Here is a 111370-nt window from a genome sequence, read left to right on the forward strand (position 1 = left end):
GGTTCTGGTCCAACCAGTACGATCTGCGCCTCCAGACGGTCGGCTTTTCGACCGAGGACGATGAGTGCGTCATGCGCGGTGACCCTGAGAGCCGCAGCTTTTCGGTCGTATACCTGCGCGATGGGCGCGTCGCCGCGCTCGACTGCGTCAATGCCACGCGCGACTACGCGCAGGGACGGCGGCTGATCGAGGCGCGCAGCGAACCCGACCGCGATGCGCTCGCCGATCCGGATGTGGCGCTGAAGAGTCTCTTGTAGGGCCGAGCTTTAACATTGGTCGTCACCCCGGACTTGATCCGGGGTCCCGCTGCTTCTTGGATCACTGCAGAAAGAAAGCGGGATCCCGGATCAAGTCCGGGATGACGGGATGGGGGTGTTGTGCTTGAGCCTGGCCACCGCCCATTGCGCCGCTTCCCCGACCACCGGGTCCGGGTCCTCCAGCAGAGCCTCCACCGGCGCCAGCAACTCGGCCTCGCCGCTATTGCCCGCCGCGATCAGGCAATTGCGCACGAACCGATTACGCCCGATCCGCTTGATCGGCGATTTGCTGAACAGCACGCGAAAGCCCGCATCATCGAGCGTCAGGAGGTCGGCGAGGCGCGGCCTGACTAGCTCGGCGCGCGGCAGAAAGGCGCGGTTCGCCGCGCCGCTTTGCGCGAACTTGTTCCACGGGCACACTGCCAGGCATTCGTCGCAGCCATAGATGCGGTTGCCGATGGCTTTGCGAAACTCCTCGGGAATAGGCCCATCGTGCTCGATCGTGAGGTAGGAGATGCAGCGCCGCGCATCGATCCGGTAGGCATGCGGGAAGGCGTCGGTCGGGCAGGCATCCTGGCAGGCGCGGCACGATCCGCAGCGGTCCTCGTGCGGGCCGTCGGGCTCGAAAGGCAGCGTGGTGTAGACCGCGCCGAGGAACAGCCAGCTGCCATGCTCCATGCTGACCAGATTGGTGTGCTTGCCCTGCCATCCCACGCCTGCACGCTGCGCCAGCGGCTTCTCCATCACCGGCGCAGTGTCGACGAACAGCTTGAGCCGCGTATTGCCCAAGCCCCGCGCTTCGGCCTCTGCGACCAGCCAGCGGGCGAGCGCCTTGAGCGCCTTCTTGAGCACGACGTGATAATCCTGCCCCTGCGCATAGACCGAAATCCGCGCCCGATCCCCCGGCTCTGCCACCAGCGGATCGTCCGACGGGGCGTAGCTCGCGCCCAGCGCAATGACGCTGCGCGCCTCGGGCCACATGCCCTGGGGGCCGGCGCGGACGGACGGGTCGCGCTCCATCCACCCCATGGAGCCGTGATAGCCCGCCTCCAGCCACGCGCTCAGCCGCTCGGCCATCACCGGGTCGTCATGCGCCCCGGCGAATGCGACGCTCACAAAGCCGAGTTCACGCGCCTTTTCGACGAGGTCGGTTTGCAGTTGGTCGATTGTCGCCGCTGTCGGCATGGACGGGGTTGCTCCTTCGCGCGCGCCACGGCACGGTCGATCCGATGGACGACCTGCTAGACCAAGCACAGGGGCGCGACAAACCCGTGGCGACAAACGATTATGCGATCGAGGCCCGCGGCCTCGTCAAACGGTTCGGCAACACGCTGGCCGTGAACGGCGTGGACATCACCGTGCCGCGCGGCGCGATCTACGGCATTCTCGGCCCTAATGGCGCGGGCAAGACCACCACCTTGCGCATGATTCTGGGCATTATCGACCCCGACGAGGGCGTGCGCCGCATCTTCGGCGAGGATCGCCCGCAGCGCATCGCCCGCCGGATCGGGTACCTGCCCGAAGAGCGCGGGCTCTACCCCGCGATGAAGGCGCCCGACGCGATCGCATTCATGGGCAGCTTGCGCGGCCTGCCCCGTCTCGAAGGCCGTCGGCGCGGTATCGCAATGATGGAGGAATATGGCCTCGGCCATGCGGTCGAGAAGAAGATCAAGGAATTGTCGAAGGGCATGGCGCAGACCGTCCAGCTGCTCGGCACGCTGGTCCACAAGCCCGACCTGGTGATCCTCGACGAGCCGTTTTCGGGCCTCGATGCGATCAACCAGGGCAAGCTGGAAGGGCTTATCCGCCAGTTGGCGGAAGACGGCACCACGGTCATCTTCTCCACCCATGTCATCCACCATGCCGAACGCCTGTGCAGCGATGTCGCGATCATTGCGGGTGGCAAGGTGCCCTACGCCGGATCGGTGGAGGTAGCGCGCGACCGCCTGCCGCCGCAGGTGCGTCTGGAGACCGAGAACGAGGATGGCCCGTGGCGCGCAGCCCTGCCCGACAGCGCCACGCGCAACGGCGCGGCGTGGGTGTTCGAAGTGCCCGATACGGGGATCGAGCCGCTGCTGCGAAGCCTGATCGAAGGCAATGCCGGCATCCGCTCGCTCTCGATCGAGCGCGCGGGGCTACACGATGCCTTTGTCACGATTGCGGGTGAGGCCGCCGCCAAGGCCATGCAGACCCAGGCCACCGGGCAGGAGGAGCCAGCATGAACGATTCGTCCCGCCTGTCGCTGTGGCAAGCCGCCTTCGTCATCGCCCGCCGCGACTTCGCTGCCATCGTGTTCAGCAAGGTCTTCCTGCTGTTCCTGATCGGGCCGCTGTTCTTCCTCGCCATCATGGCCGGCGGCGGTGCCATCGGCGGAATGGCGGCGAGCGGGATCACCGATCCCGCGCTGGGCCTCGCAATGTCGCCGCAGGACAATGCCGCCGCCAAGAAGGCAGGCGACACGCTCGAGCCGCTGGTCGGCATGCCCGACCTTGTGGTGATCGACGGTCAGGAGGATGCAAGTCCGCAGGCGCTGATCGACGACGAAGACCGGAACCTGTTCGCCGTGCTGACCGGCACGCTCGACAATCCTGTCCTCACCGGCCCTAAGGAGGATGTCGAGCAGTGGGAAGGCGAAGTCGCCATGATGGTCGGCGCCGCGCGCGGCGAAGCGATCCCGCAGGCAACCCTGCGGACCACCATCACCGATAATGGCATCATCAACCGCCAGACCGCGCAGGATGCGACCGCGCGCGCGGGCATCCTGCTGCTGTTCATGCTAACGATGTTCCTTGCCGGGATGATCCTTTCCAACCTCGTCGAGGAAAAGGGCAACAAGATCATCGAAATCCTCGCCGCCGCGATCCCGATGGATGCGGTGTTCGTGGGCAAGCTGTTCGCGATGCTCGGCGTCAGCCTCGTCGGGCTGACCGTCTGGGGAACGGCTGCGGGCGTCATCGTCCTGCTGGGTGCGAGCGCGCTGCCCGTCATCCCGCCCCCGGCCGTGGGCTGGCCGCTGTTCTTCGCGCTATTCGTGATCTACTTCTCGCTGTCCTATCTGCTGATCGGATCGGTGTTCATCACGATCGGCTCCATGGCTCCCACGGTGCGCGACGTGCAGACCATTTCGTTGCCCGCAACGATTCTAAACCTCGTGGTTTTCTTCCTGTCGATGTTTGCGCTGTCGCGGCCCGGCTCGGCGATCGAGGTGGGTGCCGCGATCTTCCCGCTTTCGAGCCCCTACATGATGCTCGCCCGTGCGGCGCAGGACGGGGTGGTCTGGTGGCATGCCGCCGCCATCGCCTGGCAGGTGCTGTGGGTGGCGATTTTCGTGAAGGTTGGCGCGGGCCTGTTCCGCAGCTGGGTGCTCAAATCCGGCAGCGCGGGGCGCGAAAAAAGCACCGGGCGCAAAGGGCTGTTGGCCGTGCTTCGCCTCGGCGCAAATCAGTCCTCATAAGGAACCTATATTGACTTGAGGGCTGCATCGTTCAGGATGCTCCTCGTCACTGCGGACCCATGGAGGTGCGCCGGATGAGGAGAGCACTGCCATGGCAAGCGCCGCACAATCCCGCGCACCCACACCCGTGCCCGAAGCGGCGCGCGCCCGAAGCTGGGCCCGCTCGCCCAGCGCGCACGAGGCGCTGGAGGCGCACTACGCCGCCAATCCAGGCACTCGCCCGAACCATCCGCACCCGTGGGACACCAGCCGCAGCGATATCTATGCCGAGAACCGGTGGGAGCCGATTTTCAAGGAGATGCGCGCCGAAGGCCCGCTGCACTACATCCCCGAAAGCCCCTACGGCCCTTACTGGTCGGTAGTCGGCCACAAGGCGATCCAGCATACCGAGGCGCTGCCCGAGATATTCTCGTCGAGCTGGGAATATGGCGGCATCACGATTCTCGAGCGATTGGCCGACGTTCCGCTGGAAGAGCGGATGGAGCTGCCGATGTTCATCGCGATGGACCGGCCCAAGCATACCGGCCAGCGCAAGACGGTCGCTCCGGCCTTTACGCCGGCCGAAATGAAGCGGCTGGAGGGCGAGATCCGCCAGCGGACCGGCGAATGCCTCGATGCGCTGCCGCGCGGCGAGACCTTCGACTGGGTGAACACGGTCTCGATCCCGCTGACCACCGGGATGCTCGCGATCCTGTTCGACTTTCCGTGGGAAGACCGCGACCTGCTGACCCACTGGTCCGACTGGTCGGGCGATACCGAACTGGCGAGCGTGCGCGCGCTCGACGACGTGCGGCGCGGGATGCTGCGCGAGATGGCTGCCTATTTCCAGATGCTGTGGGCCGAACGTGCCCAGCGCGGCGAGGCGCCCGATCTGATCAGCCGGATGATCCACTCGCCGGCGATGAACCAGATGGACCCGCAGGAATTCATGGGCAACCTCGTGCTGCTGATCGTCGGCGGCAACGACACGACGCGCAACACGATGAGCGGCATCGTCCACGCGCTCGATCGCTTTCCCGATCAGCGCAAACTGTTCGAGGAAAACGCGGAGCTGATCCCCAACGCGGTGCAGGAATGCATCCGATACCAGACCCCGCTCAAGCACATGCGCCGCACGTGCACGCAGGATACCGAGCTGTTCGGCCAGAATATCGCGGAAGGCGACAAGGTCATCCTGTGGTACAATTCGGCCAATCGCGACGAAAGCGTGTTCGAGAATGCGGAAAAGCTCGACATCACCCGCGAGAATGCGCGTCGCCATATCGCCTTCGGCTACGGCATCCATCGCTGTGTGGGTGCGCGCCTCGCCGAATTACAGCTGCGCGTGCTGATGGAGGAGATGCACAAGCGGCGGTTGCGCGTCGATGTCACCGGCGATGTGCAGCGGGTGCGCGCGAATTTCGTTGAAGGCTTCCGCAAGCTCGAGGTCGAGGTGACCCGCTTCTAGGCTGCCGACGGCCCTGATTGATTAGGCGCCGAATGCATCCCTCGGCCGGTTTCAAGCGTATATTCAGGCGAAACAGTTCATATTGCCGCCTGAATATACGAGGATCGCCGATGAGCACCGCCCCCACCGCCAACCGTCGTTCCGCGCTCGCCCTGATGGGCGGAGGTGCGGCCAGCTTCGCCCTCATGTCCTGCGGACGCAGCGCCGAAGCGAAAAACTTTCCCGTCAGCCGCAGCGAGGCCGAGTGGCGCAAAAAGCTGACCGCAGAGGAATTCCGCGTGCTGCGCCAGGAAGGCACCGAGCGGGCCTACAGCTCGCCGCTCGACAAGGAAAAGCGTGCCGGCACCTTCGTGTGCGCGGGCTGCGCCAACCCCGTCTATTCCAGCAAGCACAAATTCGACAGCGGCACCGGCTGGCCCAGTTTCTGGCAGCCGATCCGCAGCGGTGCCGTGGGCACATCGACCGACTACAAGATCGGCGTGCCCCGTACCGAGGTTCATTGCGCGCGCTGCGGCGGGCACCTTGGCCACATCTTCAACGATGGCCCGAAGCCGACGGGCAAGCGCCACTGCATCAATGGCGTGGCGATGGATTTCAAACCCGCCTAGTCGCGCACGCGCCAGACCCGGAAGGTATCGGGCGCGTCGATGTCGACCCCCTCCAGCCAATCGGGTGCGTCGTCCGCCATCAGGCGCGCGGCGAGACTGCGCTCGCCACCCATCCTGGCATAGAGCCGGGGCTCGGAAAGATCGGTGCAGACCACCACGAGTTTCGAATCGTACTTAGCGACGATCGCGCGTGCCTCGTCAGCGGGCGCGCTGAACCCCTCGATCACGTCTTTCATCGCCGCTTCTGCGCGGTGGTGCCCCGTTGCGACCACCGAATGCGGCGATTGCGCGAGCAGCGAGGGCCCGATGTCGAGCGGGGCGAACACCGTGGCCGTCGGGAAGGCGCGCAGGAGCTTGGCATTGTCCTGCAATTCGCAGGACGACAGGGAAACGGCAACGCCTCTACCCGAACTCTCGTCCGCCAGCAGACGCTCTGCCGCGGCATAGGTCGCCAGCGGCAGCAAGACGGGCACGGTCGCGAGGCCAATCGCCACCTTCTTCAGAGGGCTCTTGGCCTCACGCAGCCAGCGCAGCGCGGTTGTCAGCAGGTATCCGAAGGGGATCGTCGCGACCACGGCCGCGAGGGCGAGCGAGCGGAAGACGAGCAGACCGAGCAGGATCGTGCCGCCCAGCAGGATCGTGTAATCGACCCACAGCCACCGGCGCTCAGCTGGCGCACGCAAAGCCAGCATCACGGCCACTCCCAGCGCGAGAATGAACTGGAGCATCACGGGATAGAGGTCCGCGCTTTGCTCCCACAAAGGGCGGCCTTCTGGCACGTTGAGATACCAGGCATCGTGCACAACCGGGTCGAGGCTGCCAAAAGGCGTGCCGAGACAGGTGGGAGAAGCCCAACCGAACAGTGCAAGGCCCGCGAGCCCCGCTGCGGCAAGTCCTCCGGCGATCAGCAGCGGCGACAGTCTGGGTGGCACGGCGAGTGCGGTGACACCGAGCGCGATCGTGATGAACAGGCCGCAATGGGCAAGCGTGATGGCATCGCAATAAGGCGTGAGATCTCCGAAGCCTTTGGTGAGCGCGAAGAGCAGCGACAGGCTCAGCGCAAGCGACTGCATGAAGCCGACCAGCCCGGTGCGATCGGCACGATCGCGCAGCCAGCGAAAGGCGAGCACACCTGCGAACAGGGCAGCGACCGGCAGCAGCTCGAGCGAGATAGACAGGCCGATCGCCATGGCAAGACCCGCCAGCGCACCTCCGCGCCACCTGTGCCCCAGATGGATCGCCCACAGCGCGGCGGCCACGGTGGCGATCTGCCAGCCGTGGTGGTCGATCCTCAGCGGCTGCAATTGATGGGTCATCAAAGGCATGAAACCGACGACGAGGCAGGTCCATCCAGCGGTTTCGAGATCGAACAGGCGCGCCGACAGGCGGCCGACGAAGTTGAGCGTCACCAGCAGGGTGAGCAGCGGAATCGCGATCAGGGCAATCGTCTCGGCCAGCTGCGCCCCGAGCAGGGGCGTGAGCGAGCCGATGACGATAATCAGCGGGAGATCGACCAGCCGCGACCAGTGCATCGGCACCCCGCCCGATCCGTCGGGCATGGGCGCGAGCCGGTACTGGTTCGGATCGAACCAGCCCTGCCCGCCCAGCACGTCGCGCACCTGGACGAGGCGCATGATATCGTCGGGATCGGCGAGCCGTCCGGCGGCGATGGCCTGCCATCCGCTCAAAATAAGCAGGAGCGAGAGCACTACCCACGCGATCAGGACCTTGCGCATGACCGCTGAGCCCGCTGGGCTGGCATTATGATTCATCGCTCAGAGCGTTTGCTGGAAGACGACGCGGTTGCGCAGCCACCAGGTGAGCGCGAAGCTCAACACGATGGCCAGCAGCTTGCCCGCCCGCGGGTCGAGGCTCATCGCTTCGGCAGCCGCAACGATTCCCGTCGTCAGCGCCAGCCCGGCCAGAGCCGAGACAACGAACAGCGCCTTCTGCCGGGTGCGCGCAAGGCCCTTCGCTGCCACGCGGCCGGTGAAGACCGCCCGGCTCGATAGCAGCCAATGGGCCAGAATGCCCGCGCCATAGCCGATCGCCGAGGCCGGCGTCGCCGCCAGTCCGGCATGCATCAGGCCGAGGAAAGAGCCCATGTCGACCGCCAGCGCGCCGACGCTCGCGAGCAAGTATCGCAGGATCACCAGATCGGTGAGACGTTGCATGGCGGCCTGCATCTTTCGTTCCCCGTCCGATTGCCGAGCTTCAGGCGGCGCGGCGCGTATCGGCGCGGTCGCCGTCGGCATCGTCCTCGACGATCCGGGTCGGCACGTCGCGCATCGAATTGAGCGCGGCTGCCTGATCGTCGCTGACCTCGCGGCCCGGTTCTCTGGCCGGCAGCTCCTTTTCGGCACCTTCGTCGCCGGCTTCGTGATATTCGGCATCCTCGTTGACGCACCAGATATCGTACACCCGCGATCCGGCGATGATGTTCTCGACCGTCAGCATCGCAGTCATCATCGCGTGGTCCTGGTTGTTGTAGCGGTGCATGCCATTGCGCCCGACGAGGTGGAGCGTGGGATACTTGTCCTCCAGTTCGGCGCGCATCGTGGCGACATTGGCAGCGTAATCCTCGTCATAGACGGGATAGGCCTTTTCCTGCCGGACCACCGTGCCGCCGCGCACCTTTGCAGGGTCGAGCAGGCCGAGAATGCGCATCTCGTCGGTCGCCAGCGCGACCAGATCGTCGTCGTCCATCGACCACAGCCCGTCGCCTTCGAAGCAGAAATATTCGAGGCCGACGCAGGCCATGTTCTCGTCCGGGATCATTTCGGGCGACCAGCTGCGGAAGTTCTGCACGCGACCGACCTTCACCTTGCTGTCGTGGATGTAGATCCAGTTGTCGGGAAACAGGTCTTCGCCCTCGACCATCAGCGCGACGGTCAGGAAGTCGCGATATTTCAGCTCGTTCGTCTGGAAGGTCGATTGCGGCAGCGGATGCATGCGCCGCGCAAGCTCGCGCATAGGGGCGGAACTGATCGCGTGGTCAGCCTCGATCGTGACCATGCCGGACGCGCCCTTGGCGGTCATCCGCCAGCCGCCGCGCCCGTCACTGGCAAGCTGGTCGAGGGCATGGCCCATGATGATCCGGCCCTTGCCGGTCGCTTCGATCTTGTCGCGCGCGGCTTCCCACATCATGCCGGGGCCCTGGCGCGGATAACGGAAGCTCTCGAGCAGGGTCTTCGCCTGCATCCCGTCATTGGGTTTCTTGTTGAGGCCGAGGCTGCGCTTCACGCCGTCGATCACCGCACCCATCAGCGAGAGGCCCTTGATCCGCTGCGCCGCCCAGTCCGCGCTCATCTCGTCACACGGCATGCCCCACACCTTCTCGGTATAGGTCTTGAAGAAGATCGAATAGAGCTTCTTGCCGAACTGGTTGGTGGTCCAGTCCTCGAAACTTTTGACATTGCGATTGGGGAAAGCGCGCACCCACAGGTAGCTCGCCATGCACATGGTCGAGCGCCACAGGCCGAGGTTGCGCAGTGCCTCGAAGGCGCGCAGCGGGTACGAGTAGAATTTGCCCTCGTAATAGATGCGGCTCATCCGCGGACGTTCGATGAAATCGTCGGGCAGAATCTCGTTCCACAGGTCGACCACCTGCTGGCTCTTCGAGAAAAACCGGTGCCCGCCAATGTCGAAGCGATAGCCCTCGTGCTCGACCGTGCGACTGATGCCGCCCACATAGGTTTCGTCGCGTTCGATGATCGCGACGCTCTTGCCGGCCTTGGTCAGCAGATAGCCTGCGGTAAGGCCCGCCGGGCCCGCCCCGACAATGGCCACATCGACGTTGATTGCTTGGCTTTGTGCTTCGCTCATTTCGAGCCCCCGGTTGTGGATCGCTTGACCGGGGAGTGAAGGAAAATGGTTAGGGAGAGGTAAACGAGCCCGGAAAAACGGGGCTCGCGGGGCAACCTGGTGCGGGTGGTGGGACTCGAACCCACACGATCAAGGATCAGGGGATTTTAAGTCCCCGGCGTCTACCATTCCGCCACACCCGCCGCGCGAACGCAGGTTTCGCACCCGCGAGCATGGTGCGGATAGCGAGCGTTTTCCGATTTGGCGAGGCGATGATTTGGCAACACGGGCGGTGCGAGACGCGCTTACTCGTCGTTGAGCGCGTTGCGCATTTCCTTGCCGGGCTTGAAATAGGGCACGCGCTTGGCAGGAACGTCGACCGCCTCGCCCGTGCGGGGATTGCGGCCCGTGCGCGCTTCGCGCTCGCGGGTCGAAAAGGCGCCGAACCCGCGCAGCTCCACACGACCACCCTCAGCCAGGCGCTGGGCGATCTCTTCGAAGAAGATATCGACCACCTGCTCGATTTCCTGCGCGCGCAGGTCGGGGTTGTCGTGAGCCAGCTTCTGGAGCAGCTCGGATCTGATCATGCTTTGCGCCTCCCGTTAAAGCGCCTGGGCCGGTAGCCCGCGGACGGTCCGGCTCTTTTCCTGTGGTACGACCCTTATAGGCGATTCTGCGTGCCAGAAAGCACCCATCTGCGCAATGTGCGAATGCAACATTTGCTAGGTTTTCTCTATAAATTCCTTAACCCTGTTCGACATCAGGTCAGTCAGCGACAGGTCGAGACGATCGAGCCGCGCCCTGATCTCGGGCCATTCGTGCTTGAGGAAACTCGCGCGCTCCGCACCCCGCAACCGCTCAGCCGCGCCTTGCGTGACATACATGCCGACACCGCGCCGCACCGCGATCAGGCCATCGTCCTGGAACTGCTGGAAGGCCTTGGCGACGGTCAGCGGATTGGCGCCCTGGTCCGCCGCGAAGGCCCGCACGGACGGGAGCATTTCGCCCTCCGCAAACTCGCCATCCAGGATCGCCGCGGCGATGATATCGCGCAGGCGCAGGTACACGGGGCGTGTGCTGGTGGAGGAGAAGGAGCGCGGCATAGTGGTTCAGTGACATAATACAGCGGGGCAGGTCAAGGTTCCCGCAATGCCATCAATGAGTCGCCGCAAGGACATTTTATGCGACTTGCGCGAGTCGCTTGGGCTTCACATGCAGTTTTTGCGCGCTAGGGTGCGCGCTTTGATATTGCCCGCGCAGGGACGCGGTTGTTTTGGGGATCGGGAATTCATGGCCGAATTTAATGCATTGTTCGACTCGGCGTACGAGTTGTGGGCATTCTGGATCGCGGTGGTGGCGCTTACCACCTTCCTCCTCGGCGGGGTTTTCTTAACCACACGCCCACAGGCCGAAGTCATCGGCCATCCCAAGGGCCTGTTCCTGCTGTTCATGGCCGAGATGTGGGAGCGCTTTTCCTACTACGGCATGCGCGCGCTGCTGATCTTCTACCTCGTCCAGCACTGGATGTTCAGCGATAGCGAAGCGAGCGTGATCTACGGGGCCTACACGGCCCTCGTTTACATTACTCCGGTGGTCGGCGGCTTTCTTGCAGACCGCTATCTCGGGCAGCGCAAAGCCGTTCTCTTCGGCGCGGTTCTGCTGACCTTCGGCCATTTCTTCATGGCCTTCGAAGGTGACGGGGGGCAGGCCGATGCCACGATCAACATCTTCTGGATGGCGCTTGCGCTGATCATCGTGGGTTCGGGCTTCCTCAAGGCCAACATCTCGGTGATGGTCGGCCAGCTCTATCCGCGTACCGACATCCGCCGCGATCCGGCATACACCATCTTCTACATGGGCATTAACGTCGGCGCGGCGACGGCGTCGATCATCTGCGGCTTCCTCGGCCAGACCGTCGGCTGGGCCTATGGCTTCGGCCTCGCGGGCATCGGCATGCTGCTGGGCCTGGTGTTCTTCATCGTCGGCAAGCCGCTGCTGCTCGGCAAGGGCGAGCCCAAGGATCCGGCCAAGCTCGCCGGTGGGCGCGAATTCGGCATCTACGGCATCGGACTGGCGATGGTCGCCTTGTGCTGGCTGGCGATCCAGTATCAGTCGCTGGTCGGCTGGGTGCTCGGCTTCTTCGGCCTCGGCCTGGTCGCCTATGTCCTCTACCTCGCAATCGGCCGTCTGCCGCGCGAGGAACGCGACCGTATCTTCGCTGCGATCTTCCTGATCTTCGTTTCGATCGTCTTCTGGGCGCTGTTCGAACAGGCAGGCTCCAGTCTCAACCTGTTCACCGATCGCCATGTCGACACGCAGGGCGTTGCGGCATCGATGTTCCAGTCGATCAACGCGATCTACATCATCCTGCTGGCACCTCTGTTCGCAGGCCTGTGGCAGATGCTCGCCCGACGCGGCGCGGAACCGTCCACCCCGATGAAGTTCGGCCTGGCCGTCATCCAGGTCGGCCTCGGCTTCCTCGTGCTGGTATGGGGCGCGCAGAGCGTCGGCCTGAACGTGCCGACGCCGGTGATCTTCATCTTCCTGATTTACCTGCTGCACACGACCGGTGAGCTGTGCTTGTCGCCCGTTGGTCTTTCGGCGATGAACCGCCTGAGCCCCGGCCATATGGCCTCGCTGATTATGGGCACCTGGTTCTTTGCATCGGCCACCGGCAACTTCGCCGCAGGCCTGATCGCTTCGGCAACCGGTGCCGAAGGTGTCAGCCAGGAAGCTGGCAAGCAGGTCGTCCTCGACGTGTACTCCACGGTTGGCTGGTTCGCAGTCGGCGTCGGGATTGTCGTGATGGTGATCAGCCCGCTGGTGAAAAAGCTGATGCACCTCGACACGCTCGCCGACGACGATGTCGGCGACGATCTGGAAGGCCAGTCCGAGGGCCCGGGCGAGCCGCAGGGCGCGGGCATGCACCCCACGACCCGGCCGATCAACTAAGGGCGAAAAAGGCACCCAAAGGGGGGAATACTAATGCGGGCACGGAAACTTCTGAGCCATGGCCTCACCCTTTGCGGCGCGCTCGCGCTGGGGGCCTGTTCCACCATGGGCGGCGGCGGCGCGGCGAAATCCCGCCCTGCCGCCTCCGCCTCCTCCCCCACCGCGGGGGAGGATGGGCGCGCGCCCTATGCCTCGACCTATCAGCGCTTCCCGGGGCGCCCGACCGCGCTGGTCGGCGCGACCGTTTTCGATGGGGCGGGCAACCGGTTCGACAACGCGACCGTGCTATTCCGCGATGGCGAAGTGGTCGAAGTGGGCACCGGTCTTGCGACCGAAGGTTATGATGTGGTGGACGGCACCGGCAAGTTCGTGACGCCGGGCGTGATCGACATCCACTCGCACCTCGGCGACTATCCCACCCCATCCGTGCAGGCGCATAGCGACGGCAACGAAGCGACCAGCCCTATGACGCCTGAAGTCTGGGCCGAACACTCGGTCTGGCCGCAGGACCCGGGCTTCAGCCGCGCACTCGCCAATGGCGGTGTGACCAGCCTGCAGATCCTGCCCGGCTCCGCCAACCTCACCGGCGGGCGTTCGGTCACGCTCAAGAACGTTGCCTCGCGCACCGTCCAGGGCATGAAGTTCCCCGGCGCGCCCTACGGCATGAAGATGGCCTGCGGGGAGAATCCCAAGCGGGTCTATGGCGGGCGCGGGCGCATGCCTTCCACCCGGATGGGCAATTTCGCGGTCAACCGGCAGATGTGGCTCGACGCGAAGGCCTATGCCGATGGCGACCGCAGCCGCCGCGATCTCGCCAAGGAAACGCTGGCGGGCGTGCTCGACGGCGAAATCCTGATCCACAATCACTGCTACCGCGCCGACGAGATGGCGCTGGTGATGGATATGGCGAAGGAGATGGGATACAAGGTTTCCGCCTTCCATCACGCGGTCGAGGCCTACAAGATCGGCGATCTCTTGCGCGAAAACGGCGTGTGCAGCGCGATCTGGGCCGATTGGTACGGCTTCAAGATGGAAAGTTACGACGGCATTCCCGAGAACGCCTCGCTGCTGTGGCAGGCGGGTGCCTGCGTGATCATCCATTCCGACGATGCGAACGGCATCCAGCGGCTCAACCAGGAAGCCGCCAAGGCGCAGGCCGCCGGGCGTCGCATGGGTCTCGACATTCCCGATGCCGAGGTGGTCGGCTGGTTCACGCTCAACGCCGCGAAGGCGATGGGGATCGACGAGATGACCGGCAGCCTCGAGCCGGGCAAGATGGCCGACGTGGTGCTGTGGAACGGCGATCCGCTGAGCGTGTATTCGCGCCCCGAAAAAGTCTGGGTCGACGGCGCGCTGCTCTATGACGCGATGGACCGCAACCGGCGCCCGGTCAGCGATTTCGAGCTTGGTCAGCCCGGTGAAGGAGACGTGAAATGATCGCCCGCTTCCTTCTCGGCACCGCCGCAGCGCTGGCCATGGTCGCTCCGGCCACAGCGCAGGATTTCGTCATCACCAACGCGACGGTTGCCACCGGCGACGGCTCCGAACCGGTCGAGAATGCCACGGTGGTCGTGCGCGATGGCCGTGTCGTCGCGGCGGGCGCCAGCGTCTCTGCCCCCGCCGGGCTCGAAACGATCGACGGCACCGGCAAGTGGGTCACGCCCGGCATCTTCTCGGCCATCACCGACCTCGGCCTGTCCGATGTCGACGGGGTGAGCGACAGCAATGATTCCTCGGCAGGCGGCTCGCCCTTCAGTGCTGCACTCGACGTATCGACCGCGCTCAACCCCAATTCGCAGGACCTGATGGTCGCCCGCGCCGACGGGATCACCCGCGCGAGCGTCTATTCGAGCCCATCGGCATCGATCTTCGGCGGCCAGGGTGCGGTCATCGATCTGGGCGCCGACCCCGAAATGGTCACGCGGACGCGCGCCTTCCAGGTCGTCGATCTCGGGGAACGTGGCGCACGCATTTCGGGCGGCAGCCGCACCAGCGCACATGCCCTGCTGCGCAATGCGCTGCGCGAGGCGACCGACCTCGGAGACCGCGCCGCCATCGGGGCCGCCACCCCGCGCCCTTCGGACGCCCGCTTCGGCGACGATGTCCCGCTCGACCCGCGCCTCTCGGGCCGCGACAGCGAGCGGGCGGGCGATGTCCTGCTCACCCGCTTCGATGCCGCCGCTCTGGTGCCGGTCGTGCGCGGCGAGCAATCGCTGTATGTCGTGGTGGAGCGTGCCGCCGATATCCGCGAGGTCCTGAAGCTCACGCGTACCTTTCCGCAGCTCGATCTCGTCCTGCTCGGCGCGAGCGAGGGATGGCTGGTCGCGCAAGATATCGCAGCGGCGGGCGTGCCGGTGATCGCCGATCCGCTCGACGATCTGCCGCAGGGCTTCGACCAGCTCGCCTCGACCCAGAGCAATGTCGGCCGGATGCGCGCCGCCGGGGTCACCGTGGCGATCGGCCGGATGGAAGGCGGGACGGGCGAACAGCCGCGTAATGCGCGCCAGTATGCGGGCAATCTCGTCGCCCTCACCCGGGTGCCCGGCGCCACCGGGCTGAGCTGGGGCCAGGCCCTCGCCACGATCACTTCGATCCCCGCGCAAATCGCCGGCTTCGGTGGGCGGCTCGGCACGCTCTCAAACGGGGCAACTGCCGATCTGGTGATCTGGGACGGCGATCCGCTGGAGGTGACCAGCGCGGCGGAAGCCGTCTTCATCGACGGCGTGCGCCAGCCGACCGACAACCACCAGACGCGTCTGCGCGAACGCTATCGCGATCTCGACGAGAGCGACCTGCCCAAGGCCTACGACTGGTGAAGGCCGCCCTCGCGCTTCTGGCGCTCGGCCTGCCGGGTGCCGCGGTTGCTCAGGATGCCGCAGAAGAGCCGGCGCATGACCTTGCCTGGCACAACAAGCAGCAGCTCGCTCTTGCCGAGCTGAAGGCGGAAGACGGCTGGCACGTCTTGCCGGGCGGCTTGAAATATCGCCTCCTATCGGGCGACGGCAGCGGGCCGAAGCCTACGGTCGAGGATACGGTGACCGTGCATTATGCCGGGCGCCTGCTTGACGGGACGCAGTTCGACAGCTCTTACGAACGCGGCGAACCGGCGACCTTCCCGCTTGGACGGCTGGTCAAGGCGTGGCAGCTCGCGATTCCCGAAATGGGGGTGGGTGACACGATCGAGCTCTACGCGCCCGCCGACCTCGCCTACGGCCCGGTCGGCAAGGGGCCGATCCCGGGCAATGCGACCTTGGTCTTCAAGGTGGAGCTGCTCGGCATCGAATAGCGTTATCTGGGGAGGAGAGACGACATGGTGGACCCGCTCACCTCGCTGATCGCTGCCAGCGTTGCTTTCGTCGGCACACATTTTGCGATGTCGCATCCCCTGCGCAGACCCATGGTGCGCGCGCTGGGCGATACCGGCTTCATGATCGCCTATACGCTGGTCAGCGCGGCCACGATGGCATGGATGTATCTCGCCTTCGTCGCGATACCGGCGGGCGCACCGCTGTGGGGCGGCTACGGCGACGCGGTCTGGGTTGTCGCGAGCGTCATCACACTGGTCGCAATGGTGCTGTTCGCCGGATCGCTCATCGGCAACCCCGCGCTGCCAGCACCCGGCGCCGAGCAGGCTGCGCAAAAGGAGCCGAGCGGCGTCTTCAAGGTCACGCGACACCCGATGATGTGGGGCTTTGCGCTGTGGGCATTATCGCACCTGATCGCCGCACCCACCGCGCGGACCGTGGTTGTCGCACTTGCCATCGGCACGCTCGCGCTGGTCGGCGCGCACCTGCAGGACCGCAAGAAGGAGGTGCTGATGGGCGATGCCTGGAAGTCGTGGGAAGCGAATACGAGCTATTGGCCGCGCCTCGGCCACCTGTTTGCTGCGGGCGCGATCCCGTGGATCGGTGGCATCGTGATCTGGCTGGGCGCAACATGGCTCCACGCCATGGAAGCAGGCGTTTGGCGCTGGGTCTGACTGCTCTCGTGTAGTCACGCGGTCGGGCGAGAGCGCCCCGCTACCCGCCCGTGAAGTGGGCCGGGCGTTTCTCGATCAGCGCGGCGACGCCTTCTTCATGGTCGGCGGTATGGTGCATGAGGCCCTGTGTGCTCGCCGCAAGTTCGAGCGCGCCATCATAGCTCAGCCCTCGTCCCTGCCGCAGCATCATCTTGGTCTGGCGTAGCGCAGCCGGAGGCATGGCAGCCACCTTTGTGGCGAGCGCCCGAGCCTCGTCCATCAGCGCATCGGGCTCGACTACGCGACTGACGAGGCCCCAATCCTGGGCAGTGGCCGCGTCGATCACATCGCCGGTAAAGAACAGCTCCGCCGCGCGCGCATCGCCGATCACGCGCGGCAGCAGCCATGTCCCGCCATCGCCAGGCACGAGGCCCAGCTTGAGGAAGGTGACGCCGAATCTTGCTGAATTGCTCGCGATGCGCATGTCGGCCAGACAGGCAAGATCGCAGCCAAGGCCGATGGCAGGCCCGTTGATCGCGGCAATCAGCGGCATGCGCAAATGATACAGCGCCCGCAGCATGCGGTGGATATTGTTGCGATATCCGTCGGCGATGTCGGCGGGCGATCCGGCGAAGTTGCCCGTCCGGTTCTGCATCGCCTTGACGTCGCCGCCCGCACTGAAGGCGCGGCCCGCGCCGGTCAGGATCGCGCAGCGGATGCTCGGGTCCTCATTGATCGAACTGCAAGCCTCGACAAATGCATCCCCGTCACCCGCCTGGCCGAGTGCATTCATGCTCTCGGGGCGATTGAGGGTGAGGGTTGCGATGTGGCTGCTGCGGGCAAGTTCGATCAGTGACATGGCACGAGGCTACCGCGCCACACCATTCAGGTCGAGCAGGAGACGTTCATTCCGACCCGGTATCGACGCGATCTTCGAACAGCGCGCGCAGATCCTCGGGTTCACCGAGAATCGACACGCGGTCGCCCGTTTGCAGCACGAGGTCGGGGCGAGAGAGGATGGCACTTGTGTCACGCTCGACCATCACGATCTGGCAGCTGCCGGGCAGCTCGATCGCATCGAGGCGCTTGCCCGCCGCCTGTGCGAGCGCGGGGATTTCGCCAATCGGCTGGTGCAGATAGTGATCGTCGCGCATCAGCACCCGGTTGATCTCCTGCTCGTTCCGGGCAGCCAGCCAGCGTTTTTCGAAGTCCTCGGCTTGCGCCATTTCGGCAAGGTGGCCGACCACCCGCAGGTCGAGGCCCGCAGGCTCTTGCGGCATCACCATGTACATCAGCGTGTGCACGTTCTCCGCTCCCAAGATGTCGACCACGGCCTCATCGCCGAAGCGGAAGATGAACAGCTCCGATTGCTCGGCCTCGGCCAGGGTCTTGTAGGCAAGGTACATCTGCGGACGGATCGCATGCACCTCCATCCGCTCGCCCTTGAAGACCCCTTCAATGAAGTCCTTGTCGAGGCCGAAGCGTTCCTGGCCCATCGCGACCATTTCTTCGATCAGGCTTTCGCGGTCGTAACGACCGGTGGGGCGATCCATCAGTGCCGATCGCGCGATCACCGCTTCGTACTTGAGGTTCGAAGGCTCGGTCCGCTCGTGCACGATCGAGGCAAGCTCGTCCTCGATGCCTTCGTAGATGCTGTGCCCCAGCTGGCGGTGGACGTGATAGATCGCGCCCCGGCGCTTGACCCGCTTGTAGGCGTAGAACTGGTAATAGAGCCCGCAGACGACGGCCAGCGCGATCGTGAAGAGGATCGGCAGCGCGCCCATTTCTATGATGAGCCAGAAGGCGATCAGGAAGCCGGCGATCGGCACCCACGGATAGAGCGGGGTCTTGAAGCCGGGGCGATAGGTGTCGATCCGGCTCTCGCGCATGACCACCACCGCCACGCACACCAGCCCGAAGAGCAGGAGCTGAAACGCACTGGCCAGCTTGGCGACCGACTGAACATCGAAGATGGCCAGCACCAGCACCATCGCGATCACCGTCACGATGATCGCGAGGGTCGGCGTGCCGCTCTTGCCGACATTGCTCAGCCTGTCGGGCAGCAGCTTGTCCTTCGCCATGGCAAAGGGATAGCGCGAAGCCGACATGATCCCGGCATTGCCGGTGGAGGCGAAGGCAGCGACGGCGGCGACGACGATCAGCGTGACGCCCAGATCGTAGGGCACGAAGCCGAGGAACCGCTTGCCCGCATCGGCCACCGGGGTGAGGCTGCCGAAGAGATCGTCGGGCGGCAGCGCGGCGACCATTACCAGCGTGCCCAGCGTATAGATGATGGTCGCGGTCAACAGCGAGAGCGTCATGCCGAGCGGAATGTTGCGGTCCGGGTTCTCGACCTCTTCCGCCACACTCGCGACCTTGGTGAGGCCGGCATAGGACACGAAGACGAGGCCGATGGTCGCGAAGAAGCCGCCGAACCCGTCGGAGAAGAAAGCGCCGTAGGACGGATCGGGCTCGAGGATGTCTGCCACGCCGAGGCGGGCGAAGGCGGTGATGACGAAGGCGGTCAGGATCACCACCAGCGTCGACACGAAGATGCGCTGCAGCATCGTCGTTTCCTTGGCGCCCACGATGTTGATGATGCCGAACATGATCGTCAGCCCGATCGCCGTCCAAGTGACCGGAAGATCGACATAGAGTCCAAGGTAAGCGCCCATGCCGACAAGCGCGAAGGCGCTTTTGAACACCACCGCGATCCACGATCCGAGCCCGCCGACCGTGCCCATCAGGGGGCCCATGCTGCGGTCGAGGAAAAAGTAGGTGCCGCCCGAACGCGGCATGGCGGTGGACAGCTCTGCCATGCAATACATCGCAGGCAGGATCAGCAGACCTGCAACCATGTAGGCGAGAAAGACCGAGTTGCCGGTCTGTGCCGCAGCAATGCCGGGCAGCAGAAACAGCCCGGACGAGAACATTGCGCCGGTCGCTATGGCATAGACGTCGAACAGCCCGATACTCTTGGAAAGTTTGCTATCGCCGCTCGGTTGATCCTGCCCCGCCATCCAGAAGGATACCGCCGTGGAAGCGCATCGTTCCCATGAACGCGCGTAGGCACGCGGTAGCAAGCCGACGCACGAAGAGGTGGATGCCGGTGCGATTTACCCCGGCGCATGCAACGTCATGCCTAAAAAGCCGATCCACAATCAGGTTTTCGGCAAACCCGCGCGCGATCTTCGGATACCGCGAACCTCGATGAATCAGGGCGCTAGGCCCGCGCTTCCTCGACCCCCGCCGAGTTGTGACGCAGCGCGGCGAGCACGGTGTCGAGGATATCGGGCGCGTTGAGCCCCGCCTCGTCATACTGCTTCTTGGGATCGTCGTGATCCTGGAACACATCGGGCAGGCGCATCGTGCGCACCTTGAGGCCTTCGTCGAGGAGGCCGGTATCGCTCGCGTAGGTGAGCACGTGCGCACCGAGCCCGCCGATGGCGGCTTCCTCGATCGTCAGCACCACCTCGTGCTCGCGCATCGCCTTTTCGATCAATGCGGTGTCGAGCGGCTTGGCGAAGCGCATGTCCGCCACCGTCGTCGACAGGCCGCGTGCTTCGAGCTGTTCGGCGGCTTCCAGCGCTTCGCCCAGCCGTGTGCCGAGCGAGAGGATCGCAACCTTGCTGCCTTCCTTGACGATCCGGCCCTTGCCGATCTCCAGCTTTTCCAGCTTCTCCGGGATTTCGACACCCGTGCCCGCGCCGCGCGGATAGCGGAAGGCAATCGGGCCGTCGTCGTACTCGGCGGCGGTGTAGGTCATGTGCGCCAGCTCCGCCTCGTCGGCGGCCGCCATCACCACCATGTTGGGCAGCGTCGCCAGATAGGTGACGTCGAACGATCCCGCATGCGTGCATCCGTCCGCGCCGACCAGCCCGGCACGGTCGATCGCGAAGCGCACCGGCAGATTCTGGATCGCAACGTCGTGGACCACCTGGTCGTAGGCGCGCTGGAGGAAGGTCGAGTAGATCGCGGCGAAAGGACGCATGCCCTGCGCGGCGAGCCCGGCGGCAAAGGTCACACCGTGCTGTTCGGCAATGCCGACATCGAAGCTGCGTTCGGGGTGCGCCTTGGCGAACTTGTCGACCCCCGTGCCGCCCGGCATCGCGGCGGTGATCGCGCAGATGCGATCGTCGGTCTCGGCCAGCTTGGCGAGGGTTTCGCCGAACACGTTCTGGTAATTGGGCGGGCCGCCCTTCGACTTCTTCTGTTCGCCGGTGATGACGTCGAACTTGGAGACGCCGTGGTACTTGTCCGCACTTTCCTCGGCGAACTTGTAGCCCTTGCCCTTCTCGGTCACGACATGGATCAGGACCGGGCCCTGATCGGAATCGCGCACATTCTCCAGCACCGGGATCAGGTGGTCGAGATTGTGTCCGTCGATCGGCCCGACGTAGTAGAAGCCCAGCTCCTCGAACAAGGTCCCGCCGGTCACCATGCCGCGGGTGAATTCCTCCGCCTTGCCGAGCGAGGAATGCAGGCGGCGGTGCATCTTCTTGGCGACCTTGGAGGCAAGGCTGCGCAGGCCGAGATATTCGCCGCTCGAAACCACGCGCGCCAAGTATGCCGAAAGCCCGCCCACCGGGGGCGCGATCGACATGTCGTTGTCGTTGAGGATCACGACCAGCCGGTTGCCCGCCTGTTCGGCATTGTTCATCGCCTCGTAGGCCATCCCTGCGCTCATTGCGCCGTCGCCAATCACGGCGATCGCGCGGCCGGGCTTGTCCTGCAGCTTGTTCGCCATCGCGAAGCCCAGCCCCGCGCTGATCGAAGTGGAGGAATGCGCGGCGCCGAAGGGGTCGTATTCGCTCTCGGTCCGCTTCGTGAAGCCCGACAGGCCGCCGCCCTGCCGCAGCGTGCGGATGCGGTCGCGCCGCCCGGTCAGGATCTTGTGCGGGTAGCACTGGTGGCCGACATCCCAGATCAGACGATCCTCGGGCGTGTTGAAGATGTAATGGATCGCCACGGTCAGCTCGACCACGCCGAGGCCCGAGCCCAGATGCCCGCCGGTGGTGCCGACCGCATCGATCATTTCGGTGCGCAATTCGTCGGCCAGCTGGCGGAGTTTATCACGGTCGATCTTGCGGAGATCTGCGGGAAGAGCGACCTTGTCGAGCAGCGGCGTTGCAGGGCGTTTATTCATGGCTAACAGTCCTACAACGTGGAATCGCGCCTGTCGACAAAGTGCGTCAGGCTAGCAACTTGCCGCTCTATCGCGCGCAGGATCCGCACAATCCGCGTAGCTCGACCACCGGGCGTACCTCGGCAAAGCCTGCTTCGGTGCCCGCGTTGCGCAGCGCGCCGGTCAGTCGGTCGTCGTCGATATGGTCCGCCGCGCCGCAATCGTCACAAATCAGGAAGATGCAATCGTGCCGGCACCCCGGATGCGAATTGACGAGGAAGGCGTTGGCACTCTCGATACGGTTGGCGAGATTACCCCGCACGAAGATGTCGAGAATGCGGTAGACGCTGTTCGGCGCGACCCGGCTGCCACGCTGATTGCTAAGGTTCTCGGCAATGTCATAGGCCGAAACGGGGCGCGAATGTTTCGCCAGTTCCTCGAACACTTCGGCGCGCATGCCGGTCCAGCGCTCCCCCTGTTCCTCGAGCGAGCGTTTGGCGGCGGTGATCAGCGCCTCGCCTTCGTGTTCGTGATGCGAATGCTTGTGTGCAGTTGCCATTGGCTGAAGATAGCGCGCCGGGCGCCGGGTTTCCAGCGTCAGTCTTTGAGGAAACTGGCGCGGTAGACGCCGGGATAAAATTCCTTGAGCGCGGCGACTTTGGGCGCGTCCCAGCGCACGATGTAGCCGTGGTCGGGATTCTTCGCGGCGAAGTTCTGATGGTAATCCTCGGCCTCGTAGAACGTCTTGGCGGGGACGATGTCGGTCACGATCGGCTTGTCCCACGTTCCGCTGCGCTTCATCTGCGCGAGATAGGCGCGCGCGACCTTGCGCTGTTCCGCCGAAAGCGGGACAAGCTCGGCGTTGTAATGCGCGCCGCGATCGGGGCCCTGACGGTTGCGCAGGGTCGGGTCGGCAACCACCGAGAAAAAGATGCGCAGCAGCTGGTCATAACGAATCTGCGAAGGATCATAGGTGATCTTCACCGCTTCGGTATGGTCGGTGATGCCGCTGGAGACGAGCTTGTAGTCGGCCTGCCGTTTCGTGCCACCGTGATAGCCGGCCTTGGCGCTCTTCACGCCTTTGACATGGCTGAAGACCGCCTCGACGCCCCAGAAGCATCCGCCCGCGAAGACTGCGGTCTTGAGGCCGCTCTCCTTCGCTTTCACCTGCGCAACCGGCGCGCGGACGTGATTTTCCGCCGCCAGTGCGGGGCCGCATCCTGCAAGCGCGAGCGACCCGGCAGCGATCAGCGTTAGAAGTCCGGTCGTTCGTTTGCTCACGGGAGGACCCCGATAAGCGCCTGCGCACCGTCGAAGCGCGTCATGACGAGCGTGACGGCAACGACGCCGAAGCCGACGCCGAAGCTGCGAAAGAGGTCTGAGGTGAAGAGTTTCATGGGCGTATTTCCAGGCGGATTGATTGCTTGCCCCCGATATGGGGTGCGACCGCTTTCGGATCGGTGAATTCGGCGAAAGCACACGACGATCCGTGCAACGCGCCGGATCGGTAACGCAATTGCGGTGCGGCTCAGTGCCGGAAGTGACGCATTCCGGTGAAAAGCATCGCCAGCCCCGCCTCGTTAGCGGCGGCGATCACCTCGTCATCGCGGATCGAACCGCCCGGCTGGATGACCGCGCTCGCGCCCGCTTCGGCAGCGGCGAGCAGGCCGTCGGCGAAGGGGAAGAAGGCGTCCGAGGCGACCGCACTGCCGACGGTTCGCGACTCGGCCCAGCCATATTTCTCGGCAGCTTCGGCGGCCTTGACCGCCGCGATGCGCGAGGAATCGCGCCGGTTCATCTGGCCCGCACCAATCCCGGCGGTCGCGCCATCCCTGGCGTAGACGATCGCGTTCGACTTGACATGGCGCGCAACGGTCCAGGCGAAGAGGCAGTCTTTCAGCTCTTGGCTTGTCGGTTCGCGCTTGGTCACGACCTTCAGATCGGCAGGCGAGACCATGCCGTTGTCGCGGCTCTGGACCAGCAGCCCGCCGGTGATCGGCTTGACCGTCAGGCCGTTGCGGCGCGCGTCCGGCAATTCGCCGACCGTGAGCAGCCGCAGGTTCTTCTTCTTGGCGAAAGCCTCGCGCGCTTCGTCCGACACGCTCGGCGCGATGACGACTTCGGTGAAGATCTCGCAGATCGCGCGCGCGGTTTCGCCATCGAGCTCGGTATTGACCGCGACGATGCCGCCAAAGGCCGACACCGAGTCGCATGCCAGCGCCTCGTTCCAGGCATCGATCAGCGTGTCGCGCTGCGCCACGCCGCACGGATTTGCGTGCTTGACGATGATGACCGCCGGTCGCTCGCCCGCGAATTCGGCGCACAATTCCAGCGCCGCGTCGGCATCGTTGTAGTTGTTATAGGACAGCGCCTTGCCCTGCAGCTGCGCGGCCTGCGCGATGCCCTGCTGGTGCGGGCCCAAGGGCTTGTAGAGCGCCGCGTGCTGGTGCGGATTCTCGCCATAGCGCAGCACGGTTGGCTGCGTGCCGTTGACCGCCAGGAAGTCGGGGAATTGCTGCTGCTGGTCTGCCAATGCGAACCACTGGCTGATCATCGAATCATAGGCAGCGGTCGCGGCGAAGGCCTTGGCCGCCATCCGCTTGCGGAAGGCGAGGGTCGTACCACCGTCGCCCTGCTCCAGCTCCTCGATAAGGGTCGAGTAGTCCGCCGGATCGGTGACGATGGTGACGAACTGGTGGTTCTTGGCGGCCGAGCGCACCATCGAAGGCCCGCCGATATCGATGTTCTCGATAATCTCGGGCCGGTCGGCGCCTTTCGCAACCGTCGCTTCGAACGGGTAGAGATTGACGACCACCAGATCGATCGGCGCAATCGCGTGCTCTTCCATCGATGCGACGTGCGCATCATCGTCGCGCAGCGCGAGCAGCCCTCCATGGACCTTGGGGTGCAGCGTCTTGACCCGCCCGTCCATCATCTCCGGAAAACCGGTGAGGTCGGACACGTCGCGCACCTCGAGCCCAGCTTCGCGCAGCGCCCGCGCCGTGCCGCCGGTGGAAACCAGCTCCACCCCCCGGTCCGCCAATGCGCGGCCAAGCTGGGGCAGCCCCTCCTTGTCGGAAACGGAAAGGAGGGCCCTGCGGATCGCGATATCAGTCAAAGAAACTATCCCATCTTCTTGAACAGCCAGGCAAAGCTGCCGCCGCTGCGCGGTGTCATGCCCTGCAGGACCAGCTGCTGGATCGGTTGTGGCCGGCCCTGCGCATCGACGAAGAGGCTGTCTTCGATCGAGAGGGTGCCCGTATATTCGCCTGCGACGCGGAATTGCCAGTGCGAACCGTCGGGCAGCGCGAGGCCTGCGCCCTTGCGGTCTTCGGACAGGCGCGCACTGATCCCGACCCCGAGGTGGAAACGGATCGCATAGCCGACCTTGCCGCGTTTGCCGCGCTTGCTGGCGGGCAGCAGAACGTCTTCGCCGACCAGCTCGGTGCCATCCTCGCGCAGCATCAGCACGCGGCGATGGGTCAGTCCGAAGCGGCTGGCATAGCCATCGTGGCTCGCTTCCAGCCGGGTTGCGCCGCCCCGCTTGCCACCCACGGTGCGGCGGTCGACTTCGACCTCGCCGACCCCGTCGCCCAGCTTCCCCTTGATGAGGATCGCGGTCGAGTTGACATCTTCCAGCACCAGCGTCGAATGCGCGGCAGTGGCCCGCAGGCCCTGTTCGATCCGCGCGGGCACCTGCCCGCCTGCCCAGGCCGCGCCGCCGCAATTGACGATGATCCGCTGCCCCTGGGCCGACAGTTCGAACGCCAGCGTCGAGGCGCAGCCAGACCGCGCATATTTGGCGACCGGCGGCGGGGCGGCATCGAATTGCAGAATCGTCTTGCCTGCGCTCGCGCGGTGATAGCCCCAGCCGCGCGGTTCCTTGAGCGGGCGGGTACGGACACCGCTGGCCTTGACCAGCTCGCCGATCCGGTCGGACGAGACCGCGCCCGCGCCCTGCCAGTTGCCGAGCCCGCCTTCGCCGTGCACCACCGCCAGCAGCGGCGGAACGATCAGTTCGGTCACCGCGCCGACGAATTTGGGCGGGTCCATCTTCATCGCGCGATAACAGGCGGCCAGCTCGGTCAGCAGTTCGAGCATTTCCATCTGCGCGATGGGACTGCGCGACTGCACGCCGCCATCCTCGCCGACGAATTCGCCCAGCGCGCGGGCCAGCCCGGCCTCGGCATAGAGACGGCGCGGCTTGCCCTCGGGCAGCAGCAGCCCGGCTGCCACGAGCGCGCCCCAGCCGAACACCTCGGCCTGCTTGTCGGGCGCCTTCGTCACCTGCGCATCGAGCCAGCGGGTCGTCTTGTCGAGCGCCAGCAGCGTGCGTCCGCGAACCGCCTTGTTGGAAAGGATCAGCGGCGCATGGACCAGCCACGCCAGCACCCGCCGGGCGCTCGCTTCGATGTCCCAGGCAGGCCCCTTGCCCGGCAACGGATGCGCATCGAGCCACATGCGGTGAATGCGCAGCGCGGTCGCTTCGACCTGCGGGCGCGCGCCCGAGCCGGCGAGGTCGCGCAGCCAGCCATAGGAATGGACGTACCGCTCGATCAAAGGCGTCTGCTGCCGCGTGCCGGGCCCGAATTCGAGCTGTGCGATCGGCAGTTTGACCCCGTGGACGAGGAAATGTCCTGCCCGAAGCGCCATGCCTGCCGCACGTTCGCCCTCCAGCGGCGGGGTGACCGTGGCGAGCATGCGCCGCTTGGCAGGCGTGGACAGCGGCGACGTGATCAGCCGCCCACGGATCCCCGCAGCATAGGCCATCCGCACCAGTCGCTCGCCCGGACCGACGCGCGGCGCGCCGATTTCCTGCGGCACCAGCGCACGCGAAGGCGAAACCACTTCGACCTCGCGCCTGGGCGCCCTGGCATCTTTGCCCGGCAGCGGCACGGACAGGTCGTTGGCAGTGTCCTTTTCGGAGAGCGCGGTTGGCTCGGGCTTGTCGGCGAGTGTCATGATCAACTGGCGCGCGGCGCGCTCTTCACGATCGGGCGTGTCGCCGGAATCGTCCGCGACATCGCGAACCGGATCATGCCCTATCGGATCGACCATCAGTCCGTCTTCCCTTTCAGACCCGCAATATTTGCGGCGTAGCATCCCGGCCCGCCCTTGAAGGTGGCCGAGCCCGCCACCAGCACATCCGCCCCGGCAGCGACGCAGCGCGGGGCGGTGTGCGCGTCGACCCCGCCGTCGACCTCCAGCCAGATGTCACGCCCCGTCGCATCGATCATCGCGCGGATCGCTTCGATCTTGCGCAGCTGACTGTCGATGAAGCTCTGCCCGCCGAAACCGGGATTGACGCTCATCACCAGCACCAGGTCGACCATGTCGATCAAATATTCGAGCACGCTTTCGGGCGTGCCGGGATTGAGGACCACGCCCGCCTTCTTGCCCAGCGAACGGATCGTCTGGAGCGTGCGATGTGTGTGCGGGCCCGCCTCGGGGTGAATCGTGATGTGGTCGGCGCCGGCATCGGCAAAGGCTTCCAGCCACTGATCGACCGGGCTGACCATCAGGTGCACGTCGAACGGCTTGTCGCTGTGCGGGCGCAGCGCCTTGATCACGGCAGGTCCGATGGTGAGATTGGGAACGAAATGTCCGTCCATCACATCGATATGAATCCAGTCCGCCCCGGCCGCATCGACGCTGCGCACCTCTTCGCCCAGCCGGGCGAAATCGGCGGAAAGGATCGAGGGGGCAATGAGCGGTATGGTCATGTGCAATGCACTTCGGGGTAAGGCTCGGGGCGGTCGGACTTGCTTCCTTAGCGGGTCGCGAATCGGAAAGAGACACGCAATTGCGCGTTTTCCCCCACTCCTGCCGCAAATGTGCGGTCAAAGCGTCGCGGACTGCCTTGCCTAGCACGAGTTCAGCGAGAATTCAGTGACCGAACCTATGATCGAGCTTCGAAAAGGGTTGCGCCCGAGCATTGCTCTTGAGCATCGCCCGCCAACAGGAACATGAGCAATACATGATGAAGATCAGCAACAAGACTGCCAAGCGCCTCGGGATGGGGATCGTCGCGGGCGCAATGATGGCAACCCCGGTTGCCACCCAGGCGCAGTACGAGCAGCGAATCAGCAACAACCTGTCCAATTGCAGCGCCGGCAAGGGCCCGGCGATCCGCGTGACGATCACCGATATCAAGTCGAGCACCGGCAATGTTCGACTGCACAGCTATTACGCGAAGAAATCCGACTGGCTGAAGAAGGGCCGCTGGCTCAAGCGGATCGACATCCCTGCCAAGGCCGGAACGATGACCTTCTGCATTCCCGTCGATGCGCCCGGCGAATATGCGCTCGGCGCGCGGCATGACAAGAACGGCAACGACGAGGACGATATCACGATCGACGGCGCCGCGATGTCGAACGATCCGCCGATCAACATCTTCAACCTCGGCAAGCCGAATGTGAAGAAAGCCACCTTCAAGGTCGGCAACGGGGTGACAAACGTCGTCATGCGCATGCGCTACCTCTGACCGGCATCTCTCGCCGCGCGCGGGCATCGCGCGGCGATGGTGAGCGGCCTCATCGTCGCCGCGCCTGCCGGCGGGACGATACCCGGTATTGCGGGGAGCGCTCGGTCGAGGAAATGGTGCTCCCCACATGAAAGTAATGGGCACCGTGATCAGCGGGAGATCTACGTGCAACGCAGGCAATAGCTCCGCTATGGGCTCATTGTAGCCGGCAATCCTACGAGGCGCGAGATTTGCGGGCACAGCCCGATGGTTCGTCAAGGATTCGGGCGCCAGAGCGGCGCCACGAGTGCCGGAATATGCTCCCGGACAATGTTAACGCGGCCTAACCCTATCTTAATCGCCGCGCGGTTAATGCGATCCTCCGATGGGGTGAGAGCTTTTCCATGACGGTTCGCTTGTTTCTTTTGATCCTGGCCAGCGTGAGCCTTTCGGCACTGGCGCAACTCGCGCTCAAGATGGGAACAACCGCAACCGCTGGCGATCGGGCGGGCGGGATCGGCGCCGAAATTGGCGCCTTCCTCCAGTCGCCGATGATCTTTGTGGGACTTGCCCTCTATGGCGTCGGGGCTCTGCTGTGGCTGTTCGTCCTCGGCCGCGCGCCCCTGTCACTCGCTTATCCGTTCGTTGGTATGGGATTCGTACTGACGATGCTCGCCGGCATCTTGGTTCTCCACGAGAGTATGACGGCCGGACGTATCGGTGGCACCCTGCTCATCGCCGTCGGTTGCGTGCTCGTCGCACGGTCGGCGTAACTGCGGCCCGATGATCGCCGACCGGAAATCTCGCCGCCATGCTTCATGAACAGCCCGTCGCCGCGGACGAGGCCGTGCCGCTATTTGTGGATGTCGACGGCACTCTGACCCGCGCCGACATCTCGCTGGAGAGCTTTGTCCGCATCGCGCGATCCGGTGTCCTCGCAGTCATCGCGCTGCTGGGCTGGTTGGTCAGCGGTCGCGCAATCGCAAAGACGATGGCCGCAAGGCGCGATCCAGTGGATCCGGCGCAGCTTCCCTATCGCCAGGAGGTGCTGGATCTCATTGAGCAGGCCCGCCAGGATGGCCGTCCGGTTATTCTCGCGAGCGCAAGTCATCGGCGCAATATCCTGCGCATCGCGCGCCACCTCGGCCTGCCGGGCCCCGTCATGGCCTCGCGCGGCCGCACCAACCTGAAGAGCGAGGTCAAACTTGCGGCGATCCGGCAACGGATCGGCCCGGAGGCGCCGTTCGACTATATCGGCGATTCGAAGGCCGATCAGTGCCTGTGGCGTGAGGCGCGGCAGAGCTGGTCGGTTGGTTATTTGCCGGCAAGCGGCCGGGTCAAGCGTCTCGGGAAAGCCCGGCCTGGCATTATGCGCGCGCTGGCAAAGGCCGCACGGCCCCACCAGTGGGCCAAGAATGGCCTGGTGCTCGTGCCAGCCTTCACATCGGGAGAATTCACTGAGCCGACGGTTTTCCTGAAGGCCCTGGGCGCCGCGGTGTTAATGTCGGTGATAGCCTCGTCGATCTATCTTCTGAACGATCTGCTCGATATCGATTCCGATCGCGCGCACCGCACCAAATGGACGAGACCGCTCGCGCACGGAGATCTTTCCATTCCAGCTGCCCTCGGTGTGTCTGTCCTCCTGGCTGGCGTCGGACTTGGGGGGGGATGGCTGCTCGGAGGATTGCAGCTAGCCTTCTGGCTGCTCGTCTACATGGCGATTACGACCGCCTATTCTTTCCGCCTCAAGTCGGTGATGGTGGGCGATGCGATCGTCCTCGCCTCACTATACACGATCCGACTGTGGATTGGCGGTGTCGCCATCGGTGTGTCCTTGAGTTTCTGGCTCCTGCTGTTCTCGGTATTCCTGTTCCTGAGCCTCGCCTATCTCAAGCGCTACATCGAAATGCGCGATGCGATTACACCGGATCGACTGCTCAGCGGCCGCGGTTACGTGGGCAGCGATGCCGATGTGGTGATGATGTCGGGCATCGCTGCCGGAATGGTGGCCATCCTGGTTCTCGCGCTGTTCGCCTATGACCCCGCAACAGCCGCACGCTATGCTTTGCCCGAGCTTCTCTGGCTGCTCTGCCTCCCCCTCATCTACTGGATGAATCGCACCTGGATGATGGCGCGGCGTGGCGAGGTCGAAGGCGATCCCGTTGCGTTCGCGATCAGAGACCGGCGCAGCATCCTGGTCGCCTTTGCAATGGCAGCCATTTTCGTCGTTGCGCTTTATGGTCTCCCCGAGCCACTCGTCCTGCGCTGATGCGGAGCGAAGCGGAATGTCCGGCATGAGGCTTGTGGACGCAACCAACGGCCCAGGTGGGCAGATCAGGGCAGCTCTCGGGCGGCTGTCTTGGACGGCGCCTTTGTTATTCTGCATTGTTGCCGCTGTGTGCGCCACCTTCCTGTCGGGCATCAACTTCCCCGAACAGAACAATCGCTGGCAAATTCCGGTGGTGCTCGATTTCGCCGGCTCGGCGGACGGGCCGCACGACACCTATACGAAGAGCTTTGCAAACTTCATCAGCCTGTTCTGGATCGGCGTGCGAAGTTTCACGGACGAGCGGAACATTCAAACGGTCTTCGTGGCCATTCAACTTGCCGGCAATGCGCTGCTGGCGAGCGCGATTTTCACATTCATCCGCAAGGCCGGGCAGCCGGTATGGCCTACCGCATTCGTCACAGGGTTCCTGAGTTTCGCCTACGGACTATGGGGCGCAACCGCGCTCGGATATTCCGAGATTTTCGTCACTTATGCCACCCATACCCAATACGCGATTGCGCTGTCGCTCTTCGGCCTCGTCCGGATCATGACCGGGCGACCCTATCTGGCGGGCGCAATGCTGGGGGTGGCTGCGAACATCAACCTGTTCATCGCTGTCTGGAGCGCGTGTGCCGCGGGTTTGGCCCTGATCGCCACACAGCGACGGATCGCAACGCGAGAGCAGTTCGGATTCTCGGCTGCCTTCCTGTTGATCGCCGCGCCCGTCACTGTGTGGGGACTGGCGGCTGGCAAAGACAGCGGCGCCATTCCCGTCTCGTTTTTTCACGAATTTCTGGCCGGGCACATCTATGCCCTCGATTATCCGCAGGCGCTGGTGCAGTGCTTTGCGCTCTTGTTGAGTGCGGCGCTCGCGATCCGTTCGGCGGTCCCCGGCGACCCTGGGCAGCGGCTGGCGGTGGTGATGCTGGCCTGTACCGCAGTGCTCGGCGTGGCGGCAACCATGCCCTACATCGTCGAAATCCCACTGCTGCTGCTGCTTCACCCGCTTCGCTTTACGAGCGTGCCGATCCTATTGGCCGCAGTAGGCGCGGGGGTGTTGTTCATCGCAGCGGGGACCGATCGAGTTGAGGATGATGCGCGCTCAGGGCTTGCCCTTTTTGCTGCAGCGCTAGCGCTTGCCGGTTTCGTCCTGAAAATGCCCGTTGTGAGCGTGTTCGGCTTTGCGCTGGCCGTCCCGACACGCCATCGGCGGACACGTGGTGTGGCACTGTCGCTATCGGTTGCCTGCACGCTTGCCGTGCTGCTTCCTGCGCCGCCCATGGAGATGACAGCCAAGGCCGCACTCGCCTTCTTCCTCATGTGCGCAATCCTGGCGGCCGTGGCGCTGCTCAGACCGAAAGGGGCGCCGTTCCATCTGCGTTTGGTGGCGGCCGCCCTGGGATTGGTTGCCATTGCCCCCCTGTCATCATGGGTCGGGGTTACAGGCGTGTGCGCGGTTGCTGCGGGCGCGCTCTTGCTGTTCTTTCAGCCGCGATGGCACGCGGTCGGTTCGATCGTCGCAGCAGCGGGCGCCATATTGGCGCTGTGGACCATCCGGCACGACGTCGTCGGCGTCGCTTTGATCATGAGCGGAAGTGCAATTGTGTTGCTGGTTCCGGCGATGCGCGCGATCTCCTTCGCGCGGCCGCTCGCCAGGGCCGGCTTGATTGCGCTTGTACCGCTGATGAGCGCGGCGGGCTTCGCCAATGGTGTGCGTCACGATTTCGCGCCTAACCCGACCGAGCAGCAGCGTGACTTCCGGGAGGCGCAAGACTGGGCACGCGTTCATACTGCAATAGACGCCCAGTTTCTGCCCATTGGGGTAGAGGATGGGTTCTCGCTCTTCTCCCGGCGCACCGTGTGGTGGGAAGAATCTCAGGGCGCAGCCGTGCTATGGCGGCCCTCATTTCTACCAATCTGGTCGTCGCGCAAGGCGGCGCTGCAAGCCGCCTCCACACCCGAGGAGATCGTCGCTCTCGCCCGTCGCGAAGGCGTGTCCTTTCTCATCGTGCCCTCAACGGAAGTGACAAAGTTCGAGAGCGCGACACCCAGCTATTCCAATGCTCACTTCGCTATCATTGGCCTGAAATCGAGGCCCTAGGCCGCGTGAGCATACGATTTCATCTATAGCCCGTCGCGCTCCCGTTGCGAGACAGCAACGGCGGCAGCATGACCAAGCGGAGTGCTTCAAGGCAGCCGGTCGGCTGACGGCCCATTTCTGGTGTGCTGGTCCCCAACGTTTCCTGGCCGGCTTGAATTTGGCGCACCCGACAGGATTCGAACCTGTGGCCTCTGCCTTCGGAGGACAGCGCCTAATCCCGAAAATGTCGGAAAACTGAGATTTCTGCTTTTTCAATACGCGGAACAATACAGGAATACAACGTGAATATCGGCAAATTTCACCGGAGATACACCGGACTGTCGATGGCAGGCGAAAGGACGCTTGTGTCGATTGTAAAACGAGATCAGCCAACCGAACTTGATGTCAATCCTGTGGGCGGTGGCGGGTCTGATGCTCCGCCACGGCAGATCGTTTCAACGCACTGCACCCAATTTTAACCGCTGCAGTGTTCAGAGGGTCTGCATGAGTAACTGGTCACTATTGTCATGGGCTCGGGCATACGCCAAGATTGACAAGCTCGGCGGCGTAAACGTTTGGCTTTCGGAGAAGCAGATCAAATCAATCAGATCTGAAAATCCGCCGCCTAAAGGTGTTGTGGTCAATCAGCACTTCCCTGAGGCTCAAATCGTAGCCAGCATCGGGAAGCGAATATACGACGTGATCGACCATCCAATTGTGCGCGAGCATTTTGGGCCAGAGGATACAGTCAAAGAAGCCTTTCTCACTGATGGCGCTGGTTTCACGTTGACCGATCTCTCCGTCTTTGAGGTGCGTCGGAAGCGGAAGCCAAGGGCGGTTACGGCCACCGCCGATGCTAAAGAATTAAAAGGCTGAGTATCGAGACCATCTGGAGCGCGCTCGGCGGTGGCCCCAATCGCGCTCCCCTCAATTATGCCAGCGCTGTGGCTGCACATGTATCGGCCGAAGCGATGTGGCCTCAGCCAAAAAGCGCGTCATTAAGACCGCCGAAATGCGCCAGACAACGACCACTGAGCGGGTGTGCGTGACTCCCGCCTCGGACAGGTTTGTGTGGCAGTCTTTATTCATATCCCGGTCGGAGTCGCCTTGGGCCAGATGCTGCCGCTTCGGAGCAAGGCGCCAAATCCCCGCGCTGCTCTCGCGACTGCCATTCCCGATTGATGGTTTTTCGATCAGGACCGCATTGCCTCCATGGAAATAGAAGAATCAGGGGTCGATTTTGTTGGCGGATGAAGGCAGTTATCGGTCTCAGATAATCGCTTGAAATTGCGCGCGCGACTGTAGCGCGACGTCTTGAGATATGGGTGGGGGCAAGGTGAGCACCGAGGCATTTTTCGATTCCCCTATCCTCAACTCACCTTACCGGCGGCCAGACCGCCACTGGCAACTAGGGGACGCGGGACAACCCACCGGCGTGGTGGAAAGCGGAAGGCGTCGTAGCGATCTTACCACACCGATACCCAAGCCGAGAGCGACCCGCGGAAAGAGCTCCGCACAGGCGGACATTTTCGCGGACTCGCAGGGCGACATCTATGATCCCACGGAAATCATCAACGGCATAAGGCAGGCCGTCGATACTTGGCGCGATCTTCCTGAAAGCCAGTGGCAGGTAACGCCGACTACCGCGCGTCTCCTACGGCACTGGCGCTCTGGCGAAATGCCGCTCCCGCCGTTCTTTTGCCAGATCGAGGCAGTCGAGACGGTGATTTGGCTGACCGAAGTGGCGGGTAAGCCTGAGCATAAGGGGCGGAAAGCGAAGCTCGCTACCGCGCAGCGCTACTGGGAGCACCTGTTTGCGGCCAACGAGGCGTCGAATCCGGATCTGGTCCGAATGGCGCTGAAGCTGGCGACGGGCGCTGGCAAGACTACGGTCATGGCGATGCTCATCGCATGGCACACGCTCAACGCCGTTCGACATCCCAACGCCAAGCGCTTCTCCAGGGGTTTCCTGATCGTCGCCCCCGGCATCACCATCAAGGACCGCCTGCGCGTGCTGCAACCGAACGATCCCGAGAGCTATTACAGCACACGGCACATCGTGCCGGAGGATATGCTCCGCGATCTCGGCCAGGCGAAAATCGTCATTACCAACTACCACGCTTTCAAGAAGAAGGACGAGGTGAGCCTCAACAAGGTCCAGCAGGCAGCCTTGGCCACCGAGCCCAAGCAGGAGAGCGACGGCTCCATGCTCCGGCGGGTGGCCGGCCCCTTAATGGGCATGAAGAACATCGTCGTCCTCAACGACGAAGCGCATCACTGCTATCGCGAACGCCCGCTGTCGCCGGAAGAGGAAAAGGCGCTGAAAGGCGACGAAAAGGCGGAGGCCAAGGAAGCCAATGAAGCGGCGCGCCTCTGGATCAGCGGGCTCGAAGCGGTCAAACGGACACTCGGACTCAACATGGTCTACGACCTGTCGGCGACGCCCTTCTTTCTGCGGGGATCAGGATACAGGGAAGGTTCGCTCTTCGGCTGGGTGATGAGCGATTTCTCGCTGATGGACGCCATCGAGTGCGGAATCGTCAAATTGCCGCGCGTGCCCATCATGGACAACGTCGAAGGCGGCGATACACCCATGTTCCGTAACCTGTGGGAGCATGTCGGGACGAAGCTTCCCAAAAAGGGGCGCGCCAAATCGGGCTTCGATGATCCGCAGAAGCTTCCCAACGAACTTCTCTCCGCGATAGACGCACTTTACGGGCACTATGAGAAGACGTTCGAGACCTGGAAGGAACACGGCCTCGGCGTCGAGCCGGTCTTCATCGTCGTCTGTAACAACACGGCCACCAGCAAGCTGGTTCACGATTACATCGCCGGCTACGAGATCGAGGACAAGGACGGCAACAAGCGCCTCATGGCTGGTGCCTGCAAGCTGTTCCGCAATTTCGACCCGGATGGTGTTGCGCTGCCGAAGATGCGGACACTGCTGATAGATAGCCAACAGATCGAGAGCGGCGAGGCTATCAGCGCCGAGTTCAAAGCCGCAGCAGAGCCCGAGATCGCCCGTTTCAAGGACGAACTGGTCCAGCGCACCGGCGATCGGGCTGCGGCTGAGAAGATCGACGACACCGCTATCCTGCGCGAGGTCATGAACACCGTCGGTCGTCCCGGCCAGCTGGGCGAGGCCATACGATGCGTTGTGTCGGTATCGATGCTGACCGAGGGTTGGGATGCGAATACGGTCACTCACGTTCTTGGCGTCCGCGCGTTCGGCACGCAGCTTCTTTGCGAGCAGGTCATCGGCCGCGCATTGCGGCGTGTTTCCTACCGATTGAACGACGAGGATCGCTTCGACGTCGAATACGCCGACATATTCGGCATACCCTTCGATTTCACGGCGCAGCCCCAGACTGCCACGATCAAGCCCCCGCCGCCCATGGTGCGTGTCGAGGCGATCAGCCCGGAGCGCGACAACGTCGAAATCCGCTTCCCGCGGGTCGAAGGATATCGGACCGAACTTCCGCGCGATACTCTCAGGGCCGAGTTCACCGCTGACTCCACGCTGGAGCTGACGCCTGATCTTGTCGGAGCAGCCCAAACGGTGAATTCGGGAATCGTGGGCGAAGAGGCCGAGATGAACCTCGATCATCTCGCGGATACTCGCCCGGCAACTATCCAGCTTCGACTCGCGGATCGCATCGTCCGGCGTCGCCTCACCGAGGATGGCGAGGTTCCGAACCCGGCCCTCATCATGGAAATGCGCAAGATCGTGCGTCGCTGGATGAGCGATCATCTCGTCTGCAAGGGCAATACGCAGCAAGCGCAGCTGCTTTACTACGACATCGCGGACCGGGTGGCCGATCGGATCATGGCGGCGATTACGCGTGGGGCCGAAGGTGGCAACCGCGTGATTGCCATGCTCGATCCCTACAACCGGGAAGGTTCGACCCGGCATGTCGGCTTCAATACGAGCCAGGACCGATACGAGACGGGCCCGAAATGCCACATCAACTACGCGATCGCGGACAGCGATTGGGAGCTCGAATTCTGCCGCGTCGCCGACGCACATCCACGCGTGCTGGCGTGGGTCAAGAATCACAACCTCGGCTTCGAGGTGCCCTATCGCGCTGGCGGCGAAGGCCGCCGATATCGGCCGGACTTCATCCTGCAAATCGATGATGGGAGCGAAGCGGGCGACCCGCTCAACCTCGTCGTCGAGATCAAAGGGTTCCGCAATGAAGACGCCAAGGACAAAGCTGACACGATGGCGACCTACTGGGTGCCCGGGGTGAACAATCTCGGGACAATGGGGCGCTGGGCCTTTGCCGAGTTCACTGACAAGTGGACGATCCAGACCGAGTTCGAGGGCGTCATTACCGAATGGATCGATGGCGTGGGGAAAAGCTTAGGCAATGGCCACATTCAACAAGATCGCAATTATCAAAACTGCTTGGTGCGACGAATATCAGGGTGAGCTGGCGCAGGGTGACCACGCCAACATCGAGGAAAACGAAGAGAGCCACGAGAGCTACAATTTTAAGCCTGGGCCTGATGCATATTTCTATGGATACACCCCGCCCATAGGCGAACATTGGGCAGCCCCTTCGCCAAAGGATCGCGATGGGTGGTTGGTGTTTGCGGTGGCCAAAAAGCCGAACGCCAGCGGGATTTATCTTGTTGGTTGGTATGAGAACGCAGAGTTCATGGGCGAATACATTCCGCGTCCAGAATATGAGGAAACGCCACCTACGCTAGAGCTGGACGTCCAAGGTGGCCAATACTCTTACACTTTGCGTGCGCCAGAGGCGCAAATGATCCCCGCAAGCCAACGGACCTTCAGCTTCAAAGGCGTGCGAACCAAGCGCGCGCCTGTCTTTTATCTCCGTGGCAATGGTGAGGAAGGCGAGTGGCGCGAAGAGCTTGCGAAGGACTTGCTGCAGGTCCGTGATGTCTGGATCAAGGAAGGCGCACTGCGCAATGCTTCTAAAGAGAGCAAGGGTGGCATCTGTGCGGATTTCGAACGCCGAAAGGAGGTGGAGGATGCTGCCGTGAAGGCCGTAATCAACCATTTGGGCAGCAAGTATGAATGCGTTGATCGCCAGAAGGATAATTGCGGCTTCGATCTTCTCTTCGTCCACAAGAAGTCACGGAAGGAAAGGCACGTAGAGGTGAAGGGCACGCAAAACCTCGTCGGCCACTTCTTCCTCTCACGAAACGAAGATGACCATGGTCGCGCGGATGATCTCTGGGAGCTGGCTCTGGTGACTGATGCGCTAGGCAAACCCAAAGTGGAATTGATGAGCTACTCAGAAGCGCGCCAACAGTTTGAACGCCAAGTTGTGTGCTGGCATTTCCAAAGGAAGAAATAATGGCCCGCTCACCCAAGAAACCCCTCCGCGTCGAAACGCTTACGCACGACGAGGCGACCCGCAAGAACGCGCCCACGGCGGAGCTTGAAACCTTCGTCGATGCCGAGACGAAGCGGCCAATCGAGGTCGCTTACGAGCGGCGCAATCGTGATCTCGATCCGCAGCTGGTGTGGCGGGGGAAGGACGTGGAGGACTGGTCGGACCTGATCGTCGAGGCGCCGCCGCTCTATATCCAGGAGAAGATCCATCCCAAGGCGCTGATCGAGGATCTGAAGCGCGCCAGCCAGCGCGACGAACCCGATGACGCACCCGATCTCTTCGCCGATTTCAACGGCGTCGAGCCCGAAGCGCGGACCGAGTTCTATGCGCACGACCAGCACTGGTCGAACCGCATGATCCTGGGCGACGGGCTGAAGGTGATGGCATCGCTGGCCGAGCGCGAGGGGCTGAAGGGCCAGGTGCAGTGCATCTATATCGACCCGCCCTATGGCATCAAGTTCAACTCCAACTTCCAGTGGTCCACAACCAGTCGCGACGTGAAGGACGGCAAGGCCGACCACCTGACGCGCGAGCCCGAGCAGGTGAAGGCCTTCCGCGACACCTGGGCGGACGGCATCCACTCCTACCTCACCTATCTGCGCGACCGCCTGACCGTGGCGCGCGACCTGCTGACCGAGAGCGGGAGCGTCTTCGTCCAGATCGGTGATGAGAATGTCCACCGCGTGCGGGCGCTGATGGACGAGGTGTTCGGGGACGAGAACTTCTGTAGCCAGATCGCTTACGCCACCTCGGGCGGCACAGCGACCGAACTGCTCTCAAACCCTTACGATTATATCCTCTGGTATGGGCGAAATCGATCCGTCACCAAATACCGCGATCCTTGGCAGTTTAAAAATCCAGAAGAGCAGGCCAGTGGGCCATACTCAAAGGTGTGGCTTGCCGATGGACAGAAGCGAGGAATGACGCCGGACGAGAAAGCTTTACCATCATCCTTACCAGACGGGGCTCGGCAGTATCGTCTGGATAATCTAGTAAGCCAAGGTGTTAGGAAGGATACGACTGGCAATTTCAATTTCGAAGGGCGATCATTTCATTCAGGAAAAGATCGTCATTGGAAAGCGACTCTATCTGGTCTTGATCGCCTTTCGAAGGCGGGACGTATCGAAGCAACCACTGGCGTCTATTACGTCAGAGATATCAATGATTTCGCGGTCAGCCCAATCTCTGCCGTTTGGCCGGATACTGGTATAGCGGGTTTTGCGTCCGATAAGATTTTCATCGTTCAAACTAATGCGAAAGTTATCCAACGCTGCATCCTGATGAGCTCCGATCCCGGCGATCTGGTGCTCGATCCCACCTGCGGTTCGGGCACTACCGCCTATGTCGCCGAGCAGTGGGGGCGGCGGTGGATCACGATCGACACGAGCCGTGTCGCGCTCGCGCTCGCCCGGGCGCGGATCATGGGCGCACGCTATCCCTGGTATCTGCTCGCCGACAGCCGCGAGGGGCAGGTGAAGGAAGGCGAGATCACTCGGCAAGCGCCGCGCGACACGCCGACGCAGGGCCGCATCCGCCAGGGCTTCGTCTACAAGCGCGTGCCGCACATCACGCTCAAAAGCATCGCCAACAATGCCGAGATCGACACGATCTGGGAGGAGTATCAGGAAAAGCTCGAACCCTTGCGCGCCGAGATCAACGCTATGCGCGGTCGCGACGGCTCCGACCCCGACCTCCCGCCGTTCGAGGAATGGACCATGCCGCGCGAACCCGGCTCGCCGTGGCCCGAGGCCGCAGCCAAGGCGCTGGAAAAGGCGCGCAGCGAAAGCGCCAGCGCGGCGACTCGCACCAGGTGGCTCAATGCCGTCAACGAGGAGCTGGAACGCGACTACACGCTCGACACGCTGCCCGAACATCCGGTCGATCCCTGGAACGACCCGGAATGCGAGAAGCTGCACGCCGAATGGTGGAAGCTGCGCATCGAACGCCAGCAGGAAATCGATGCCAGCATCGCTGCCAAGGCTGACACCGAATATCTCTACGACCAGCCCTACGAGGATAAGAGCCGCGTCCGAGTGGCCGGCCCATTCACGGTGGAGAGCCTCAGCCCCCACCGCGTCCCCGCCGTGGACGTGGACGACAGCCTGTTCGACGAGATCGAGGCAGCGGAGGGCAGGGCCAAGAAAGGCGAGAGCGGCGAGCGCGCTGACTTCGCCGAGATGGTGCTGGAAAACCTCAAGCGCTCAGGCGTCCAGCAGCGCGCAAGGGACGACAAGCTCGTCTTCGAAAGCATGAAGCTGTGGCCAGGTGAGTGGATCGTCGCCGAAGGCATTGTTCGCCAGAAATCGCTGACAGAAGCCGAGGACGAGGAAGAAACCGAAGCCGGCCCTACCCGCCGTGCAGCAGTCTTTATCGGACCCGAATATGGCACGATCACGCGACCACAGGTTGTGGCCGCAGCCCGCGAGGCACAGGACAATGGCTTCGACCTGCTGATCGCAGCGGCCTTCAACTTCGATGCCCATGCAGGCGAAGTCACGAAGATGGGGCCGCTTACCGTCCTTCAGGCGCGTATCAATCCCGATCTGCACATGCCCGACCTGGCCAATACCGGCGCAGGCAACCTCTTCACCGTATTCGGCGAGCCTGACATTGTGCTTCATGATGAGGGCGATGGCATGGTCAGCATCGAGGTAATGGGCGTCGATATGTATAAGGGCGGCCAGATCGAAAGCGGCGACGCCGACGATATCGCCGTGTGGTTCATCGATACCGACTACAACTACGAAAGCTTCTTTGTCCGCCATGCCTACTTCCCCGGCGCCAACGACCCCTACAAGGCGCTGAAGACGACGCTGAGGGTCGAGGTGAACCAAGACGCTTGGGACAGCCTCAACCGCGTGCGTTCACGGCCATTTGCGAAGCCGCAGGATGGCCGTGTGGCAGTGAAGGTGGTTAACCACCTCGGCGACGAGGTGATGAAGGTGCTGGAGGTTTAAGGGATGGCCGGTCGACGGCGGGTTGGTGGGTCAGGATGGGCTGGTGTCCACGGTTCGTTTGTTGGCATTGGCAAGAAAGTTGGCGCCAGAACGAAGGCGGGAAAGCGGAAGATAAAGCGGAAGCACCCTGAATTTGCCGGCCATCTGACACTTCAAGAAGCCCGCCAAGCAGGCCTCTCGATCAAGCAGTGGCGTTTGCAATCAGACAAGATTGTAAAGCGGGTGGAGACGGAGTTGATGAAAGCGCGCAAGGACTTGAAACGCCTTGAGGACGAACTCCGCCTGGCCGAACAGGCCCGACAGGCAGCTTACAAATCCAACGACTCTGCCACCAGGCAGTCGAAGGCTTAAAAGGCCGCAGATGACGCTCCTTTACGCCTCCACCTTCGCTGATGCGCTCGCCAAGCTCACCCACCAAGAGCAGAAGCAGGTGAAGATCACGACCGTAGATCTCATGATGGACCCGAAGGGCACGGGGCTTAGCCTAGAACGCCTTACCAGAGCAGGGGACGACAAGGTCTGGTCGGCGCGGGTATCGCGGGACTTGCGTATCATCCTGCGGCGTGACGGCGACGACAACCTGCTGGCGTATGTCGGCCACCACAATGACGCCTACCGATGGGCGGAGCGACGTAAGTTCATTCCCCACGAACGATCCGGCGCTATGCAGATCGTGGAAGTGATTGAGGGTCAAGAGAAGGCCGAGCCTGAATACGGTGACCATTCCAGCGCGACGGAAACTGCTGGAGAAGTGGTCCAGCCCTTTTGGTCGTTGACGGACGACCAGCTCCTCGATGTCGGCGTGCCGCGAGAATGGCTGAGCCATGTGCAGGAGATGCCAGAGTCCGAAATCGATAGTCTATTCGACCGACTTCCGGCGGAGGCTGCCGAGGCCCTCTATGATTTCGCGACGGGCGGGAAACTTGAGGATCATATTGTCACCCCGGCCGAACCGGGTGCCGATCCCTACGCCCATCCCGACGCACTGCGTCGCTTCCGTGTATTCGACAACGTCGACGAACTCACCGCGGCGCTTGATGCTCCCTTCGAAAAATGGGCAGTCTTCCTGCACCCGGCGCAGCGGGAGTTGGTGCGGCGGAAAGTGACTGGCCCGACGCGCATTACCGGATCAGCGGGAACAGGTAAGACCATCGTGGCACTGCATCGCGCTGTGCATCTCGCAGAGCAGAGCGAGACCGCGCGCGTTCTCCTTACCACCTTCTCCCAAGAGCTTGCGCGAGCCCTGTCCGCAAAGCTCGAAATCCAGACGCAGGCTGTCCCCGAGTTGCGTGAGCGCATTACGGTCCGGCCGCTCGATGAAGCAGCGGTGGAGCTGTATTGCCAGCAGTTCGGCGAGCCAGATCTTGTCGACCATGGCCAGATACGGGCGCTGATTGAGGAAGCCATATCGGCAGGCCTCGGCGGCGAACTTTCAACGCTATTTCTGCTGGAAGAATGGCAGGAGCTGGTAGATGCTTGGGGCGTAACCGACCCGGAGAGCTACGCCACACTTCCCCGGATAGGTCGACGCACTCGATTGGGTCCGAAGCAGCGGGAGGCAGCGTGGGCCGTATTCGACCACATCCGAAACCGGATGGCCGAGCGTGGCTTGGTAACCCGCGCTATGATTTATGACCGCTTGACGGGGTGGCTTCAGGACGGCGGCACAATCCCCTTCGAACATGTCGTCGTCGACGAAGCGCAGGATCTCACCGTCGCACAGGTCCGCTTCCTCGCCGCAGTAGGCAATGGGCGAGACGATGCCCTCTTTCTCGCCGGCGATATCGGGCAGCGCATATTCCGGCTTCCCTTTAGCTGGTCGAAGCTGGGCCTCGACATCCGCGGTCGAAGCCATTCGCTGAAAGTGAATTACCGCACGTCACACCAGATCAGGGCGATGGCAGACCGCCTTCTCCCACCCGCGATTACGGACTTGGATGGCGTGGAGGAGGGTCGGCGTGGCACGGTGTCAATCTTTGATGGCCCGGTTCCGGAAGTTCGGCTGCTGGATGATAGCGACACCGAGGCGGATGTCGTCAGCGGTTGGCTTCAAAAGTGTATTTCATCTGGGATAGCGCCCCGGGAAATAGCCGTGCTGGTGCGCGGCCCAGACCAGGTTCCTCGAGCTCGCCAAGTGTCCGAAAATGCCGCCGCGGCATTGAAGGCTTCCGAGTCACCGATCGTCGGTGTCATGCACGACGCGAAAGGGCTCGAATTTCGGGCCGTAGCTGTGATGGCATGTGATGAAGACGTGATCCCTGATCCACATCGTTTGGCCTCAATTGGCGATGTTGCCGAGATGGAAAGCGTATACGAGACGGAGCGACACTTGCTCTACGTCGCGTGCACACGTGCACGTGATCAACTGCTCGTAAGTGGCATCACTCCGGGCAGCGAATTCCTCGATGATCTGCTCTAGTTTCGCGGCGCGCGCAAACCAAAAAAATTAATCTGATCTCTGTCAAAGAAGACCTCACAAGGTATGCGTCAGAAAAAATTTTTCCTGCGCGTTTCTCCTTTTCGATCAATCTACCTATAACCTGGTAAGTTTGGGCTTTTCCAAACACAAACCAGAGGAATGATCTGTGAAAGACAGAAATGACGATGCTGCAAGAGGCAATCAATTAGCTCTCACACAACACCAGTTCGATAACCTCCCACTCGCTGATTTGGCGAAACTCGCCGGGCATGAGGAAACGGAGCCCCTCGCCCTAACCTGCGAAGAAGTGCTTAAACTCAGCGAGAAACGTTTCTTTGAATGCTTGGAGAAAGGATTCGACAAGTCCACAACAGCTGCAATTATCGCGCAACATCCGCTTAACAGCGCGCAGCCGTCTGCAATAGAGCGAGCGATGAACCGCGTCTTCGGAAATTGGCGCGACCTTGAGCGTGCCAGGAGGCACGGTGAGGTGCGCGAGTCCGGTGGCCACAGTTCACCGCAGAGCTCCACAACTAACACTCCCGCTCCATCGCCGCACGAAGCAGCTAACAAGGCCCGGTCGCTTACGGACGACACCTTCAGCGGGGAGGAAATGCTGTGAACAGCTCTCCCATTCTCAAAAAAGTCGTATGGATCATCAACCCTGCCGGAGGAGTGGGCAAAACCCTTGTCACGCAAGTGATCGAGGGATTGGCTCAGATCAACGGCACGGACGTTGTGCTTGCCAGCCAAGATCGTGGCAACCAAGCGATCAAACATGCGCTTAGCGATGCCAATATCATCGCTGCCAATTCCCTTCCACAAGATGCCGTGAGGATCATCTCGCGTGTAGAGAACCGGGAATTGTTCCTGATCGATGTAGGGGCAAATCCCAGCAGCGAAGAATATGATCCGCTACCATTCGGAGCAGCGCTCAACGCTGAAATTACAGCGCGCGGCGGAAACATGGTTGTCGTCGTTCCGACCACACCGCTCAAAATTCACGGCAATAAGACTGCGGCGAGAACTGCGCGTAATCTGCTGAACGAAGGGTTCGAGGTTCACGTCGTGAAGAACCATCAGAATCAGTCCGGTAGGTTCGACGACCTTGATGTTCCCATAGGAGTTCAAGTCTCGGAACTCGACCACCTACCCTCGGGCATTATGGCTCTGGTGCGTGAGCACTCTGGCTCAATCGCGGATCTCTACCTGAGCCCCGAGCCGGATTATCGGCTCGCAGGGGGGCATATCGGGCAATGGCTCTTGGATGCTTCGCAGCAGGCCGTGATGCAGAGTGTTTTCGATGGGAAAGTATCGGGGTTATCTATTCCTGAGGACCGGCGCCCCCGTCGAACCATGACAACCCTTCAGAAACTGTCGGATGTCACCGACCAAGCGTTGATCCGAAATTACGGAAAGTATGAAGCCTTCCATCAATTGCTCAGCGCGGGCTCGGACATCGAAACCCTCGCCGCAGCACGAGCCTTTCAGCGCGCGATGGAGGGATTCAAATGACCCGAATGACCGCTGCTCTCGAAAGCGATCTCAATAGTGGAGCTTGTACTCGCCGGGGATGCCATCGCTCCCCGGCGGAAAGCCTCGCAAGCCCCTGTGGATCGCCTATTGGTCCCCGCGCGAACACCCTGGCGACTGCCTTCGCTGTCGCCGGTCGATCGCCTGGAAGAACCTTCGCTCAGCCTAAGTATGCGATCTCGTGGCCCGTTAGGCCCCCGAATAGCCCTTATATTTACGCAGGATGCAAGGTGTATACACCTTGTGCTGCTCGGCGGCTTTGCCTTCTCGCATCGGGAGGGAAGTGAAATGGCCAGCAACGTATTTCATTTTCGCTTGAACGATCATCAGGTCGCAGCGGTTCAGAAGCGCGCTGGCCAACTCTCGATCGGCAAATATGCCGCAAGGATGGTCCTCGAAGATCAAAGCTGGAGCCGGATAAACGAAAGAAGAGCGATCGCCAAAACCGTTCGTGCCATTCACCTCGCTGTAGCGCGCGGTCTTCCCGCCACAGAGATCGAAGCCGTTGATACGCTCCTCAAAGATGCCCTGAGCCTCCTCGAAACGAGGCATCAGGATAAAGTCGGCGAGGACGGGTCGTGACTACTGTTTACAAGGTTCATCGCCGAGGTCCGAATAGCGCGATGGTGCAAAGCCTCCGGAGCAAAGCGACCGGTCTCATCCATTATGCCTGGCGGGCAGACCTCCGCGACCTTGCTTCAGCCGTCATGGAAACTGCCGTTGATGCTTACCATGCCGATCTTCTGCGTTATGCGTGGCGTAACGCTCACAAGGAAGAGGTTGCAGCAACGTGCAAGCGCAATCTGCGGTCGGACGATGCGACGCTCATTGCTGCCGAGATGGGCGCATTGATCGAGGACGCTGATCCGACCATCGATGTCGTCGAACATTACATTGTGAGTCTTCGCGAAGAAGAAAGCTTTGGCGAGCACCTCGACGCGACGGTCGATACGCTTCTGAGAGGGCTTGGGCTTCAAAATTGTCCAGCGGTGGCGGCGCTCCATCGGGACACTGACAACGAACATATTCATCTCGTCGTGCTCCGCATTGACAAGGATACGGGCGAGATTGTCGATCCACTGAAATACGATATCATTCGGGCTCACCAGATGCTGGCCGTTCTCGAAGCGGAAACCGGATGGTCGCGCGAAGTGAATGCACGCTGGCAGGTGCAGAAGGGGCGCTTGGTTCTGGACGAGCAAACCGACATTGGTCCTGCCGACGATCCATCCTCTTGGCCTGATCGCTATTTCCCGACCAACAAGCTCTCATCTGCAGCGCGGAACAAAGAGACCAAAACGGGAATCGAGTCCGCCGAGCGTATCGTTCGACGCGTAGTTCCGGGGCTCATCGAGAGCCATGACAATCTGACAGACCTTCTGAAGGCCCTTCAGCACGAGGGGATCTCGCTAAGCAAGAAGGGATCAGGTGCGGTGTATCGTGTGACGACAAAAGGCGAAACCGGGGAGGCGCGAGATGAATTCGTGCGGTGTTCGGTCATACGTCGGTGGAGCTACGGCATGCTTCGGGCGAAATACGGGGAACTGCCGGACGAGTTTGGCACGGACGCTTCACCACGGTATTCGAGAGCGGTCGATGGGAGCCCAGATCGTCCCCACTATGCAGCCATGAGGGCAGAATATATTGAGCGCTTGAATGGGATAACGCGCAGTGTTCGAATGGCTCTGCTACGAACCCCGCAGCTGAACGGAGCAATCGCATCTGGGCGGAGCGCGTGTATCTTCCCGTCATTGGAGGCCTGGCGGCAAGGCGAGTTGCCGCCCGATCCGGGTGAAGTAATGTTCGCTCATGTCGGTGCGCGAATCTTCGAGGCGCCCGTTTCAACGGTTCACAATCAGATCAGGGCACAGCCTGACGACGTTTATATAGCTGCGCCGAGCAAACGCCGGATCATCTATCAACGGCGAGGATCGTTGATGGGGCCAAGCCGCATTGTCGATTTCGGCAATCGGATAGTTCTGATTGGACGAGCAAGCGCTAGCGAATTGAGTAAAACGATGGCTCTCTTCGCAGCGCGCGAGACCATGGTGGTCAGCGCCACTGGGCTAAATAAGAGCGAATGGAAGGTGGCGACCCGTGTCGCTGCCTCGTATGGGATAACTCTGATCGCCGCCAACCGAGATCGGTTTGGCGTTGGACGAATGGCTGGGAAGACGTCGGATGGTGCCCAGCACCAACCGAATAGTCAGGACCGCACTACTACGTCGAGCGACGATCACACCCAACATGCAGCGCGATCAGTGCCGGAGACGGGAACAGGAGGTGACAGGATTGATGCCAAGGGATCGACTCCCATACTGACGCAGAGAGCTCAGCCGATAAAGCCTTTGGCTGCGGAATTTTTGGCATGGCAGCACGCTGAAGCGGCACATGACGCTGCCCGCCGGCAATCCGAACAAGGTTCCACATTGGCGGCCTTAGGACGCGAGCTTGACCGCTGCGCATGGACGCTGGAGCGTCAGGTCGCCGAGGTCGGGACTGCCGAAATAGATTTGTCGAGCGGAGACAGGGCACGTCTTGCAGCGCAAGCACAGAGACACACCGACCGCATACAAGCGACCGCTGCTATGCAGGCCGGGCTCGTCCGATGATTATCCGGCACCGTTTCATGGATCCGCATTAGGAAAATTCCGCTGGCCAGCGTCGCTGTCCGAGGCTGGTGGTAGAGGGGAAAAGCCCTTCGGCTGGCCTCGCTACGCGAGGAAATTCCATGAACCGATTACAGCATTTGCCGGAGGCATCTGGCAGCAATGACGCACACAAAGACGAGCGTCGCATCATCTACCCAGTGCGCCCTCGGGATGCCTGGCCCCGCACGGCACCGGACGGCGAAATAGTCCGGCGCGTCTGCGTGTTGGATTGCGAGACGACCGGCCTCAATGCAGCGAAGCATCAGATTATCGAGCTGTGCACTGCCATCGTGCTGGTCAACAAGGAAGGACGGATCGTCGGGATCGAGACCGTGATGACAGGGATGGTGGACCCCGGGCATCCGTTGTCGTCAGAGATCATCGAGCTGACCGGTCTCACCGATTCCGACCTTTCGGGTCATTCTATCTCTTCCAAGCAGCTGATCGCGCTCCTCGAGTATTGTGATGGGGTGGTCGCATTTAACGCGCAGTTTGATCGCGTGTTCGTCGAGAAACTTATAGGCAGCCACGTCCCAGTGCCGTGGGGATGCGCCATGACCGATGTGCGGTGGCGGCAGCTCGGGTTCGAGCCGGGACAGCAAGGTTATCTGCTCGCACAGGCGGGCTACTATATGCCCTGCGCCCATCGTGCGAAGGACGATGTGCTCGCGCTCATCGAGCTGCTCGATCACGTCTGTAACGATGGCAAGTCGGTCATGGCAAAGGTCCTCTCTGCCTTGGAAGCACCAGCCTGGCGGTTTGAGGCATGCGGCGCTCCATACCCGTTCAAGGACGAGCTCAAGGAACGCCGCTATCGCTGGGCGCCAGAACGCGCGCACAAGCTTTGGCACAAGCATGTCCGGCCAGCAGACTTCCGTTCGGAGTATCGCTGGTATCGGCAGACCATCGGTAAACGGCCCGTCGTGGTCCCGCTACCTGCGGGCGAACGATACCGTGCGAGCGGGACGTGGGTGCCCACGGTTCCTAAGGTTACCGTGCCTGATTTTCTGCGGTGAGAGTGAGCTGACTCCTGAGAATGGAAAAAGCTCCGGCCTGAAAGGCCGTCTCTCGAACACAAGGAAATACGTATGAATACCCTCCAAACCGGCGGACACGATGTCCGTCGGGCCAACGCTAGCGCGCTGCAGCTCGAACTCGGCCTTGCCCTTGGTGGCAAGGTTGCCTCGTCTGTCTGCTTCGCGTCCGTCACCGGCCTCGATGAACTGATTCTTCGTGTCGCAGCGGAGAGGGTCGCGGAGCAGCGACAGGACTGCGTGATCGCAGTCTACGCGGACGAAGAAGCGGTTACCCCGGAGTCCTATCTCCTGCTTTTGCGGCATCATCACCAAGTGCTGGCGAGCAAGGTCGTGCCATCGTCCATCGGCTATGATGAGCCTATCGTTCTGATGGCCGAAGACCGCGAGCGGCAATTTGCAATCGACCGGCGCGGGATCCTCGCCGAGCTTCCCATCGAAGCCCCAACGAAGAGACCCCGCAATCACCGTCGCGCTGCCGAGCGTATCGCGGCGACCGCAGAAGCCCTCGGGCCGCTCGTCGGCCCCGCCGGGGCACGTTGCGGCGACGTCTTTCTCGACAGCCGCGGCAACGTGACCGCCGCAGCCGCAGCCTGATCCAATCCATCCCTACCAACCGCGCACGGGCGGCGTCTCCTACGGGAGGCGCCGCCCGTGTCGTCTTTACCGACAGGAAGCCACCATCATGAACCTCTCACCCATCCGCCATCCGGGCGTGCTCGCCACTCTGGAGATCGTGCGCGATCGAGCCGAGCCCCGTTATCGTTCCCCCATACGCAGCATCGCGATCTTCACCATCATCAAATGCCCAGAATGGGGTGTCCGCTTCGTCAGCGAGCACTACGCGTTCAAGCGCGAGACGAGCCGTTCCGATATCATCGAAGGCATCGCCAAGAGCATCCCGGCCGATGCCACCTTGATCTGCAAGGCTCTCCCTGGGTCATTCCATATGCCGCGGGAGGTGTCAGTAGCGATGCCATTCTCTCCCTCGGACCTGCAGCTCATCGAGCGGCAGCGCGTCGATCTCGATGTGGTGCCGGTTACCTTCCGCGAGGCGATCCTCGACGAGACTGCGACAACCTACGCTATCGAGCGCGCAGATCCCGCTTCGTCGCCCCTCGCGCAGGCGCGGCGTGCCGCCGATGAGACGCAGGTGCTCTGGCTGACCTTCCTGACGACCTGCTGTCGCGACAACGACCGGACCTCACTGGGCTCAGCTTTTCAGGCCTGGCGCGCAATCGATCAGGCGCGCCCACTCCCCTTCTGACGAAGCGTGATGATGCCAACAGCTATGGAAAGGAAAATGCACATGGCAAAAAACTACATCGCGCTCGACGCAGAGTTTCACTGGGATGAGGAACTGCACAAAGCACACAAGGCCATGGATTCGAAATCGGATCACCGGGCCGTCGCGGTCAAGCGGGTAATGGCCGCTGGCGTCTTCCCGTTCAGCCTCGACGACGAAGGCAGGGTGTCTACCGGTGAGGTCCGTAGTTGGTCGGAGTTCGACTGGGGGGACGAGGAAGGCGTCGTTAGCCAGCTATTCGATTACCTGCGCGCGCACGAGGACAAGCCGATCGTCACCTATGGCGGCCTCGCCACGGATGTCCCGGTCTTGCTCTTGGCGGGCATGACGCATGGCCTGCGATTGCCTCCGCAACTGATCGATCGGCCCGGCCGCAAGGGGCCGCGGCCGCACCTCGACCTCGGCTTGCAAATCAAGGGCGGCGGGCGAACCTGGAGCCACCTCAGCCAGGTATTGCTGCGTATGGGCGTGCCTTTCTCGCTGGTCGCGGCCAAATCTGGGGTCAGACGCCCGGTAAGCGGTGGCGCCTGGCAGTCCTTGAGCGATCATGTCGAGCTGGATTGTTTGCTGCTCTCGATCGCGAAGCTGGGATGGCTTGTTGTCCAAGGCACAAACGGACTCCGGCTCGAGCCAGCGATCATCGCGTTAGTCGATGGCTTCCTGCGGAAGCGGCCAGATCATGCGCTGGCCTGTGAACTAAGGGCATATACCGACAGGCTCCAGCAAGAGATCGCCGACGGATTCGATCTCGCGGCCTGACCATAACACCTCTATGCGCCGTGCTGGCGAATTTCGGACATCGTCGGCCCGGCGCACAACGAACGTTCCTGTCAAAAGATAAGGGTCCGGCTCATAAGCTGACCTCACAATATACTGCTCGGTTCGGATTGTTCGTGTGGCAGACACGCTCCCTGCTCACCAAGATCTCTGAGAGAGGCGTCTTACTGAGCTAACTGGTTGGTCATGGACACTGGATTTCCATTTCCTCGCACGCGTAAGTCAATGATTCAGCATCGCCGAACCTAAGAAGCTCAGCAAGCGCGTCTGACTTTAATACCAGTCGATAATCTATTCGGCCCTCAACTTTTTTAGCAAGCTTATGAGATGCGTGCCTACCCCGCTCAAATCTGGATAAGGTGCTTACATCCACTCCAGCCGCCCGCGCAGCACTTTCCAAAGATACGCCCAATTCTTTCCTGAGCAATCTCAATCCGATCCCAGGATGCGCAACGCCAGTCGTAATCCTGTTCAGGTCGTCGTCCTTCCAGCTTGGAGCCAGATCGTAGATCTGAACGCCTAGCGCCGTCGCCAATCGACGAAGTGCGGGTTCGCTGGGGCGTTGCCTTCCCTGCTCATGCCTTGCCAGCGTCTTGGCTGAAATCCTTGCCGCTACCGCTAGGTCCTTCCGAGACATCCGCTTCGATTCGCGGATTTTCTTCAAACGATTCGCAACCCCAACATCGAGGTCGCTCCGCGAAAATCGAGGTGGTCCTTGAACAGGCATGGGTCGAGTTTGCACAATCACATTCCAGCCGATCCTACAAGTCCAATCAGCTGAGTTGGCGAGTGAATTTGCAGGAGCGAACCGTGGAGCAGTCTTTGGGTGAGATCGCCCGGAAGTGGTCGAAGAGCAGCGAGAAGGGAAAAGGGCTTCGGCTCGATCCCTGCGCTCTCGACCGGCTCAACGAGATTGGCGTCGGCGAGCTCATTTTGGCCGAGGCCGCAAAAGAACAGAGGTTAGAATGCGCAAAACGGAGAAGCCCCTCTACGAACGGGGAGAATACAAGCTCGTCTACGATCGGAAGCGTGATGGCACCCTCCGATCCCCCTATCTCCAGATTGTCTGGTATGACGCAGCTGCAGGACGCCAACGAAGCAAGTCGACGGGCACGGCGGATGCTGAAGTAGCTGAACTGCAGCTCGACGCGCTCTACCTCGCAAACGAAAAAGGACGGGCCGTATGTTACGCTTGCGGCCAACCGATCACCACGGACGACAGCTATCTGCTTACCGAAGCGATCGAAGCATACGTAGCCGCCAGACAGAGTAAATCAAGCATCAGCTCCATCCGGCCACGGCTCGCTCATGTGCTTGATTACCTTACGCAAAACGATGCACTAGCAACGCTTTGTAACGAGGTAGACGAAGATTGGATCGAAGAATTCCGAGAATGGAATATCTTGATCCCCGTAGAAGACGGCAATGGTTCGACACGGGAACGTGCTCCCGGGACTGTCGAAGCAAGCGTTAGGCAGCTAGCGGCTACCATCAACTACGCTAAGAAGAAGGAGCACATTCGAAAGGGCGCCCAGTTTAAACCGAAGAAGCATACCGAGGTAAGCCACACTCCGACCTACCGTGCGTCGGTATCGGAGCTCGCTGATATGTTCCGCTATTGCACTGAGCCGCCCAGAAAGGATGGAGAGAGCGACAAAGCCTATGGGAAACGCGTCGCGGACCGTCACAACCTTTTGCGCTTTCTGCAGATCAGCGTTGCGACTTGGGCACGCCCGGATGCAGCGCATGATGTTTCGACCGACAGAAAGCGCGCCCAGTGGCAGTCGAAACGCCGGTTGCTCAACCTCAATCCCAGGGGGCGCGCTCAGACTCGCAAGTATCGTCCGACGGTTCCGATTGCCCGTCAGGTGGCACCGCTCCTGGACGATACACAAGGTTTCTTCGTGACCGTCGCGTCGGTTCGGAAGGCGTTCGAGGCGATGCAGGACGCGCTTGGGCTTCCGGACGATCGCGAGGCTGGGTTGAAACTCATTCGCCGGTCCATGGCTCAGCTGGGCCGCGATCGCCTCGGCCGCACTGCCTGGATCGAGGGCAAGTATATGCTCGGTCATCATCGTCCGGACCCATCTGACCTCTACGGCATCGATACGCCAGGCGATTTCCCCCTGGCACTGAAGGTTACCGAAGAGATCATAGACGAAATCATCGCACTGGCTCCGTTGGCATTCGTCGCCGTGAGAAACTAAGGCGAATGGCCGATTTGGGGTCGGGCAGCTGTCGGTTAAAATTGCTTTACAGACGGCGGCATATGGGCTGGTAGAGGCCCGTCTGCTTGCTGGGTAAAAACATCCAGAAAGGACGCACCTAGCTTTGTGCCGGATCGACGATCCTTTGACGTCGTTGGCCGGGCATAGGAGCCTGAGGGCGACCATCGAAAGCGGAAAAAACGCCGACCTCGAGCAGGCAGGCAGCGTGAGGTTGAATCACGCGCAGGCTCAGTGCGGTTGATCTTCCGTCGCTACGGTAAGCCTGGCAAACCGCTGCTCGACGCCTTCCCATAATTCTACCCCGCCGCTCTCGTCTGTAGCGGTGAAGTGCCCAATCCTCTCGGTGATATACGCGGTGCCATCTTCCCCGTGATGCTTTTCCACCCAGAGGATCAAGGCCCACAGCTCCTGCTCGCGGGTGGGGCTCACGGCAGCACGAACCAGACAAGACCGATAATGGCAGCGCATTGGATTGCGCCGAGCACGACCGCTTCGGTGATCAGGATAAGCCGCCCAAAGCGCGACATAGTCACGTCAGCACCACGGCTCTCGTCTGCCAGTCCATGTCCGCGCAAGACCTTCCGCAACAAGCTCATCGCCAACCGATCGTCCTCCCCAGTGAATGATGGCGAGGGTGCGACCATAGCGGTCTTTACCGCTCCTTGCGATCTCGAAGCTGCGGGAGTTCAAAAGGACGATAAGCCGGTCGCGGGCCTGCAGCGCAAGGCGCGTTTCGTATTCGCAGGCACCATTGAGCTCGGGCGCATCGATATCCTGCAGCCTGATTTTCTCGCCCTCGATCCAGACAGTGTCACCATCATGGACACAATGGGTCCGCGGTCCAGGATCGCAAACGGCGAGGGCAGCGGCGAGCAAGAGCATCGCCTTTGCCTACGTGGCCGCGATTACCATTTTCCTACGTTGAACAAATGTGGAACATGGGCTGTCTCGAATCGGAGGCACCTATGATCGTTCTTGACCCCCTGACCATCACCGCGATCGCTGCGGTCATCACCGCAAGCTCGGCGCTAGTCTGGTCGATCAGGCGTAAGCCGTGAGCTCGATCAGGCTCAACTCCCTCTCGGACTTTTCGCGGCATGGCTACAAAGTTCGGATAGATTGCCGCTCCTGCAAGCGGGTCACTATCATCGATCCCCTTGAACTATCGCTTCTGTGCCAGCGCAAGGGCTGGTCGCGGCAAGTGCAGGATGTGGAAGGCAAGCTGCGGTGCTCAAGGTGTTGTGCGAAAAACGCGCGCTTGGGACCAGGGCTCGGTCTCCAGAATAACCCCTGATGGGCTGATAGCCGACTGTGCGACCCTGATAATAAAGTTATCTAAGGTGCCAGGACCACGAGTGCGGTTCAGAGTTGCCTTGGCCAAAGCGCGGGGCGACAGGAGCGCGAACATTTCGGATTTGTGGGCAGGATCTGACGGACAGCCAGTGGCCAGCTGCGCGATTGCTACGCTGGCATCCAGGCGATCGCTACTCACCGGTTGTTAGCACCTTCGCTCATACTCTGATCGGCATGCGCTGGACGGTTTACCTCGCCATTATTCTATCGCCCGCGGCTGTGGCTGCACAGACGTATACGGGTCCTGTCGATGTCATCGATGGCGACACGCTGGTCATGACGGGCGAGAGGTTCAGGCTTTTCGGAATCGATGCCCCGGAGGCGGATCAGACCTGCATTCGTGGCGATGAGATTTGGGAGTGCGGAAAGGACGCTACAGCGCTTTTGGAAAGTCTGACCAGAGGCAAACAAATTGCATGCGAGCAGGTGGAGCGCGACAGCTATCGCCGCATAATCGCAATTTGCAGATCCGGCCGGGTCGACCTTGCCGAAACCATGGCATCGACAGGCATGGCTATCTCGCTGCCGCAATTCAGTAGCGCCTATGGCCCCGCGGAAGCCGACGCAAAGGCACGTCAGACAGGTGTCTGGGGTTCTACATTCGAATTACCGGAGAATTTCCGCGCGGCGCGGCCGGAACAATTCGCGCAGCGAGCTCGTGCTGAGCAGCCCGAAGCCGTTGCCGAGGCGCCGCGAGCCTTCGACCAAATTTATTATCGCAACTGCGCAGCGGCCCGGGCTGCAGGAGCTGCGCCACTCTACCGTGGACAGCCTGGCTATCGGCCACAGATGGATGGCGATGGCGACGGGATCGCTTGCGAGCCATATCGGCGGCGTTAGATTTCGTAGCACAAGGTGCCGTAGTATCGCCTCCGCACCGGCAGAAACTGGGCCGTGAGCGGCCCGTCCGGAGTTGGGCGTTCGCACTGCTAAAGCCGTCCTTCGGCACGCAACCCGATGACCGATAGCGTGGATCGTGAATCACTTCGAGCAGCAAGAGATTGTAGGCGAGCGTTGCGATCAGCTAATTAGCTCCGCACCAGTGTTAGCGCTATATTCCTCGACAATCACCTGACGTAATTCACGCGGCTGCTGGATGGACGCCGTAATCCATCTGACGCTCGGGCCCGGCAGCGAGAATGCCGAAAGCATTGACAAGCTTGACCAATAGCAAGGGCTGGCATAGCCTTTTGCCTAGTGCTTAAAGCTGAGCATTGTAATGCTATTTTAACTTACTTTTCAGTAGGTAACGGGAGATTCTACGTGAGGAAATTCGGTCGAACAGGCGGGCTGGTGGTCGCCATGACGCTACTCTCGAGCTGCGGCGGCGCCATGGGGGGAGGCTGCTCCGGCATAGAAATGGATACTCAGGTAGCAAGGTTCGGCAACACTGACGTGACAATTCGTAATACGTCTGATGAGCCAAAGCTGGTTACGCTTGCCGTTGTCGATGGCGAAGGCGTAGACATTCATTCCGAGACTTTTCGTGTGGACTCAAAAGATATCAAAAAAGCAAATGCTGGCACCTTAAGCGACGACCTGCAGATTGACATCAGGTGCGAGTAGCTGCCCCCACTGGCTCTCCAGGGGACGCTTTTTCTAGCGTGGTGCTAGGCCACACTCAAAAAAGGTCGTTATTTTAAAACTATCCCTTTGCATTGAGGAGGCCCTGATTTGCCTTATACGGCTTCTGACGAAATCAAATTCCATAAGTGGAAAGATGTAATAGCACGTCATAAAAAATTAAAGAGATTTGTAATTATTGCGTGTTTAATTACAGCTTTTGGCTGGTTATTATTGTTTTATAAGATGAGCCAGACGTCGGAGGCGGTGTTACGTTATTCAACAGAAGCCCAAGAGTCGGTCGGCACATGGACTATGTGGCTGCTTGCGATGTCGGTAGGTAGCGTCGCCCTTGTCGTCATCTCAAAGAGCGCAAAGAAGCGTGGGGAGGAGCTTGCTGAAAACCTCAAAGCTGACTTGCGTAATCACCTAAATGAGGCTGGTGAAGGCCACCGCTCTAAGATTGAGTCGCAGCTTCGAGAGCTAGGCGCATAGCTTTTCTCGCCAACCAACTACTCTCGATTTGCATCTCAGTTCGGATGACCATTCAACTTGGAGGAAAATCAGGGGGACACGTCAATGCATATTGAGTTTGGTGGCTAAATTCACCGGCCAGAGTCTGGTAACCACCCAATTTCCGAAATTCAGACGCTGCCTGAACAGCCCCAAAAGCGGACCTCGCCGGAGCCTAGCGGCCATGGCCGTTTTCGGGAGCCGCAGATGATCGGGCTAGTGACGGAGATTGGGGCGCATAGCGGACATCTTGGGATCGTTCATGATTGGGGACGAGAGCGGACAGATGTGCCCAGAGTTCGGCGCGCGCTACATAGGCGACGCGACAATCCGCGAATATTCTACCCATTTCACCGGAAACACACCGGAGAGTAAAATCGGTCGATGGGGCAAAAATTGCGGAAAAGCTGGCGCACCCGACAGGATTCGAACCTGTGACCTCTGCCTTCGGAGGGCAGCGCTCTATCCAGCTGAGCTACGGGTGCATCGCGCGAACCGCGAGGAGCGCGCTTAGCAAAGCGAAACGGACCGCGCCATGGGAAAATCCGCCTCGCGCACCGCTGCCTGTTAGGACATTGGCAAGACCTGCCTGACTAGCCTTGGCGGGTGATGAGCGATCTTGCCCCCCAAAGCGATTTTTCCCTGCGCGCCGACACACGCACCGGGACGGCGCCGACGCTCGACGCGCAAGCCACGCTGATCGAACAGTGGGGCGCGGTCGAGGATGCGGCGCGAGTTGTCGCCATGCTCGCCGGGCGGCCCACTCCGGTCGACGATCCTTACAGCACCGCCCGAATCGGGCTGCTCGCCCGTTCGCATCCGGACCGGTTGGATGCGACATCTTCGGCGCTGAGCGATCTGGTCGCAACGATGCGCGCGGGGCTCGATGCGCTGCTGGCCGTGCAGGGCACAGCAACGGACACCCATCCCGCAGCGACCCGGCTGTGGTCCGAATACGAGCGCGGACGGGCGGAAGTCCTGGCCGAAGCGGCGAGTGCCCTGGGTTGTTGAACGGCCCCATGCTTGACAGAATGTTGCCATTCTGTTCCTAACATGGCATGGCCAACGCTTCCTTTCTGCTCGATAATACGACCCCTCCGGTAGACCGGCTTTGCGATGCCTCGCAGGCCGCGCGCGGGATCATGCGGCTGTTCGCGCGCAACGATATCTGGTGCGTGACCGAGATGCCGCTGCGCGGCGGCCGCCGGGCGGACCTGATGGGGGTCGATGCGAAGGGCCATGTCGTGATCGTCGAGATCAAGGTTTCGCGCAGCGACCTGACCGGCGATTCGAAATGGACCGACTATCTCGACCATTGCGACAAGTTCTACTGGGGCATCGGCGCGCATCTCGATCGCACGATCCTCGATGGGGAGGGCTTTCTGCCCGAGCGCTGCGGCCTGATCGTCGCCGATGGTTACGATGCCGAGATCCTGCGCCCGGCGGCGCGCACCGCGCTCGCCCCGGCACGCCGCAAGGTGGAAATAGAGCGGCTTGCCCGCACGGCCATGCGCCGCGCGACCGTCGCCTGCGATCCCGATTGCGCGCCTTTCGGTGGCGAACGCTAGGACCGCTGCGAGCGATTTTGAGCCGCTGGTAAGGCAACAGAAAGCCCGGTTCGGGCAAGAGAAGGCTCGCCTCGGCTTCGCGGCTGCGGCATAGGGGCCCTGCCATGTCGATGCTGCTCGCCATCATTCTCTCCACGCTCGCGATGGTTGCCATCGTGGCGCTGCGCTACCTCGCGGTGAGCGGCGCCTTCGCCGCGATCACCGCGCGCGTGCGGCCCGGCTATCACGCTGGCCTGCGCCCGCAGATCCGGCGGGAGATCGGCTGGTCGCTCGTCTCGGCGGCGATCTACGGCGTGCCCGCGGGGATCGTCGGCTTCGGGTGGGACAGGTTCGGCTGGACGCGGATCTACACCGACTGGAATGCCTACCCGCTGTGGTATCTGCCGCTGTCGGTGCTGATCTATCTCTTCGCGCACGATACGTGGTTCTACTGGACGCATCGCTGGATGCATCAGCCGCACGCGTTCCGCATCGCGCACGCCGTCCACCACGCCAGTCGCCCGCCCACCGCATGGGCCGCGATGAGCTTTCATCCGATAGAAGCACTCTCCGGTGCGGTGGTTGTGCCCGTTCTCGTCTTCCTCGTGCCGATCCATGTCGCTATGCTGGGGACCGTTCTGGCCGTGATGACGGTGATGGGGGTCACCAATCACATGGGGTGGGAGATGTTCCCGCGCTGGCTGGTCCGTTCGCCGATCGGGGGCTGGATTATCACCGCGAGCCATCATCAGCTCCATCACGAACGCTACAAGTGCAATTACGGGCTCTATTTCAGGTTTTGGGATCGCTTATGCAGAACCGACCGAGGATTATCGGAAAGCTTCCCGCGCTAGCCGCCAGGCTGGCCATCTCTGGTGCCGCACTGCTGGCGCTCGGCAACACCGTGCCAGTCAAACAGGCAGCCAAACAGGATGTCGTGGTCACGGTGGTCGATCTGCGGTCTGCCAAGGGCACGGTGCTCGCCTGCCTCACCGCGAGCGAAAGCGACTTTCCCGATTGCGGGGACGACCGGCTGGCGAAGCGGCAGGTGGTGCGTGCCAATTCGCGGGTCACGATCGTCTTCAACGATGTGCCTCCGGGCGAATATGCGATCTCGCTGCTGCATGATGAGAACGGCAACGGAAAGGCAGACACGGTACTGTTCCTGCCCAAGGAAGGCTTCGGCTTCTCGCGCGATGCCAAGGCCAGCTTCGGCCCGCCGCGCTTTTCGTCCGCCGCGTTCAAGGTGGCCGAAGGTACGCCCGTCTACCACACGATCCGGATGCGCTATATCGGGCGCTGAAGGGGGCGGCGAAAAGTGCTTCACCAGCGCGCCCCGCACTAACCCTATATTTACCATGGACCGTCAAAACAGCCCTTAGATATCGAAGGGTTTTGTGACGTGATGGACAGCTTGCGCGGTAAATTCGGCTATTCCGGCGACGCGGAGGACGATGCTTCGTGGGATCATGGCGACGAAGACAGCGATTATTCCGTCGACGACGCTCCGCCTGGCCCTGTGGGTCAGGACGAGCGGCGCATGCAGGTGCGCGCCTATAATTACTGGGCCGGACTGCTGGGAGAGCGGACCTTCCCCAGCGTCGAGGATATCGAGCCCGACAGCCTGCCCGAATTCGCCGAAAACAGCGTGTTGCTCGATTTCACGGGCGGCGTGGAGAATCCGGCGATCGTCTTTCTGGGGGACCGCCTGGCCGGGGAATGCGGCCATGACGGGCCGATCCAGACGCTCGACGATGTGCCCAGCCGATCATTGCTGAGCCGAATCACCGATCACTACATGCAGATCCTCGCCAACGAGGCCCCGATCGGGTTCGAGGCGGAATTCATCAACGAGGCCGGGCTGACGATTCTCTATCGCGGCATCCTGCTGCCCTTCTCGACCGACGACGAGACGATCGACTTCATCTACGGGGTCATCAACTGGAAGGAAGTGGCCGACCAGCTGACCACGGACGAGTTGCTGCTCGAGATCGACCAGGCGCTCGAAGGCAAGCCGGAGAAGGACGACGACGGTTCGCTGCCGACCAAGGCGGAGCGGGTCTTGATTACACCTTCGATCACCCGCTGGGCCGACGGACCGGGCGCCGATGCGGATGCAGAAGAAACGGGCGACGAGAGCCGGTCTCTGCCCGCCCCGACCTTTGCCCGGCTCGATGCGCATCTGGCTGTCGAGGAATCCGATATGCCGGGCGAAGCCGAAGTCGGCTTCGCAGCCGACGGTACGGATGACGAAGCCTTTGTCGGCGTGTTCGATCCTTTGGCAGGTCTTCGCACACCCGAACCCGATCACGACGCGCCGCAGACCAGCGCGAGCGGCCTGCACGCCTGCCTCGCGGAGGCGCGCGCGCTGGCCGAGGCCGCGCATGACGCCGAATCGCGCAGCCGCGCCGCGCTCTATCGTGCGGTCGGCCGCGCCTACGACGTCAGCCTCGCCGCGCTAAGCGAGCCCGACGCTTTTCAGGACCTCCTCGACGAAAACGCCATCGCGGTTCAACCGCGCGCGCCGATGACGCCGGTCGTGAAGCTCGTTTTCGGAGCGGACTACGACAAGACGCGCATCGCCGAATATGCTGCGGTTCTGGCGCTTGCGCAGCGCGAGGGGGTCGCCGGCGGAGCGCTGGCGGAGCATATCGAAGCGACCGCAGGCGGGATCAAGGCGCTGGTCGCGCGTGAGCGGGCTTTCCGCCACGCGAACGAGCCCGAAGCTGCCGCGCAGACAGCAGCTCAGTCGCGCGTTCACGCCAGGCTCGACCGGCTCGAAACGCGCGCTCTCGAGGATATCCCGGCCGAGGGGGCACCGTTCTCGCTCTGCGTCATCCGGCGGACCGAATCGGGCGAGATCGCCTTTCTCGGCGAGATCGCGGACGATGACCGGTTGCTCGCCAAAGCGGCAAAGCGACTGGTCGGCTAACCGGTCTTCCCCCGAATCGCGCGAGGCGGGGGTTCACGCGAGCCCGTTCGCACGCTAGCCCGCCACGGATGGGCATTTTCAGGCGTCGCCCTGTCCGGGTACAACCCTATTTTGGCTACCGCAGCCGCGACCGACTGGTCCTGACCGGGCGGACCCAGCGTTCGCGTCCGCCAGAATTCGACCAGCACGGGCGCTGGCGCACATTTCGCGTGATGATGTCGCAGTTCTTCGCCAGCCATGTGCCCGAGGTAACTGTCACCTTGTGCCTCACCCGGGCGGACGGAGAGAACTTCGATCACGAAACCGTGTCCGACGACGAGGGCTATTTCCGCTTCGAGATTCCGCTCGAGGGAGACTGGCCCTATCCCGCGCAGACCGCGTGGGAGGTCGTCCGGCTTGGCTGGAATGTCGGCGAAAAGCGCGAATCGGTTGTCGGCAATGTTCTTGTCCCCGGCGCCGATGCGTCGATCGGCGTCATTTCGGATATCGACGACACGATCATCGAGACCGGGATTACCGGCGGCTGGCACAATGTCGTGCGCAACTGGAAGCGGATCTTCGCGCAGATGCCGCAGGATCGGATCCTCGTCGAAGGGGCAGACGTGTTCTACGGCGCGATCGGCGGCGGGCTGGCCGTGCCCAGCGATTCGCAGCCTACCGGCAGCTACATCCGCGCCACCCACCGCCCGTTCTTCTATATCTCCTCCTCGCCGTGGAACCTGTTTTCCTACCTCGTCGCATTCCAGCAATCGCGCCAGTTGCCGCTGGGCGCGCTGTTCCTGCGCAACTGGGGGTTCAACCGGGCAACCATCGGCAAGAGCAGCCACGGCGAGCACAAGCATCGCTCTATTTCCGCGATCCTCGACCATTTCCCGGACCTGCGCTTCGCCTTGATCGGCGACGATACGCAGGGCGACCTGCCCGCGTTTGCCGAAGCGGTCGCGCGCGAGCCGGACCGGATCGCGGCGGTGTTCATCCGCACGACCGAGAAGACGCTGTCCGATATCGAACTTGACGCGAAACGGGTCATCGAGAGCTTTGGGGTGCCCCTGTGGCTGGGAAACAGCTATGCGGTCGGCCGAGATTTCCTGAGAACCGCAGGGGTTGCACCGCATGGGGAAACATCGCGCATCGTGGAAACGGTGGGTCCGAGAACTGGAGAAGAAGCCTAAGGAACCGGGCGGCTGCTGCCTGTTTCAGATGATCTTCGTGCTCGCGCTGACGATCCTCGCCTACAACCTGTATCACTGGATCTGGCCGGATCTGCGCCACAGTCTGCTCGACAAGGCCGACCTCGCCTTCACCTTCAACGCTCCGGTGGAAGAGCGCGGACCGCTCGCTTACGGCAATCACGAGGACCGCAAGCTCTATATCTATCGCAGCGAGGATGCGCCCGAGGACGGGTTGCTGCCGGTGCTGATGTTCTTCCACGGCGGCGGATGGGATAGTGGCGACCCGTCGCAATATGGCTTCATCGGCCGCAACTTCGCGCCCAAGGGCTTCGTGGTGGTCAATGCGGGCTATCGTCTGGTGCCCGAAGGCAAGTATCCCGCGATGCTGGCCGACGGCGCGGCGGCGCTCAAATGGACGAGCGAGAATATCCGCAAATATGGCGGCGATCCGGATCGCATCTATCTGATGGGACACTCGGCAGGCGCCTATAATGCGGTGATGCTGGGGCTCGACCGGCGCTGGACCCGGCGGCTGGGCCTGCCCGACGACACGATCGACGGGGTCATCGGACTGGCAGGTCCCTACGATTTCCTGCCGCTGGACAATGACAACGAGGAAGACGCGTTCGGCGAGGCGCGTTCGCTCGCCGCGACCCAGCCGGTCCGCTTCGCCCGCAGGAACGCGCCGCCGATGCTGCTCGCCACGGGCTTCCAGGACGAAACGGTGGATCGCGAGAATTCCAAGGCCCTGTATGACGCGCTGGCTGCCAAGGGCGCGCGAGCGCGCCATGCAGTCTTCAACGACATGGGCCATAACGGCATCCTGATGACGCTCGCCCAGCCCTTCGGCAATGATCGCTACGGCGACACGCGGGTGAAGGACGCGGTGATCGAGTTTCTGCAGGAACGGGTGCACGAGGCCGCCCGCGAACGGGTCCGCGCAGAGCGGCGCGCGCGCGAAGCACGGGCGCTGCGCGACGAGACCCGCGAGGCGGCGGACGAGGGTGCAGCCGCGCAAGCTTCAGGAGACATTCAGCCCACCGGAGGCTAGCGTGCAGCCCTAATGGCGACACTCAACACATCCCTGGCCCGACTTTCCGCGCAGTTTCTTGCGTGCCTGCTCGCGGTTTCGCTGGTGGCACAGCCCGCCATGGCGCAGGGCGTCCTGCGCGATGCCGAAACCGAAGCCCTGTTGCAGGACATGGCCGCACCGCTGGTCGAGGCGGCGGGTCTGCGCCCCGGCAATGTCGATGTCGTTCTCGTCAACGACCCCTCGATCAACGCCTTCGTCGCGGGCGGGCAGGTGGTCTACATCCATTCCGGACTCATCAACGCAGCGGGCAGCGCGAACGAGGTTCAGGGCGTGATCGCGCACGAACTGGGCCACATCACTGGCGGTCACGTGATCAGCGGAAGCGAAGGCATGCGCACCGCACAGACCATTTCGATCCTGTCGCTGCTGCTCGGCGTGGCGGCGGCGGTGGCGGGCGGCGGCGATGCGGCAATGGGCGTGATGATGGCCGGGCAGCGCGCGGCGATGGGCAAATATCTGGCGTTCAGCCGGGTGCAGGAATCTGCCGCCGATGCAGCGGGGGCGCAATACCTCTCCGACGCCGGCATTTCGGGCAAGGGCTCGCTCGAGTTCTTCGGAACGCTTCTCAACCAGGAATATCGTTACAACCGCAGCCAGAGCGACGAGGCCGCCTTCAACCGGACCCACCCGCTCTCGGGCGATCGCATCGCACGCCTGCGCGAAGTCTACGAAGTGGACCCTGCGTGGAATACGCCCTCCGATCCCGAGCTCGAGGCTCGCTTCCAGCGGGTAAAGGCCAAGCTTTTCGGCTATCTGGCCGAGCCGACCCAGACCTTGCGGGCGTATCCGGTGACCGACACCACCGTGCCGGCACGCTACGCACGCGCCTACGCCTATCACAAGGATGCCCGGATCGACGCCGCGCTGAGCGAGGCCGACGCCCTCATCGCGACCGATGATACCAACCCCTATTTCCTCGAACTGCGCGGCCAGGTGCTGCTCGAATCGGGCCGGCCGGCCGAGGCGATCGTGCCACTGCGCAGGGCGACCGAACTGACCGGAGCACAGCCGCTGATCGCCTCCATGCTGGGTCATGCGCTGATCGCGACCGAAGACCCATCGCACCACGAAGAGGCGGAACAGGTGCTGCGCGCCGCGGTCGCCAAGGACCGGCTCAATCCCTTCGCATGGTATCAGCTGGGCGTGGTCTATGCCGCGCGCGGCGACATGCCGCGGGCCCATCTCGCCAGTGCCGAACAGCAGGTGATGACCCACAATTATATCGAGGCGCTGCGCAGCGCCCAGCGTGCCGAGGCCGCGCTGCCCGAAGGCTCTGCCGACTGGTTGCGCGCGCAGGATGTGCGGATGCAGGCGCAGGCCGCGCTCGAAGACGCGCGCGATCGCAGCTGAGGGAGCCGCCGTGATGAGGGAGAATATCCTGCGCGGGCTCGCCGTGTTCGCGCTCGCCCTGCTGGGCGGGCTGGTGGGTGCCGGCCTGTTTACCGCGACCGGTATCGGGAGCCGCTGGGCCGACCGGCAGACTGAGGCTTTCCTGCTCGAAAATCCCGAAATGCTCCAGCACATGGCGCAGGAACTGCAGGCGCGCGATGCGCAGGCGCGGCTGGCGGCAGCGGGCGACGAATGGCGCGAGCCCTTCCCCGGCGCCGTTCTCGGCAACCCCGAGGGCAGCCGCACTCTGTACGAATTTTCCGACTATAATTGCGGCTATTGCCGGATGAGCCAGGCGCATGTCGACGAATTGGTCGCAAGCGACCCCGAACTGCGCGTCGTGATCAAGGAATGGCCGATCTTCGAAGGCAGCGATGTTTCGGCTCGCATGGCGCTCGCCGCTGCGAAGCAGGGCAAGTATGCCGCCTTCCACCGCGCACTGTTCGAAGCGGAAGTCGCGGACGAGGCAGCGATTGCGCGCGCCGGGCAAGCCGCCGGACTCGACATGGATCGCGCGCGCGAAGACGCCGCCTCGCAGGATGTGACGATGGAACTGATGCGCAATTCCTTGCTGGCGGAAGAGCTGGGCTTCACCGGCACCCCCGCCTGGATCACCGGGAACCGCATCCTCAACGGTGCGCAGGGCACCGACGCGCTGGCGAAGGCGATTGCGGACGCAGCGGAGCCGTCGTGACCCGCCGGAGCGTGGCGGCGGCGCTGTCCGCCCTGGCCCTCACCGTACCAATGCTGGTCGCCGGAACGGGCGATGCCCGGGCCCAAACCGGTCAAGCCCTCCCCCCTATGGCTGCATCGCGCTCGCCCTTGCCGACAGAAGTGGTCGAACTGCGCGCCAAGGATGCGCGCGTGTTGACGCTGGGCTATCGCCTGGTGACCGGGAATGCGCGCTTCTGCGAGGATCGGACCTATTCCGCCGGCCTGCTGCTGCACGACATGGCAACCTATGGCAGCGGGGCGACGCTGCGCACAATGCTGGGGCTGACCGGCGATATCGGCGTGCAGGCGCTGGTGGCAGGCGGCCCGGCGCAGCGCGCAGGCCTGAGGGTTGACGATACCGTGGTCGCGATCGGCGAGATGGTATTCGCCGATATTCCCGCCAATGGCGCCAAACCGTGGGAGCGGATCGAAACGATCCGCGCCGAGGCCGAGCGTCTGCTGGCCACCACGGGCACGCTGCCCGTCACCCTCATGCGCTCGGGCGCGCCCGTCACGCTCACCATCGAAGGCGTGCCCGCCTGCGCCAGCCGGTTCGAGATCGGCGAGGGAGATCGCGCGGTCGCGGACGGGCACCGCATCGTGATCGGCCCCGATTTCGCGGGCGTCGATTATCCCGACCCGCTGCTCGCCGCGGTGCTCGCGCACGAGCTGGCGCACAACGTGCTCAAGCACCGCGCCTGGCACGAGGCCAATGGCGGGCGCAAGCGGGCGAGCGTGCGCCTGACCGAGCGTGAGGCCGACCGCCTGATGCCCTGGCTGCTCGTCAATGCCGGGTTCGACCCGGCTGCGGCGAGCCGGTTCATGCACCGCTGGGGCCCGCGCCATGGCGGCTGGATCTTCCGCGACCGTAGCCACGATGGATGGGACGAGCGCGCCGAATTCATCGAAGCGGAATTTGCGCCGATCGTGGCCAGTCGCGCAGCGGACGGCACCGTCGACTGGTCGCGGCATTTCCGGCGGACCGCGTTGCCTGCCGACTAGGCAGCGTCTTCGTCGAGCGCCTTGGCATAGGGCGAGGCGAGCGGCCTCGCCATCACCCGCCGGACCATCGGCTCGAAAAACTCCAGCGGTTCGCTGTCGTAGTCGGGATCGAACGCCGCCTGATCGTACGTCTCGCAGAAATGCTTGCACGCTTCGTAATGCGGATGATCGCGGAACGCCTCGCGCGCGTCCTTGTCCATGCCGAGGAAGTGGAAGTAGTAATATCCCTGGAAGGCGCCGTGGTTCTGGCAGATCCAGTGCACTTCCTCGCTTACGAACGGCTTGATGATCGCGGCAGCGACTTCGGGGTGATTATAACTGCCCAGCGTGTCGCCGATATCGTGGAGCAGCGCCATTACCACATAGCGTTCGTCACGCCCGTCGCGATGCGCACGGGTCGCGGTTTGCAGCGAATGTTCCAGCCGACAAACCGGGAAACCGCCGAAATCGCCGTCGAGCAGCTTGAGGTGGTCGAGCACCCTGTCGGGCAGCCCCTTGGCGAAAGCGCGGTATTCGCTGCCGATGATCGCCCAATCCTCGGCCGTCCCTTCCTTCATCTCGCGGAATTTGGCGCGCTCGGCGACCGAGTGAAGCGTATCGGCAGGTTGCATCTCTCTCTCCTTGGCGCAGGAAACTAACCGATGGCCGCGTTGTGCGCAAAAGTTTGTGAGATTGTGCCGCCTTGCGCTAAAGCACGCGGATGATGGCCGTGCTGCCCTCCCGCCCCGCGCCCTTCTTCGCGAACAAGAATCGCGCCTTCTGGAACCTGCAATTTGCAGGCTGGGGCGGCGCGATGGTGCTGCGCAGTGTGCAGGGCCTCGCCAACGGGCAGGGCCTGGGCTTCCTGATGCTGGTGCTGATCGCCACGGTGATGAGCTTCTCGCTCAGCCTGTTGCTGTCGGTCGTCTACCGCAATCTGATCGGGCGCCCGCCGCTGGTGACGTGGGGCTTCACCGCGCTTGCGCTGGCAGCGGCAGTCAGCATGCAGGTGCTGATCGAGGCATGGGTCGCCGGGCTGTATTATTCCGACCGCGAGACGACGCTGACGCAGCTCTTCTTCCTCTACCTGTCGGTCGAGCTGCCGCTGCTGGGCGCGTGGACGGGGCTGTATTACGCGATCAACTATTTTCTCCAGCTGGAAGAGCAGGCCGACCGGCTCGAACGGCTCGAAGCGCAGGCGACGAGCGCGCAACTGGCGATGCTGCGTTATCAGCTGAACCCGCACTTCCTGTTCAACACGCTCAATTCGATCAGCACGCTGGTTCTGCTGAAGGAAACGGTGCCCGCCAACGCGATGCTCACCCGCCTTTCGCGCTTCCTGCGGCATACCCTGATTTCGCAGCCCGGCGGGATGGTGACTGTCGAGCAGGAGGTCGAGACGCTGAAGCTCTATCTCGATATCGAACGGATGCGGTTCGAGGAGCGGTTGCAGACCGAATTCGACATCGCCGATGAGGCGGCCGAGGCGTGCCTGCCCTCGCTGCTGCTGCAGCCGCTGGTCGAGAATGCGATCAAATATGCGGTTTCGCCACTGGAAGAAGGCGCGAAGATCTCGCTCTCGGCGCAGCTTTCGGGATCGCGATTGCGGCTGGTCGTGTCGGACACCGGGCCGGGGCTCAAGTCGCCGCTGGAATCCACGCGGATGGACCTGCCGCAAAGCGCCAGCCCCGATTCGACCGGCGTCGGCCTCGCCAATATCCGCGACCGGCTGGCGCAGGCCTATGGCGCCGAGCACCTGTTCGAGATCCGCTCGCCCGAAAAGGGCGGCTTCATGGTCATCATCGAAATCCCGTTCGAGCGCGAGGGCGAGGACGAGGAAACCGCGCTGGCCGTGCCCCCGCCCGAATTGACGACCCATCCTTCCCTGCGCGAAGGTGCGCGCCATATCGGGCAGGGATACGGGAAACACGATACGGACCTGCCCGTTGATGCACCGGCGTACCCCCGCGCCATAGGATAGTGACAAAATGACCATCAAGACGATCATCGTAGACGACGAGAAACTGGCAATTCAGGGCCTTCAACTGAGGCTGGAGCCGTTCGACGACGTGGAAGTGATCGACACCTGCTCCAACGGGCGCGAGGCGATCCGCAAGATCAAGACGTTGCGGCCCGACCTCGTGTTTCTCGACATCCAGATGCCCGGGTTCGACGGCTTCGGCGTGGTCCAGGGCGTGATGGACATCGAACCGCCGCTGTTCGTCTTCGTCACCGCCTACCAGGAACACGCGATCCGGGCCTTCCAGGCCAATGCGCTGCATTACCTGATGAAGCCGGTCGACGAGGACAAGCTGGCCGACGTAATCGAACGGGTGCGGCAGCGCATGAACGAGAAGCGCGGCGCGGACGAGGCGGAAAAGCTGATGAACGTGCTGGCCGAGGTGGCCCCCGAAACCGCCGAGGGCCTGCAGGAAGGCGCCGCCGACGGCGCCGACCGCTTCGAAAAGCTGCTCAACGTCAAGGACCGGGGCAAGATCTTCCGCGTGGAAGTCGACTCGATCGAGCATATCGAGGCTGCCGGCGATTACATGTGCATCTACACCGGCGACAATTCGCTGATCCTGCGCGAGACGATGAAGGATCTGGAACGCCGGCTCGATCCGCGCAAGTTCCAGCGCGTCCACCGCTCCACCATCGTCAATCTCGATCAGGTGCGACAGGTGAAGCCGCATACCAATGGCGAGTGCTTCCTCGTGCTGGGATCGGGCGCCGAGGTGAAGGTATCGCGCAGTTACCGCGACGTGGTCGCGCGCTTCGTGCATTGATTTTCTCGTTCGTGGCAGTTCGCTAGCGGCGAAGGCCTCCACGGTGGCGGCCTGATGGCCGTCGGGCAGTCGCCCTCTGGCTGCCGCGACCAGGATTGGATTTGGTGTGGGTTTTCAGCTTCAAGGATTCGATCTCGACGCCTTCGTGCGTGACACGCTGGCTGAGGATCTTGGGCAAGGCCTGCCCGGCGGCGGCCACGATGTGACCAGCGAAGCGGTCATCCCAGAGGATGCGCGCTTTTCCGGCGTGATGGACAGCCGTGATCCGATCGCGGTCGCGGGGCTGCCGATTGCTGCGGCGTTCTTCCGCGCGCTTGATCCCGGTTGTACCATCGAACAGCTGGTCGAAGACGGCGCGCAGGTGGCACCCGGCACCGACCTGATGCGGATCGAAGGCAATGCCCGCGCGCTGCTCACCGCAGAGCGCGCTGCCCTCAACACGGTGCAGCACCTGTCGGGCATCGCGACTCTCGTGCGATCCTACGTCGAGCAGATGGATAATCCGGCGTGCACCCTGCTCGATACGCGCAAGACGCTACCCGGCCTGCGCCATCTCGAAAAATACGCGGTTCGCATGGGCGGGGGCAGCAACCACCGGATGGGCCTGTGGGACGCGGCAATGATCAAGGACAACCACGTCGCGGTCGCCGGATCGGTGGGAGAAGCGGTGCGGCGGGCGCGCGATGCGGGCGTGGCCGAGATCATCTGCGAGGTCGACCGGATCGGCCAGATCGAGCCTGCGCTGGCCGCCGGGGCGACCCGCCTGTTGCTCGACAACATGGACCCGCCGACGCTGCGCGATGCCGTCTCTATCGTGGCTGGCCGCGTGCCGACCGAGGCGAGCGGCGGGATCGATCTCGACACGATCGCTGCCAAGGCGGCTACCGGCGTCGATTATGTTTCGGTCGGGCGGCTCACGCAAAGCGCGCCCGCGGCGGATATCGGGCTGGATTTCACCACTTTGGCATAATCGCTGGCTTGCGGGCGAGGCCACCATGCGCCACTTTGGCCGGGCAACGGCAAGGGGCGCGCCAGTGAAACCGCAATCGATCAAATTGTTCGACTATTTCTATCTCGGGTCGATGTTCCTCGGAGTGCTGGCATTCATCACCGGCTACCGCACGGCGAAGGCGGAGCTGGCCGCGCAAACCGCCGAAGCGGGCGTCTCGATTCCCCCTGAAACGCTGATCGCCGGCTATGCGCTGGGCGCGCTCGTGTGCCTTGCGCTATGGTTCTTCGTGTCCGCGCAGCGGAGCAACATCGCCAAGTGGCTGATCGTGCTCCTGTTTCTCGTCTCGCTCATCTCGCTCGGCGACTATCTCGCGGGGCCCATGCCGCTTTCGGAGATTTACGGCCTGGCTTCCATCATTGCCTACGCGGTCGCCGTCGGCCTGCTGTTTCGCAGCGACGCGGCACGCTGGCTGGACGAGAGCAAGGGCGGCGCCGCTGCGAAGCGGACAGGCGATAGTGCGTCGGAAGATGCGCCTCCCGTCTGACATGAGACTGCGCGCCGGCCTGGGGCTGGCATTCGCGATGGCGGCTCTTGTGCCCTCTGGCGCGATGGCGCAAAGTTACCAGTGCAGCGCCCCCGGCAGCGTATCGGTGCCGAGCATTGCCCGCGACGGGCCGAGCCGGACCATGCCCACGACGGGCTATGTGCTGGCCCTGAGCTGGAGCCCGGAATTCTGCCGCACCCGCACCGATTCGCCGCGCCATGCGCGCCAGTGCTCGGGCCTCGGTGGGAGCTTCGGGCTGATTGTCCACGGGCTATGGCCGCAAGGGGCTCGCAGTTGGCCGCAATGGTGCGCAACGCGGCGAGCGCGCCCCACCGGCGCCCAACTCGCCCGCCAGATGTGCGTCCAGCCCTCGGCCAGCCTCGCGATGCGGCAATGGGCCAAGCACGGCAGCTGCCTGACCGACACGCCCGACCGCTATTTCCGGATAACCCGCATCCTCCACCGCAGCCTCGACTGGCCCGACCTCGACCGCCTCTCGCGCAAGGAGGGGCTCACTGCGGGCGATATCCGCGAGGCATGGATGCAGGCCAACACCAACTGGCGGCCCGAGATGATCGGCGTCGTGCTCAACGAGCGCGGCTGGCTGGAAGAACTGCGGCTCTGCTACGGGCGCGACTGGATGCCTGCTGCGTGCAAGCCTTCGGCACGGGGCGCGGCGGACGATGCTCCGGCGAAGATATGGCGGGGGCTTTAGCCGAGTGGCTCAAAAGAGATCGACGTCATGCCCGCACGAAGCGCAGTGATTCGTCAGCGGCCAACTCACCGGGAATATCGGCGTAATCGCCGAATAGAAACGATCCCCGCATTCTGGGCATCGTATTCGTAGCGTTGCGTAAAGTCCGATCGCAAAGCCAGTCAGCATCAATATCGGCCCAAGTGTAAAAAGGGAGCAGCACGAAAACCGTTGTGATTCCGGTATTCGGTCGAGGAATGCCTACCATGATCGTTAGCGGGAAAAGCAAAATCACACCGTAGGACGCCCAGCTCATCAGTCGGCTGGTCCTGCGAATATGGCCTTCGGAATGCCGCATCTTCATCGCCTCCCCGCGAAAAACCCTCGCAGCATCCCCGCCGCCTCTTCCTCTCCCATGCCCGAATAGACTTCGGGCCGATGGTGACACTGCGGATGCTCGAACACCCGCGCGCCGTGCGCCACCGCGCCGCCCTTGGGATCGGGCGCGGCGTAGTAGAGCCGCCCGATTCGCGCGTGGGCGATCGCACCGGCGCACATCGCGCAGGGCTCCAGCGTCACCCACAGGTCGCAGCCTTCGAGTCGCTCCTGCCCCAGCGCCTTCGCGGCGGCGCGCAGCGCGAGCACTTCGGCATGCGCGGTCGGGTCGGCGAGCGTGCGGGGCGCGTTGTGTGCCGACGCGATCACCTCGCCATCGCGCACGACCACCGCGCCGACCGGCACTTCGCCCGCATCGGCGGCCAGGTGCGCCTGTTCCAGCGCGGTTTTCATGGGGTCTGGCAAAGGCCATCGCGTCATCGTGAAATCTGCGCTATAAGCGCACGGTCGGATCGGCAAGGACCACGAAGGGTTGTTGACGATTCGCATATTGGCCGCTAAGCGCGGCGACTTTCCGGCTTGAGGCCGATCACCATTTTTTGAGAAGAGATAAGCCATGTCGCGCATCTGCGAACTGACCGGCAAGGGCCGCCAGGTAGGCCACAATGTCAGCCACGCGAATAACAAGACCAAGCGTGTGTTCCTGCCCAACCTGCAGAACGTCACGCTGATGAGCGAAAAGCTGGACCGCAGCTTCAAGTTCCGCGTTTCGACGCAGGGCCTGCGCTCGGTCGAGCATAATGGCGGGCTCGACAACTGGCTGCTCAAGACCAAGGACGAAAAGCTTTCGTCGCGCGCCCTCAAGGTGAAGCGCGAGCTGAAGAAGGCGGCCAAGGAAGCCGCCTGAGCCTTATCGGCTTTTTCAATCGGATGGAAACGGGCGCGTTCGCAGTTCGCTGCGAATCGCGCCCGTCTTGCCTCTGCGGGGCGCGCGCCGCTGTCCTACATCGGCCGCCGGAGCTAGCCTGGACACGGCTCTTTCAAACCGTCGATTTACCGCCGATGGCGCGCCATTCGCGTGCGCAGGATTTCGGCCCCTGGACAGTGTGTCAGGTGTGTCAGGGCCAAGGCGTCGCCAGCCGATTCGGCATCGCCCCTGTATCCCTCAGTCAGGCATCGGCCCGAGGAACAGGAGCGGGTCCAGCCGCGAATCGTGCCACTTGAGGCTCCAATGCAGATGCGGCCCTGTCGCGCGCCCCGTCGCCCCGATGGTGCCAAGGTACTGACCCTGCCGCACCGTCTGCCCCTCGCGCACCACAATGGTCGCGGAATGGAGGAAGGCGCTGTTCAGACCCATGCCGTGGTCGATCATCAGCAGCCGGCCTTCCAGCGTGAAGGGATCCTGCGCCACCAGCGTCACCACGCCATCGGCAGGCGCCCGATAGGGCGTGCCGCTGGGCTGCGCGATGTCGAGCCCCGAGTGATAGGGGCCGGGCTTGCCCTGATAGACCCGCTGCGAGCCGAAGCGGCCCGAAATGCGCCCGGTGGCGGGCCAGATGAAATCCTGCCGCCAGCCTTGCGCGCCTGTCTCCTGCGCGCGCGCGGCCACGATCTGCGCCAGCTCGCCTTCGCGCAGCCGCTGGAATTCGGCGCTGCTGCGGCCAGCGCGGTAGGGCACGTTGACATATTCGAGATCCCAGTCGCGCGGCGCGATGGTGAGTGGGCTGGATATCGTCCGCCCGTCGTCCAGCGTCGCCGTCAGTTCGATCGAAGGGCCCTGGTCACGGTCGAACGCAGCGAAAAAGGCGCCTTCGTCGGTGAACCCGAGCGGCTGATCGCCGAGCCGCGCAGCGCGCGTGTTGCTCGGCACCCGGCCGCGAATCCAGCCTCCTTGCTCCAGTTCCCCCCGATAGGAGAAGCTCGTGCGCGCAGTCACGGGCGGCGGGGGCGGCACACTGATCGTCGCGGTCGGAGTGGGCACGGCGGCTTCAGGCAGTGGCTGGACTACCTCGCGCGGACCTTCAGGAACATCGCCCCCGGTCGAACAGCTGCCCACGGCGATGATCGCCGCAGCGCCCAGCGCAAGCCCAGCCGGGAAGCGCAGGCTCATGCCTTGTCGTTCGCCGCGCCGGTCAGGCGGCGGGTCGCGATCTCGCAGCTTGCATAGGCTTCCTGATGCTCGACGCTCCAGTACCGCAAGGCTTCGAGCGAAATCGGCTCGCCGGTTACCGCGCAGGGCACGAAACGCCCACTGCGCAGGACGCGGAAGGAATTGGGGCCGAAGTGAAGCTTGGCGGGCTGGTCGCTGGAAGTGGTAAGCATCGGGCCGATATAGCAGTCTTGCGGGCGGCCAAAAGGGCTTAGCCGAAAAGATCGTCCTGTTTCGGGTTCGCGGGCGGCGCCGATTTGCGCGCAGGCTTGCGCGGTGCCGGGGCGGGCGGCGGTGCATCGCCGATGCTCGCCGCAACGCGTCCGTCCGAGAATTCAAGCGTAACGCCGCCCGCCGCGCGCGCGGCATCCGCGCTACGCACCAGTGCGTCACCGGGGCCGTAAACCAGCGCATAGCCGCGCTTGAGCGGCGCCTTGGGGTCGAGCGAGCGGAGCATGGTGACCCCTGCCCCGAGCCGTTCGGTCGCGCGATCGAGCCGCGCGGTCAGCATGGCGGGGGTGAGGCGCGCATGGTCAAGGCGCTCGCGCGCCTGACTCACGCGCCAGTTCAGTGTCGAAGGCGTCAATCGCGCCGCCGCCTGGTCGAGCGCGGCGCGCCCGATCCCCACCCGGTCGAGCAGCGCGCGCCGATGCCGCTCGGTCGCCTCGTCGAGCGCCTGTGCGGCGGGTTGCAACAGCGTGTCGGGCTTGGGCAATCGCTGCGAAAGGGCCTCAAGCCGCTCGCGTCCGAGCGAAACCGGGCGCGAGGCGCAGCGCATCTGGCGCGCGCCAAGATCGGCCAGCCCTGCCGCCAGTTCGGCACGGACCGGCACTGCGCGTTCGGCAGCGGCAGTCGGGGTCGGCGCGCGGTGATCGGCGGCGAAATCGGCGAGCGTGGTGTCGGTCTCGTGACCCACGGCGGAGATCACCGGAATATCCGATTCGGCGATCGCGCGGACCACCTGCTCCTCGTTGAAAGCCCACAAATCCTCGATCGAGCCGCCGCCGCGCGCGACGATCAGCAGGTCTGGGCGCGGCCCCGCACCACCGGGTTCAAGCGCATTGAAACCGCGCACAGCGGCACTCACCTGCGCCTTCGCGGTCTCTCCCTGCACCACCACAGGCCACACGATCACATGGCTGGGAAAACGGTCCGACAGACGGTGGAGGATGTCGCGAATCACTGCACCCGTCGGCGAGGTGACGACCCCGATGGTGCGCGGCAGGAAGGGCAGTGGTTTCTTGCGCGCGTCGGCAAACAGGCCTTCCGCTTCGAGCCGAGCCTTGGTCTTTTCGAGCAGCGCGAGCAGCGCGCCTTCGCCCGCCAGCTCCATCCGCTCGATCACGATCTGGTATTTGCTGCGCCCGGCATAGGTGGTGACCTTGCCGCTGGCGATCACCTCGACCCCGTCTTCGGGCCGGAAGGCGAGCCGCGGGGCCGCGCTCTTCCACATCACCCCGTCGATGACCGACTTTTCGTCCTTCAGACTGCAATAGAGGTGGCCCGAGGCGGCACGCTTCACCCCCGACAATTCGCCGCGCAGGCGCACGAAGCCGAAGCGGTCCTCGACCACGCGCTTCAGGCTGCGCGAGAGATCGGTGACGCTGAGCGGCTCGGAATTGTCGCCCGGGCGGCTCTCGGCTAGCAGCGAGGAATTGTCATCGTCGAATTGGGAAGCGCTCATGAACATCCTTCTGGTCGGATCGGGTGGCCGCGAACATGCCCTTGCATGGAAGCTCGCCGCCGCGCCGTCCTGTTCCAGGCTTTACGCCAGCCCCGGCAACCCGGGCATCGCGGAACACGGGCCTATTGTCGCGCTCGACGTGGCCGATCACAAGGCCGTGATCGGCTTTTGCCACGAGAAGGATATCGCGCTGGTCGTGATCGGGCCGGAGGTGCCGCTGGTCGCGGGGCTGGCGGACGATCTGCGCGGCGAAGGCATCGCGGTGTTCGGGCCATCGAAAGCCGCTGCGCAGCTCGAAGGCAGCAAGGGTTTTACCAAGGACCTGTGTGCGCGCGCAAAAATCCCCACCGCGCGGTACGAGCGGGTGACCTCGCTCGAGGCGGCATGGGGCGCGCTCAAGCACTTTGACGCGCCCTTCGTGCTCAAGGCCGACGGGCTGGCGGCGGGCAAGGGCGTGGTGATCGCGCAAACGCGCGAGGAGGCGCAGGAGGCGCTGTCCGAAATGTTCGACGGCAAGTTCGGCTCGGCAGGGTCGGAAGTGGTGATCGAGGAGTTCATGACGGGCGAGGAAGCGAGCTTCTTCGCGCTCACCGATGGCGATACGATCCTGCCCTTCGGGACCGCGCAGGATCACAAGCGCGTGGGTGAAGGCGATACCGGCCCCAATACCGGCGGCATGGGCGCTTACAGCCCCGCCCCGGTGCTGACCGACGCGCTTGTGGACCGCGCGATGCGCGAAATCGTGGAGCCCACGGTGCGCGCGCTGAGCGATGAAGGGATGCCCTATTCGGGCGTACTCTATGCGGGGCTGATGCTGACCGACGAGGGGCCCAAGCTGGTCGAATACAATATCCGCTTCGGCGATCCCGAATGCCAGGTGCTGATGATGCGCTTCGAAGGCGATCTCGCCGCGCTGCTGATGGCCTGCTCGACGGGCAAGCTGGCCAGCGCCGACCCGGTGCGCTTCTCGGATGACACCGCGCTGACCGTGGTGATGGCGGCGGAAGGCTATCCCGGCACGCCGAAGAAGGGCGGCACGATCGACCTCGGCAGTGCGGAAGCGGAGGGTGCAAAGGTCTTCCACGCAGGCACCGCGCGGGGCGGGGATGGTGCACTCGTCTCGAGCGGCGGCCGCGTGCTCAACGTGACCGCGCGCGGGAGCAATGTGACGCAGGCACAGGCGGGCGCCTATAAGGCGGTCGACGCGATCACTTTCGAGCAAGGCTTCTGCCGCCGCGATATCGGCTGGCGCGAGGTCGAGCGGGAGAAGAACGAAGCGTAGAGCAAGCACGTCTCCGCCACCGATTGCTAGGGAGTGAGAGCCCCACTACAGATTGGCAATGACAAGCTCATCGGCACGCTTGCTTGGATCGATTATCGCCCTGGCAATCGGCATGGCGACCGTGTTCGGCGCATTTGCCATCGCTGGGGACGAGGCATTCGGCCCTTCCGAACTTGCCGAGGAGTGGTGGATACTTCTTCTCAATGTGGTCTGGGTGGCAGGGCCCTTCCTCGTGCTTTCGCTTGCCGGAATAGGTCGTCGGAAGCCTTGGCTGGTGGCGCTGGCGGCTACTCTCGCCTTGTGGGGAGCATTTGCGTTCTCAGCACGATATAGTCCGGGCGATGCCAACCTCGGGATGGGCCTCCTGATGCTGCTTGCGCCGTTTGCGATCAACGGAGTGGCGCTCTTGGTCGATCGACGAAAAAACGAAGCTTGAGTACCCCGTTCTCTCTCGGTGATCGTCCCCGGACCGCATTGAACCACCCGCTCAACCGCGCACGCCTTCAAGCCCGCTCCATACCCTCCAGACACCCGGGATCGGCGGCGAGGCATGGCTCCAGCTCGCGCTCCAGCCAGTGGCGGAAGGCGCGGACCTTGGGGGAATGGCGGCGCACCTCGGGATAGAGCAGGCGGAAATAGCCGCCGGGGCGCACAACGCGCGTGCCCACCCGGACCAGTCGCCCGTCGGTTACTTCGGACAGGAACAGCGTCGGCGCAAGGATCGCGATGCCGTTGCCGCTGATCGCAGCGGCGGCGTCGAGCTGCTGCGAATCGAATTCCAAGCCGCGCGGCTGCCTTTGGCCATCATTTCCGTCGCGCGAGGCGCAGCGTGCATCGTCCCATTCGCGCCACCAGGCATTGTTGGGCGAAATGCGATGGTCCTCGGCAATCGGCGGATCGCCTGCCTGCAATTCGCCATTCGCCTCGACGAAGGCGGGGCTGGCGAAGGGCGCGATGCCCAGCTTGTTCAGGCGATGGACCTGCAGCCCCGTGGGAGCATCGCGCGACAGCCGGATTGCGAGATCGCACTCGCCTGCCTCCAGATCGACGAATGCGTCGCTCACCACCAGCCGCACCGCGATTTCGGGATGGGCAAGCTGGAACGAGCCGAGCCGCGGCGCGAGGATCTTGGTCGCGAAGGTCTGGAAGCAGGCGATCGAGAGAACCTGATCCTCGGTCTGGGCGAGAGCGGCGAAGGCGCTCTCCATCGTGGCGAAGGCCTGCGAGACCCGCTGCGCCAATGCCTCGCCCGCCGGGGTCAGCGCCATGGCGCGCCCTTCGCGGACGAACAGGACGGTGCCGACGCGCTGCTCGAAGCTCTTGATCTGGTAGCTCACGCCCGCCTGGGTCAGACCCAGTTCCTCCCCGGCGCGGGTGTAGTTGCGATGCCGCGCGGCGGCTTCGAATGCCCTGACGGCTGCGAGGGGCGGAAGCTGGCGCATCGCGCAACCATAAGCTGAGCTTGTTTCCTTGACCAGCCTTCTGATTGGTTATTCGGGCGTTACCGATCCACCTTGGCTGCATCACAGACACATCGCAGACAGGGGAAACCAATATGAAAACGCTCGCTCTCGCACTCGCGGCCATGCTCGCTACCGGCAGCACACCGGCACTCGCCGAGCCGGATCTGAACCGCGCAATCGTTAGCTACGAGGACCTGGACCTGCGGAGCGCCGAGGGACAGGCGACGCTCGACCGGCGGCTGGAGAAAGCGATCGCGGAGGTGTGCCGGGTCCCGCATTCACGTTCGGTCAGGGTCGCTTCGGAGACGCAAGCATGCATCGCCGATCTGCGCGATCAGGTGGCGAAGCTGCGCGCCCGGATCATCACCGAGGCGCAGCGGCACGCTGCACAAGACAAGCGCGACTGATGCGCGCATCCCATTCGATACGAAGCGTTCAGGCGGCCAGCCGCTTCGCCACCAGCGCCTTGAGGTCCGCTTCGGGCCGTGCGCCCCAGTGCGAGATGACCTCGCCCGCGGCCACGGCACCCCGGATCAGCGATTCTTCAAGGCTGGCATCGCGGCAATAGCCCGAAAGGAAGCCGGCGGCGAAGAGGTCGCCTGCGCCGGTCAGGTCCTGCACCTTGGCGACCGGCTCGGGCGAGACCTTCGCACGTTCGTCGCCGCGCGCGGCCACCGCGCCGTCGCCGCCACGCGTCATCACCACCAGCGGCACGTCCCTGGCGAGACTTTCGAACGCGGCATCGGGGTCGGAGCCTTCGAGGATGCCGGCCTCTTCCTCGTTCACGAACAGGATGTCGATCAGGCCGTCGTCGATCAGCTTGCGGAAATCCTTGCCGTGCATGTGGACGCAGAAATCGGCGCAGGTGGCAAAGGCGATCTTCACGCCTGCCTCGCGTGCGACCTCGATCGCCCGGCGCATCGCGGCGCGTGGCTCTTCCGGGTCCCACAGGTAGCCTTCGAGAAACAGAACCTTGGTGCTGCGGATCAGATCGTCGTCGATCGCGGCGGCAGGGAGGAACTGCGATGCGCCGAGCGAGGTGTTCATCGTACGCTCGCCATCGGGGTCGACCAGTACGAGGCAGCGGCCGGTCGGCGGCTCGTCCTCGCTGTCGCCATAGGGCCGCGCGGGCGTATCGAAGCTGACACCGACGGACGTCAGGTCATGGCGATAGATTTCGCCCAGCTGATCGTCGGCGATCTGGCCGATGAATGCGGTCCTGAGGCCCAGCATGGTTGCGCCGGTCAGCGTGTTGGCCGCCGCGCCGCCCGAAATTTCCTTGGTCTGGCCCATTTTGCCATAGAGATCGACCGAGCGTTCGGCATCGATCAGCCGCATCGACCCGGCGGGCAGATCCTCGTCCTTGAGGAACTGGTGCGAGACGGGGGCGATCACATCGACAATGGCGTTGCCGATGGCGATGACGTCGAACTGGGTATCGGCCATGATGGGGCGTTTGTCCTCGTACTGAAGGGTTTGGTTGCCCGCGACCTAGCGACCAAGCGAGCCTTGGCCAAGGCCGGTGATGGCGCGTGGGCGATTGACTTGGGATGCGCGGGCACGGAAAAGGCGCATCGCCATGATGTCGCTCCCCGCCTCGCTCGCCCGCGCCTTTGCGCAACTGGCGGATCGCCGCGTGCTGTGGCTGTTGCTCAAATCGCTGATCGTCACGCTGCTGCTGTTCGTGGCGGTGGGCGCGGCATTCTATTTTGGGCTGGCGTGGCTGGTCGAGCGGGGTCTCGGATCGCTGATCGACAACCTGCCGAGCCAGTTCGGCGAGCTGGTCGCGACCATCGGCACGCTGCTGGCGGTGGTCTTCGGCGGCTGGCTGCTGTTCCGCGTCACCGCGCTCGCCGCGATCCAGTTCTTCGCCGATGATGTGGTCGAGGTGGTCGAGGCGAAATATTACCCGCAAGCGCTCGATAATGCGCGGCGGATCGGTTTCGGCGAAAGCATGTGGATCAGTTTCAAGGGCGCGGTGCGGGTGGTGTTCGTCAACATCCTGATCCTGCCGCTGGCCGCGATACTGCTGATCACCGGCTTCGGCACGGTGGTGCTGTTCGCGCTGGTCAATGCGTGGCTGCTGGGGCGCGAGCTGCGCGATATGGCGTGGCTGCGTCATCGGCACGATCGCAGCGAAGAGCCCCCGATCGGGCGCGGCACGCGCTTTGCGCTGGGCCTCGTCATTGCCGGCATGCTGACCATCCCCGGCCTCAACTTCCTCGCGCCGATCATCGGGGCGGCAGCCGCCACCCATCTTGTGCAAGCCAATCTGCAAGGGCGCCAACGCGATGCGTAATTTTCCTCGGAGCCTGAGCGCGCTCGCGCTGATCCCGCTGGTTGCGGCCTGCGCCACGCCCACCGTGCCAACGGCCAGTCAGCCGGGCACCGCACGCACGCCGCCGCCGCAACGACCCGTTGCGGTGCCGCCGAGCAGGCCCAAGCCCGTCACCCCCGATGGCTTCATGGCGCCGCGGGTGATGAGTGTGGCGGGGCTCGAATTCGTGATCGGCGCGCGCGCCAGCCAGCTGGAACAGACCTTCGGCCCCGCCCGGCTCGACGTGCTGGAAGGCGATGCGCGCAAGCTGCAGTTCGTGGGCGAGGCGTGCGTGCTCGACGTCTATCTCTACCCGATGAGCCCCGGCGCGGAGCCGACCGCGACCTATGTCGATGCCCGCCGCGCGAGCGATGCGCTGGATGTGGACCGGGTTGCCTGCGCCGCAGCGCTGCGGCGTTAGTCCTCGGAAAAATCGAGCGGGGCTTCGGCCCCGCCCTGCTTGGGCTGCGGGCCTTTGGGGGGAACGGCGGGCACGGCAATGCCAGCCTCTGGCGGTTTGCGGTTCGGTCGTGCGCCTTTGGGGGCGATGCCAGCCTCGCGCAGCTGATCCTGCAATGCGGCGCATTCCCGGATCAGCGCTTGCACCATCCGTTCGGAGTGCCGCAACTGTCCGCGCAAGATGCGGATCGTCTCCACGCTGCTATCGAATTGGTCGAACGCCCCCGAGGGGCCGGAGCGATTGACACGCGGCAGAGGATCGGGCCGGGGCATGACGGCCCTCATACCATGAAGCTCTCGCCGCAGCCACATGCGCCCTTCGCGTTGGGGTTCTCGAACACGAAGCCGGCGGAGAAATCGTCTTCCACCCAATCCATCACGCTGCCGACGAGATAGAGCACCGAGGCGCCATCGATGTAGAAGGTGCCGCCCGGCGTTTCGATCTTCTCGTCGAAGGCCAGTTCCTCGCTCACATAGTCGACCGAATAGGCGAGGCCCGAACAGCCGCGCCGGGGGGTCGACAGCTTTACGCCGATCGCATCGTCGGGCGCCCTGGCCATCAGGTCGGCCACGCGCTGTTCGGCGGCCTCGGTGAGGGTGACGGCGGCGGGGCGGGTTCTGGTCTTGGTGTCTGCCATTACAACATTCCTAGCTCGAGCCGCGCTTCGTCGCTCATCTTGTCGGGGCCCCAAGCGGGGTCCCACACCAGATTCACCTCGGCATCGCGCACACCGGGGACCGAGCCTGCGCGGATTTCGACTTCGGCAGGCATGGATTCGGCGACCGGGCAGTGCGGCGTGGTGAGCGTCATTGTGACCACCACGTCCTTGTCCTCGGACACCTCGACGCCGTAGATCAGACCGAGATCGTAGATATTGACCGGGATCTCAGGGTCGTAGATTTCCTTGAGCGCGGAGATAACCGCCTCTTGCAGCGCACCGCCCGCGCCCGTCTCGCCCGCGTTTTCGGGCTTTTTCTTGAGGAACCCATCGAGATAGTCGCGCTTGCGCGAGAGCTTTTCACCCGCCGATTCCGCATCGGGATCGACCGCATCCTCCACCCGGGCGCGGGGAGGTTTCGCAGGGGGTGCATCGGTCGGGATATGACTCGGCAAGGCCTGCCCCGCATTGCCTTCCGACCGCGCGATATGCGGCGGCAGGTCAGTCAGCTGGTCGCTCGGCGAAGGGGCCGCGATGTAGTCTTTCTTGTCGTCGTCGCTCATGGTCATATCTCTCGGGCCTGATTTCAGGCGAAAATCTTCAGCGTGCGGTCGATGCCGCGCATCAGCGCCGCGATATCGGCTTCAGCGGAATAGATCCCGAAGCTGGCGCGGGCGGTGGCGGGCACGCCCAGGTGCTCCATCAGCGGCTGGCAGCAATGGTGCCCGGCGCGGATCGCCACGTTCTCTTCATCCAATATGGTGCCCAGATCGTGCGGGTGAACCCCCGACAGCTCGAAGGAGACGATACCGAGCGCATCGGCTGGACCGAACACGCGCACGCCCTGGATGCGGGCGAGTTCCTCGCGCAGCTGCGCGCACAAGGCGCGCTCGTGCGCCGCGATCGTCTCGCGCCCCGCATCGTCGATGAACGTGCACGCGGCGGCAAAGGCGATCGCTTCGGTAATGGCAGGCGTGCCCGCCTCGAAACGCTGCGGCGGCGGGGCAAACGTGGTCTCGTCGAAGCCGACCTTGTCGATCATCGCGCCGCCACCCTGCCAGGGCGGCATGCTTTCGAGCAGGTCCGCGCGGCCCCACAGCGCGCCGATCCCGGTCGGCCCGTACATCTTGTGCGCGCTCATCGCGTAGAAATCGCACCCGATCTCGCCGACATCCACCGGCAGGCGCGGCGTGGCCTGGCAGCCGTCGAGGAGCAGCTTGGCGCCGACCGAATGCGCCAGCTGAGCTGCGCGCTTCGCATCGAGGACCGAGCCGAGCACGTTGGAAACATGCGCGAAGGCGACCATCGTGTGCTCGGGCGTGAGCATCTGCTCCGCCGCGTCCAGATCGATCCGACCATCCTCGGTCAGCGGGCAGACATCGACCTGCCAGCCAGCAAGCTGCCACGGCACGATGTTGGAGTGATGCTCCAGCTGGCTGAGCAGCACGCGGCCCTTCTTCGGGTAGGAATAAGCGACGAGGTTGATCGCCTCGGTCGCGCCGCGGGTGAAGACCAGTTCGTCCTCGCCGCCGCCGATGAAGCCCGCAACGCTGCGGCGCGCGGCTTCGTAACCCAGTGTCATCTGGGCGGAGCGGGAATAGACCCCGCGGTGGACGGTCGCATAATCCTCGCCCAGCGCGCGGGCCATCGCATCGATCACCACCCGCGGCTTCTGCGCGGTCGCCGCGCTGTCGAGGTAGTGCCACGGCTTGCGGTCGGCGGTGACGAGGCCAGGGAATTGGCCCGCTATCTCACCCTCTCCTTCTTGGGAGGGGGTCGGGGGGTGGGGCTTTTCGGCGCGAGGCTCCCCGCCCAACCCTTCCCCCTGGAGGGGTGAGGGCTTGGTGTTCGTCTCCGCGCTCACGCCCGCTCCTCCAGCTTGGCGAGCGCCTTTTCGAGCAACGTCTCGCGCGTGGCTTCGTCCGCCAGCTCGCGCGTCGCGTCGCCGATGAAAGCCTGCACCAGCAGGCGGCGGATCGTTTCGGGCGGCAGGCCGCGTGCGGCCATGTAGAAGCGTGCGGACTCATCCAGCTGGCCCACGGTTGCTCCATGCGCGCACTTCACGTCGTCGGCGTAGATTTCGAGTTGCGGAACGCTGTTCACGCTCGCGCCCTTTTCCAGCAGCAGACCCTTGAAGCTCTGCGCAGCATCGGTCTTCTGCGCATCGCGGGCAACGTCGATCCGGCCGAGGAAATTGCCCGTGCCCTTGCCCCAGTGGACGCTGCGCACGGTCTGGTTGCTGGTCGCATCGGGCTTCTCGTGCGCCAGCCGCGTCACGATTTCGCGCGTGGTATCGCCACCGCCAAGCGTGATGCCGCCCAGTTCGAAATGCGCGCCCTCTGCCAAGGTGACGACCACTTCCAGCCGCCCGAGCTGGCCACCGGCCACCAGCGCCGCGATTTCGGCCCGCGCGCCTTCCTCGATCGCGATCCGGAGGCGGCGCATCTGCAAGCCTTCCTCGCCATCGACGATGATAAGGTCGCGCCAGGTCTCACCCTTGGCGACCCTCACGTCTTCCCATGCCTCGAAAGTCTCGGGCGCGCTGTCCTGCAGCGCGTCGATATCCGAATAGCGCCAGGCTTCGTCCTTGCGGGTCGGGAGGAGAATGCTGTCGGTCATGCGCTCTCCATCACGGCGTCGTAGCCTTCGCGCTCGAGATCGGTCGCCAGTTCGGCCCCGCCGGTCTTTACGATGCGGCCCTTGGAGAGGATCGAGACGTGGGTCGGCTCGACCACTTCGAGCAGGCGCTGATAGTGGGTGATCAGCAGCACGCCCTTGTCGGGGTTGCGCATGATGGAATTGATCCCGTCGCCGACCACGCGCAGCGCGTCGATGTCGAGCCCGGAATCGGTCTCGTCCAGCACCGCGAAGCAGGGATCGAGAATGCCCATCTGGACCATCTCGGCGCGCTTCTTCTCGCCGCCCGAAAAGCCGACATTCACCTGCCGCTTGAGCATCTCCATATCGAGCTTGAGCAATGCGGCCTTTTCCTTCGCCAGCTTCAGGAAATCGCCCCCGCTCATCGCGTCCTCACCGCGTGACGTGCGCTGGGCGTTGAGCGCTTCGCGCAGGAACTGGATGTTGGAGACGCCGGGAATCTCGACCGGGTACTGGAAGCCGAGGAACAGGCCGGCTGCAGCCCGCTCGTGCGGGTCCATCGACAGCAGGTCTTCGCCGCGGAAGAACACCTTGCCCTCGGTCACTTCGTAGCCCGGCCGCCCGCCGAGCACATAGGCAAGCGTCGACTTGCCCGCGCCGTTGGGGCCCATGATGGCATGAATCTCGCCCGCGTTCACGCTGAGCGTAAGGCCGTTGAGGATCTTGGTGCCGTCGATTTCGGCGTGGAGGTTGTCGATCTGAAGCATATCTAAAGCGTTCTCAATCCAGTGAAATTTGCGATCGCTCGGGCGATCTCGTCGTTCAGTTCACGCGTCGCGCGTTTTTCTGCACGGGCGGCGTCTTCTTCGGTCAGCCCTTGGGTTGCGGCAGCAACGCGGTTGGCGCGCACCCGCTCGATCTGCGGGGTGCAGAGCGCGCGCACGGCAATCACGGCCTCGCGCAGGCCGGTCCGGGGCGCACCCGCAGCGCCCGCCTGCAGGCATCCGCGCAGGCGCGTTTCGGCCTGCTGGGGCGAAAGCGTCTCCTGCGCCGCGGCGGGCGTGGCGAGCGCCAGAATGGCGAGCGGTGGCACCAATGTCCTCACGCAGACCCCCGATTGCCAGTGGGGTGGCTGGGAGGATTGATCGCGATCAGTGTCGCGAGCAGCGCCAGCACTGCAGGGGCATAGAGCGAGACGAGGTTCTGGGTTTGCGCCGGGCCGGTGCCGCCGTCCCACGCGATGGAGGTCTGCGTCGCGAGCTGCGCGGCCCACGTCAGCCACAGCGCCAGCGCGGCCAGCGCGGCGCCAACATGGAGCAACTCGTTGCGCTCGGCGGTGGGTTCAGGCCTGGTCGCGGCTAAAGGCGGAGCCGATTGTACAGGCGGCGCCCCGGCATCGGCGGGCGCCAGCTTCGCAAGCTTGCGCGCTTCGAGCCGGGTGCGCGTGGCGGTCCACGGAGCGGCACGGCCATTGATCGCCGCATCAAGGTCGCGGCGCAGCGTGCGCTCCAGGGGCGCGAGGCGCGGCGCGTCGGCGTTCAGCAGATCGCGAGCAAACGCCTGCATCGTCCGCAGATCGCGCGAAGCCCCGCGCAGGTCCGTATGGGCAAGTGTTTCGAGGTCATGCATCGCGATGGTTCCTGCCTGGGTTGGAATCGCGGGGCTTTCGGTCTCGGGGGGAGGTATTGCGGCGTGGCCCGTTGCCGTCGCGGTCGTAGCGCGGCTTGGTCTGGCGCGGGTTCTCTGCCTCGTGGCGGCGGCGCGCTTCCTTGCGGGTCGCAATGGCGGCGCGCATTTCCTGCGTCAACGTGGCGAGCACCGCGTCGATATCGGCGAGGATCGCGGCGGCGGGCACGTGGACCACGCGGATGCCGACCGCCTCCAGGCTCTTGTCGCGCCGGGTGGCGATGGCGGGCTCGACGCCCTCCTCGTCGATCAGGATGGCGAGGCCCATATTGTGCGAGTTGAAATCGACGATCGCGCTGCCGACCACCGCGAAGCGGGTGAAGGAGTAGCGCCCGAAATCGGCCTTGGAGAACTTCTCCGCCAGCGCCTTGTGCGCGGGAGAAGCATGACGGCGCATCTCGCGCGCACGATCATGCAGCGCGTCGAGGCGCTTCTCCGAGATTTCCCACCCGCGGCCCTTGCGTTTGACGGCGGGGGCCTCCGAGTCTTCGGATGCGGGGCGAAGGTTGAGGGTCTTACGTTCAGTCATTGGTTTGAGCCTGTCGCCTTGCGACGAAAATAGCAGCGAGATATCCGGCAAACGCAGCAGGAATAGAGAAAAGTGCCCATCCTCCAATGTCCTCCCATGGGAATGGGATCGTTGATGGCGCGAGCCCTCCAACGTGAAGCATCAGCGACTGTTGCGCAGCCACCGTCAGCAAAAAGGCTATGAACGCTATCGCACTCAACCATCGATTTGCGCGAGCTAGATATCCCAGCGCGAAAGGCAAAACGATGATTCCGACGACCACGCCGAAGGTCTGAAGGTGCACCAGCAGACCAAATATCTCGAGTTGCGGGGCGGGGCCAGGCCCGAAGCCGAATTCTGTTTGCGAGGATGCACTCACTTCACGCTCCCTGCAAACGACAATGCCCCATCGTCATTGCGAGCGAAGCGAAGCAATCCAGGGCGGCTCTTGACCACTCTGGATTGCCGCGGCGACTGCGTCGCCTCGCAATGACGGGTGAGATGGGTGGTGCTCACCCCACGCTCCCTTCCAGCGAGATCGCCAGCAGCTTCTGCGCCTCGACCGCGAATTCCATCGGCAGCTGCTTCATCACCTCTTTCGCGAAGCCGTTGACGATCAGCGCGATCGCCGCTTCCTCGTCCAGCCCGCGCTGCTGCGCGTAGAACAGCTGGTCGTCGGAGATCTTGGAGGTGGTCGCCTCGTGCTCGATCTGCGCGGTGGGGTTCTTCACCTCGATATAGGGCACGGTATGCGCGCCGCAGCGGTCGCCCAACAGCAGCGAATCGCACTCGGTGCGGTTGCGCACGCCGTCGGCATTGGCGGCCACGCGCACGAGCCCGCGATAAGTGTTGTTGCTCTGCCCGGCGCTGATCCCCTTGGAGATGATCGTCGAGCGGCTGCCCTTGCCGTTATGGACCATCTTGGTCCCGGTATCGGCCTGCTGGTGGTTGTTGGTGACCGCGACCGAGTAGAACTCGCCCACGGAATTCTCGCCATTCAGCACGCAGCTCGGGTACTTCCACGTAACCGCGCTGCCGGTTTCGACCTGCGTCCAGCTGATCTTGGACCGCGCGCCCTGGCACAGGCCGCGCTTGGTGACGAAATTGTAGATCCCGCCGACGCCTTCGCTGTTGCCGGGATACCAGTTCTGCACGGTCGAATACTTGATCTCGGCATCGTCCATCGCGACCAGCTCGACCACGGCGGCATGCAGCTGGTTCTCGTCGCGCATCGGCGCGGTGCAGCCTTCGAGGTAGCTGACATAGCTGCCTTTTTCGGCGACGATCAGCGTGCGTTCGAACTGGCCGGTATTCTCCGCATTGATGCGGAAATAGGTGCTCAGCTCCATCGGGCAGCGCACGCCTTCGGGGATGTAAACGAAGGTGCCGTCGCTAAAGACCGCGCTGTTGAGACAGGCGAAGTAGTTGTCCGCCTGCGGCACGACCTTGCCGAGCCATTTCTTGACCAGATCGGGATATTCGCGGATCGCTTCGGAGATCGAGCGGAAGATGACGCCCGCCCGCTCCAGCTCGTCGCGGAAGCTGGTGGCGACGCTGACGCTGTCGAACACCGCATCCACCGCGACTTTCTTCGCGCCCTTTACTCCGGCGAGAACTTCCTGCTCGCCCAGCGGAATGCCGAGCTTGTCGTAGACCCGCTTGATCTCGGGATCGAGCTCGTCGAGCGACTCCAGCTCTTCCTTCTTCTTGGGCGCGGCGTAGTAATAGGCGTCCTGATAATCGATCTCGGGATAGCCGAGCTTGGCCCAGTCGGGCTCGGTCATGGTCAGCCATTTGCGAAAAGCCTTGAGCCGCCATTCGAGCATCCATTTCGGCTCGTTCTTCTTGGCCGAAATGAACCGGACCGTGTCTTCGTTCAGGCCCTTGGGCGCAAAATCGGTTTCGATATCCGAGTGCCAGCCGAACTCGTACTCGGCGGCTTTCGCGGCGGCTTCGCGCGCATCTGCATCCTGCTCGGGCTTGGTGAGGTCGATTGCTTCGTTCATGCCACTTCTTTCTGCGCGCGGGTTTTGCCCGCGGTGGGAGCCTTGTTCGCGATTGTCGCCAGCGACACATCGGCCAGCGCGCCGCGTACGGCGGCGTTCACAACCGGCCAGTGCGGCTTGACGCTGCATTCGTGTTCCACCGCGCAATCGCCGGTATCGATACAGGAGACGAGCGCGATCGGGCCTTCGATCGCCTCGACGATATCGGCCATGCTGATCGCCGCTGCCGGCCGCGCGAGCTGCAAACCGCCGCCCGCCCCGCGGGTGGAACGGAGCAGCCCGGCGGCGCTCAGCTTGCTGACGATCTTCTGCGCGGTGGGCACCGGAATGCCTGTTTCCTGCGCCAGATCGGCCGAAGACACGCGCCCGCCGCCGCACTTGCGTGCGGTCGCGGCCATGATGACGATGGCATAATCGGCGAGGTTGCTGAGGCGCATGGAATCTAATTCGGACTAATCCGGTCCGATTTCAACCAAAACCCGACTGTTGCGAGTCGTTAGCGTCTTTGTTGTCCTCGCCGCGTTCGCTTCGCCGGGGCTTCGCTCCGGCTACGCGGCGGCTGCGGGCGGCCCTTGGCCTTGCCGTTCGTGGAACGAACGGGTGAGGCTATCGCCAATCCGGTCGCCGCGACCGGCAAGGGCGACCGCCCGCCGGCGCTCCTGCGCCGCCCCATCGGAGGCCGCGCGAAGCGCGATTAGCCGCGAGAGAAAATTACTCCTACCCACCCTTCTCCCGCGCCACCCACGCCTCGACATTCTCTTCCAGGATATCGAGCGGCACCGGGCCGGGCAGCAGCACGACATCGTGGAATGCGCGGATGTCGAAATCATCGCCCAGCTCGGCGCGCGCAGCCTCGCGCAGCTCCATGATCTTCAATTTGCCGATCATGTAGGCGGTCGCCTGGCCCGGATAGACGATATAGCGCTCGATCGCCTTGCGGATGTCGCCATCGGGATTGGGCGTGTTGTCCTTCAGGTACTGGATCGCCCTCTCGCGGCTCCAGCGCTTGGAGTGGATGCCGGTGTCGACCACCAGCCGACAGGCGCGCCACAGCTCCATCTGCAGCCGCCCGAAATCGGAGTAGGGATCGGTGTAGAAACCCATGTCCTTGCCGAGCTCCTCCGAATAGAGGCCCCAGCCTTCGGTATAGGCGGTCACCCCGCCGAACCGCCGGAAGGGCGGCACGTCGCCCAGCTCGGTCTGGATCGAGCGCTGGAGGTGATGGCCGGGCAGGCCTTCGTGATAGGCGAGCGCTTCAAGCTCGTTCTTGCTCATGTCCTTGAGGTTGTAGAGGTTCACGTAATAGGTCCCGGGGCGCGAACCGTCGGGCGCAGGGCTCTGGTAGAAGGCTTTCCCCGCGCTCTTTTCGCGGAAAGCCTCGACCGGCTTCACCGTGAGTGCGGCCTTGGGAAGCGTGGCGAAGAATTCGGGCAGCTTCGCTTCCATCGCGTCGATCTTCGCATTGGCATCGGCGAGATAGGCTTCGCGCGTGTCGTAATAGAAGCGGTCGTCGGTGCGGGTGAATTCGAAGAATTCCTGCAAGGTCCCCTCGAACCCGACCTGATTCATGATCGCGCGCATCTCGTCGTGAATGCGCGCGACATTCTCAAGCCCGATCCGGTGGATCTGGTCGGCGGTGAGATCGGTGGTGGTGTAGTTCTTGAGCAGCGCGGCGTAGTAGGCCTCGCCCTCGGGAAAGCGCCAGATGCCGTCCTCGGTCGGTGCGATGGCCTGCTGCCGCTTCATTTCGGCGAGCAGCCGCCGATAGGCGGGCGCGGCGCTATCGCGCCATGCCGCCTGGGCCGCGCCCTCGGTGATGTTGACCTGGATGTCGGAAATGCCGATTTCGCGGACCTTCTTGCCGAAGTCTTCGAGCACCGCGTTGTTCTCACCCGCGTCGAGCAGGTTCTCGATATCGGAGATCACATAGGAATAAACCCACCTGGGCGGCATCACGCCGTTGTCCGCGCGTTCGCGCGATTGCGCGGTCAGCGTGTCGATCACGCGCCCCAGCCCGGTGATCCGGTCGACGTAATCGGTCGCCTGCTGGAAGGTCGACATCGAGTGGATATTGATCAGGAAGGCGGGCAGCTGGCTCTGCGCGCCGCTCATCTGGTCGAAGATGTAGCCGTAATCGCGAAACGGGAAGAGCGAGGCGGAGCGCTGCGCCATCGCGTCGAACAGGCGGTAGGACAGCGCGTCTTTGTCCGACAGCGCGGCCAGATCGTACCCCTCGCGCATGGTCCGCGCGGTCTGCTGGAGGAGCCTTTCCTCCTCGACCTGCGCGCGTTCGGTGAAGTCGCCCCAGCTGCCGTAATCATCGTCGCGGATCCCGCGATAGGCCTTGCTCAGCGGCGATATCGCCAGCTGCGCATTGTCGTACCGATCGAACAGCGTGTCGATGTCGGCGGGCGCGGACTGCGGCGCCATGGCCACCGGTGCCGTCTCTGCCATGGTCGTGCAGGAAGCGAGGCCGAGGCTCGCGAGAAGCAGGATGGCGGTGTGCGGTGCAGGTTTCATGCGAGGCTCTCTCCCGATTTATTATCGGTGCGCATCCTGCCTCAAGCCGGGGTCGGGAGGAAGGGGGGCCTCTACGCCTCACGCTCGACTTGGCCGCGGCTGCGCAATAGGACGTCTCGCATGCTGTTTCCCGCCCTTCGCCCGCTGCTCTTCACGCTCGATCCCGAACGCGCGCACCGGCTTTCGCTCGCCGGGCTCAGGCGCATGCCCACAGGCAGGCCGCCACGCCACGATCCGGCTCTGGCGGTGCAGGTCGGCGGGCTCACCTTCCCCACGCCCGTCGGCGTGGCGCCGGGTTACGACAAGGATGCCGAAGTGCCCGACGCGCTGCTGGGACTGGGCTTCGGCTTCGTTGAGGTGGGCACGATCACGCCCTTTGCGCAGGCGGGCAATCCGCAGCCGCGCCTGTTCCGGCTGGTCGAGGATCGCGCGGTCATCAACCGCATGGGATTCAACAATGGCGGGGCCGAGGCCGCGCATGAGAGATTGAGCACGCGCGCCGGCCGGCCGGGCATCGTCGGCATCAATATCGGCGCCAACAAGGACAGCGACGATCGCATCGCCGACTATGCGCTGCTGACCGGGCTGATGGCCCCGCTCGCCAGCTATCTCACGGTCAATATCTCCAGCCCCAACACGCCGGGCCTGCGCAACCTGCAGGCGGGCGATGCGCTGAAGGACCTGCTCGACGCCGTGTTCGAAGCGCGCGGCGAGGCGACGACGCCGGTGTTCCTCAAGCTCGCGCCCGATCTGGAGCCCAGGGAGATCGAAGCAGTGGCGAAAGTGGCGCTCGACAGCCCGCTCGCCGCGTTGATTATCTCCAATACCACGCTCGCCCGGCCTCCGTTGAGGTCCAAGCATGCGGGCGAGGCTGGGGGACTTTCGGGCGCGCCGCTCGCGCCGATCGCGCTCCAGCGGCTGAAGGATTTCCGCAAGGCGACCGGTGGAAATATCCCGCTGATCGCCGCCGGAGGCGTCGACAGCGCCGATGCCGCGTGGGAGCGGATCGTCGCGGGCGCCAGCCTCGTGCAGCTCTATTCGGCGATGGTCTATCAGGGCCCGATGCTGGGGCGAAGGATCGCGCGGGGCCTGTCACAACGCTTGCGGCGCGAAGGCTTTGCCACGATGGAAGAGGCCATCGGATCGCAAAGCTAAGGATCGCCATGTTGCTGCGCACGCTCACCTGTTTCGCCACCGCCCTGCTCGTTGGCGGTTGTGCCACGGTAGAGGCCGACACTGTCCCGCTCTACGGGACCGAAAATCAGGATTTCTCGCCCGGCGGCGCAGTCAGCGCAGCCGACCCGCGGGCCGAGGCCGCGGGCTACGAAATCCTGCGCAAGGGCGGCAATGCGACCGATGCGGCCATCGCGGTGATGCTCGCGCTCACCGTGGTCGAACCGCAGAGTTCGGGCATCGGCGGCGGCGGCTTCATGGTCTATGGTGGACCGGGCGGCGCGGTCACGACCTTCGACGGGCGCGAGACCGCCCCTGCCGGTGCGACGCCCGAATGGTTCCTCGACGCAGACGGCACGGTTCCCCCGTTCGGCGAGTCGGTCCGCAGCGGGCTGAGCGTCGGCGTGCCGGGCAATGTCGCGCTCGCGGCCAAGGCGCATGCCGAGCACGGCAAGCTTGCCTGGGCGGAGCTGTTCGGCCCCGCGATCGCGCTGGCGCGCGACGGCTTCCGGATCAATCCGCGCCTGAATTCCTCGCTGGCCGACAACAAGGATCGCGGCGCGCGCAGCGCATCCGCCATGGCGCTCTATTACGACGCAGCGGGCGAACCTCTGCCGGTGGGCACCACGGTCACCAACCCGGCGCTCGCAGCGGTGCTGGAGAGCATCGCGCAGGAAGGGCCGCAAGCCTTCTATCGCGGCGAACTGGCGAGCGAGATCGCACGCACCGTGGCCGAGGATACGCCCCGCCAGACGCCGATGAACCTGCGCGATATCGAAGGCTATCAGGCGAAGGAGCGCGCCGCGCTGTGCGCGCCCTATCGCGCCTATCGCATCTGCGCGATGGGTCCGCCCACCTCGGGCGGCATCGCGGTGCTGCAGATCCTCGGCCAGCTGGAGCGGTTCGATCTTGCCGCGCTCGGCCCGCGCAATCCGGTAACCTGGCACCTGTTCCTCGAATCGCAGCGGCTCGCCTATGCCGACCGCGAACTTTACGCGGCCGACAGCGATTTCGTGCCCGTCCCCGTAGAGGGCCTGCTCGCGCCGGACTATCTGGCAAAGCGCAGCGCTCTGATTTCCGCCGACCGCACTCTCGCCGAGGTTGAAGCGGGTACGCCGATGGGCGCGACCACCGCGTTGGCCGACGGGGACGAGCCCGAAGAGCGCGGCACCTCGCATATCGCGGTGGTCGACGGCAGCGGCGCGATGATCAGCTATACTTCGACCATCGAAGGCGCCTTCGGATCGGGGCTGATGGTGGAAGGGTTCTACCTCAACAACGAACTCACCGATTTCAGCCGCTCCCCCATGATCGACGGCAAGCCGGTCGCCAACCGGGTCGAGCCCGGCAAGCGGCCGCGTAGCTCGATGTCGCCGGTGATCGTCTACGATCCGCAAGGGCGGCCGTTCATGGCAGTGGGCGCAGCAGGTGGCAGCACGATCCCCGTGCAGACCGCGCGCAGCATTATCGGCGTGATCGATTTCGGTCTTGCCCCGCAGGAGGCGCTGGGCCTGCCCTTCGTGATGGCGTTCGGCGACAGCGTGCTGCTGGAAGAAGGCACCTGGCTGGCGGATAGCCAGGCCGCGTTCCGTGCTCTCGGGCACGACATGCTGACGGTCAGGGCCGCTCCGGTGAAGGCCGGGATCGTCGCCCGCCGCGACGGGCAATGGATTTCGGCCCGCGATCCGCGCCTGATCGGACAGCTCGAACTGCCCTAGCGTTTCCCGCGCCCAGCGCTTGCCGTGGGGTTAACGGGAGCCTAAACCGCACGGCACCGTTAGAAAGACAACAGAAACTGGGAGAAGGTGCGCCTTTGACGCAGCTTAGAGAGATCGAACAGGCCGACAATCTGGTCGCGCTGTTCCTCAAACGCGCCGACGCAGCGGGTGACGCACCGTTCCTCGGCCGAAAGGTCGATGGCGACTGGCAGACCATCAGCTGGCGCACCGCGGCCGAGCAGGTGTACATCATGGCCGAGAACCTGCGCGGCCTTGGGCTGCGGGATGGCGACCGGGTGATGCTGGTGAGCGAGAACCGGCCCGAGTGGTGCATCGCCGACCTGGCGATCATGGCCGCAGGCTGCATCACGGTGCCCGCCTACATCACCAATACCGAGCGCGATCACGTCCACATCCTCGACAATTCGGGCGCGCGGGCCGTGATCGTCTCGAACGAGAAGCTGTCCGGACCGCTGATCCCCGCGATCTTCAACACCGGCATTGCCGAACACATCATCCCGATCGAAAGCGTGCGCGGCTATCAGGGCGGCAATCTCGCCTGCCATGGCTGGTCGCAGATGACCTCGGGCGATGCAGGCGCGGCCCGCAAGGCGGTCGAGGCGCGGATCGCCAAGATCGGGCGCAAGGATACCGCCTGCATCATCTACACCAGCGGCACCGGCGGGGCGCCGCGCGGCGTGCTGCAGCACCATGGCGCGATCCTGTGCAACGTCGCGGGCGCGGCGGACATTTTGATCGACGATTTCAACCTGTCGAACGACGAGCGCTTCCTCTCCTTCCTCCCGCTCAGCCATGCTTACGAGCATACGGGCGGGCAATTCCTGCCCATCGGCGTCGGTGCACAGATCTATTATGCGGAAGGGCTGGAGAAGCTCGCCAGCAATATCGAGGAGACGAGCCCGACGGTGATGGTCGTGGTGCCTCGCCTGTTCGAAGTGCTGCGCACCCGGATCATGAAGCAGATCGCCAAGCAGGGCGGCGCCGCGAGCTACCTGATGGATCGCGCGCTCGAAATCGAGGAGCGTGCGGACGAGAACGGCAGGAAACGGCTGCGCGACAAGCCGATGGACCTGATCGTCGGGCGGCTGCTGCGGCCTAAGATCCGCGCGAAGTTCGGCGGGCGGCTCAAGGCGATGGTTTCGGGCGGCGCGCCGCTCAACCCCGAGGTCGGCACTTTCTTCCAGGCCCTCGGCCTGCCGATGATGCAGGGCTATGGCCAGACCGAGGCGGGGCCGGTCATCAGCTGCAACCGCCCTTCCGCCGGTGTCTCGATGGACACGGTCGGCCCGCCGATGAAAGGCGTCGAGATCAGGATCGCCGATGACGGCGAGATCCTGTGCCGGGGCGAGCTGGTGATGCACGGTTACTGGCAGAACCAGGCCGAGACCGAGCGCGCGCTGCAGGACGGCTGGCTCCACACCGGCGATATCGGCCATCTGGACAAAAAGGGCCGGATCAAGATAACCGACCGCAAGAAGGACATGATCGTCAACGACAAGGGCGACAATGTCGCGCCGCAGAAGGTCGAGGGGATGCTGACACTGCAACCCGAGATCGGGCAGGCGATGGTGATCGGCGACCGGCGGCCCTACGTGGTCGGGCTGATTGTGCCCGATGCCGAATGGGCGCTCGACTGGTGCAAGGCGCAGGGCAAGCCGCTCGACTGCAAGCAGGTGCAGGAGTTGCCCGAGTTTCGCGCGGAAATCCGCAAGGCGATCGATCGGGTGAACAAGGAACTCTCGGTGGTGGAGAAGGTCCGCGGCTTCGTCTTCGCCGACGAGCCCTTCGGAATCGAGAACGAGGAAATGACGCCGAGCATGAAGATCCGGCGGCACAAGATCCGTGAACGCTACGGCGATCGGCTCGACGCGCTGTACCGGAAGTGAGCGTGCATCGGCTAATTGCCCTGCTCGCGTCTCCCGTCGTATTGCTCGCGATTGCGGCGGGCTGCGTCACGGCCGGCAACGTCTCCCTGCCGAGCGCGCTGGAAGCGGGCTGGGAGGGCGAGCGCGTTTGCGAGCTTCGGCACCAGAGCGATACGCACCGCGTCCTGCGGTGCGCCTTCCCGCCTGGCGTCGGGCACGAACGACATTTTCATCCCGCGCATTACGGCTACGCGCTGAGCGGGGGGACGATGCGGATTACCGATGCGGGCGGAACCCGCACGGTCGATCTGGCGACCGGCGCGGATTATTCGAGCGACGGCACGCCGTGGCACGAAGTCGTCAATGTCGGCGAGACCCCGGTGATCTACCTGATCGTCGAAGAACTTTAGGTCGCCTTCTCAGGCCGCTTCTTCCAGATCGACATATTCGGGCATGAAGGTCGGCTCCCGGCTCGACCAGGCAGGCGCGGTCGCGGCGGCTTCGCTCAGCGATTGCAACAGGATCTTGCGGCGCGCCGGGCGCAGGTGCGGCATCGCGGCGCCGGCGCAAAAGGCGCTCGGCAACCACGGACGGATATCCGCGCCGAGCAGCCGCTCGTAAAGGAAGCGGAAGGGCGAGAACCCATCGAGTCGCTCCTGCGAGAGGTCAAACGCGGCAAGACGCGAAAGCTGGCCGATGAACGGCCCCACCGTCTCGGTCGCTTCGGCGTCGGGAATCGCGTGGCGCATGGCCTTGAGATCCTGATAGGCGACATATTGCCGACGAATCGCCACGTTCTCGGACGCGTTGCGCGCCCACAGCTTGAACGCGTCGCACCGGCCAAGGCCGATATCGAGATTGCGGCGGATGAAGCGCTGCTCGCAAGGGCTGAACCCTGCGAATTCGCGCATCTCCGCGATGCTCAGGCTGGTGGTGTTGTTCTTCGTCGCCATCGTGCCCCTCCGTGGCCCCCAAGAGTGGCGGCCCGTTTGTCCGATGGCAGGCATGTTTCCGCGATCTTGGTAAACAAACCGCTAAGGTTGATCTCAGGTCTTTCCGCAGGCGGTCAGATCAGCCCTGCAAGCGGGCTGGAGGGGTCCGCATATTTGCGTGTCGCCATGCGCCCGGAGAGGTAGGCGTCGCGCCCCGCCTGCACCGCCAGCTTCATTGCGCGGGCCATGCGAATCGGGTCTTTCGCCTCGGCGATGGCGGTGTTCATCAGGATCCCGTCGCAGCCCAGCTCCATGCCGACCGCCGCGTCGGACGCGGTGCCGACTCCGGCATCGACCAGCACGGGCACGCTCGCCCCTTCGACGATCAGGCGAATCGTCACCCGGTTCTGGATGCCCAACCCCGAACCGATGGGCGCGCCCAGCGGCATGATCGCCACCGCGCCTGCCTCTTCCAGCTGCTTCGCGGCTATCGGATCATCGGCACAATAGACCATCGGGTGGAAGCCTTCGTTGGCCAGCGTCTCCGTCGCGCGCAGCGTCTCGCGCATGTCGGGATAGAGCGTCTTCGCCTCGCCCAGCACTTCCAGCTTCACCAGGTCCCAGCCGCCCGCTTCGCGCGCCAGCCGCAACGTGCGCACCGCGTCGTCGGCGGTGAAGCACCCGGCGGTATTGGGCAGGTAGGTGACCTTCTTGGGATCGATGAAGTCGGTCAGCATCGGCTGATTCGGGTCGGAGACATTGACCCGGCGCACCGCGACGGTGACGATCTCCGCCCCGCTCGCTTCGAGCGCGGCGGCGTTCTGTGCGAAGTCCTTGTACTTGCCGGTGCCCACGATCAGCCGTGAACGGAAGGTATGGCCCGCGACCGACCAGGTGTCTTCGGAACGATCAGTCGCTGGTGTTTGCATTTCGGTCATGTCGGCCCCGGTATCCACCCGCCATTGCGGTAGCAAGGCCGATCCACAATATGAGGGCAGTTGCCATCCATGCGACGCCAAGCATCGTCTCGTTCCCGGTTGGCGGCCATTCGGTCGTCCCGGTAATGACTGTGCATGCAGGCATGCCGGCCAACAGCTTGATCGCGACTATCGTGTAGGAAATGGAAAGCAGCGCGGGGATTATCGCGGCAAGGCTTACGGCCACGCGATTCGGCCTCCAGCACAGCAGCGCCACGCCAAGCAGGTTCAGCGGTAAGGTGACGATGAAGCCGAGCAGCGAGTCAGGCGCATTGCCGGTGCAGGTTTCCACCATCCCTGCGAGGAAACCGAAAAGCCCGCTCAGCGTGAGAATCAGGAAAGCTGCGAGGGCGCGCAGTAGCGCCATCTATCCGCCGCCGACGAAATGCACGATCTCGAGCGTGTCGCCATCGGCGAGCGCGATCTCGCCGAGCTTCGAGCGCGGGGCGATTTCGCCATTGTGCTCGACCGCCACCTTTTCGGGCGCAAGGCCGAGTTCGCGCACGAGTGTGGCGATGTCGGGGGCGGAGGTGGTGCGACTCTCGCCGTTCAGCTGGATCGATTTGGGGTCGCTCATGGTGGGAGCGACATAGGCCTCAGCCGTCTTTGCGCAAGCCGTCGTGCTTTTCGGTCAGCGGGGCATGGCGCAGGTTGAGCAGGTGGCCGAGCGAGACGAGCGCCACGCCGATCACCGTCAGCACCGCTTCCTCGACGCCGTGAGGCGCCGCCAGCGCGCCGCCCATGAAGGTGAGCCCGGTCATCGCCACGACGAAGGGGGTGCGGCGCCGATGCCGGACCGCGCCGATGCCGATCGCGAGCCCGGCGATGATCGTCGCCGCGGCAAGGCCCCACCAGTGCAGATCGGGCGCGAACAGCCAGCTGCTCGCCACGCCGAGCGAGCCGATGAGCACGATTGTCAGCAGGCAATGCACCGCGCACAGCGCGGACAGGGCGATGCCCATCGCATCGAGCCTGATGCGATTCGAGAGACTTCGCAGATCCATGTACCGCCAGATATGTGATGTTGTTTCATTTTGCAAGGACTGTGAGAGCACCAATTCGATGCAAGTTGTTCAACTGCAATGCAGCTTTGCGCGCTTGCAAGTTTTCGCGCCAATACGCATTCATGCGCAATGACCGCAGCCTCACTCCAAGGATCGCACGATTCCGCGCACAGCCGTGCCCGCCCCGGCTGGCTCGCGTGGTGGCTGGTGATCGTTGCGGCGATGGTCGTGCTGATCGTCGCGGTCGGCGGGATCACCCGGCTGACCGAATCGGGCCTGTCGATCACCGAATGGAACGTCGCATCGGGCGTCCTGCCGCCACTGAGTGAGCAGGCGTGGCAGGCGGAATTCGCGAAGTACCAGGCCACGCCCGAATACCGGCTCGAAGCGGGCCCTGCGGGCATGACGCTGGCCGATTTCAAGGCGATCTTCTTTTGGGAGTGGTTCCACCGGCTGATGGGCCGCGCGATCGGTCTCGCCTTCGCACTGCCGCTGGCCTTCGCGTGGGTGCGCGGCTGGATTCCCCAAGGTTATCGCAGCCGCCTGATCGCGCTGCTCGGGCTGGGCGGGTTGCAGGGCGTGTTCGGGTGGCTGATGGTCCGCTCGGGGCTCGGCGGCGAGATGACCGATGTGAGCCATTTCTGGCTCTCGATTCATCTCTGCACTGCCCTCATCACATTGGCAGGCCTCGTCTGGACCGCGCTCGACCTGCATGCGCTCGACCGGGATAGCGCCGCACGCCCTGCCATCCTGCGCCCGCTCGCCATCGGCGCGAGCCTCGGCCTGTTCGTGCAGGTTTTGCTGGGCGCGTGGGTCGCGGGGCTCAATGCGGGGCTGGCGTCGGACACCTGGCCCCTGATGCAGGGGCGCATCCTGCCCGAAGCAAACATGTCGCGCGGGCTGTTCTGGGCGGTGACCCAGGATCCCTTCCTGCTCCACTTCCTCCATCGCTGGTTCGCGTGGATTGCCTTCGCCGCGTTGCTGGCGCTCGGCTGGAAAGCGCTGGCGCGCGAGAACAATGCGGGCAAGGCGCTGATCGGCCTCGCGACTGGGCAGGTGCTGCTCGGTATCGTCACCGTCATCAGCGGAGTGTCGTTGTGGATCGCGGTCGGGCACCAGGTCACCGGTGCGCTGCTGGTCGCCGCGACTGCTGCCTCGGCCCATGCGATTGGCGGGCGAGGCCCCGCTACCAGGGCATGAGCGCACTGATCTACACGGTGTTTGCCAGCCGGGACGATGCCCGTGAGGTCGCGACACGCCTGCTCGACGAGCGTCTGATCGCCTGCGCCAATGTGGTCGGTCAGGTCGAGGCGCTGTTTGAGTGGGATGGCGAGCGGGGCACCGGCGAGGAAATCGCGGTGCTGTTCAAGACCCATGCCGACCGCCTGGACGCCGCCACCGCGCGGCTTGAAACGCTGCATCCCTACGATACGCCCGCAATCCTTGGTTGGCGCGCCGACGCGAGCGGCGTGGCCACCTCCGAGTGGCTCGGCGGGCTGGTGCGATGATGGCGGCGATTGAGCGCCGCGGCGTGCTTGCAGCGATCGGTGCCCTGTCGCTCTTTCCCGTGTGGGCGCGCCTTACGGCAGCCGAGGTCGTGGGAGACTTCATTCTTGCGCGCACGGTGCGCCGCAGCCTCGCCGATGGCCGGCATATCGAGGCGGCGCGCGAGTTTGCGGTGTCCTTCGTACCCGAGGCCAGCGGGAAGACGCTGGTCACCGGTACGCAGATCTCCGTGCGCGTCGAGGCACCGCCCGCGTTGGAAGCGCTCGCCCGGATCGAGGAGCGCCGCAAGGAGGATGGCTTTTTTCCCCTGCGGCTCGATGGGAGCGGGCTGATCATGCCAACGGCGGACAAGGAGCTGTTTTCCGAACTTCCCGAGGCGGTGGCCTCGGCTGCGCTGGCCTATGCCCGCGAACGCTCTGCCGGGCTGGAGGCTGCCGCCGCATCGTGCCAGTTCATCGCCGATCTGTCGGACCGCAGCCATCACTGGCTCACCCTGATGCCGCGCGACCTGTTCTTTCCCGAACCGCGCGACCGCCGTGTCAGCCGCGAGATCGAGCTTGCCGATGGCACGAATGGCGTGATCCGGATGCGCGAAACCGCGCAGGCCGATCCGGCCACGGGCCTGCTCGGCTCCTTCAGCCGCGAGGCGGAGACCGCCACGCAAACCCTGTCGCGTACGGGCAGCGAAATCTGGACGCTCGCCCGCACGGTATCATAATACCTCTTCGCTAACCCGCATGATTGCTTGACTTGAGGGCGGTCGCGACGCATTAGCGCGCTCCACGTCCGGGACGAGCGAATCTGCATAAGCGCGTTTCCCCTGCCCGGCGAGACCCCGAATTCCAAGGGAAAGATAGCCATGAAGGCGCTCAGCAAGATGACCCGGTCGATCAAGCCGGCCGAGGTCGAAAAGAACTGGTATGTGATCGATGCGGAAGGCCTCGTTGTGGGCCGCCTCGCCGCGATCATCGCGAATCACCTGCGCGGCAAGCACAAGCCGAGCTACACCCCGCACGTCGATTGCGGCGATCACGTGATCGTCCTCAACGCGGACAAGGTGAAGTTCACCGGCCGCAAGATGGGCAACAAGAAGTATTACAAGCACACCGGCTATGCCGGCGGCATCAAGGAAACCACGCCTGCGAAGATCCTCGAAGGCAAGTTTCCCGAGCGCGTGCTGGAAAAGGCTGTCGAGCGGATGATCCCGCGCGGTCCGCTGGGCCGTCAGCAGATGAAGGCGCTGCACCTGTATGCCGGCACCGAGCATCCGCATGACGGGCAGAAGCCCGAGACGCTCGACGTCGCTTCGATGAACCGCAAGAACAAGGCTCTCAGCTAATGGCCGACGACAAGAACCAGAACGAGCAGCAGAGCGCTCAGAACACCGAAAGCGTGCGCGATCTTGCCGATCTCGGCAACATCGCCGGTGATGCTCCCGAAGCCGATGCCGCAGTCGTGGCCGAAAGCACCGCGCCGCTGCGCGAGCAGGAGCTCGACCAGTATGGCCGCGCCTACGCCACCGGTCGTCGCAAGGATGCGACCGCGCGCGTCTGGATCAAGCCCGGCAAGGGCACGATCACGATCAACGGCAAAGAGCAGGAGACATACTTCGCCCGCCCGACGCTGCGCCTCGTGATCAACCAGCCGTTCGCGATCACCGATCGTGAAGGTCAGTACGACGTCATCGCCACGGTTCGCGGCGGTGGCCTGTCGGGCCAGGCCGGTGCGGTGAAGCACGGCATCGCCCAGGCGCTGACCAAGTACGAGCCGGCGCTGCGCAGCACCATCAAGTCCGCCGGATTCCTGACCCGCGACAGCCGCGTTGTCGAGCGCAAGAAGTACGGCCGTGCCAAGGCACGTCGTAGCTTCCAGTTCAGCAAGCGTTGATTGCGGCTGGGCGCTAAGCTACAGCGATCTTCGATCACCAGGAGGGGCGGTGCCGCAAGGCGCCGCCCTTTTTGTTTGGGCGGGTGCTGGCGCTAGCCTTGCAGGGCACGCGATGCTCCACGGACCCAATTTTACCCGGGTCTTATTGACATTGATTTTACCCGGGTTAAATAGCCACTCCAATTCTCTTGGAGGGCAAGTACCATGGCATCCAGCGTTACCGCTTTTGCGGCGGGCAAGAAAATCGCGGCGGGCGAACCTGGCGAGGTGGCCGGAACCATCGCGAAACTTCTGGCCGAACATGATGGCACGATCCTCGTTTTCGAGGACGAGACCGGGCGCGTGTCCGATCTCGATTATCGCGCGACCAAGGCTTCCAGTGCCGGCCGCCCGAAACTGGGGGTGCAGGCGCGCGAGGTGACGCTGCTTCCGCGCCATTGGGAATGGCTCTCCAGCCGACCGGGCGGGGCATCTGCGGAATTGCGTCGCCTTGTCGAGGCCGCTCGGAAAGCCGGCAAATCGGACAGGGAACGGCAAGACGCGGCCTATCGCTTCATGCAGGCCGCATGCGGCGATCTGCCCGGTTACGAAGAAGCGTTGCGCGCGCTCTATGCGCAGCGGCAGCGCGATTTCCGCGCCATCGTGGACCATTGGCCACCAGACTATGCACGTTACATCGCCAGTCTGCTCGGAACCGAACCGGCTCAAACAGGAGACGACTCATGAAGATTGCCAAATGCCGCTGTTCGAGCCTGCGAGCCGAGTGCAAGGGGGATCCTCTGCGGGTTTCGGTTTGCCATTGCGAGGAATGCCAGCGCCGGACCGGCAGCGCCTTTGCCGTGCAGGCGCGCTTCCATTGCGATGCCGTCGAAATCACCGGGCCGTCCAAGACTTTCGAACGGATCGCCGATAGTGGCAACGTGCTGAGCTATCGGTTTTGCCCGTCTTGCGGATCGACCGTCGCCTACCAGATCAACGCGTGGCCGGACGTGATCGCCATTCCACTGGGTGCTTTCGAGCAGCAGGATTTTCCCGCCCCGGTTTACTCGGTGTACGAACGTCGCAAGCACCCTTGGGTCACTTTAACCGGGGAAGACATCGAACGTCATTTCTAGTTCGATCGGCCAAAATCGCGCCTTGCTCTCGTACGATCAGGCCTGCCTACCGGCGCAAGCGCTCAATTCACCGGCGGATCGGTCCGCGGCACGGCACCCACCGGCGCGACCGGTTCGCCCTCGTGACGCGGCGGCTGCGCGTCTTCGGGCACGTCGTCGATCTTCATCGCCTCGTCCGGCACGTGCTCGAGATTGCGGATATGCACCTCGAGCCGCTCGCCGTCCCAGTGCAGTTCGTTGAAGCTCGGCGGGGTCGAGCGCAGCCGCTGCGACAGCGTGCCCGCACCGATCATCCGGACAGGTCCGTGGGGCGTGTCTTCCATGATGTCGAACGCATCGTGGACATGGCCCGAGAGCACGCCGAGCACATTGCGTTTCGCCAGTTCGGCCAGCGCTTTCGACCCACCCCGGGTCAGCGCGGTGCCTTGCGTGCCGACTTCGCGAAGCGGATGGTGGACCGTCACCAGCACGCGGGTACCCTTGGGCAGCGCGTCGATCGCTGCGAGGCATTTGTCGAGCGCGCGGCCCGTGACCCAGCCCTTCGACCAGTTGAAGCGCGGCTGCATCCGCACCGCCGTCTTCAAGGGGACGAGCGCGATGCCGGGCAGGTCGATCTCCCGCTCCACCACGTCGCGCATTCGCCCGAACCGCTTGTACGGATCGAAGAACCGTTCGATCAGGTTGAAATAGGGCATGTCGTGATTGCCAACGTCGAGCGTGACCGGCGCGTCGAGCGTGCCGATCCAGTCCTCGGCAGCACGGAATTCGTGGTGCCGCGCACGCATCGTCAGATCGCCGGTGATGGCGATCGCAGAAGGGCGCAGCCGCGTGACTTCCGCGGAAAACCAGTCGAGTGCCTCGTTGTTCTCCAGCCCGAAATGGATGTCGCTGACGTGAAACAGCAAGGTCTCGGTCATGGAGCGATCTCCGTTAGCGTGGCGAGCAGGTCGACGGGACACGTATCGAGCGTAAAGGTCACTCGCGTGTCGCCATGCTCGGGCTCTCCGTCCAGCAGGAGGTCGATCTCTTCGCCACCGGTGCTTTCGACCGAAAGCGTGTCGAACGGCCCGTAGGTATCGTGCGGACCTTCGCGGAACTCCTGCCGCAGCACAGCCCAGGTCTGGGCCACGAAGTCCGCCCCCGTTCGCGCATGATAGGCGGCCACGTCCATGCCCTCGGCATGCGGGATCAGCTCGAGGATCGGATAGCCGTCCCGCTCGCCCGCCTCAGGCTCGGCGAGCCGGACCGGAGCGTTGCCCGTCGTATTCTCGATCGCCTTGCCCGCGGCGACCAGCATCTGCCCCGGATCGCCCGCCCGCAGCGCCTCGCGCACCTCGTTCCAGCTGGTGCCGGGGCCGACCAGCAATCCGGCGAGCGCGAGGCCCTGATCGCAGCGGATGATCGTGGGGCGCACGCGGTGTGCTTCGCCCTGCGCGAAGGCACGGATCACGTCATGGACGCTCGCATCGCCGTGAATGCGGGTGGTCAGCAGGTTCTGCGTGCCGCCCGGCAGTGGGAGGACCGCGCCGGTCCAGCCCGCCATGGCGGAAACGACCGCGTTGATCGTGCCATCGCCGCCCAGCGTCACGATGACATCGATCCCGCGCGCCTCCAGCTCGCTTTGCGTCGGGATCGATTCGCGCGGAAAAGTCGTGCGTTCGGCGATGCACAGGCCCGAGCTTTCGCACGCCTCGTGCAGATCGGAGAGCAGCTCTTCGCGTACGGAGCCGCTGCCTTCGTTGGTGATCAGCCAGATGTCTGTCGGTTTCCCCATGCTCTACAAAGGCTTCGCCAGCAGGGCGGTTCCGCTAGCTGGCCGCATTTGCGCCATCGGGGGCGCCAATTCTTGCGACCAGCAGCTTGTCGATCTTGCGCCCGTCCATATCGACGATCTCGAACTGCCACCCCTGGTGGGTAAAGACCTCGCCTTCCTCGGGCAGGTGCTTGAGCACCCACAGCGCGAAGCCCGCAGCGGTCGCAAAGTCGCGGTCCTCGCCGTAATCGAGCGCCAGCCGGTCGCCCAGATCCTCTGCCGAGAGGCTGCCCGAGATCAGCAGCGAGCCGTCGGCCCGCTCGATAACCTCGGGTATCTGGCCCTGGTCCTTGTCGCTTTCGAACTGGCCGACGATCGCGGTCAGCAGGTCGATCGGGGTCACGATCCCGTCGAGATGGCCGTATTCGTCGTGGACCATCGCCATCGCCACATCGGCTTGCTGGAGCACGCGTAGCGCATCCATCGCATCGAGCTGGTCGGGCACGACCTCGACCCGCTTGACCATGTCGACCAGCGCAAAGGGTCCGCCCGAAACCATTGCCGCCAGCACCTCGCGCACCTTGACCACGCCGACGATCCGGTCGGGCGATCCGTCCGCCACGGGCAGCAACGAATGCGGGCTGTCGGCGAAGGTCCGTTCGATTTCCTCGCGATTCGCGCCCGCGTCGATCCAGTCGACTTCGGTGCGCGGCGTCATCACCTCGCGCACGGGACGGTCGGCGAGGCGGACCACGCCTTTCAGGATCGCGCTCTGCTCGGCCTCCAGCACGCCGCTACGCGTCGCTTCGGCGAACAGCATCTGCAGTTCCTCGGCCGTAACGCTGCTCTGCCCGCCGGGGCGCACGCCGAACAGGCGGACGATCGTGGCGGAGGAGAAATCGAGCAGCCAGACAACCGGAGCGGCAATGATCGCGAGCCATTTCATCGGCCGCGCCATCACGATCGCGATCGGCACCGCGACCCGCAGTGCAAGCTGCTTGGGCACCAGCTCGCCGATCACGAGCGTCGCGTAGGTGGTCAACGCGATGACCACGGCGAAACCTATCTGCGCACCGCTTTCCGGCGAAAGGCCGAACCACAGCTCCAGCCGCTCTCCGAACGGGCCGCCCAGGCTGGCGCCCGAATAGGCACCGGCGATGATCCCGACGAGCGTGATGCCGATCTGTACGGTAGAGAGGAACTTGCCCGGGTCGCCGGCCAGATCCAGCGCGGTGGCCGCCGCACTGCTGCCTGCCTCCGCCTTCGCCTGCAAAGTGGTGGTCTTGGCCGATACGATCGCCAGCTCCGACATCGCGAAGATGCCGTTGAGCACGATCAGCCCGGCGATGATGATCAGGTCTGTCCAGGGGAAAGGTGTCACGGTGCTTGCCGCGCTAGCATAAAAGTTGCGCCACGCCAGCCGTCATCGACCCAATCCCCTCACCCATCACACGGGAACTCGTACCAGCGGGGCACGTTAGGGGTGTCTGGCAAGCGTAGGTGGAACGCGAGCCCGAACCGTGTGCGAACACATCGCACCGTGAAAACGAAAAGAGGGACGACCTACAATGAAAACCCCCCGTATTATTCTCTCCTCGGTTGCCGTTGCGGCACTGGTGAGCACCTCCGCCTGCGTGACCGACCCCAATACCGGTGAGCAGAAGGTCAGCCGCACTGCCGCAGGCGGCGTCCTCGGCGGCACGCTCGGCTACCTGCTGGGCGGCCTTATCGGTGGCGACGCCGCACGCATCATCGGTGCGGGCATCGGCGGCACCGCCGGGGCCGTGATCGGCGACCAGTTCGACGATCAGATCCGCGAACTCGACGAGCAGACCGCTGGCAGCGGCGTCGATGTCGAGGAAATCGGCGACCAGGAAGCGATCCTCGTCCGCCTGCCCGACGGCGTAACCTTCGCGACCAACTCGGCGAACATCAATCCGAGTTTCCAGCGCACGCTCGACACGGTGGCGGACAGCATGATCCGCTATCCCAACAGCCTGATCGACGTGTACGGCTTCACCGACACGACCGGCCAGCCGGGCTATAACCAGGACCTGTCGGAACGCCGGGCACGCGCCGTTGCGGACTACCTCGTCTCGCGCGGCGTCTCGCGCTCGCGCATCGCGACCCGCGGCTATGGCGAAGACCCGCAATATCTGCGGGTCAACACCGGTGACGGCGTGAACGAGCCGCTCAACCGCCGGGTCGAGATCAAGATCGTTCCGATCAGCGATGCAGAGGTCAACGCTGCGCGCCGCTAAGCGGACCGCATGGATCACCGCAAAAAAGGGGGCCGGCGCAGCGATGCGTCGGCCCCTTTTTCGTGTCCTTCAACGCGATGCGCTGCGGCTGGGCAAGGTGCTTGTCCTATCCCAGTTTCTCCCGCGCGCGGGGCCCGAAATGGTCGATGGCGGCGGAGTGCAGCTTGGGCGCGCACACCAGCAGGCCGAAGCTGCGCGGATCGCGCTTGTTATAGCCCAGCGGCTGGCCGAAGATATCGCTCACCGCCGCGCCCGCCTCGCGCGCGATCAGGGTCGAGGCGGCGATATCCCACTCGTAGCCCCAGCGCATGGTCGCCAGCAGATCGGCTTCGCCCGCCGCAACCATGGCGGCGCGCAGCGAGATGCCGTTCGGCTGGTCCACCGAGACGAGCATCCTGTCGTCCTTCGCCAGATCGGCCGCGGGCACGCGCGCGCCATCGAACTCGGTCCGGCTCGACGCGGCAAGCCGCTGGCCATTGCGCAGCGCGCCCTGCCCGGCGGTGGCCTGCCAGCGCTCTTCGCGTGCAGGCGCCTCCAGCCAGGCGATCAGCGGACGCCCCGAACTGACCAGCGCGACCGAAACCGCCCAGCCCTTGCGCCCCCTGATGAAGTCGCGCGTACCGTCGATCGGGTCGACCACCCACACCAGCCGGTCGGTCAGGCGCGCGGCATCGTCCGCGCTTTCCTCCGACAGCCAGCCTGCGCTGGGGAGCAGCGCGGTCAGCTCCCGCCGCAAGAAGCGGTCGACCGCGACATCGGCCTCGCACACCGGATCGTTTGGGCCCTTGTGCCAGCTCGCGACCGAGTGGCCGGCACCCGGCCAGCTGTCCATCGCGATCCGGCCCGCTTCTCGCAGGATCGCTTCGAGGCGTGAATAATCGATCATGGCAATGCTGGAAGATGTGCGCGGGCCACACGCCCTTTTCAAGCGCCCGCATCCATGCTTATGCGCGTCGCGAATCAATCTTTTTCGCCGACGATAGAGCCCGCAAAGGACGAAGCCCCCCATGAACGTTCACGAATATCAGGCCAAGGACCTTCTCAGCCAGCACGGGATCGCCATCCCCAAGGGCATCCCCGCGATGACCGTGGAAGAAGCGGTCGCAGGCGCAAAGCAGCTGCCGGGGCCGCTCTATGTGGTGAAGGCGCAAATCCACGCGGGCGGACGCGGCAAGGGCAAGTTCAAGGAACTGGGCCCCGATGCCAAGGGCGGCGTGCGCCTCGCCAAGTCGATCGAGGAAGTCGAATCGAGCGCGCGCGAGATGCTCGGCAACACGCTGGTCACCGTGCAGACGGGCGACGAAGGCAAGGAAGTGAACCGCCTCTACGTCACCGACGGTGTTGACATTGCGAAGGAATACTACCTCGCGTTGCTGGTCGACCGCGCCAGCGGCGAGGTTGCCATGGTCGCCTCGACCGAGGGCGGGATGGATATCGAAGAGGTGGCGCATTCCACGCCGGAAAAGATCACCACCATCACCATCGATCCTGCGCAGGGCTTTATGCCGCACCACGGCCGCGCGGTGGCCTTCGCTCTGAAGCTGGAAGGCGATCTGAACAAGCAGGCGCAGAAGCTGTCGAAGCAGCTCTACGAAGCCTTCCTCGCCTATGATTGCGCGATGCTGGAGATCAACCCGTTGGTCGAAACCGGCGACGGTAACCTGCTGGTGCTCGACACCAAGATGAGCTTCGATTCGAACGCGATGTATCGCCAGAAGGAAGTCGAGAAGCTGCGCGACGTGACCGAGGAAGACGAAGCCGAGGTCGAGGCGAGCGAATACGACCTCGCCTACATCAAGCTCGACGGCAACATCGGCTGCATGGTCAACGGCGCAGGGCTGGCGATGGCGACGATGGACATCATCAAGCTGAACGGCGCCTTCCCCGCCAACTTCCTCGATGTCGGCGGCGGCGCCGACAAGGAGAAGGTGACCGCGGCGTTCAAGCTGATCCTGAAGGACCCGGCGGTCGAGGGCATCCTCGTCAACATCTTCGGCGGGATCATGAAATGCGACGTGATTGCCGAAGGCATCGTCGCGGCAGCCAAGGAAGTGAACATCCAGGTCCCGCTGGTGGTTCGCCTCGAAGGCACCAATGTCGAAAAGGGCAAGGAAATCCTCGCAAATTCCGGCCTCGCCATCGTCCCTGCGGACGATCTGGGCGATGCAGCACGCAAGATCGTGGCCGAGGTGAAAGAGGCGGCGTAATGCGCAAGGCACTGATCGGACTGGCAAGTCTCGCGATTGTCCTGGGTGGCGGCGCTTCGGCGCAGACGCCTTGGCCGACCATTGCCGACCGATCGGTGCTGAGCAGTTTCAAGCTCACGCCTGATTACGACACCTGCAGCGCCGAACTGATGGGCGGCGTCGAGCTGGCGCTGACCGAGCACTACGCGGCGGGGCCAAGTGGCGAGGGCATTTACCGCGTCCTCGTCGTGGAGCAGGATACGCACAACCGCTACAGCGCGGGCGACTTCGTGAAGATGAAGTTCGATGGCAAGCCTGTCTGGGGCAAGGTCGTTGCCGCGCGCGGCGACCGCACGACCTTTGCCTTCGGCGCGGGACTATTGCGCGAACTCTGGTACGAAGGCGCTCTGCCCTTCGTCGAGTTCGCAGCGACCAAGGATCTTTTCGATCAGGATATCTACGATCAGATCGCCCTGCGCGACCCGGAAGGGGGCGAGAGCATGCTGATGGCCAACCGACAACTGGTCTCTGGCCTGGTAACGTGCTTCGAAGGTCTTTCGATGGGGGCGTGAGGCTCCCGACGCGAGCCTAGAACATGCCTCCGCCGCTGCCGCCACCACCGCTGCTCAAAAGCACCTGCGTGACGAGCACATAGAACGCGGCGCCGCTGCCCAGGAAAGCGAGCAGCATCAGCAGCCCGTCGCGCACGGTCAGCGCGATACCGAAGGCCGCGATTACCGCCATCGGCAGTGCGACCGCGAAGGGCACCAGCTCGAGCGGCGGAACCGCGAGGCACAGCAGTGCGACCACCCCGGCGGCGATGCGTGCGGCGGTCCGGCCGGTGAAGCGCTTGAGCCGGCCGTGGAAGATCTTGTCCATCCACTTGGCCACGCCCTCCATATCTTCGGCCGCGTTGGCGAGCTTTTCACCGTCGACCGAACGGTTCTTGAGAATGCCGGGCAGCCACAGGTGATCCTTGCCGAACACCAGTTGCACCGCGATCAGCAGCAGCGTGGCCGCCAGGATCGTCGGCACCGTCGGGATGCCGCCGACGGGCGAGACGCCGATCAGCGCGGGCACCAGCAGCACCGGCCCGTAGGTCCGCGTGCCAAACGCATCGACGATATCGCCGATCGAGACCGTATCGTTCTTGTCGCCGATCTCGGTCAGGCGATCGATGATGCCGCACACGCTGTTCGGTTTATCTGCCATGAAACTGCAAGCTCCGGCTCGTCGCGTTGGTTCCTATCATGCTCAAGGCGTGATTCGCGAAGTCGGGGCCCACCCCGTGCACCGACACGCTTTGGTATGAGACCTTACGCTACGCTTTCGCGCAGGTCCGCCGCACCCCTTGACGCCGCTGTTTCCGGAACGCAACACCGCCCCCAGCCATTCGTTAGGCAAGCCATTTTGCGGCCCGGGTAGAAAATCGCCGGGTCGATCACGGGAAAGGACACGACCCATGAAAATACTCGTCCCCGTCAAGCGGGTGATCGATTACAATGTCAAACCGCGCGTCAAGGCAGACGGCTCCGGCGTGGATCTCGCCAACGTCAAGATGAGCATGAACCCGTTCGACGAGATCGCGGTCGAGGAAGCGATCCGGATCAAGGAGGCGGGCAACGCCGAAGAGATCGTTGCGGTCTCGGTCGGCCCGGCCAAGGCGCAGGAAACGCTGCGTACCGCGCTCGCCATGGGTGCCGACCGCGCGATTCTGGTGGAATCGGACGAAGATCTCGAACCGCTTGCGGTGGCCAAGATCCTCAAGGCGATCGTCGAAGAGGAACAGCCCGGCCTCGTGCTGCTGGGCAAGCAGTCGATTTCCGACGACAGCAACCAGACGGGCCAGATGCTCGCCGCGCTGCTCGACCGGCCGCAGGGCACCTTCGCGAACACGATCGAGCTCGACGGAGACTCGGTCACCGTGAAGCGCGAAGTCGATGGCGGGCTCGAAACGGTCAAACTGACGCTGCCTGCCATCGTCACCACCGACCTGCGCCTGAACGAGCCGCGCTACGCCTCGCTCCCCAACATCATGAAGGCGAAGAAGAAGCCGCTCGACACCAAGAGCCCGGCCGATTTCGGCGTCGACACCGCGCCGCGCCTCAAGACCACCAAGGTCTCCGAACCGCCCGTGCGGCAGGCAGGCGAAAAGGTCGAGGATGTCGATGCGCTGGTCGCCAAGGTGAAGGCGCTGGGTATCGTTTGAGGTTTGAGGATTTTGCGTTCGCGCCGAGCCTGACTCCGCGCGAACGGCGACAAGGAAGTATCACATGAAAACTCTCGTTCTGGTCGAACACGACAACGAAGAAGTAAAGGACGCGACGCTCGCTACGGTCACCGCGGCATCGAAGCTCGGTGAAGTCCACCTGCTGGTCGCAGGC

At 63.7% G+C, this 111370-nt stretch carries 117 protein-coding genes and 2 tRNA genes (2 of these 119 cut by a window edge); 68 read left to right on the plus strand and 51 right to left on the minus strand.

All coding sequences use genetic code 11. From position 1 onward, the window contains the following. Window positions 1-257, plus strand: the end of a protein-coding gene (locus AAG612_RS09750) for an NAD(P)/FAD-dependent oxidoreductase (RefSeq protein ID WP_342509696.1). It extends 985 nt beyond the left edge of the window; the window shows 257 of its 1242 coding nt (coding positions 986-1242); the start codon falls outside the window, past its left edge; its stop codon occupies window positions 255-257. A gap of 90 nt (window positions 258-347) precedes the next feature. Here AAG612_RS09750 and queG read toward each other — a convergent pair whose 3' ends face one another. Next, window positions 348-1442, minus strand: a complete 1095-nt coding sequence (gene queG / locus AAG612_RS09755) for a tRNA epoxyqueuosine(34) reductase QueG (RefSeq protein WP_342509698.1) — start codon at window positions 1440-1442, stop codon at window positions 348-350. Between the two features lie 44 nt (window positions 1443-1486). On the opposite strand from queG, the gene AAG612_RS09760 reads away from it, so the two are divergent. The 4 genes from AAG612_RS09760 to msrB all read left to right on the plus strand — a co-directional run bounded on the left by AAG612_RS09760 (window position 1487) and on the right by msrB (window position 5766). Then, a complete protein-coding gene (locus AAG612_RS09760; protein WP_342509700.1) occupies window positions 1487-2479 on the plus strand; it encodes an ABC transporter ATP-binding protein in 993 nt (330 codons plus the stop codon). After that, window positions 2476-3711 (plus strand): ABC transporter permease, encoded by a 1236-nt coding sequence (locus AAG612_RS09765; protein WP_342509702.1) that lies wholly within the window; start codon window positions 2476-2478, stop codon window positions 3709-3711. Before AAG612_RS09760 ends, AAG612_RS09765 begins: the two co-directional genes overlap by 4 nt. A 91-nt stretch (window positions 3712-3802) precedes the next feature. Continuing rightward, window positions 3803-5158: a cytochrome P450 gene (locus tag AAG612_RS09770; protein WP_342509704.1), complete on the plus strand. Its 1356-nt coding sequence runs from the start codon at window positions 3803-3805 to the stop codon at window positions 5156-5158. A gap of 110 nt (window positions 5159-5268) precedes the next feature. Next, window positions 5269-5766, plus strand: a complete 498-nt coding sequence (gene msrB / locus AAG612_RS09775) for a peptide-methionine (R)-S-oxide reductase MsrB (RefSeq protein ID WP_342509706.1) — start codon at window positions 5269-5271, stop codon at window positions 5764-5766. On the opposite strand, the gene AAG612_RS09780 is transcribed toward msrB, so the two are convergent. From AAG612_RS09780 to AAG612_RS09805, 6 genes are all read right to left on the minus strand, one after another. Then, a complete protein-coding gene (locus tag AAG612_RS09780) occupies window positions 5763-7502 on the minus strand; it encodes a hypothetical protein (protein ID WP_342509708.1) in 1740 nt (579 codons plus the stop codon). The genes msrB and AAG612_RS09780 overlap by 4 nt on opposite strands. A 39-nt stretch (window positions 7503-7541) precedes the next feature. Then, a complete protein-coding gene (locus AAG612_RS09785) occupies window positions 7542-7952 on the minus strand; it encodes a GtrA family protein (protein WP_342509710.1) in 411 nt (136 codons plus the stop codon). A gap of 28 nt (window positions 7953-7980) precedes the next feature. Next, complete coding sequence (locus tag AAG612_RS09790; protein ID WP_342509713.1) at window positions 7981-9591, minus strand: NAD(P)/FAD-dependent oxidoreductase; 1611 nt, start codon at window positions 9589-9591, stop codon at window positions 7981-7983. Between the two features lie 97 nt (window positions 9592-9688). After that, window positions 9689-9773: transfer RNA gene (locus AAG612_RS09795), tRNA-Leu, on the minus strand. Window positions 9774-9875: 102 nt separating this feature from the next. Next, on the minus strand, window positions 9876-10157 hold the full coding sequence (locus AAG612_RS09800; protein WP_342509715.1) for an integration host factor subunit beta: 282 nt from the start codon (window positions 10155-10157) through the stop codon (window positions 9876-9878). A gap of 135 nt (window positions 10158-10292) precedes the next feature. Next, entirely contained in the window at window positions 10293-10673 is a 381-nt protein-coding gene (locus tag AAG612_RS09805; protein ID WP_342509717.1) for a GntR family transcriptional regulator, read from the minus strand. Window positions 10674-10860: 187 nt separating this feature from the next. Here AAG612_RS09805 and AAG612_RS09810 point away from each other — a divergent pair, with 187 nt between their 5' ends. From AAG612_RS09810 to AAG612_RS09830, 5 genes are read left to right on the plus strand one after another with little or no spacing between them, the layout of a single operon-like run. Continuing rightward, on the plus strand, window positions 10861-12522 hold the full coding sequence (locus AAG612_RS09810) for a peptide MFS transporter (protein ID WP_342509719.1): 1662 nt from the start codon (window positions 10861-10863) through the stop codon (window positions 12520-12522). 33 nt (window positions 12523-12555) lie between these two features. Beyond that, window positions 12556-13959, plus strand: a complete 1404-nt coding sequence (locus AAG612_RS09815) for an amidohydrolase (protein WP_342509721.1) — start codon at window positions 12556-12558, stop codon at window positions 13957-13959. Beyond that, window positions 13956-15338 (plus strand): amidohydrolase family protein, encoded by a 1383-nt coding sequence (locus AAG612_RS09820; RefSeq protein WP_342509723.1) that lies wholly within the window; start codon window positions 13956-13958, stop codon window positions 15336-15338. Before AAG612_RS09815 ends, AAG612_RS09820 begins: the two co-directional genes overlap by 4 nt. Continuing rightward, complete coding sequence (locus tag AAG612_RS09825) at window positions 15335-15808, plus strand: FKBP-type peptidyl-prolyl cis-trans isomerase (RefSeq protein WP_342509725.1); 474 nt, start codon at window positions 15335-15337, stop codon at window positions 15806-15808. Before AAG612_RS09820 ends, AAG612_RS09825 begins: the two co-directional genes overlap by 4 nt. A gap of 24 nt (window positions 15809-15832) precedes the next feature. Further along, entirely contained in the window at window positions 15833-16501 is a 669-nt protein-coding gene (locus AAG612_RS09830; RefSeq protein ID WP_342509727.1) for an NnrU family protein, read from the plus strand. Between the two features lie 40 nt (window positions 16502-16541). Here AAG612_RS09830 and AAG612_RS09835 read toward each other — a convergent pair whose 3' ends face one another. The 8 genes from AAG612_RS09835 to rpe form a co-directional block, all read right to left on the minus strand. Continuing rightward, window positions 16542-17339 carry a crotonase/enoyl-CoA hydratase family protein gene (locus tag AAG612_RS09835; RefSeq protein ID WP_342509729.1) on the minus strand — a complete coding sequence of 266 codons (798 nt, stop codon included), beginning with the start codon at window positions 17337-17339 and terminating at the stop codon, window positions 16542-16544. 46 nt (window positions 17340-17385) lie between these two features. After that, window positions 17386-19500 (minus strand): amino acid permease, encoded by a 2115-nt coding sequence (locus tag AAG612_RS09840; RefSeq protein WP_342509731.1) that lies wholly within the window; start codon window positions 19498-19500, stop codon window positions 17386-17388. A 203-nt stretch (window positions 19501-19703) separates the two neighbouring features. Continuing rightward, a complete protein-coding gene (gene dxs / locus AAG612_RS09845; RefSeq protein WP_342509734.1) occupies window positions 19704-21626 on the minus strand; it encodes a 1-deoxy-D-xylulose-5-phosphate synthase in 1923 nt (640 codons plus the stop codon). Between the two features lie 67 nt (window positions 21627-21693). Continuing rightward, on the minus strand, window positions 21694-22164 hold the full coding sequence (locus AAG612_RS09850) for a Fur family transcriptional regulator (protein ID WP_342509736.1): 471 nt from the start codon (window positions 22162-22164) through the stop codon (window positions 21694-21696). A gap of 38 nt (window positions 22165-22202) precedes the next feature. Further along, window positions 22203-22886, minus strand: a complete 684-nt coding sequence (gene msrA / locus AAG612_RS09855; protein ID WP_342509738.1) for a peptide-methionine (S)-S-oxide reductase MsrA — start codon at window positions 22884-22886, stop codon at window positions 22203-22205. A gap of 247 nt (window positions 22887-23133) precedes the next feature. Further along, on the minus strand, window positions 23134-24723 hold the full coding sequence (gene purH / locus AAG612_RS09860) for a bifunctional phosphoribosylaminoimidazolecarboxamide formyltransferase/IMP cyclohydrolase (RefSeq protein ID WP_342509739.1): 1590 nt from the start codon (window positions 24721-24723) through the stop codon (window positions 23134-23136). 5 nt (window positions 24724-24728) lie between these two features. Then, complete coding sequence (locus tag AAG612_RS09865) at window positions 24729-26663, minus strand: heparinase II/III family protein (protein WP_342509741.1); 1935 nt, start codon at window positions 26661-26663, stop codon at window positions 24729-24731. Continuing rightward, window positions 26663-27328 carry a ribulose-phosphate 3-epimerase gene (gene rpe, locus AAG612_RS09870; protein ID WP_342509743.1) on the minus strand — a complete coding sequence of 222 codons (666 nt, stop codon included), beginning with the start codon at window positions 27326-27328 and terminating at the stop codon, window positions 26663-26665. Before rpe ends, AAG612_RS09865 begins: the two co-directional genes overlap by 1 nt. A 254-nt stretch (window positions 27329-27582) precedes the next feature. Between rpe and AAG612_RS09875 the strand changes: the two genes are divergently transcribed. The 12 genes from AAG612_RS09875 to AAG612_RS09930 all read left to right on the plus strand — a co-directional run bounded on the left by AAG612_RS09875 (window position 27583) and on the right by AAG612_RS09930 (window position 44674). After that, a complete protein-coding gene (locus AAG612_RS09875) occupies window positions 27583-28089 on the plus strand; it encodes a DUF2141 domain-containing protein (protein ID WP_342509745.1) in 507 nt (168 codons plus the stop codon). Window positions 28090-28472: 383 nt separating this feature from the next. Continuing rightward, window positions 28473-28841: a DMT family transporter gene (locus AAG612_RS09880; RefSeq protein ID WP_342509747.1), complete on the plus strand. Its 369-nt coding sequence runs from the start codon at window positions 28473-28475 to the stop codon at window positions 28839-28841. 38 nt (window positions 28842-28879) lie between these two features. Next, complete coding sequence (locus tag AAG612_RS09885; RefSeq protein ID WP_342509748.1) at window positions 28880-30337, plus strand: UbiA family prenyltransferase; 1458 nt, start codon at window positions 28880-28882, stop codon at window positions 30335-30337. Between the two features lie 25 nt (window positions 30338-30362). Beyond that, window positions 30363-32438, plus strand: coding sequence for a hypothetical protein (locus AAG612_RS09890; RefSeq protein WP_342509750.1), 2076 nt, complete (start codon window positions 30363-30365; stop codon window positions 32436-32438). A 483-nt stretch (window positions 32439-32921) separates the two neighbouring features. Next, window positions 32922-33293: a hypothetical protein gene (locus AAG612_RS09895; RefSeq protein ID WP_342509752.1), complete on the plus strand. Its 372-nt coding sequence runs from the start codon at window positions 32922-32924 to the stop codon at window positions 33291-33293. Window positions 33294-33753: 460 nt separating this feature from the next. Further along, the gene (locus AAG612_RS09900; RefSeq protein WP_342509754.1) at window positions 33754-36849 is read left to right on the plus strand and encodes a BPTD_3080 family restriction endonuclease; all 3096 of its coding nucleotides are present in this window, start codon (window positions 33754-33756) and stop codon (window positions 36847-36849) included. Further along, window positions 36788-37744, plus strand: a complete 957-nt coding sequence (locus AAG612_RS09905; RefSeq protein ID WP_342509756.1) for a protein NO VEIN domain-containing protein — start codon at window positions 36788-36790, stop codon at window positions 37742-37744. Before AAG612_RS09900 ends, AAG612_RS09905 begins: the two co-directional genes overlap by 62 nt. Further along, the gene (locus AAG612_RS09910) at window positions 37744-40740 is read left to right on the plus strand and encodes a site-specific DNA-methyltransferase (protein ID WP_342509757.1); all 2997 of its coding nucleotides are present in this window, start codon (window positions 37744-37746) and stop codon (window positions 40738-40740) included. The genes AAG612_RS09905 and AAG612_RS09910 overlap by 1 nt, the downstream gene beginning before the upstream one ends. Window positions 40741-40743: 3 nt before the next feature. After that, window positions 40744-41091, plus strand: coding sequence for a hypothetical protein (locus AAG612_RS09915; RefSeq protein WP_342509759.1), 348 nt, complete (start codon window positions 40744-40746; stop codon window positions 41089-41091). Window positions 41092-41101: 10 nt separating this feature from the next. Then, window positions 41102-43159: a UvrD-helicase domain-containing protein gene (locus AAG612_RS09920; protein WP_342509761.1), complete on the plus strand. Its 2058-nt coding sequence runs from the start codon at window positions 41102-41104 to the stop codon at window positions 43157-43159. A 166-nt stretch (window positions 43160-43325) separates the two neighbouring features. After that, a complete protein-coding gene (locus AAG612_RS09925; RefSeq protein WP_342509763.1) occupies window positions 43326-43781 on the plus strand; it encodes a hypothetical protein in 456 nt (151 codons plus the stop codon). After that, the gene (locus AAG612_RS09930) at window positions 43778-44674 is read left to right on the plus strand and encodes a hypothetical protein (protein ID WP_342509765.1); all 897 of its coding nucleotides are present in this window, start codon (window positions 43778-43780) and stop codon (window positions 44672-44674) included. The genes AAG612_RS09925 and AAG612_RS09930 overlap by 4 nt, the downstream gene beginning before the upstream one ends. A 207-nt stretch (window positions 44675-44881) precedes the next feature. Here AAG612_RS09930 and AAG612_RS09935 read toward each other — a convergent pair whose 3' ends face one another. Beyond that, a complete protein-coding gene (locus AAG612_RS09935; RefSeq protein ID WP_342509767.1) occupies window positions 44882-45244 on the minus strand; it encodes a hypothetical protein in 363 nt (120 codons plus the stop codon). Window positions 45245-45399: 155 nt separating this feature from the next. On the opposite strand from AAG612_RS09935, the gene AAG612_RS09940 reads away from it, so the two are divergent. The 5 genes from AAG612_RS09940 (at window position 45400) to AAG612_RS09960 (ending at window position 50442) form a co-directional block, all read left to right on the plus strand. Beyond that, complete coding sequence (locus AAG612_RS09940) at window positions 45400-47304, plus strand: relaxase/mobilization nuclease domain-containing protein (protein WP_342509769.1); 1905 nt, start codon at window positions 45400-45402, stop codon at window positions 47302-47304. A gap of 119 nt (window positions 47305-47423) precedes the next feature. Next, window positions 47424-48359, plus strand: a complete 936-nt coding sequence (locus tag AAG612_RS09945; RefSeq protein WP_342509770.1) for a 3'-5' exonuclease — start codon at window positions 47424-47426, stop codon at window positions 48357-48359. Between the two features lie 72 nt (window positions 48360-48431). Continuing rightward, entirely contained in the window at window positions 48432-48974 is a 543-nt protein-coding gene (locus AAG612_RS09950; RefSeq protein WP_342509771.1) for a hypothetical protein, read from the plus strand. 88 nt (window positions 48975-49062) lie between these two features. Beyond that, entirely contained in the window at window positions 49063-49644 is a 582-nt protein-coding gene (locus AAG612_RS09955) for a hypothetical protein (RefSeq protein WP_342509773.1), read from the plus strand. A gap of 42 nt (window positions 49645-49686) precedes the next feature. After that, window positions 49687-50442 carry a 3'-5' exonuclease family protein gene (locus AAG612_RS09960; RefSeq protein ID WP_342509775.1) on the plus strand — a complete coding sequence of 252 codons (756 nt, stop codon included), beginning with the start codon at window positions 49687-49689 and terminating at the stop codon, window positions 50440-50442. A 202-nt stretch (window positions 50443-50644) separates the two neighbouring features. Here AAG612_RS09960 and AAG612_RS16320 read toward each other — a convergent pair whose 3' ends face one another. After that, window positions 50645-51187: a helix-turn-helix domain-containing protein gene (locus AAG612_RS16320; protein WP_425341845.1), complete on the minus strand. Its 543-nt coding sequence runs from the start codon at window positions 51185-51187 to the stop codon at window positions 50645-50647. A 238-nt stretch (window positions 51188-51425) separates the two neighbouring features. On the opposite strand from AAG612_RS16320, the gene AAG612_RS09965 reads away from it, so the two are divergent. Beyond that, window positions 51426-52667: a phage integrase SAM-like domain-containing protein gene (locus tag AAG612_RS09965; protein WP_342509777.1), complete on the plus strand. Its 1242-nt coding sequence runs from the start codon at window positions 51426-51428 to the stop codon at window positions 52665-52667. A gap of 249 nt (window positions 52668-52916) precedes the next feature. Here the strand turns inward: AAG612_RS09965 and AAG612_RS09970 are convergent, their stop codons facing one another. Together AAG612_RS09970 and AAG612_RS09975 are read right to left on the minus strand one after the other, a co-directional pair. Continuing rightward, a complete protein-coding gene (locus AAG612_RS09970) occupies window positions 52917-53117 on the minus strand; it encodes a DUF6961 family protein (protein ID WP_342509779.1) in 201 nt (66 codons plus the stop codon). 105 nt (window positions 53118-53222) lie between these two features. Then, the gene (locus AAG612_RS09975; protein WP_342509781.1) at window positions 53223-53570 is read right to left on the minus strand and encodes a thermonuclease family protein; all 348 of its coding nucleotides are present in this window, start codon (window positions 53568-53570) and stop codon (window positions 53223-53225) included. Window positions 53571-54215: 645 nt separating this feature from the next. Between AAG612_RS09975 and AAG612_RS09980 the strand changes: the two genes are divergently transcribed. The 3 genes from AAG612_RS09980 to AAG612_RS09990 all read left to right on the plus strand — a co-directional run bounded on the left by AAG612_RS09980 (window position 54216) and on the right by AAG612_RS09990 (window position 56099). Continuing rightward, a complete protein-coding gene (locus AAG612_RS09980; RefSeq protein ID WP_342509783.1) occupies window positions 54216-54881 on the plus strand; it encodes an excalibur calcium-binding domain-containing protein in 666 nt (221 codons plus the stop codon). A 357-nt stretch (window positions 54882-55238) separates the two neighbouring features. Further along, on the plus strand, window positions 55239-55607 hold the full coding sequence (locus tag AAG612_RS09985) for a hypothetical protein (RefSeq protein WP_342509785.1): 369 nt from the start codon (window positions 55239-55241) through the stop codon (window positions 55605-55607). 108 nt (window positions 55608-55715) lie between these two features. Next, window positions 55716-56099, plus strand: a complete 384-nt coding sequence (locus AAG612_RS09990) for a hypothetical protein (RefSeq protein ID WP_342509787.1) — start codon at window positions 55716-55718, stop codon at window positions 56097-56099. A gap of 426 nt (window positions 56100-56525) precedes the next feature. Here the strand turns inward: AAG612_RS09990 and AAG612_RS09995 are convergent. Then, window positions 56526-56602: transfer RNA gene (locus tag AAG612_RS09995), tRNA-Arg, on the minus strand. 124 nt (window positions 56603-56726) lie between these two features. Between AAG612_RS09995 and AAG612_RS10000 the strand changes: the two genes are divergently transcribed. The 10 genes from AAG612_RS10000 (at window position 56727) to AAG612_RS10045 (ending at window position 65966) form a co-directional block, all read left to right on the plus strand. Beyond that, the gene (locus tag AAG612_RS10000; protein WP_342509789.1) at window positions 56727-57128 is read left to right on the plus strand and encodes a hypothetical protein; all 402 of its coding nucleotides are present in this window, start codon (window positions 56727-56729) and stop codon (window positions 57126-57128) included. Between the two features lie 47 nt (window positions 57129-57175). Continuing rightward, the gene (locus AAG612_RS10005; protein ID WP_342509791.1) at window positions 57176-57685 is read left to right on the plus strand and encodes an MmcB family DNA repair protein; all 510 of its coding nucleotides are present in this window, start codon (window positions 57176-57178) and stop codon (window positions 57683-57685) included. A gap of 110 nt (window positions 57686-57795) precedes the next feature. Next, window positions 57796-58518: a sterol desaturase family protein gene (locus AAG612_RS10010; protein WP_342510335.1), complete on the plus strand. Its 723-nt coding sequence runs from the start codon at window positions 57796-57798 to the stop codon at window positions 58516-58518. Continuing rightward, window positions 58476-58967 (plus strand): DUF2141 domain-containing protein, encoded by a 492-nt coding sequence (locus AAG612_RS10015; protein ID WP_342509793.1) that lies wholly within the window; start codon window positions 58476-58478, stop codon window positions 58965-58967. Before AAG612_RS10010 ends, AAG612_RS10015 begins: the two co-directional genes overlap by 43 nt. 102 nt (window positions 58968-59069) lie before the next feature. Then, on the plus strand, window positions 59070-60596 hold the full coding sequence (locus AAG612_RS10020) for a PAS domain-containing protein (RefSeq protein WP_342510336.1): 1527 nt from the start codon (window positions 59070-59072) through the stop codon (window positions 60594-60596). Between the two features lie 68 nt (window positions 60597-60664). After that, complete coding sequence (locus tag AAG612_RS10025) at window positions 60665-61768, plus strand: phosphatase domain-containing protein (protein WP_342509795.1); 1104 nt, start codon at window positions 60665-60667, stop codon at window positions 61766-61768. A 28-nt stretch (window positions 61769-61796) separates the two neighbouring features. Further along, complete coding sequence (locus tag AAG612_RS10030; RefSeq protein WP_342509797.1) at window positions 61797-62819, plus strand: alpha/beta hydrolase; 1023 nt, start codon at window positions 61797-61799, stop codon at window positions 62817-62819. A 12-nt stretch (window positions 62820-62831) separates the two neighbouring features. Next, entirely contained in the window at window positions 62832-64211 is a 1380-nt protein-coding gene (locus AAG612_RS10035) for a M48 family metalloprotease (protein WP_342509799.1), read from the plus strand. A 13-nt stretch (window positions 64212-64224) separates the two neighbouring features. Continuing rightward, window positions 64225-64944: a DsbA family protein gene (locus AAG612_RS10040; protein WP_342509801.1), complete on the plus strand. Its 720-nt coding sequence runs from the start codon at window positions 64225-64227 to the stop codon at window positions 64942-64944. Window positions 64945-65051: 107 nt separating this feature from the next. Further along, the gene (locus AAG612_RS10045; protein WP_342509803.1) at window positions 65052-65966 is read left to right on the plus strand and encodes a M48 family metallopeptidase; all 915 of its coding nucleotides are present in this window, start codon (window positions 65052-65054) and stop codon (window positions 65964-65966) included. Here AAG612_RS10045 and AAG612_RS10050 read toward each other — a convergent pair. Next, the gene (locus tag AAG612_RS10050) at window positions 65963-66577 is read right to left on the minus strand and encodes an HD domain-containing protein (protein WP_342509805.1); all 615 of its coding nucleotides are present in this window, start codon (window positions 66575-66577) and stop codon (window positions 65963-65965) included. The genes AAG612_RS10045 and AAG612_RS10050 overlap by 4 nt on opposite strands. Before the next feature lie 92 nt (window positions 66578-66669). On the opposite strand from AAG612_RS10050, the gene AAG612_RS10055 reads away from it, so the two are divergent. From AAG612_RS10055 to AAG612_RS10075, 5 genes are all read left to right on the plus strand, one after another. Then, window positions 66670-67926, plus strand: a complete 1257-nt coding sequence (locus AAG612_RS10055) for a sensor histidine kinase (protein WP_342510337.1) — start codon at window positions 66670-66672, stop codon at window positions 67924-67926. A 7-nt stretch (window positions 67927-67933) separates the two neighbouring features. Further along, window positions 67934-68731 (plus strand): LytR/AlgR family response regulator transcription factor, encoded by a 798-nt coding sequence (locus tag AAG612_RS10060; protein WP_342509808.1) that lies wholly within the window; start codon window positions 67934-67936, stop codon window positions 68729-68731. Between the two features lie 106 nt (window positions 68732-68837). Next, complete coding sequence (gene nadC, locus AAG612_RS10065; protein WP_342509810.1) at window positions 68838-69701, plus strand: carboxylating nicotinate-nucleotide diphosphorylase; 864 nt, start codon at window positions 68838-68840, stop codon at window positions 69699-69701. A 64-nt stretch (window positions 69702-69765) separates the two neighbouring features. Further along, a complete protein-coding gene (locus AAG612_RS10070; RefSeq protein WP_342509812.1) occupies window positions 69766-70227 on the plus strand; it encodes a hypothetical protein in 462 nt (153 codons plus the stop codon). A gap of 1 nt (window position 70228) precedes the next feature. Beyond that, the gene (locus tag AAG612_RS10075; protein WP_342509814.1) at window positions 70229-70942 is read left to right on the plus strand and encodes a ribonuclease T2 family protein; all 714 of its coding nucleotides are present in this window, start codon (window positions 70229-70231) and stop codon (window positions 70940-70942) included. A 25-nt stretch (window positions 70943-70967) separates the two neighbouring features. Here AAG612_RS10075 and AAG612_RS10080 read toward each other — a convergent pair whose 3' ends face one another. Both AAG612_RS10080 and AAG612_RS10085 read right to left on the minus strand, forming a co-directional pair. Next, window positions 70968-71237 (minus strand): hypothetical protein, encoded by a 270-nt coding sequence (locus AAG612_RS10080; protein WP_342509816.1) that lies wholly within the window; start codon window positions 71235-71237, stop codon window positions 70968-70970. Window positions 71238-71281: 44 nt separating this feature from the next. Then, window positions 71282-71737 carry a nucleoside deaminase gene (locus tag AAG612_RS10085; RefSeq protein ID WP_342509818.1) on the minus strand — a complete coding sequence of 152 codons (456 nt, stop codon included), beginning with the start codon at window positions 71735-71737 and terminating at the stop codon, window positions 71282-71284. Between the two features lie 136 nt (window positions 71738-71873). Between AAG612_RS10085 and rpmB the strand changes: the two genes are divergently transcribed. After that, entirely contained in the window at window positions 71874-72164 is a 291-nt protein-coding gene (gene rpmB, locus AAG612_RS10090) for a 50S ribosomal protein L28 (RefSeq protein WP_342509820.1), read from the plus strand. Window positions 72165-72422: 258 nt separating this feature from the next. Here rpmB and AAG612_RS10095 read toward each other — a convergent pair whose 3' ends face one another. Genes AAG612_RS10095 through xseA form a run of 3 tightly spaced genes read right to left on the minus strand, consistent with a single transcriptional unit; the run spans window position 72423 to window position 75090 of the window. Beyond that, a complete protein-coding gene (locus tag AAG612_RS10095; RefSeq protein ID WP_342509822.1) occupies window positions 72423-73367 on the minus strand; it encodes a M23 family metallopeptidase in 945 nt (314 codons plus the stop codon). Further along, window positions 73364-73579, minus strand: coding sequence for a DUF2093 domain-containing protein (locus AAG612_RS10100; protein WP_342509824.1), 216 nt, complete (start codon window positions 73577-73579; stop codon window positions 73364-73366). Before AAG612_RS10100 ends, AAG612_RS10095 begins: the two co-directional genes overlap by 4 nt. 38 nt (window positions 73580-73617) lie before the next feature. Next, complete coding sequence (gene xseA, locus AAG612_RS10105; protein ID WP_342509826.1) at window positions 73618-75090, minus strand: exodeoxyribonuclease VII large subunit; 1473 nt, start codon at window positions 75088-75090, stop codon at window positions 73618-73620. Here xseA and purD point away from each other — a divergent pair. Together purD and AAG612_RS10115 are read left to right on the plus strand one after the other, a co-directional pair. Further along, window positions 75089-76372 carry a phosphoribosylamine--glycine ligase gene (purD, locus tag AAG612_RS10110; protein ID WP_342509828.1) on the plus strand — a complete coding sequence of 428 codons (1284 nt, stop codon included), beginning with the start codon at window positions 75089-75091 and terminating at the stop codon, window positions 76370-76372. The genes xseA and purD overlap by 2 nt on opposite strands. 112 nt (window positions 76373-76484) lie before the next feature. Further along, the gene (locus AAG612_RS10115) at window positions 76485-76808 is read left to right on the plus strand and encodes a hypothetical protein (RefSeq protein WP_342509830.1); all 324 of its coding nucleotides are present in this window, start codon (window positions 76485-76487) and stop codon (window positions 76806-76808) included. A 67-nt stretch (window positions 76809-76875) separates the two neighbouring features. On the opposite strand, the gene AAG612_RS10120 is transcribed toward AAG612_RS10115, so the two are convergent. Then, window positions 76876-77814, minus strand: a complete 939-nt coding sequence (locus AAG612_RS10120; RefSeq protein ID WP_342509832.1) for a LysR substrate-binding domain-containing protein — start codon at window positions 77812-77814, stop codon at window positions 76876-76878. 113 nt (window positions 77815-77927) lie between these two features. On the opposite strand from AAG612_RS10120, the gene AAG612_RS10125 reads away from it, so the two are divergent. Next, complete coding sequence (locus AAG612_RS10125; RefSeq protein WP_342509834.1) at window positions 77928-78242, plus strand: UrcA family protein; 315 nt, start codon at window positions 77928-77930, stop codon at window positions 78240-78242. Between the two features lie 28 nt (window positions 78243-78270). Here AAG612_RS10125 and AAG612_RS10130 read toward each other — a convergent pair whose 3' ends face one another. Next, window positions 78271-79281, minus strand: coding sequence for an adenosine kinase (locus AAG612_RS10130; protein WP_342509835.1), 1011 nt, complete (start codon window positions 79279-79281; stop codon window positions 78271-78273). A 133-nt stretch (window positions 79282-79414) separates the two neighbouring features. Here AAG612_RS10130 and AAG612_RS10135 point away from each other — a divergent pair, with 133 nt between their 5' ends. Together AAG612_RS10135 and AAG612_RS10140 are read left to right on the plus strand one after the other, a co-directional pair. Beyond that, window positions 79415-80134, plus strand: a complete 720-nt coding sequence (locus tag AAG612_RS10135; RefSeq protein ID WP_342509837.1) for an EI24 domain-containing protein — start codon at window positions 79415-79417, stop codon at window positions 80132-80134. Further along, on the plus strand, window positions 80127-80573 hold the full coding sequence (locus AAG612_RS10140) for a hypothetical protein (protein WP_342509839.1): 447 nt from the start codon (window positions 80127-80129) through the stop codon (window positions 80571-80573). Before AAG612_RS10135 ends, AAG612_RS10140 begins: the two co-directional genes overlap by 8 nt. On the opposite strand, the gene AAG612_RS10145 is transcribed toward AAG612_RS10140, so the two are convergent. The 13 genes from AAG612_RS10145 to AAG612_RS10205 all read right to left on the minus strand — a co-directional run bounded on the left by AAG612_RS10145 (window position 80570) and on the right by AAG612_RS10205 (window position 90588). Then, window positions 80570-80884, minus strand: a complete 315-nt coding sequence (locus tag AAG612_RS10145; protein WP_342509841.1) for a hypothetical protein — start codon at window positions 80882-80884, stop codon at window positions 80570-80572. The two genes, AAG612_RS10140 and AAG612_RS10145, sit on opposite strands and share 4 nt — an antisense overlap. Before the next feature lie 8 nt (window positions 80885-80892). Then, window positions 80893-81249 (minus strand): HesB/IscA family protein, encoded by a 357-nt coding sequence (locus AAG612_RS10150; RefSeq protein ID WP_342509842.1) that lies wholly within the window; start codon window positions 81247-81249, stop codon window positions 80893-80895. Further along, entirely contained in the window at window positions 81249-81833 is a 585-nt protein-coding gene (locus tag AAG612_RS10155) for an SUF system Fe-S cluster assembly protein (RefSeq protein ID WP_342509844.1), read from the minus strand. The genes AAG612_RS10150 and AAG612_RS10155 overlap by 1 nt, the downstream gene beginning before the upstream one ends. A 23-nt stretch (window positions 81834-81856) precedes the next feature. Continuing rightward, entirely contained in the window at window positions 81857-83020 is a 1164-nt protein-coding gene (locus tag AAG612_RS10160; RefSeq protein WP_342510338.1) for an aminotransferase class V-fold PLP-dependent enzyme, read from the minus strand. Window positions 83021-83130: 110 nt separating this feature from the next. Continuing rightward, window positions 83131-83889 (minus strand): SufD family Fe-S cluster assembly protein, encoded by a 759-nt coding sequence (locus tag AAG612_RS10165; RefSeq protein WP_342509845.1) that lies wholly within the window; start codon window positions 83887-83889, stop codon window positions 83131-83133. Beyond that, window positions 83886-84635 (minus strand): Fe-S cluster assembly ATPase SufC, encoded by a 750-nt coding sequence (gene sufC / locus AAG612_RS10170; RefSeq protein WP_342509847.1) that lies wholly within the window; start codon window positions 84633-84635, stop codon window positions 83886-83888. The genes AAG612_RS10165 and sufC overlap by 4 nt, the downstream gene beginning before the upstream one ends. A gap of 2 nt (window positions 84636-84637) precedes the next feature. Next, window positions 84638-84961 (minus strand): hypothetical protein, encoded by a 324-nt coding sequence (locus AAG612_RS10175; protein ID WP_342509849.1) that lies wholly within the window; start codon window positions 84959-84961, stop codon window positions 84638-84640. An 8-nt stretch (window positions 84962-84969) separates the two neighbouring features. After that, on the minus strand, window positions 84970-85497 hold the full coding sequence (locus tag AAG612_RS10180) for a hypothetical protein (RefSeq protein ID WP_342509851.1): 528 nt from the start codon (window positions 85495-85497) through the stop codon (window positions 84970-84972). Then, entirely contained in the window at window positions 85490-86083 is a 594-nt protein-coding gene (locus tag AAG612_RS10185; RefSeq protein WP_342509853.1) for a DUF559 domain-containing protein, read from the minus strand. Before AAG612_RS10185 ends, AAG612_RS10180 begins: the two co-directional genes overlap by 8 nt. After that, the gene (locus AAG612_RS10190; RefSeq protein ID WP_342509855.1) at window positions 86076-86441 is read right to left on the minus strand and encodes a hypothetical protein; all 366 of its coding nucleotides are present in this window, start codon (window positions 86439-86441) and stop codon (window positions 86076-86078) included. Before AAG612_RS10190 ends, AAG612_RS10185 begins: the two co-directional genes overlap by 8 nt. A 133-nt stretch (window positions 86442-86574) precedes the next feature. Continuing rightward, the gene (gene sufB / locus AAG612_RS10195; protein WP_342509857.1) at window positions 86575-88068 is read right to left on the minus strand and encodes a Fe-S cluster assembly protein SufB; all 1494 of its coding nucleotides are present in this window, start codon (window positions 88066-88068) and stop codon (window positions 86575-86577) included. Further along, window positions 88065-88505, minus strand: coding sequence for an SUF system Fe-S cluster assembly regulator (locus tag AAG612_RS10200; RefSeq protein WP_342509859.1), 441 nt, complete (start codon window positions 88503-88505; stop codon window positions 88065-88067). The genes sufB and AAG612_RS10200 overlap by 4 nt, the downstream gene beginning before the upstream one ends. A 280-nt stretch (window positions 88506-88785) precedes the next feature. Then, window positions 88786-90588, minus strand: a complete 1803-nt coding sequence (locus AAG612_RS10205) for a DUF885 domain-containing protein (RefSeq protein ID WP_342509861.1) — start codon at window positions 90586-90588, stop codon at window positions 88786-88788. A gap of 120 nt (window positions 90589-90708) precedes the next feature. Between AAG612_RS10205 and AAG612_RS10210 the strand changes: the two genes are divergently transcribed. The 4 genes from AAG612_RS10210 to AAG612_RS10225 all read left to right on the plus strand — a co-directional run bounded on the left by AAG612_RS10210 (window position 90709) and on the right by AAG612_RS10225 (window position 95775). Continuing rightward, the gene (locus AAG612_RS10210) at window positions 90709-91743 is read left to right on the plus strand and encodes a quinone-dependent dihydroorotate dehydrogenase (RefSeq protein WP_342509863.1); all 1035 of its coding nucleotides are present in this window, start codon (window positions 90709-90711) and stop codon (window positions 91741-91743) included. Window positions 91744-91751: 8 nt separating this feature from the next. After that, complete coding sequence (gene ggt, locus AAG612_RS10215) at window positions 91752-93479, plus strand: gamma-glutamyltransferase (RefSeq protein WP_342509865.1); 1728 nt, start codon at window positions 91752-91754, stop codon at window positions 93477-93479. Window positions 93480-93574: 95 nt separating this feature from the next. Further along, window positions 93575-95386 carry an AMP-dependent synthetase/ligase gene (locus AAG612_RS10220; RefSeq protein ID WP_342509867.1) on the plus strand — a complete coding sequence of 604 codons (1812 nt, stop codon included), beginning with the start codon at window positions 93575-93577 and terminating at the stop codon, window positions 95384-95386. Window positions 95387-95388: 2 nt separating this feature from the next. Continuing rightward, the gene (locus AAG612_RS10225; RefSeq protein ID WP_342509869.1) at window positions 95389-95775 is read left to right on the plus strand and encodes a cupin domain-containing protein; all 387 of its coding nucleotides are present in this window, start codon (window positions 95389-95391) and stop codon (window positions 95773-95775) included. Between the two features lie 9 nt (window positions 95776-95784). Here AAG612_RS10225 and AAG612_RS10230 read toward each other — a convergent pair whose 3' ends face one another. From AAG612_RS10230 to AAG612_RS10250, 5 genes are all read right to left on the minus strand, one after another. Then, window positions 95785-96318, minus strand: a complete 534-nt coding sequence (locus AAG612_RS10230) for a hypothetical protein (RefSeq protein WP_342509871.1) — start codon at window positions 96316-96318, stop codon at window positions 95785-95787. A 113-nt stretch (window positions 96319-96431) separates the two neighbouring features. Then, entirely contained in the window at window positions 96432-97235 is an 804-nt protein-coding gene (locus tag AAG612_RS10235) for a bifunctional sulfur carrier protein/thiazole synthase protein (RefSeq protein ID WP_342509872.1), read from the minus strand. Beyond that, a complete protein-coding gene (locus tag AAG612_RS10240; protein ID WP_342509873.1) occupies window positions 97207-97641 on the minus strand; it encodes a hypothetical protein in 435 nt (144 codons plus the stop codon). The genes AAG612_RS10235 and AAG612_RS10240 overlap by 29 nt, the downstream gene beginning before the upstream one ends. Next, on the minus strand, window positions 97642-97851 hold the full coding sequence (gene thiS / locus AAG612_RS10245) for a sulfur carrier protein ThiS (protein ID WP_342509875.1): 210 nt from the start codon (window positions 97849-97851) through the stop codon (window positions 97642-97644). 19 nt (window positions 97852-97870) lie between these two features. Then, window positions 97871-98278, minus strand: a complete 408-nt coding sequence (locus AAG612_RS10250; RefSeq protein WP_342509877.1) for a MerC domain-containing protein — start codon at window positions 98276-98278, stop codon at window positions 97871-97873. Window positions 98279-98407: 129 nt separating this feature from the next. On the opposite strand from AAG612_RS10250, the gene AAG612_RS10255 reads away from it, so the two are divergent. From AAG612_RS10255 to AAG612_RS10285, 7 genes are all read left to right on the plus strand, one after another. After that, on the plus strand, window positions 98408-99478 hold the full coding sequence (locus AAG612_RS10255) for a COX15/CtaA family protein (RefSeq protein WP_342509879.1): 1071 nt from the start codon (window positions 98408-98410) through the stop codon (window positions 99476-99478). Then, window positions 99475-99786, plus strand: a complete 312-nt coding sequence (gene cutA / locus AAG612_RS10260; protein WP_342509881.1) for a divalent-cation tolerance protein CutA — start codon at window positions 99475-99477, stop codon at window positions 99784-99786. The genes AAG612_RS10255 and cutA overlap by 4 nt, the downstream gene beginning before the upstream one ends. Beyond that, complete coding sequence (locus tag AAG612_RS10265) at window positions 99783-100502, plus strand: hypothetical protein (protein WP_342509883.1); 720 nt, start codon at window positions 99783-99785, stop codon at window positions 100500-100502. Before cutA ends, AAG612_RS10265 begins: the two co-directional genes overlap by 4 nt. A gap of 141 nt (window positions 100503-100643) precedes the next feature. Continuing rightward, window positions 100644-101123: a 50S ribosomal protein L13 gene (gene rplM / locus AAG612_RS10270; protein ID WP_342509885.1), complete on the plus strand. Its 480-nt coding sequence runs from the start codon at window positions 100644-100646 to the stop codon at window positions 101121-101123. Then, window positions 101123-101671 carry a 30S ribosomal protein S9 gene (rpsI, locus tag AAG612_RS10275; RefSeq protein WP_342509887.1) on the plus strand — a complete coding sequence of 183 codons (549 nt, stop codon included), beginning with the start codon at window positions 101123-101125 and terminating at the stop codon, window positions 101669-101671. Before rplM ends, rpsI begins: the two co-directional genes overlap by 1 nt. Before the next feature lie 204 nt (window positions 101672-101875). Next, window positions 101876-102397, plus strand: coding sequence for a DUF2239 family protein (locus AAG612_RS10280; protein ID WP_342509889.1), 522 nt, complete (start codon window positions 101876-101878; stop codon window positions 102395-102397). Next, window positions 102394-102786 (plus strand): GFA family protein, encoded by a 393-nt coding sequence (locus AAG612_RS10285; RefSeq protein ID WP_342509891.1) that lies wholly within the window; start codon window positions 102394-102396, stop codon window positions 102784-102786. Before AAG612_RS10280 ends, AAG612_RS10285 begins: the two co-directional genes overlap by 4 nt. 62 nt (window positions 102787-102848) lie before the next feature. Here the strand turns inward: AAG612_RS10285 and AAG612_RS10290 are convergent, their stop codons facing one another. Genes AAG612_RS10290 through AAG612_RS10300 form a run of 3 tightly spaced genes read right to left on the minus strand, consistent with a single transcriptional unit; the run spans window position 102849 to window position 105920 of the window. Continuing rightward, window positions 102849-103703, minus strand: a complete 855-nt coding sequence (locus tag AAG612_RS10290; RefSeq protein WP_342509894.1) for a metallophosphoesterase family protein — start codon at window positions 103701-103703, stop codon at window positions 102849-102851. Further along, the gene (locus AAG612_RS10295) at window positions 103700-104560 is read right to left on the minus strand and encodes a diacylglycerol/lipid kinase family protein (RefSeq protein WP_342509896.1); all 861 of its coding nucleotides are present in this window, start codon (window positions 104558-104560) and stop codon (window positions 103700-103702) included. Before AAG612_RS10295 ends, AAG612_RS10290 begins: the two co-directional genes overlap by 4 nt. Window positions 104561-104594: 34 nt before the next feature. Then, complete coding sequence (locus AAG612_RS10300) at window positions 104595-105920, minus strand: hemolysin family protein (protein ID WP_342509898.1); 1326 nt, start codon at window positions 105918-105920, stop codon at window positions 104595-104597. A gap of 187 nt (window positions 105921-106107) precedes the next feature. Between AAG612_RS10300 and AAG612_RS10305 the strand changes: the two genes are divergently transcribed. Further along, complete coding sequence (locus tag AAG612_RS10305; RefSeq protein ID WP_342509899.1) at window positions 106108-106800, plus strand: YiaD family glycine zipper/OmpA-like lipoprotein; 693 nt, start codon at window positions 106108-106110, stop codon at window positions 106798-106800. Between the two features lie 106 nt (window positions 106801-106906). Here the strand turns inward: AAG612_RS10305 and AAG612_RS10310 are convergent, their stop codons facing one another. Next, window positions 106907-107686, minus strand: a complete 780-nt coding sequence (locus tag AAG612_RS10310) for a 3'(2'),5'-bisphosphate nucleotidase CysQ (protein WP_342509901.1) — start codon at window positions 107684-107686, stop codon at window positions 106907-106909. A 121-nt stretch (window positions 107687-107807) separates the two neighbouring features. On the opposite strand from AAG612_RS10310, the gene sucC reads away from it, so the two are divergent. Further along, window positions 107808-109007 (plus strand): ADP-forming succinate--CoA ligase subunit beta, encoded by a 1200-nt coding sequence (sucC, locus tag AAG612_RS10315; protein WP_342509903.1) that lies wholly within the window; start codon window positions 107808-107810, stop codon window positions 109005-109007. Continuing rightward, window positions 109007-109558, plus strand: a complete 552-nt coding sequence (locus tag AAG612_RS10320; RefSeq protein WP_342509905.1) for a hypothetical protein — start codon at window positions 109007-109009, stop codon at window positions 109556-109558. The genes sucC and AAG612_RS10320 overlap by 1 nt, the downstream gene beginning before the upstream one ends. Before the next feature lie 16 nt (window positions 109559-109574). Here AAG612_RS10320 and AAG612_RS10325 read toward each other — a convergent pair whose 3' ends face one another. Further along, window positions 109575-110198 carry an exopolysaccharide biosynthesis protein gene (locus AAG612_RS10325; protein WP_342509907.1) on the minus strand — a complete coding sequence of 208 codons (624 nt, stop codon included), beginning with the start codon at window positions 110196-110198 and terminating at the stop codon, window positions 109575-109577. A gap of 250 nt (window positions 110199-110448) precedes the next feature. Here AAG612_RS10325 and AAG612_RS10330 point away from each other — a divergent pair, with 250 nt between their 5' ends. Together AAG612_RS10330 and AAG612_RS10335 are read left to right on the plus strand one after the other, a co-directional pair. Beyond that, complete coding sequence (locus AAG612_RS10330) at window positions 110449-111195, plus strand: electron transfer flavoprotein subunit beta/FixA family protein (RefSeq protein ID WP_342509909.1); 747 nt, start codon at window positions 110449-110451, stop codon at window positions 111193-111195. 64 nt (window positions 111196-111259) lie between these two features. Beyond that, window positions 111260-111370 carry the beginning of an electron transfer flavoprotein subunit alpha/FixB family protein gene (locus AAG612_RS10335; protein WP_342509911.1) on the plus strand. Its footprint extends 819 nt past the window's final position, so the window shows 111 of its 930 coding nt (coding positions 1-111); the start codon lies at window positions 111260-111262; its stop codon lies beyond the right edge, outside the window.

This window comes from Citromicrobium bathyomarinum, assembly GCF_038594605.1.
GTDB classification, from domain to species: Bacteria; Pseudomonadota; Alphaproteobacteria; order Sphingomonadales; family Sphingomonadaceae; genus Alteriqipengyuania; species Alteriqipengyuania bathyomarina_B.

Excerpts from the sequence above, each read along its gene's own strand:
- queG (WP_342509698.1), bottom strand. The coding sequence starts at position 1,442 with ATGCCGACAGCGGCGACAATCGACCAACTGCAAACCGACCTCGTCGAA.
- AAG612_RS09760 (WP_342509700.1), top strand. The coding sequence starts at position 1,487 with ATGGACGACCTGCTAGACCAAGCACAGGGGCGCGACAAACCCGTGGCG.
- AAG612_RS09765 (WP_342509702.1), top strand. The coding sequence starts at position 2,476 with ATGAACGATTCGTCCCGCCTGTCGCTGTGGCAAGCCGCCTTCGTCATC.
- AAG612_RS09770 (WP_342509704.1), top strand. The coding sequence starts at position 3,803 with ATGGCAAGCGCCGCACAATCCCGCGCACCCACACCCGTGCCCGAAGCG.
- msrB (WP_342509706.1), top strand. The coding sequence starts at position 5,269 with ATGAGCACCGCCCCCACCGCCAACCGTCGTTCCGCGCTCGCCCTGATG.
- AAG612_RS09780 (WP_342509708.1), bottom strand. The coding sequence starts at position 7,502 with ATGCGCAAGGTCCTGATCGCGTGGGTAGTGCTCTCGCTCCTGCTTATT.
- AAG612_RS09785 (WP_342509710.1), bottom strand. The coding sequence starts at position 7,952 with ATGCAGGCCGCCATGCAACGTCTCACCGATCTGGTGATCCTGCGATAC.
- AAG612_RS09790 (WP_342509713.1), bottom strand. The coding sequence starts at position 9,591 with ATGAGCGAAGCACAAAGCCAAGCAATCAACGTCGATGTGGCCATTGTC.
- AAG612_RS09800 (WP_342509715.1), bottom strand. The coding sequence starts at position 10,157 with ATGATCAGATCCGAGCTGCTCCAGAAGCTGGCTCACGACAACCCCGAC.
- AAG612_RS09805 (WP_342509717.1), bottom strand. The coding sequence starts at position 10,673 with ATGCCGCGCTCCTTCTCCTCCACCAGCACACGCCCCGTGTACCTGCGC.
- AAG612_RS09810 (WP_342509719.1), top strand. The coding sequence starts at position 10,861 with ATGGCCGAATTTAATGCATTGTTCGACTCGGCGTACGAGTTGTGGGCA.
- AAG612_RS09815 (WP_342509721.1), top strand. The coding sequence starts at position 12,556 with ATGCGGGCACGGAAACTTCTGAGCCATGGCCTCACCCTTTGCGGCGCG.
- AAG612_RS09820 (WP_342509723.1), top strand. The coding sequence starts at position 13,956 with ATGATCGCCCGCTTCCTTCTCGGCACCGCCGCAGCGCTGGCCATGGTC.
- AAG612_RS09830 (WP_342509727.1), top strand. The coding sequence starts at position 15,833 with ATGGTGGACCCGCTCACCTCGCTGATCGCTGCCAGCGTTGCTTTCGTC.
- AAG612_RS09835 (WP_342509729.1), bottom strand. The coding sequence starts at position 17,339 with ATGTCACTGATCGAACTTGCCCGCAGCAGCCACATCGCAACCCTCACC.
- AAG612_RS09840 (WP_342509731.1), bottom strand. The coding sequence starts at position 19,500 with ATGGCGGGGCAGGATCAACCGAGCGGCGATAGCAAACTTTCCAAGAGT.
- dxs (WP_342509734.1), bottom strand. The coding sequence starts at position 21,626 with ATGAATAAACGCCCTGCAACGCCGCTGCTCGACAAGGTCGCTCTTCCC.
- AAG612_RS09850 (WP_342509736.1), bottom strand. The coding sequence starts at position 22,164 with ATGGCAACTGCACACAAGCATTCGCATCACGAACACGAAGGCGAGGCG.
- AAG612_RS09865 (WP_342509741.1), bottom strand. The coding sequence starts at position 26,663 with ATGGTCGATCCGATAGGGCATGATCCGGTTCGCGATGTCGCGGACGAT.
- rpe (WP_342509743.1), bottom strand. The coding sequence starts at position 27,328 with ATGACCATACCGCTCATTGCCCCCTCGATCCTTTCCGCCGATTTCGCC.
- AAG612_RS09875 (WP_342509745.1), top strand. The coding sequence starts at position 27,583 with ATGATGAAGATCAGCAACAAGACTGCCAAGCGCCTCGGGATGGGGATC.
- AAG612_RS09880 (WP_342509747.1), top strand. The coding sequence starts at position 28,473 with ATGACGGTTCGCTTGTTTCTTTTGATCCTGGCCAGCGTGAGCCTTTCG.
- AAG612_RS09885 (WP_342509748.1), top strand. The coding sequence starts at position 28,880 with ATGCTTCATGAACAGCCCGTCGCCGCGGACGAGGCCGTGCCGCTATTT.
- AAG612_RS09890 (WP_342509750.1), top strand. The coding sequence starts at position 30,363 with ATGAGGCTTGTGGACGCAACCAACGGCCCAGGTGGGCAGATCAGGGCA.
- AAG612_RS09895 (WP_342509752.1), top strand. The coding sequence starts at position 32,922 with ATGAGTAACTGGTCACTATTGTCATGGGCTCGGGCATACGCCAAGATT.
- AAG612_RS09905 (WP_342509756.1), top strand. The coding sequence starts at position 36,788 with ATGGCCACATTCAACAAGATCGCAATTATCAAAACTGCTTGGTGCGAC.
- AAG612_RS09910 (WP_342509757.1), top strand. The coding sequence starts at position 37,744 with ATGGCCCGCTCACCCAAGAAACCCCTCCGCGTCGAAACGCTTACGCAC.
- AAG612_RS09915 (WP_342509759.1), top strand. The coding sequence starts at position 40,744 with ATGGCCGGTCGACGGCGGGTTGGTGGGTCAGGATGGGCTGGTGTCCAC.
- AAG612_RS09920 (WP_342509761.1), top strand. The coding sequence starts at position 41,102 with ATGACGCTCCTTTACGCCTCCACCTTCGCTGATGCGCTCGCCAAGCTC.
- AAG612_RS09935 (WP_342509767.1), bottom strand. The coding sequence starts at position 45,244 with ATGCCTCGTTTCGAGGAGGCTCAGGGCATCTTTGAGGAGCGTATCAAC.
- AAG612_RS09940 (WP_342509769.1), top strand. The coding sequence starts at position 45,400 with ATGGAAACTGCCGTTGATGCTTACCATGCCGATCTTCTGCGTTATGCG.
- AAG612_RS09945 (WP_342509770.1), top strand. The coding sequence starts at position 47,424 with ATGAACCGATTACAGCATTTGCCGGAGGCATCTGGCAGCAATGACGCA.
- AAG612_RS09950 (WP_342509771.1), top strand. The coding sequence starts at position 48,432 with ATGAATACCCTCCAAACCGGCGGACACGATGTCCGTCGGGCCAACGCT.
- AAG612_RS09955 (WP_342509773.1), top strand. The coding sequence starts at position 49,063 with ATGAACCTCTCACCCATCCGCCATCCGGGCGTGCTCGCCACTCTGGAG.
- AAG612_RS09960 (WP_342509775.1), top strand. The coding sequence starts at position 49,687 with ATGGCAAAAAACTACATCGCGCTCGACGCAGAGTTTCACTGGGATGAG.
- AAG612_RS16320 (WP_425341845.1), bottom strand. The coding sequence starts at position 51,187 with ATGCCTGTTCAAGGACCACCTCGATTTTCGCGGAGCGACCTCGATGTT.
- AAG612_RS09965 (WP_342509777.1), top strand. The coding sequence starts at position 51,426 with ATGCGCAAAACGGAGAAGCCCCTCTACGAACGGGGAGAATACAAGCTC.
- AAG612_RS09975 (WP_342509781.1), bottom strand. The coding sequence starts at position 53,570 with ATGCTCTTGCTCGCCGCTGCCCTCGCCGTTTGCGATCCTGGACCGCGG.
- AAG612_RS09980 (WP_342509783.1), top strand. The coding sequence starts at position 54,216 with ATGCGCTGGACGGTTTACCTCGCCATTATTCTATCGCCCGCGGCTGTG.
- AAG612_RS10000 (WP_342509789.1), top strand. The coding sequence starts at position 56,727 with ATGAGCGATCTTGCCCCCCAAAGCGATTTTTCCCTGCGCGCCGACACA.
- AAG612_RS10005 (WP_342509791.1), top strand. The coding sequence starts at position 57,176 with ATGGCCAACGCTTCCTTTCTGCTCGATAATACGACCCCTCCGGTAGAC.
- AAG612_RS10010 (WP_342510335.1), top strand. The coding sequence starts at position 57,796 with ATGCTGCTCGCCATCATTCTCTCCACGCTCGCGATGGTTGCCATCGTG.
- AAG612_RS10015 (WP_342509793.1), top strand. The coding sequence starts at position 58,476 with ATGCAGAACCGACCGAGGATTATCGGAAAGCTTCCCGCGCTAGCCGCC.
- AAG612_RS10020 (WP_342510336.1), top strand. The coding sequence starts at position 59,070 with ATGGACAGCTTGCGCGGTAAATTCGGCTATTCCGGCGACGCGGAGGAC.
- AAG612_RS10025 (WP_342509795.1), top strand. The coding sequence starts at position 60,665 with ATGGGCATTTTCAGGCGTCGCCCTGTCCGGGTACAACCCTATTTTGGC.
- AAG612_RS10030 (WP_342509797.1), top strand. The coding sequence starts at position 61,797 with ATGATCTTCGTGCTCGCGCTGACGATCCTCGCCTACAACCTGTATCAC.
- AAG612_RS10035 (WP_342509799.1), top strand. The coding sequence starts at position 62,832 with ATGGCGACACTCAACACATCCCTGGCCCGACTTTCCGCGCAGTTTCTT.
- AAG612_RS10040 (WP_342509801.1), top strand. The coding sequence starts at position 64,225 with ATGAGGGAGAATATCCTGCGCGGGCTCGCCGTGTTCGCGCTCGCCCTG.
- AAG612_RS10045 (WP_342509803.1), top strand. The coding sequence starts at position 65,052 with ATGGCTGCATCGCGCTCGCCCTTGCCGACAGAAGTGGTCGAACTGCGC.
- AAG612_RS10050 (WP_342509805.1), bottom strand. The coding sequence starts at position 66,577 with ATGCAACCTGCCGATACGCTTCACTCGGTCGCCGAGCGCGCCAAATTC.
- AAG612_RS10055 (WP_342510337.1), top strand. The coding sequence starts at position 66,670 with ATGGCCGTGCTGCCCTCCCGCCCCGCGCCCTTCTTCGCGAACAAGAAT.
- AAG612_RS10060 (WP_342509808.1), top strand. The coding sequence starts at position 67,934 with ATGACCATCAAGACGATCATCGTAGACGACGAGAAACTGGCAATTCAG.
- AAG612_RS10075 (WP_342509814.1), top strand. The coding sequence starts at position 70,229 with ATGAGACTGCGCGCCGGCCTGGGGCTGGCATTCGCGATGGCGGCTCTT.
- AAG612_RS10080 (WP_342509816.1), bottom strand. The coding sequence starts at position 71,237 with ATGAGCTGGGCGTCCTACGGTGTGATTTTGCTTTTCCCGCTAACGATC.
- AAG612_RS10085 (WP_342509818.1), bottom strand. The coding sequence starts at position 71,737 with ATGACGCGATGGCCTTTGCCAGACCCCATGAAAACCGCGCTGGAACAG.
- rpmB (WP_342509820.1), top strand. The coding sequence starts at position 71,874 with ATGTCGCGCATCTGCGAACTGACCGGCAAGGGCCGCCAGGTAGGCCAC.
- AAG612_RS10095 (WP_342509822.1), bottom strand. The coding sequence starts at position 73,367 with ATGAGCCTGCGCTTCCCGGCTGGGCTTGCGCTGGGCGCTGCGGCGATC.
- AAG612_RS10100 (WP_342509824.1), bottom strand. The coding sequence starts at position 73,579 with ATGCTTACCACTTCCAGCGACCAGCCCGCCAAGCTTCACTTCGGCCCC.
- purD (WP_342509828.1), top strand. The coding sequence starts at position 75,089 with ATGAACATCCTTCTGGTCGGATCGGGTGGCCGCGAACATGCCCTTGCA.
- xseA (WP_342509826.1), bottom strand. The coding sequence starts at position 75,090 with ATGAGCGCTTCCCAATTCGACGATGACAATTCCTCGCTGCTAGCCGAG.
- AAG612_RS10115 (WP_342509830.1), top strand. The coding sequence starts at position 76,485 with ATGGCGACCGTGTTCGGCGCATTTGCCATCGCTGGGGACGAGGCATTC.
- AAG612_RS10120 (WP_342509832.1), bottom strand. The coding sequence starts at position 77,814 with ATGCGCCAGCTTCCGCCCCTCGCAGCCGTCAGGGCATTCGAAGCCGCC.
- AAG612_RS10125 (WP_342509834.1), top strand. The coding sequence starts at position 77,928 with ATGAAAACGCTCGCTCTCGCACTCGCGGCCATGCTCGCTACCGGCAGC.
- AAG612_RS10130 (WP_342509835.1), bottom strand. The coding sequence starts at position 79,281 with ATGGCCGATACCCAGTTCGACGTCATCGCCATCGGCAACGCCATTGTC.
- AAG612_RS10135 (WP_342509837.1), top strand. The coding sequence starts at position 79,415 with ATGATGTCGCTCCCCGCCTCGCTCGCCCGCGCCTTTGCGCAACTGGCG.
- AAG612_RS10140 (WP_342509839.1), top strand. The coding sequence starts at position 80,127 with ATGCGTAATTTTCCTCGGAGCCTGAGCGCGCTCGCGCTGATCCCGCTG.
- AAG612_RS10145 (WP_342509841.1), bottom strand. The coding sequence starts at position 80,884 with ATGCCCCGGCCCGATCCTCTGCCGCGTGTCAATCGCTCCGGCCCCTCG.
- AAG612_RS10150 (WP_342509842.1), bottom strand. The coding sequence starts at position 81,249 with ATGGCAGACACCAAGACCAGAACCCGCCCCGCCGCCGTCACCCTCACC.
- AAG612_RS10155 (WP_342509844.1), bottom strand. The coding sequence starts at position 81,833 with ATGAGCGACGACGACAAGAAAGACTACATCGCGGCCCCTTCGCCGAGC.
- AAG612_RS10165 (WP_342509845.1), bottom strand. The coding sequence starts at position 83,889 with ATGACCGACAGCATTCTCCTCCCGACCCGCAAGGACGAAGCCTGGCGC.
- sufC (WP_342509847.1), bottom strand. The coding sequence starts at position 84,635 with ATGCTTCAGATCGACAACCTCCACGCCGAAATCGACGGCACCAAGATC.
- AAG612_RS10180 (WP_342509851.1), bottom strand. The coding sequence starts at position 85,497 with ATGCATGACCTCGAAACACTTGCCCATACGGACCTGCGCGGGGCTTCG.
- AAG612_RS10185 (WP_342509853.1), bottom strand. The coding sequence starts at position 86,083 with ATGACTGAACGTAAGACCCTCAACCTTCGCCCCGCATCCGAAGACTCG.
- sufB (WP_342509857.1), bottom strand. The coding sequence starts at position 88,068 with ATGAACGAAGCAATCGACCTCACCAAGCCCGAGCAGGATGCAGATGCG.
- AAG612_RS10200 (WP_342509859.1), bottom strand. The coding sequence starts at position 88,505 with ATGCGCCTCAGCAACCTCGCCGATTATGCCATCGTCATCATGGCCGCG.
- AAG612_RS10205 (WP_342509861.1), bottom strand. The coding sequence starts at position 90,588 with ATGAAACCTGCACCGCACACCGCCATCCTGCTTCTCGCGAGCCTCGGC.
- AAG612_RS10210 (WP_342509863.1), top strand. The coding sequence starts at position 90,709 with ATGCTGTTTCCCGCCCTTCGCCCGCTGCTCTTCACGCTCGATCCCGAA.
- ggt (WP_342509865.1), top strand. The coding sequence starts at position 91,752 with ATGTTGCTGCGCACGCTCACCTGTTTCGCCACCGCCCTGCTCGTTGGC.
- AAG612_RS10230 (WP_342509871.1), bottom strand. The coding sequence starts at position 96,318 with ATGGCGACGAAGAACAACACCACCAGCCTGAGCATCGCGGAGATGCGC.
- AAG612_RS10235 (WP_342509872.1), bottom strand. The coding sequence starts at position 97,235 with ATGACCGAAATGCAAACACCAGCGACTGATCGTTCCGAAGACACCTGG.
- AAG612_RS10240 (WP_342509873.1), bottom strand. The coding sequence starts at position 97,641 with ATGGCGCTACTGCGCGCCCTCGCAGCTTTCCTGATTCTCACGCTGAGC.
- thiS (WP_342509875.1), bottom strand. The coding sequence starts at position 97,851 with ATGAGCGACCCCAAATCGATCCAGCTGAACGGCGAGAGTCGCACCACC.
- AAG612_RS10250 (WP_342509877.1), bottom strand. The coding sequence starts at position 98,278 with ATGGATCTGCGAAGTCTCTCGAATCGCATCAGGCTCGATGCGATGGGC.
- AAG612_RS10255 (WP_342509879.1), top strand. The coding sequence starts at position 98,408 with ATGACCGCAGCCTCACTCCAAGGATCGCACGATTCCGCGCACAGCCGT.
- cutA (WP_342509881.1), top strand. The coding sequence starts at position 99,475 with ATGAGCGCACTGATCTACACGGTGTTTGCCAGCCGGGACGATGCCCGT.
- AAG612_RS10265 (WP_342509883.1), top strand. The coding sequence starts at position 99,783 with ATGATGGCGGCGATTGAGCGCCGCGGCGTGCTTGCAGCGATCGGTGCC.
- rplM (WP_342509885.1), top strand. The coding sequence starts at position 100,644 with ATGAAGGCGCTCAGCAAGATGACCCGGTCGATCAAGCCGGCCGAGGTC.
- rpsI (WP_342509887.1), top strand. The coding sequence starts at position 101,123 with ATGGCCGACGACAAGAACCAGAACGAGCAGCAGAGCGCTCAGAACACC.
- AAG612_RS10280 (WP_342509889.1), top strand. The coding sequence starts at position 101,876 with ATGGCATCCAGCGTTACCGCTTTTGCGGCGGGCAAGAAAATCGCGGCG.
- AAG612_RS10285 (WP_342509891.1), top strand. The coding sequence starts at position 102,394 with ATGAAGATTGCCAAATGCCGCTGTTCGAGCCTGCGAGCCGAGTGCAAG.
- AAG612_RS10290 (WP_342509894.1), bottom strand. The coding sequence starts at position 103,703 with ATGACCGAGACCTTGCTGTTTCACGTCAGCGACATCCATTTCGGGCTG.
- AAG612_RS10295 (WP_342509896.1), bottom strand. The coding sequence starts at position 104,560 with ATGGGGAAACCGACAGACATCTGGCTGATCACCAACGAAGGCAGCGGC.
- AAG612_RS10305 (WP_342509899.1), top strand. The coding sequence starts at position 106,108 with ATGAAAACCCCCCGTATTATTCTCTCCTCGGTTGCCGTTGCGGCACTG.
- AAG612_RS10310 (WP_342509901.1), bottom strand. The coding sequence starts at position 107,686 with ATGATCGATTATTCACGCCTCGAAGCGATCCTGCGAGAAGCGGGCCGG.
- sucC (WP_342509903.1), top strand. The coding sequence starts at position 107,808 with ATGAACGTTCACGAATATCAGGCCAAGGACCTTCTCAGCCAGCACGGG.
- AAG612_RS10320 (WP_342509905.1), top strand. The coding sequence starts at position 109,007 with ATGCGCAAGGCACTGATCGGACTGGCAAGTCTCGCGATTGTCCTGGGT.
- AAG612_RS10325 (WP_342509907.1), bottom strand. The coding sequence starts at position 110,198 with ATGGCAGATAAACCGAACAGCGTGTGCGGCATCATCGATCGCCTGACC.
- AAG612_RS10330 (WP_342509909.1), top strand. The coding sequence starts at position 110,449 with ATGAAAATACTCGTCCCCGTCAAGCGGGTGATCGATTACAATGTCAAA.